We start from the raw sequence: 115,343 nt of genomic DNA, 5'->3' as shown, positions 1-115,343 counted from the left end.
CTCGCCATCCAACCGGTAGCGCACCCACTCATCCTGCGCTTCGGCCCCCAGCTTCTGATAGAAGCCGATAGCCGGCTCGTTCCAGTCCAGCACGCTCCATTCCAGCCGCCCGCAATCATTCGCCACCGCTTCGCGGGCAATGTGCCGCAGCAATTGCCGCCCGGCACCGTCGCCGCGCTGCTCGGGCGTTATGTACAGGTCTTCCAGGTAGATGCCGTTGCGCCCGAGCCAGGTCGAGTAGCTGTAGAAATACACGGCAAAGCCGATTGCCCGGCCATCGCGCTCGCACATCAGGCTATGCACGGTGCTGCCCTCGCCAAAAAGGCTGTGCTCGATATCGGCAACGCTCGCGATTACCTCGTGGCGGGCGCGTTCGTACTCTGCCAGTTCGGTGATGAAGGCAAGTATCTGCTCGGCGTCGGCGCGAACGGCAGGACGGATGGTGAGGCTCATGGGACGGCTTCCTTGATCTGATAGTAGCGGTACAGCGATGTGTATCTACACAATTTAGTGAAACTGTATCGGTCGCAGAGGAGAGCGACTCCGTTAGTGTGACAGCACCCATAAAAAAAGTGGATTGCCTGCCATGCTTGCCTCTGCCGACCTGCTGACCGCCTTCGTGCTGTTCGCCTTCGTGTCTTCCATTACTCCTGGCCCCAACAACACCATGCTGCTTGCCTCTGGGGTGAATTTCGGTGTGCGTCGCTCGATCCCCCACGCCCTGGGCATCAGTGTCGGTTTCATGGTGATGGTGCTGGCTGTCGGCCTGGGCTTGGGCGAGGTGTTCAAAGCCTGGCCGGCGCTGTATACGGTATTGCGTTACACCGGTGCCGCCTACCTGCTGTACCTGGCCTGGAAGATCGCCACCTCCGGGCCGGTTGGCACAGCTTCGTCCAGTGCCCGCAAACCGCTGGGCTTCTGGGGAGCAGCGGCATTCCAGTGGGTCAACCCCAAGGCCTGGGTGATGGCAGTCGGGGCAATCACCACCTACACGCCGGCGCAGGGCTATGTGACCAACGTCATTGTCATTGCCGCCTTGTTCGCCCTGGTCAACCTGCCGAGCGTCGGGGTGTGGGTGATGTTCGGCAGCGCCCTGCGCAACTTGTTGCAGAACCCGCGCTGGCTGATGCTGTTCAATGTCCTGATGGCCTTGTTGCTGGTGATTTCACTGTACCCGCTGCTGTTTGTAGAATCAGCGTTTTCCTGACCCCGCGAGTACAGTAAGCCGATGCAGTTGATCCCCTGGTCCCACGAATGCGCCGAAGGCTTCACCCTGCGTGGCTGGCGAACCCCGGCCAGTGGCAAGCCGCTGCTGCATTTTCTGCACGGCAACGGCTTCTGCTGCCTTACCTACCAGCCATTGCTGATGCGCCTGGGCGAACATTTCGACCTGTGGCTCAGCGATGTCCAGGGCCATGGTGACAGCGACCATGGCGGGGTGTTCCGTGGCTGGAACCGGACCGCTGCGTTGGCGGTGGAGGCTTTTGCAGCCGGGCGAGGCGAGTATGGTGAGGTACCGCGCTTTGCCGTCGGGCACAGCTTCGGTGGCGTGCTCACCGGCCTGATCCTGGCCAGTGAACCGCAACTGTTCGCGCGTGCCGTTCTGCTCGACCCGGTACTGTTCAGCCGGCGCATGCTGGGCGTGATGGGGATGGCAGCCCTGGTCGGCTTGCACCAGCGCCATGCCCTGGCGCGCAAGGCTGCCAGCCGTCGCAGCCACTGGCCCGACCGCGAGGCAGCCCTGGCTTCGCTGCATGGGCGGGGTATCTTCAAGGGGTGGACCGATGCGGCGCTGCGGGCCTACGTGGAGCATGCCATTGGCGACTGTGGCGAAGCGGTGGTGCTCAAGTGCCGGCCCAGCCGCGAAGTGGAAATATTCAGTTCGTTCCCCAAGCGCATGTGGGCGAGCCTGGCGGCAATCCGTACGCCCACGCGGGTGCTGTACGGCGAGCACACCTACCCCTTCGTACCGCATTCGGTGAATCGCCTGGTGGCACTCAACCCTAAGGTCAGCGGCAGGCAGGTTGCAGGTGGGCACTGCTTCATGCAAGAGCATCCTGAGGCGTGCGCCGAACAAGTGCAGGCCTTCCTGCTGCAGGGGCCGGCGGGATAGTTTTTCCAGACAGCTGGCTGTGGATTGTCCTTTAAATGAGACGATGCATGCCATTTTAGCCGGCTATTGCCTGATTGGTCTCACTGGTAAGGTTATCTCAACCAAGAGAGGAGCCTTCTCATGAAAACGATTCTGGGTATTCACCGCAGCCCCCACGCCCACTGGGTAGGTGATGGTTTCCCGGTGCGCAGCCTGTTCACCTACGACAACCTGGCCAGCAAGATCAGCCCGTTCCTGCTGCTGGACTATGCCGGCCCTCATGACTTCACCCCGACCAGTGCGCGGCGCGGCGTTGGCCAGCACCCGCACCGCGGCTTCGAGACCGTGACCATCGTCTACCAGGGCGAACTGGAACACCGTGACTCCACCGGCGCTGGCGGCTTGATCGGCCCTGGCGACGTGCAGTGGATGACTGCTGCCAATGGCATCATCCACGAAGAGTTCCATTCGCCAGGTTTCGCCCGTACTGGCGGTACGCTGGAGATGGTACAGCTGTGGGTCAACCTGCCGGCGCGGGACAAGCGCGCAGCGGCCGGCTACCAGACGCTGCTGGCCAAGGACATCCCGGTGGTGACGCTGGACGGCGAGGGCGGCAGCCTGCGAGTGATTGCCGGTGACTATCTTGGGCATTCGGGGCCGGCGCGGACCTTTACTGCGATGGATGTCTGGGACCTGCGCCTGAATGCCGGTGCAGCCTTGCAACTGCCGGTTGCCGCCGGGCGCAATGCGGCGCTGGTGGTGTTGCGCGGCAACGTGCGGATCAACGGCGAGCGAGAAGCCGGCCCATCCAGCCTGGTGCTGTTTGACCGGGGCGGCGAGGACGTCGCGGTCGAAGCGCTGGAAGGTGCCAGCTTGCTGCTGCTAAGCGGTGAGCCGATCGACGAGCCGATCGTGGGCTATGGCCCTTTCGTGATGAACAGCCAGGCGGAAATTGCCGAGTCGTTCGACGACTTCCATGCCGGGCGGTTCGGGCAGATGCAGTAAGCGCGGAACGGTGCGGCGCATTGATTCTGGCTGATTGAATGGATTGTCCGGCCTTATCGCCGGCAAGCCAGCTCCCACAGGTACAGCGACAATCTCGAGAGCAACGCTGTACCTGTGGGAGCTGGCTTGCCGGCGATAGGGCCGGTACAGCTATTACATTTGCTGGCATGATGCAGCCATGCCAAAGCTCACCCCTCTGCACGCCGTACGTCGATCATTGCCCACCCCCGGCCACCACACCTTGTGGCTGCGCTACCGTGCCCCTTACCACTGGCCCTCGACCCTGGCCTTCCTCGCTGCCCGCTGCATCCCCGGCATCGAGACCTGCCTCGACGGCACCTACCGCCGTACCCTGGTAATTGCCGGCCGCCACGCCGTCTTGCACGCCAAACCTTCGGGCAGCCAGTACCTGCGGGTCCGCCTTGAAGGCGTCCCGGCCCACGCGCTACCCGGCCTGATCGCCAGGCTGAGGCGGGTCTTCGACCTCGATGCCGACCCCGCGCGCATCAATGCCGAACTGTCCCGCGATCCGCTGATGGCCCGCCTGCTACAGGAGCGCCCAGGCCTGCGCGTGCCACAAGGCTGGGACGCCTGCGAACAGGCCATGCGCACTGTGCTGGGCCAGCAAGTCAGTGTGGCCGGGGCCATGACCCTGGCCGGCCGCCTGGTGCAACGCCACGGCGTGCCCTTGCGCTGGCCCGCACCTGGCCTGAGCCACGTATTCCCGGCGTTGCCGGTATTGGCAGCTGCGAAATTCGATGGCATGGGCATGCCGCGAGCGCGCTCCGCCACCCTGGGCACGCTGGCCAATGCATTGCTCGCCGAGCCCAGGTTGCTGCGCCGCGGGCAGGTTCTGGATGAATTGCTGCGCAACCTGTGCCAGCTCAAGGGTATCGGCCCCTGGAGTGCGCACTACCTGGCATTGCGCCAGGCCGGCGCGGCCGATGCCTTGCCGCTGGGCGATGTGGCGTTGATCAAGGCGTTGCGCCTGCTCGAAGGCAAGGACGCCCAACTTGCGCAACGAGCCCTTGCATGGCGACCGTGGCGAGCCTATGCGGCACAGCACCTTTGGGCATCGCTGGGGCCTGCCGGGACCGCTCGTCGCTAAGTCTGCCATTGCGTTCGAACGCGCAGCCCGCGCAGGCAATCTTCCACTAAGGTGCTAGAGGATTCCCTGCATGATCATTGCCCAGGCGCATGAGCGCCTGCCCGGGCATGCGCAATATCAATTGGCACCTCGCCCGACAAAGGCGTACTCACACAACAGGCCATCCCAAAGAGAGGGTCGTACCATGTCGTTGATAGGAGTTTCGATGCTAGAAATGCGGCAGATGATCGAGCAGGCCTGCCTGCCCGACCGTTGCGAAGTCAGCTGCACGGATGGCGCCAACCTGACCATACGCCTGGGTCAGGGCCAGAGCCTCGACGAGGGCGTGACCCTGAGCGGGGTCCCCCTGCAAAGCCTCAACAGTTGCCGTGACCTGGTCAACCTGGTGGGGCAGCTGCACGCGCTGCGTGACAGCCACCCGGCGACACTCAAGGCGATTGCCTGAGGCGCCTGCCGCGCCCCGGTCAGCCCACGCTGGCCGGGCGCACATATTCCGGCATCAGGCCGTTGAACCAGAACAGGATCATCGCCACCAGGATGGTGACCAGCAGCAGTAACCCCACCCCCCACACGCAGGTCGCGAACAGCATGGCCTGTTCCTTCTTCAGCCGCAGGAAGGTCTGCAATCCGCCATACAGCAACACGCTGGCATACGCCGAGGCAGCCAGCAGTGCCGCCAGCGCCAGCCAGCGGATCGGTAGCAGGCCGACCACCCCGGCAAAGAACCATGGTGTGGCGCAGTAGGCGGCAAAGCCGATGCACTGGTTGAGGCTGGGCTGTGCATCGAAACCGCGCGACATCCAGCGGATCATCGTGCCCATCAACATTACCCCGACGACCGTTGTGGCGTAGAGCAAGCCCGCCAGTTGGGCGGCGCTGGTCATGCTCAGGCGCACCCGTTCCTCGGCCGCCAGGCTCCAGCCGAAGGTGGTCGTGCCGACGAACAGGCACACAGCGGGGATTAGTGCCACGGCCAACAGGCGCGGCAGATATTGCTGCGGGTGGTCTTCCTCGGCCCGGCGGATTTCCAGCCAGGCGTCGGCGGGGTGAGTGAAGAGCTTGAGCAACGGACTGTTCATTGACGTTCTCCGCGTTCTCCGGCAGGCATGGGCCCTTTTGCTATCGAGACGTGACGCGCCCGGTGGGTTCAGCCGGGTTGATCGCCGTTGATCGTCTTACAGCAGTTCCAGCAGCAGGTTCAGGCCGCCATCACCGCACTTGCCCTGGTCGCGGACCACTCCGTGGTAACTGCGCCCGTCCCAGACGAAGGCCACGCTGTGGGCGCGGTCGACCTTGTCGGGCAGGGGCGGGCAAATGTGCAGGCGCAGGCCGGGGCGGCCTTGCAGGTCGAGGGCGGCGAGTTGGCACTGGCACTCCACGCTTTGCGCCACCGGGCCGAACAGGGTGTCGCGTACGTAATCGAGCTGTAGTGAGGCATTGGGCGCGCGGCAGGGCATTTTCATAGGCGCGCGGCTCCGCTTTGAGAGGGCGGGTAACAGGGCTGGTAGGGCATGGCGGGCTCCAGGCTGAACAGGGCATGGCATATCGTTTGAAGCTTGCCAGGCCAAGATGTTCAACCTGTTTCATGCGCGTTCATCCTGTTTGCGCCGGTTATGGGCCGTTGGCCGCTTCAGCCACCGGCCTTGCGCAAGGTCAGGTTGATCCGCCGTTCACCGAGGCGCGGATGCACGCCAGGCTTGATCGGGAGCACGCCGTGAAAGCGCAGGCGGTCCTCGCCACCCCAGACCAGCACATCGCCGTGGCTCAGCGGGATGCGCTGGGTCTTGTCGGTGCGCTGCAGGCCACCGAACAGGAACACCGCCGGCAAGCCCAGCGACACCGACACGATCGGCTGGCCGAAGTCCCGCTCGTCGCGGTCCTGGTGCAGGCTCAGGCGGGTGCCCGGCAGGTAATGGTTGACCAGGCAGGCATCCGGTACGAAACCGTCGAACCCGGCCATGCTCGCAGCGCGGGCGGCCAGTTCGCGCAACACGGGGGGCAGGGCGGGCCAAGGTTTGCCGCTGAGCGGGTCGCAGGGGCTGTAGCGGTAGCCGTGTTCGTCACTGACCCAACCCAGCGTGCCGCAGTTGGTCAGCCCTACCGCCATGCGCAGGCCGCCCGGGGTGTGCATGTGCCGGAACGGCGCGGCACGCAGCACCGGGCGCAGGGCATCGAGCAGGGCCTCGATCTCGGCCAGGGCGAAGCCGGGCAGCAGCACGGTGTGGCTGGCCAGGCGTTGCGGCTGGGTGCCGAACAGGTCGAGGTCGGACTGGATCATGGGGCAGGCATCGGTTGGGGTGTGGACCATTGTAATGCGCTTGGCAGGCTTGGCCTATTCGCGGGCATGCCCGCACACAGGGTTGGCGCAGGCTTTGACGGCGGTGGAGCACCTGTGGGAGCGGGCGTGCCCGCGAAAAGGTCGGCAAGAAAAGAAGTTCTGACAGGAATAAAAAGGAACCGCGGCACCAGGGAGAGGAGCACCGCGGTTCAAGGGGGGAGCGATCTACTGCTGGGTCACAGTGGCCACGTTCGCGCTGCCCAGCTGGCTGATGGTCGCGGTCTGGGTCACACCGCTCTGGTCGACATACGCCTTGTTGCCCTGGCCTCCCTGGGTCACGTAGGCAATGTTGTAGCTGTCAACCTGCTTGATGTTGGTTTCGTTGCCGCTACCGTACAGCTGGTTGGTGTAGCTCTGGTTGCTGTAGCCGGACTGGTCCAGGTTGATGACGTTGCCGTTGCCTTGGCTGTTGCCGTAGGCATAGTTGTCGGTGCCACGCTGGTCGGCGATCAGGATGTTGTCGGTGCCGTTCTGTTCGAAGTACAGCTCGTTGTTCATGTCGGCCTGCTTGGTCTCCATCTGGTTGCCGGTGCCTTTCTGGGTCAGCGTGGCCAGCTGGTTGTCACCGTTCTGGGTCAGGTTGGCGCCGTTGCCATTGCCATTCTGGTTGATGGTGGCAGTCTGGTTGGTACCGAACTGGCCGCCCATCTTGGCGCCTTTCCAGTTGCTGGCGGTAACGCTGTTGCCAGTGCCCTTGGTGTTGATGGTCAGGTTGAGGTTTTCACCGTTCTGGTAGGTGAAATGCACGTTGTTGCTACCAGTCTGGGTGATGGTGGTGGTGGAGTTGCTGGTCTCGAACTGGTCCGACCAGCTGGCGTTGGCCGTGCCCTGTTGCGACAGGCTGACCTTGTTGTTCATGCCGAAGCTCTGGTCGATATAGCCTTCGTTCATTTGGCCGGACTGGGTCACTGATGCCTGGCTGGCGGTCTGGTTGTCCTGCCACACTTCCACCGAGTTGCCGCCACCGTACTGGCCAATGCCGATGGTGCCGCCGGTGCCGTCGCGCTGGTCGCCATACGCCCAGTTGCCCGTGCCGTCCTGGTAGACCTGGATATCACCATCGACGTAGCTCAGGTGCTCGGCGGCGGCGTAGTTTTCCTGGCCGGTCTGGTTGATGCTGCTGCGGTTGTTGCTGCCACCAAAGATCTGCTCGATGAAAGCTTCGTTGCGCTGGCCGGATTGCCAGGTAGTGGCCTTGCTGCCTTCCTGGCTTTCCTGCCATACGGTCGAGGCGTTTTGCGCGCCCTGCTGGGTTTGCAGCGACTGGTTGCCCAAGCCCAGTGACTGGCTGGCGAAGGCATCGTTGTAGCTGCCGCTTGCGTGCTGGGTCACCTGGCTGCCGTTCTCGAACAGCTGGTCGGCGTAGGCTGCGTTGTATTGGCCGTTGGCGCTCTGCTGGATATCGCTGGTGCTATCCGATTGCACCGCCAGGTGGTTGTTGCCCTTGCCGGTCTGGGTCTGGGTAGCCGAAGCGAATGGCGCCAGGGACTGGCTGACTTCAGCAATGTTTTCCTTGCCATCCTGGGTCTGGGACGAGGTGCTGTCAGCAGCCATGGCCTGACCTGCGAGGGCCAGGACGATAGCGGCACTTAACGGAGCGAGCTTGTACATGGGGGTGCCTCCAGGTCTATCGGTATTGGGTGATCTGCACGTGCTGGCCATTGCCGGCCTGGGTCACGGAGCTGTTCAGGCTTGTGCCGGACTGCACGATGCTGGCGCTGTTGTCGTTGCCGATCTGCTCGATGGCCGCACTGTTGCTGCTGCCGGTCTGGCGGATCGACGCGCTGTTGCCATTCCCCTGTTGGCTGATGAGGGCCATCAGGTCACTGCCTTCCTGCAAGATGTACGCTTCCTGCGCGCCACCGGCCTGGACGATGCGGCCCAACAGGGCCTGGCCGTTCTGGTCGAGGGCGGCGCGGTTGCCCGCGCCTTGCTGCTCGATCACCGCAGCCTGGCCGGCGCTGGCCGGCAGCAGGCGGATGATCACCGGTTCGCCGAGGTCGATGCCGGGTGCGAGGTCGGCATTGTCCAGCAGGTCCTCGGCCCAGCAGGCCTGGCCCACCACAGCCAGGCCGAGCAGCAGGGAGTACAGGCGTCTCATTGCAACCTCCGGCCTTTACTGCACGGTTACGTTGACGGTGCGTGTGGTGCCCTGGCTGGTGGTGATCGTCGCCGTCGGTGTCGCAGTCGGGATGATCGTGGTGCTGTTGCTCACCGCCAGGCGCCAGCGGCCGGTCAGCGCCACCGTGGCGGTGCCAAGGGTCTGCACGCCGGTAGTGGTGGTTACCCGCACGGTGACGGTATTGCCGGTGGTGACCGACGAGGTACCGCTGAGGTCCCAGTTGTAACGGTTGTTGGAGCGTGCCGTGACCGTGGCGGTCGTGACCGTGAAGGTTTCGGCGGCGGGCCGTGGCGATACGTTGACGGTGACGGTGCCGGCGTTGGACAGGGCCCCCAGCGAGTCACGAGCCTGGTAGGTGAAGGTAGTGGTGAAGGCCGTGGTCACCGTGGCCGGTGGGGTGTAGGTCACCGTGGTGCCGTCGGTACTGACGGTGCCCCGGCCGGCAGCCGGCTGGGTGACGGCAGCAACGCTCAGCGGTACGTTGCCTTCCGGATCGGTGTCGTTGGCCAGCACGTTGATGGTCAAAGGCACGCCCAGGGTGGCGACCGTTTCCGGGTTGGCGGTCGGGGCCTGGTTGGGCGCCACGTTGATGGTGACCGTGGCCGGTTCCGACTTCAGGCCCTTGGCGTCCACCGCCCGGTAGCTGAAGGTGGCCACCACGGGTTGCGTGGCCCCGGCTGGCGGGGTGTAGGTGACCGAGGTGGTGCCGTTCATCACCACGCCGCCAAGACCGGTACCGGGCTGGGTAAGGTCGCTGATGGTCAGCGGTACGTTGCCATCCGGGTCGCTGTCGTTCTGCAGCAGGTTGAGGGTGATCGGGATGCCCACGCTGGTACTGCCGGTATCGGCCTGGGCCAGCGGCGGCTGGTTGGCCGCCTCGACCGGCGCGTTGCCGACCACGACTACCGGTTCGACATCGCTGCCGCCGCGTGCCGACTTCACCGTGATGGTGGCTGGTGGCTGCGGCACGTCGTTGACGGTCAGGCTCTGCAGCGTGCCCGCCTTGGACAGGCGACCGTAGCCTTGGGCGATCAGGTCCGGGACCGCCACTTCGTCACTGGAACTGGCCTCGATCAACAGGCGCTTGTTGGCCCAGTCGTAGCGTGCGGTGCCGACCTTGACCACGTCGGTGAGCTTGCTCGACAGCGCGGTCGGCTGGGTACCGCCGGCGCTGTCGCTGGCGGTGACCACCACCACAGCAGGCGGTGCTTCCTGGCCGAACTGCTGGTGGAAGAACAGCCCGTTGTTGTCGGCGGTGAGGGTGTACTGGCACGGCGAAGGCGGGGTGCCGACCAGGGCAATGCCATTGCGCATGCACAGGCTGGCTGCGCTGGGCGCCTTGGCGAACACTTCCGTACGGGTGCCGGTGGCGTTGCGCGAATAGGTGGCGCGTTCCAGGCTGACCGGGGTCTGGGCCCGTTGGTCGAGTACCTTGCCTGAAACAGTGAAGGTGTTGGTCTGGATGGTGCCAGCGGGGCCTTCGATGCGCACGAAGTTGGTGTTGAAGGGGCTGCCGGTCACCGCTTCGGTGATGTTGGGGTCGCCGATGTAGGTTTCGACGGTACCGGTATCGGGGTTGACCTCGGTGTAAGGCCCGCCAACGCCCTTCAGCCAAGGGCCGATCGCCCCCGCCAGCGCTCCCCGGAAGTTGCCTGGTGCGCCAATGCCAATGTCCCGGGTGATGTTGATCGCCCGACGCCCCGCCGTGGTGACGTTGACCGTCTCCACCCCGTAGGGATGGGTGATGGTGTAGGTACCGGTACTTGGAACCGAAGCACGGATGCGGATCCGGGCGAAGCTTTGCTGGTCACCATCGACAGGGTTTTCGGAGGCGAAGGCAGCCTCCACCCCGGCTACATAAACCTCCAGTTCATAGCCGCTGTTGCCGACCTGCGGAATGGTGGTTTCCGCCAGGAACCAGAACATCTCGGGCGGCCAGTTGTCCGGGAACACCAGCGGCAGGGTATCGTCATAGATGCCGGGCTCGGGCAACAAGGTACACATGTAGGCCGGTGCCCCCGGCGCGCCTGGCGCACGCGTACTGGTAGCACGGGACTGGCACAGCTCCAGGGACTGGTCGAGGCTGTCCTTGTACCACATCGGATAGCCACCGGTGGCGAAGGTGTAGGGCCCCGGGTCGACATCGGACAGCGCGGCAAACGCGGCGCTGGTAACGGTAAGGGAAAAACCGGCGGCCAACAGCGCACGGCGCGACCAAGTGTTCATGCTGCCTCCTTGAAGGCTGAGCCTTTGTCTGTTCATGGCACCAGCACCACGTCTTCGGTGTCGCTACCGCCGTTGGTACTGGTGACCTGCACCTTGGCCGGCGGGATCGGCGACAGGCTGGTGCTCAGCGTCTTCACGGCACCTGTGCCGCTCAGGTTGCCGATCAGCGTGCCGTTGCCGGTGTGTGCGGTGAGCACTGGCGGCGTGGTTTCGTCGCTGGTGCTGGCCACCAAGGTCAGCTCGCCGGTGGACAGACGGAACTGGGCCTGGGTGATAACGACCAGGTCGGTCAGCGGCACATTGGCGGTGCTCAGGCTGCTGGCAGGGATCGCCACGCTGTTGTCGGCGGTCAGCGTCAGGATCGTCCCGGCGGCCGGGTCGAGCACCGACTGGGCGTACCAGGCACCGGTACCGTTGGCCTCGGTGAGGTTCAGGTTGGGTGTCTGGCTGGTCAGGGTGACGCTGGCCGGTGGCGGCGGGGCCATCACGAAGATGTCCTGCTGGGCGCGCAGGTCGCCGTTCTCGGTATGCCGCGAGTAGGTACTGCGTTGCGGCATCAGCGGGGTTGGCAGGGTCACTTCGGAAAGCTTGCCCGAAACCGCGAACAGCTCGGTGCGCAGGTCGATGCCGCCGGGGCCTTCGATGCGCACGTAGTTGGTATTGAAGGGGCTGCCGGTCACCCGTTCTTCCAGGTTCGGGTCGCCGATGAAGCGCTCGCTGCCTTCGGTGTAGGGGCCGTTGACACTGCGCAGGAACGGGCCGACATCGCCTTTCAGGGCGCCGGTGAAGTCGCCTGCGCCGGCAATGCCGATGTCGCGGGTCATGTTGATCGCCCGGCGCCCGGGCGCAGGTACGTCGAACACTTCGACGCCGTACGGGTGAGTGACCACGTAGGTGCCGGCGGTTGGCACGTCGACCCGGATACGCACCCGGGCGAAGCTGACCTGGTCGCCGTCGACCGGTTCTTCGGCGGCAAATGCCGCTTCGATCGCGGTGCCGTAGCTGAGGTCGATGCCGCGGGTGGCGTCGACGATGGCGGCGTCGGCGGTGAACCAGAACGCCTCGTCAGGGAAGTTGGTGGGGAAGACGATGGGTTGGGTATCGTCGAACACGCCGGGGGTGGGCAGCAGCGTGCACATGTACGAAGGTGCGCCGGGTGCGCCAGGCACACGCGAGCTGACCGCCTTTGTCAGGCACAGGTCGAGGGTACGACCGTGACTGTCCTGGTACCAGGCTGGGAAGCCACCGTTGGCGGGAACATAGGCGCCTGGATCGACAGCGTTCAAGGCAGCCTGCGCCGGGAGTTGGAGCATGCCGGCGAAAATGGCCAATGCCAGCGGGTGGGGTATCGGTCGGTGCATGAGACATTTCCTCCTGCAAACGGGCCCATGGACTTGGGGCGTCTGGCAGGAGATCGGCAATAGGCGTGCCAAGGCAGAAAAAATGTGCTGCAGCCCTTGCAGGGCAAGGGATCCAATTCTCTTGCAAGGGCGATTGCAGGGGGGGCCGTTGGGCACCGTGTCCCCAAGGTTGGGGACTGGGGCAGGTGGTACCGACCCAATCAATTGAACGCGGCCCTGTAGGTGCGGTCTTGCGGCGAATACCGCATGTAGCCAGCCAAGGCAGGTCGGCCGCAAAGCCCGCCAGCCCTTTGAAATCAAGCCTGAAACCGGTTTCAAAACATTTCTGAACGCGCTAGATTATCCGGCTGTTTTCTTGATGACCCATCAAGACCCCCCCCCATATTGAAAATCAGATGGCGCTTTTCAAGGCCGCACACAGCCGATGAGGATTCGCAATGCCTGAGCATGCCCCAGACAACCCGCGCAGGGACTTTCTGCGCAAGACCTTGACCTTGATCCCTGTGGTCACCGTGGCCAGCACGGGGCTTGGCGTGGGTGCCAGTCAGCTGCTTGCGGCCCCGCAACACGAGCCCAAAGTGCCGGCCACGCCGTCAGCGGGGAACTACCAGCCGACTTTCTTCACTGCCGAGGAGTGGGCCTTCGTGCAGGCTGCCGTCTCGCGCATCATCCCGGCCGACGAACTTGGCCCTGGCGCACTTGAAGCCGGCGCTGCCGAATTCATCGACCGGCAGATGAACACCCCCTACGCAACTGGCGCGCAGTGGTACATGCAAGGCCCTTTCAAGGCCGACGCCGCGCCCGAACTGGGGTACCAGCTGCAACTCAGCCCGCAACAGATCTACCGCCTGGGCATCGCCGCCGTGGATGGCTGGTGCAAGGCCAATTCCGGGCAAGTTTTTGCTGCGCAAGATAGCGCTACCCGAGACCGCATTCTCAGCAAGGTCGAGGCTGGAGAGCTGGTTTTCGACGCCGTGCCAGCCAAGGTGTTCTTCAGCCTGCTGGTGCAGAACACCCGTGAAGGGTTCTTCTGCGACCCGATCCATGGCGGCAACAAAGGCATGGTCGGCTGGACCCAGATCGGCTTCCCCGGCGCCCGTGCCGATTTCATGGATTGGGTCGAGCGCAACGAGCCTTACCCGTTCCCCGCTGTTTCGATCCGTGGCGAGAGGGCCTGAGGCATGACGACCGTGATGAAGAAAGTGGACGCGGTGATCGTGGGCTTCGGCTGGGCCGGCGCGATCATGGCCAAGGAACTGACCGAGGCGGGGCTGCAAGTGCTGGCCCTGGAGCGGGGGCCGATGCAGGACACCTACCCGGAAGGCAGCTACCCGCAGGTGATCGACGAGCTGACCTACAGCGTGCGCAAGAAGCTGTTCGTCGATGTGTCGAAAGAGACCGTCACCATCCGCCACGGCATGAACGACGTGGCGCTGCCCAATCGCCAGCTCGGTGCCTTCCTGCCGGGCAAAGGTGTAGGTGGCGCAGGCCTGCACTGGTCGGGCGTGCACTTCCGGGTAGACCCTATGGAGCTGCGCATGCGCAGCCACTACGAAGAACGCTACGGGCGCAAGTTCATCCCCGAAGACATGACTATCCAGGACTTCGGGGTCAGCTACGAAGAACTGGAACCGCACTTCGACTTCGCCGAGAAGGTGTTCGGTACCTCTGGCCAGGCCTGGACCGTCAACGGCCAGGTCGTTGGCGAAGGGAAGGGCGGCAACCCCTATGCGCCAGACCGTTCCAGCCCGTTCCCGCTGCCTTCGCAGAAAAACGTGGTGTCGGCCAGGCTGTTCGAAAAGGCGGCGGCCAGCCTGGGCTACAAGCCCTACAACCTGCCCTCGGCCAACACCTCCGGCTCGTACACCAACCCGTACGGGGCGCAGATGGGGCCATGCAACTTCTGCGGTTTCTGCAGCGGCTACGTGTGCTACATGTACTCCAAGGCCTCGCCCAACGTGAACATCCTGCCGGCGCTGCGGCAGGTGCCGAATTTCGAATTGCGGCCCAACGCCCATGTGCTGCGGGTGAACCTGGACGACAGCAAGCGCAAAGCCACCGGCGTCACCTACATCGACGCCCAGGGGCGGGAAGTGGAGCAGCCGGCGGACCTGGTGATCCTGGCGGCATTCCAGTTCAACAACGTGCGCCTGATGCTGCTGTCCGGCATCGGCAAACCGTACGACCCCATCAGGAACGAAGGCGTGGTCGGGCGTAACTTCGCCTACCAGAACATGGGCACGGTCAAGGCGTTCTTCGACAAGGACACCTACACCAACAACTTCATCGGCGCCGGTGGCAATGGCATCGCCATCGATGACTTCAACGCCGACAACTTCGACCATGGCCCGCACGGCTTCGTCGGTGGCTCGCCGATGTGGGTGAACCAGGCCGGCACACGGCCGATTGCCGGCGGCGCCACCCCGCCTGGCACACCGGCCTGGGGCAGCGCCTGGAAGAAGGCCACCGCCGATTACTACACCCACCAGGTGTCGATGGACGCCCACGGCGCCCACCAGTCCTACCGTGGCAACTACCTGGACCTCGATCCGACCTACCGCGACGCCTACGGGCAGCCGCTGCTGCGCATGACCTTCGACTGGCAGGAAAACGACATCAGGATGAACCAGTTCATGGTCGACAAGCTGAGCAAGATCGCCCAGGCGATGAACCCCAAGACCATTGCCGTGCTGGGCAAGAAGGTCAAGGACCACTTCAACACCGCCAGCTACCAGACCACCCACCTGAACGGCGGCGCGATCATGGGCACCGACCCGAAGACCAGTGCCCTGAACCGCTACCTGCAAAGCTGGGACGTGCATAACGTGTTCGTTCCGGGGGCTTCGGCGTTCCCCCAAGGGTTGGGCTACAACCCGACCGGGCTGGTGGCTGCGCTGACCTACTGGTCGGCCCGCGCCATCCGCGAGCAGTACCTGAAAAACCCTGGCCCGCTGGTTCAGGCTTGAGGAGCGATGCACATGAAGACAATGTTGATCGCAACCCTGCTGGGTGCCAGCGTGGCTGCACAGGCTGCGCCGAATGACGATGCGCAGGTGCGCCAGGGCGAGTACCTGGCCCGCGCCGGCGACTGCGTCGCCTGCCATACCGCCAAGGGCGGCAAGCCGTTCGCCGGTGGGCTGCCGATGGAAACACCGATCGGCACGGTGTACTCCACCAACATCACCCCGGCGGCCAGTGGTATCGGCCAGTACAGCTTCGAAGACTTCGACCAGGCGGTGCGCAAGGGCATCGGCAAGGATGGCAGCACCCTGTATCCCGCCATGCCATACCCGTCCTATGCGCGCGTCAGCGAGCAGGACATGCAGGCGCTGTATGCCTACTTCATGAAGGGCGTGGAACCGGTCGAGCAGCCGAACAAGGCCACCGATATCCCTTGGCCGCTGAGCATGCGCTGGCCGCTGGCGGTCTGGCGCGGGTTGTTCGCGCCAGAGGCCAAGCCCTGGCAGGCATCGGCGGCAGCCGACCCGGTGGTCAACCGCGGTGCCTACCTGGTCGAGGGCCTGGGGCACTGTGGCGCGTGCCATACGCCGCGGGCACTTACCATGCAGGAAAAGGCACTGAGCCCACAGGAGGGCGAGCAGTTCCTGGCCGGCAGTGCACCGCTGGAGGGCTGGATTGCCAAGAACCTGCGTGGCGACCACAAGGACGGCCTGGGTAGCTGGAGCGAAGAGCAGCTGGTGCAGTTTCTCAAGACTGGCCGTAGCGACCGCAGCGCCGTGTTCGGTGGCATGAGCGACGTGGTCGAGCACAGCATGCAACACATGAGCGACGCCGACCTGACCGCTATCGCCCGCTACCTGAAGACGTTGCCGCCAAGCAACCCTGACGACCAGCCGCACGTGTACGACAAACAGGTGGCGGATGCGCTATGGAAGGGTGACGACAGCAAGCCCGGGGCGGCGGTGTACATCGACAATTGCGCGGCCTGCCACCGTACCGATGGCCAGGGCTATACCCGCGTGTTCCCGGCCCTGGCCGGCAACCCGGTGGTGCAGACGGCGGATGCCACATCGCTGATCCACGTGGTATTGGCGGGGGGCACGGTGCCGGCGACGCACGCGGCACCGTCGAACTTCACCATGCCGGCGTTCGGCTGGCGCCTGAGTGACCAGGAGGTTGCCGAGGTGGTGAACTTCATTCGCACCAGTTGGGGTAACCAAGGGGATGCTGTCACCGCCAGTGACGTGAAATCCCTCCGTTAACTGCATCCTTCTGTCTGCACCCCCAATCCACTGTGGGAGCGGGTTTACCCGCGAATGCGTCGGCACATTCAACATCGCATTCGCGGGTGAACCCGCTCCCACAGGGTTTTGCATTTACTTTTTTATATTTATCAGTTAGTTAAAGCGCTTTCTTATTGCATTTACTATGCATGAATATCGCACTCCCGACCAACGGCATGTTGACGAACGCGTGCTATTTTGCTGTATTGAAACCGGTTTCATCGCGATCACAACAATCATAAGGACAACCCATGACCGACGCGCCTGCCCATGCCCGCGAACGGGTCACCATCAGCGAAGTAGCGCGTGTCGCTGGCGTTTCCAAGGCCACCGTCTCCCGTTACATCGGCGGTGACCGCCAGTTGCTCGCCGAAGCCACCGCCAAGCGCCTGGAAGAGGTCATCGAGCGCCTCGGTTACCGCCCCAACCAGATGGCCCGTGGCCTGAAGCGCGGCCAGACGCGCCTGATCGGCATGCTGGTGGCCGATATCCTCAACCCCTATTCAGTGGCCGTGATGCATGGCGTGGAAACAGCCTGCCGCCAGCATGGCTACAGCCTGGTGGTGTGCAACACCAACCGCGACGACGAGCAGGAGCGTCACCATCTGGTGGCCCTGCAGTCCTACAACGTCGAAGGGCTGATCGTGAACACGCTTGGCCATCACCCCGGCGAATTGCTCAACCTGCAGCGCGACATCCCCATGGTGCTGGTCGACCGCCAGTTGCCCGAACTGAATGTCGACCTGGTGGGCCTGGACAATGCCGACGCGGTCGAGCAGGCCCTCGACCACCTGCAAGCTCAAGGCTACCGCGACATCCTGGCGGTAACCGAACCCCTCGATGGCACCAGCTCGCGCCTGGAGCGAGTACAGGCGTTCGGCACCTCGGTCAGCCGTCGCCCCGGCATGCGCCAGCAGGTGCTGGAGACCGGCACCGGGCTTGATGAGCAGCTGGCTGCGTTCCTCGCCGGCAACGGCCATGGCCCGCAGGCCATCTTTACCTTCAACGGTGTCGCCACCCTGGCCGTGACCCGGGCCCTGCACGAAGCAGGGCGCAATCTGTTCGTGGACGTCGGGCTGATCGCCCTCGACGACCTCGACTGGTACCCCTTGGTCGGCAGCGGCATCACTGCACTGGCCCAGCCCACCGAGCGAATCGGCGTGGCGGCATTCGAGAGCCTGCTTGGCCGCCTGCGCGGCGACAGCGGGGCAGCCCGGCGCATCGACTTCAAGGCCGAGCTGATCATCCGAGGTTCAACCCAGCCACAGTAATCACAGGCAGGCACCTGCGTGCCTGCTGTCATCAAAAAATGAAACCGGTTTCATAAGGACAACAACAATGCACTCGAACCCCGTTTCCATCAGCCTCTCCAGCTACGGTGCCGACTTTGTCCGGCAGCGTGGCCAGGAGCAATTCCTTGACCTGCTGGCTGCCGCCAGCGTTACCCGCGTGGAGCTGCGCGAAGAACTGTTCACTTGTGCGCCGGACACTGCAGCGCTGGCTGCAGCCATTGCCGCGCTGCGCCTGGAGTGCCTGTATTCCTCGCCCCTGGAACTGTGGACCGCACAAGGCGAGCTTGACCCGCAATTGGCGCAAAAGCTGGAAACCGCCCGCGCCCTTGGCGCGGTCGCGCTCAAGGTTTCCCTGGGCCACTACCATGCGGGCTGTGACGTCGCGGCCTTGGCGACGCTGTTGCCGGCGCATGGGCCATTGCTGCTGGTGGAGAACGACCAGACTGCGCAAGGTGGACGGATCGAACCCCTGCAGCATTTTTTCCAGCGCGCCGACGAGCTCGGGCTGACCCTGGGCATGACTTTCGACATCGGTAACTGGCAGTGGCAGGGCGAGCCTGCCCGGCATGCCGCACGCCAGCTGGGCCGCTGGGTGCGCTATGTGCACTGCAAGGCCGTGCAGCGCCGGGCCGATGGGCGCCTGGTTGCCGTACCGCCAGAGGCATCGGACCTGCAGGAGTGGGCCGAGCTGATGGCCGAGTTCACCCCTGGCGTGGTACGCGCTGTCGAGTACCCGCTGGTGAGCGACGATCTGCTGGCGCTGACCCGTGCCCAGGTGCGCGACCTGGCGGCGCTGGGGCAGGGCGTATCGAGCGAGGAGCTGAGCCATGCATGAGCATGACGTGTTGTGTTTCGGCGAGACCATGGCCATGTTCGTCGCCGAGCAGGCCGGCGACCTGGCCAGTGTCGGCCAGTTCGGCAAGCGCATTGCCGGCGCCGACAGCAACGTGGCCATCGGCCTGGCGCGGCTGGGCTTCAAGGTCCGCTGGCTGAGCCGGGTGGGCGACGATTCGCTGGGCCGTTTCGTGCTCGACAGCCTGCGCCGCGAAGGGCTGGATTGCTCTGGTGTCGAGGTAGATGGCAGCTACCCCACCGGCTTTCAGCTCAAGGCCCGCTGCGATGACGGCAGCGACCCGGCGGTGGAGTACTTCCGCCGTGGCTCGGCGGCCAGCCGGCTGTCGCCGGCGCTGCTGCGCCCGGGTTCTCTGCAGGCCCGCCACTTGCACGCCACCGGCATCCCGCCGGCGCTGTCGGACGGCTGCCGGGCGCTGTCGCATGCGTTGATGGACGCCATGCGTGCCGCCGGGCGCAGCATCTCGTTCGACCCCAACCTGCGCCCCTCGCTGTGGCCTGACCAAAGCAGCATGGTGCGCGAAGTCAATGCCCTGGCGGCCAAGGCCGACTGGGTGCTGCCAGGCCTGGAAGAGGGCCGCCTGCTGACCGGCCAGCACACCCCGGCAGACATCGCCGCTTTCTACCTCGACCAAGGGGTGGAACTGGTGGTGATCAAGCTGGGCGACGCCGGTGCCTACTTCCGCAGCGCCAAGGGCGAAGGCCAGGTGGCGCCAGTGCCGGTCAGCCAGGTGGTGGACACCGTTGGCGCCGGCGATGCCTTTGCCGTCGGCGTGCTCAGTGCGCTGCTGGAGGGCCACCCGGTAGCCGAGGCAGTGGCGCGTGGCAACTGGTGCGGCAGCCGCGCCGTGCAGTCGCGTGGCGACATGGAAGGGCTGCCGCTGCGCCATGAGCTGCAAGCCCACGACCTGCGCAGAAGCGCCTGAACACTTGACCCCGAAACACCTGTTGCAACAAAAACAACAAGCTCAGGAGAAACGAACCATGCAAAGCCAAAGCCTGGCACCTCGCCGCTGGTGGTACATCATCCCGATCGTGTTCTTCACCTATAGCCTGGCGTACCTGGACCGCGCCAACTACGGGTTCGCCGCCGCTTCCGGCATGGCTGAAGACCTGCATATCACCCCCGCACTGTCTTCGCTGCTGGGGGCACTGTTCTTCCTTGGTTACTTCTTCTTCCAGGTGCCTGGCGCCATCTACGCCGAAAAGCGCAGTGTGAAGAAGCTGATCTTTGTCTGCCTGATCCTCTGGGGCGGCCTTGCCACGCTCACGGGCGTGGTCAGCAACGTCTACATGCTGATCGCCATCCGCTTCCTGCTCGGGGTGGTGGAGGCGGCGGTGATGCCGGCCATGCTGGTTTACCTGTGCCACTGGTTCACCCGCGCCGAGCGTTCGCGCGCCAATACCTTCCTGATCCTCGGCAACCCGGTGACCATCCTGTGGATGTCGGTGGTGTCGGGCTACCTGGTCAAGCATTACGACTGGCGCTGGATGTTCATCATCGAAGGCCTGCCCGCCGTCATCTGGGCGTTCTTCTGGTGGCGCCTGGTGGATGACCGCCCGGCCCAGGTGAACTGGCTGAGCGCGCAGGAAAAGGCCGCCCTTGAGCAGGCGCTGGCTGCCGAGCAGCAAGGTATCAAGCCGGTGAAGAACTACCGCGAGGCGTTCCGCTCGCCGCAGGTGATCATCCTTTCGCTGCAGTACTTCTGCTGGAGCATCGGTGTGTATGGCTTCGTGCTGTGGTTGCCGTCGATCCTCAAGCAGGCGGCCAACCTCGACATCGTTCAGGCCGGCTGGCTGTCGTCGGTACCTTACCTGGCGGCGGTGCTGGGCATGGTGGGTGTGTCGTGGGCGTCCGACCGCCTGCAGAAGCGCAAGCGTTTCGTCTGGCCGCCACTGCTGATCGCCGCCGTTGCGTTCTATGGGTCCTACGCCCTGGGCAGCGAGCACTTCTGGCTGTCGTACGCCTTGCTGGTGGTCGCCGGCGCCTGCATGTACGCACCCTATGGCCCGTTCTTCGCGATCGTGCCCGAGATCCTGCCGGCCAACGTCGCCGGTGGTGCCATGGCACTGATCAACAGCATGGGCGCGCTGGGCTCGTTCGGCGGTTCGTGGCTGGTGGGTTACCTCAATGGCGTCACGGGCGGACCTGGTGCCTCCTACCTGTTCATGTGCGGTGCGCTGCTGGCCGCAGTGGCGCTTACCGCCGCACTCAATACTTCCCAGACATCCGGCCGGGCCAAGCGCGGCAACTCGCGTCTGGCCATGAACCATTAGGAACCTGTGCAATGAAGAAGCGAATCGTCCTGTACAAACGCCTGTCCGACGACTTGATGGCACGCCTGCAAGAGCGCGTCGAGGTGACCTGGGTGGATACCTCCCAGCCCGATGGCCTGGCCCGTCTGCGCGATGCCTTGCCGGGGGCGCACGGGCTGCTGGGAGCCAGCCTGCGCCTGGACGCCAGCCTGCTCGACCTGGCGCCACAGCTTGAAGTGGTGTCCAGCGTTTCGGTCGGTGTCGACAACTACGACATCGCCGAACTCAGCCGGCGTGGCGTGATGTTGACCAACACGCCCGACGTGCTGACCGAAACCACCGCCGACACGGGCTTCGCCTTGATCCTGGCCACCGCCAGGCGGGTGGTGGAGCTGGCGAACTGGGTGCGAGACGGGAACTGGCAGGCCAACCTCGGCCCGGCGCATTTCGGCAGTGATGTGCACGGTAAGACGCTGGGCATCGTCGGCATGGGCCGCATCGGCGAGGCCCTGGTCCGGCGCGCCGCGGCCGGCTTTGGCATGCGTGTGCTGTATCACAGTCAGCGTGCCAAGCCAGAGGTGGAGGCGCGCCATGCTGCGCGTCAATGCAGCCTGGACGAGCTGTTGCAGCAGGCGGATTTCGTTTGCCTGACCGTGCCGCTGAGTGCCAGCACCGAAGGCCTGATCGGCGCGCGGGAGCTGGCGCTGATGAAGCCCCAGGCAATTCTGGTGAACATTTCCCGCGGGCGCGTGGTGGATGAGCCAGCGCTTATCGAAGCGTTGCGTGCCCGGCGCATACGCGGCGCCGGCCTGGATGTGTTCGTGCAGGAGCCGCTGTCGGCGCAGTCGCCGTTGTTGCAGCTGGACAACGTGGTGGCGACCCCGCATATCGGTTCTGCGACGGAGGAAACCCGCCAGGCCATGGCGCGCTGTGCGGTGGACAACCTGCTCAGTGCCCTGGCTGGTGAGCGCCCGGCCAACCTGGTGAATGGCTAAGTTCGCGGGCGCGCCCGCTCCCACAGGTATGGCGCATTCCTTCAGCAGGTGGGCTTTCTGTGGGAGCGGCCTTGTGTCGCGAAAGGGCTGCAGGGCAGCCCCCGGAGTCAATGCGATTCTGAACGCTGCGCCTGCGCTGGCGCAGCACTCTCCACCGGCTCCAGCGGTGGGTGCTCCTGCGCCGCGTGCATCAGGTCTTCGGTCACCCGCAGCTCGGCACCGGTCGGCGAGAAGGTGGTCGAAGCTGTGAACGGAGCCGGGTGTTCTGCCGCCGGGCGCTTGCCTCGGCGCCACATGAAGAAGCACACCATGGCCAGGTTGACCACGGCAAAGGCCCAGAACAACCCGGCCTCGCCAAACTCGGTCATCATCGGCGAAATCGCCACCGGCGCCATGGCCGAACCCAGCGAGTTGATCAGCAGCAGGCCCTGGATCATCGGCACCAGTGCATCCGATGGCGCGCGGTCGGCCGCATGGCTGACCGCCACCGGGTAAAGGGTGAACACGCCACCGCCCAGCAGGAACAGCATGGCCGGGAGCAGGATCGAGTCAGACGGCAGGAACACCGTGACCAGCGACAGCAGCACGCACAGCCCGGCCAGGGCGATCAGCACATCCTGGCGGTCCTTGCGGTCAGACCAGCGCCCGACCGGGTATTGCAGCAGCATGGCACCCAGAATTACCCAGGCCATCATGTTGCCGACCTCGCCCACATCCAGGCCGATGCGCTGCAGGTACAGCGGCAGCAGGGCATAGATGCCAGCAATGGCCACACCCGAACCGAAGCAGCCGACCAGGCCCGACGGCGCAACGCCCAGCAACTGGCGCGGCTTGAGCGGTTCGACCTGGTCCAGCAGTGGCGACACCCGCGGCAGGATCACGATGGGCAGTACCGAAAGGGCGGCGAGCACGCCGGCCAGCATGAACGGTGCGGTGTCACCCATCTGGGTGATTTCGCCAAGGCCGGCCTGGGCGATGACCCCGGCGCCGTAGAAGGCAATCATGTACAGCGCCAGCAAGCGGCCGCGGATCTTGGCGTCACCGGCCAGCAGCAGCCAGCTTTCGATCACCAGGAACACGCCCACTGCCGCCCAGCCGTTGATCAGGCGCAGCACCGACCACCAGGTGACGTCGTAGAACAGGCCTTGCAGCAGGATGGTCACGGCGATCAGCGAGGCGAAGCTGGTATAGGCGCGGATATGGCCGATGCGCAGGATCAGCCGGTCGTTGAAGATGGCACCCAGGGTCAGGCCGATGAAGTAGGTCGAGGAGACCACACCGATGGTGGTGGCTGATTCGCCGGCAGCGCCCAGGCGCAGGGTGGTGAGGGAAGACATGAAGCCGTTGCCCAGGGCAATGATGAACAGCCCGAGCAGGGGCGCCAGCGCCATGGCCAGCAAACGCGGAGACATAGGTACCTCTAGTTGGATGAGCGGAATGAGCGCCTTTTCGGACGCGCACACCGGCTCGACCCGAACGGGGCCGAGTGGCTGCACGGATGTGCCTGGGCTGGATGCGACGCTGCCGGTTGCCACCGTTCAAGGCGACGGGCGAAAAGGAAGCGCGATTCTACGGGCTTGCGCGGTTTTGCCCAAGGGGCTTGGGTGTGCGACGAGACGCCGCAGTCTGTGGGCGACATGAATGCGTCTTGGGCGGACATCCCGGGGCCGCAAAGCAGCCCCGGCAATCCCGAAGACTGCGGCATAATGCGGGGCCCACCCCCAAGGAAGGCCCCCATGTTCGCTTCGCTGTTCGCCGTCCTGGCCCCGGTTTTCATCGTCGCCGGCATAGGCTATGCCTGGGCCCGCAAGGGCCTGGACTACCCCACCGAATTCATCGCCCGGGTGGTGATGACCGTCGGCACCCCGTCGCTGGTGCTGTCCACGCTCAGCCGCACCGAGCTGGACCCGAACGCTTTCACCAGCATGGCCCTGGCCTGCCTGCTGTGCACCTTGGGCATGGCCCTGGCCGGCTTGCTGGTGTGCCGGGCTTCGGGCATGCACTGGCGTGTGCTGTTGCCGGCGTTCATGTTCCCCAACACCGGCAACATGGGCCTGCCAATCAGCCTTTATGCCTTTGGCGAACACGGGCTGGCCCTGGCCGTGGCGTTCTTCCTGACACTGTCGATCGTCCAGTTCACCCTCGGCATGGCCATTTCCGGTACTGCGGCTTCGTTCAAGGCACTGCTGCGCAACCCTATCGTGATCAGCCTGGCCGGTGCCATGCCGATCATCTTTCTCGATTTCGAGTTGCCGCGCTGGCTGGCCAATACCGCAGACCTGCTGGGCGGCATGACCATCCCGCTGATGCTGCTGACACTGGGCGTGTCGCTGGCCAGCATTCGCCTGCGCCATGTGGGCAGCGGCATGCTGCTGGGCGGCTTGCGCATTGGCCTGGGGGCTGCCGTAGGCTGGGCGGTAGGTGCGGCGCTGGGCATGGGCAACCTGGAGCGTGCGGTGCTGGTGGTGCAGTCGGCGATGCCGGTGGCGGTTTTCAATTACCTGATGGCGGTGCGCGCCAACCGCGAGCCGGAGCAGGTGGCGAACCTGGTGATGTGTTCCACGGTGCTGTCGTTTGCCTGGTTGCCGGTGGTGCTGGCCTGGTGGATGTAAGTCTGTACCGGCCCTTTCGCGGGTAAACCCGCTCCCACAGGTACTGCGCAGGTCTCAAGGCCTGTGATGGACCTGTGGGAGCGGGTTTACCCGCGAAGAGGCCGGCACGGCAAACGGCTATTTCTCCTGCAACCGCCACCCCTGGCTGGTCAGCACCATCGCCCGGGTTTCCTTGAGTGGTGCGTCATTGCTGGCCACCGCCTTGCCCAGTTCGGCAATGCTGGCCTTGACCCCGTCATCCCCGGCCCAAGCCGGTAACCCGGTGATCTTGTAGGCATAGGTCACATTCGACATCTTCTGTCCGGTCACCTCGCTCGGCTCACTGAACTGCTCGATCGCGGTGACCTGAGCCTTGCCGAAGCACAGCCCGTTATCTGCCTTGTAATACTTGCGGCCTTCGTCGGTGAGGTCATAGGCATAGTAGATGTCCGTGCGTGCCGCTTGCCACAGGCGGGCGGGCACCTCGGTGCGCGAGATCTCCTTTTCGCTGACCACACCTACCTGGGCCAGGGCATGCAACGCCTTGTTGGTGCCATGGACGTCGAAGTCCTGGGTTCTGGTGGGGAATGAACTGATGACGAAACAGTGTGGGTACTGGGTATCGAGGTAGGCCTGGGCGGCCTTCTGGAAACTGGCCTCGCTGGTTTCGTCGCTGTTCGAGCAACCGGCCAGGGTTGCCAACAGCGCCAGCGGCACGATCTTCCTGTACATGGTGACACTTCCTTGGGTGACAAAGGCAAACGGGTCGTGCGCGATTAGAACCTACGGGCTAGAGCGGCGCAATCATGGCAAGACGGCATCTCTGCATGTGCTTCGCTGGCCTCTTCGCGGGTAAACCCGCACCCACAGGGTCACCACAGATCTTGCAAGCTGTGTAAGTACCTGTAGGGGCGGGTTTACCCGCGAAGAGGCCGGTGCAGGCGCTACAAGGCCTTGGCCAGAAACGCCGCAGTGCGGCTTTCAGCACACCCGGCCACCACCTGTGGCGTGCCGCTGACCACCACCTGGCCCCCGGTATCCCCGGCCCCAGGGCCGATGTCGATCACCCAGTCGCTCTGCGCGACCACTCGCATGTCATGCTCGACAACCACCACGCTGTGCCCGCCATCGACCAGGCGGTTGAGCTGCACCAGCAGCCGGTCGATGTCTTGCGGATGCAAACCGTTGGTAGGTTCGTCCAGTACATACAGCGTCGCCCCGCGGGCCATGCGCTGCAGCTCGGTGGCCAGCTTGATGCGCTGCGCCTCGCCGCCGGACAGTTCGGTGGCCGGCTGCCCCAGGCGCAAATAGCCCAGGCCGATGTCCTGCAGCACCTGCAGGCAGCGGCGCGCCGCTGGCTGCTCGGCGAACACTTGCAGGGCCTGGTCGACGGTCAATTGCAGCACCTGCGCGATGTTCATGCCTTGCCAGCTCACCGCCAGGGTTTCCGGGTTGTAGCGAGCGCCATGGCAGGTCGGGCAGGGCGCGTAGACGCTGGGCATGAACAGCAACTCGACACTGACGAAGCCTTCGCCCTCGCAGTTCTCGCAGCGCCCCTTGGCAACGTTGAAGGAGAAACGCCCGGCATCGAAGCCTTGTGCCTTGGCCTGTTCGGTGGCAGCGAACAGCTTGCGTACATGGTCGAACAGGCCGGTGTAGGTGGCCAGGTTGGAACGAGGCGTGCGGCCGATCGGTTTCTGGTCGACCTGCACCAGGCGCTTGATGCTGCCAAGGCCGGCGCTGACAAACCCGCCGCTGGCCTGTTCGGGTTCATCTTCCAGGCTCTGCTCCTCAGGCTCGCTGCGCAGGTCGGCCTGGCCCAGGTGCGCACCCACCAGCTCCAGCAGAGCCTGGCTGACCAGGCTCGACTTGCCCGAGCCGGAAATACCGGTGACGGCGGTAAAGCAACCCAGCGGGAATGCGGCACTGAGGTCGTGCAGATTGTTGCGGCTGATGCCTTCGAGCCTCAGCCAGTCGCGGGCCTGGCGTGGTGTGCGCGTGGCCTGGGCCGATGTACTGAACAGGTAGGCCCGGGTGCATGACTGCTCGACCCGGGCCAGGCCGGCGGGCGGCCCGCTGTAGAGAATGGTGCCGCCATGCTCGCCAGCGGCAGGCCCTACATCCACCAGCCAGTCGGCGCGACGCATGGTATCCAGGTCGTGCTCCACCACATACACCGAATTGCCAGCCTGCTTCAGGCGCTGCAGCGCTTGGAACAGGGCTTCGCTGTCGGCCGGGTGCAAGCCGGCCGACGGCTCGTCCAGCACGTAGATCACCCCGAACAATTGCGAGTTCAGCTGGGTGGCCAGGCGCAGGCGTTGCAGCTCCCCAGAGGAAAGGGTAGGGGTGCTGCGCTCCAGGGCCAGGTAGCCCAGGCCCAGGTCGAGCAGGGGGCCGATGCGTTCGAGCAGTTCGTTGGCGATGCGTTGCGCGGCGAGGCGTTTTTCCAGGGTCAGGTTGCCGTCGTGCTGCTCCAGATAGCCTGGCGCAGCAACCTGACGGAACACCTCGGCCAGCGCCTGCAACGACAACCGCGACAGCTCGCCTATGTCGCAGCCGGCGAAGGTTACGTCCAGCGCCTCACGCTTGAGGCGCTTGCCCTGGCACTGCGGGCATGGGCTGGGGCGCATGTACTGCGACACACGCTTGCGCATCTGCGCGCTCTGCGAGTGCATGAAGGTGTGCAGCACGTAGCGCCGGGCACCGCTGAAGGTGCCCTGGTAACTCGGCTCGAGCTTGCGCTTGAGCGCAGCGCGGGTCTGCGCCGGGGTCAGGCCGGCATACACCGGCACCGTGGGTGTTTCTTCGGTGTAGAGAATCCAGTCGCGTTGCTGCTGGGGCAGGTCGCGCCAAGGGGTATCGACGTCATAGCCCAGGGTCACCAGAATGTCCCGCAGGTTCTGCCCCTGCCAGGCCATCGGCCAGGCCGCTACGGCCCGTTCGCGGATGGTCAGCGACGGGTCGGGGACCATGGTCGCTTCACTCACTTCATAGACCCGCCCCAGCCCATGGCACTCCGGGCAGGCACCTTGCGGGGTGTTGGGCGAGAAGTCCTCGGCATGCAACATCGGTTGCCCGGCCGGGTAGCTGCCGGCGCGGGAGTAGAGCATGCGGATCGAACTGGACAGTGTAGTCACGCTGCCCACCGAGGAACGTGCACTCGGCGTGCCGCGTTGCTGCTGCAGGGCCACGGCCGGCGGCAGGCCTTCGATGGCGTCGACGTCCGGCACGCCGACCTGATCGATCAGGCGCCGGGCATAGGGCGCCACCGATTCGAAGTAGCGGCGCTGGGCTTCGGCGTAGAGGGTGGAGAAGGCCAGCGAGGACTTGCCCGAGCCGGACACCCCCGTGAATACCACCAGCGCGTCGCGAGGGATATCCACATCGATGTTCTTCAGGTTGTGCTCGCGGGCGCCACGAACGCGAATGAAGCCGGTGGGGGCGCGTGAACGTGGCGGCATCTGAGCGGTCCTTGGCGGTTGAGAGCACTCACGTTAGCAGTATTTGTGGTGGCTGTACCGGCCTCTTCGCAGGTAAGCCCGCTCCCAAAGGGACCGCGTACAGCCTGGGTGGGAGCGGGTTTACCCGCGAAGAGGCCGGTGTAGCCGATACAGCATCAGGATCTTGGCTCGCGGGTGCCCAGCACGTCGCGAATGTTGTCCACCACGTTGCTGTCCTTGATCACATCGCTCAGCCAGCCTTCCAGCGGCATGTTGCCCCACTTGATGGCGCGTTCGATCAGGTAAGGCACCGGGCTTTGCGGTTCGCTCTGCTTGAAGAACTGGGCGATACCCGCAAGCATGGTGAAGGCTTCGTCGCGGGTCAGTGGCGTCGTGCGCATCGGCGCAGGCGTGGTGGCCTGGACGGGTGTGTTCATCGGTTCACCTGCTTCGCTGGTGGGGGCAACAGTGGCTTCGGGTTCTGCCGCTGCCACAGTGGCGGGGTGCAGTTCGACACCGCGGTCCTTGAGCAGTTTTTCAGCCAGCTGGCTGGCGCGCGACAGCATGTCGGCAAGGCTGGCAAAGCTGGGCGCCTCATGGCCGAACAGGCGGTCGGCACTGGCTTGCAGGGCTTTGCAGGCCTCCAGGCTGGCGGCGATCTGCAGGGCCTTGGTGCGCAGGTGTTCGGTGTCGCTGAGCGCCACCGAGCGCTGGAAGATTTCGGCGTTGATCTTGCCTTCGTTCAGCGCGGTCTGCATTGCCTTGGGGTTCTGCAAGGCAAGGTTTTCTACGTAGCGTGATTCGTCATAGCGCAACACGCCAAAATTCTGCCCTTGGGTAATGGGCAAGCCACCGGCAATGTCGGTGAGCGTGGTCTTCAGCCAGGACAGCCGCGCAGCGCGTTCGTCCAGGCCATCTTCGAGTGTTGGGTACAGCGTGTCCCAGAATGCTTCCAGTACCTGTTCGGTCAGCCGAAGGCCAAAGGTGATGCCTTCGAAATGTTCACGCTGGGCCAACCCTTCGCTGAGCCAGGCTACCAGCATCAGGTCCTTGCTTTGCTGCGCCAGCCCTTGGGCTGACAGGTTGACCACCTGCTCCCAGTCGGCGGTCTTCAGGTCAGTTTGCCAGTCGCCCTGGGTCAGGTAGTCAGGGTCTGCCCGGCGCGCCTCCTTGATCTGGTCGAACAAGGCAGAGAAGCTCAAGTCTTCGCCACTGCCACCCTCGATGGGTGCGGTCAGCGTTGCCAGCGAAAGGTCATTGAGGATTTCAGGCATAAAACACTCTGGTCATGGCAGATGAACAGCGTGCCAGGTCACCTGGCACGCTGTGGGATGTGGGCCGCCGTAGCGGCCCCCGGGTACGCAGGTTATCAGGCAAACACTTTGTTCGCGGTGCGGTCCCAGCCGCCGACGATGTTGCCGCCAGCCTGGCCGTCGGTGCGGTTCTGCTGGGTGTAGGTGGTCTTGATGCGGGCGAAGTTGAAGCTGATTTCTTCGACCGGCAGGTCGCTCACAGCCTTGTCTTCACCGTTCTGGTTGCCACCGGCGATGAAGCGCACCGAGGACACCACGACTTCTTCCATGTCGATGGTCAGATAGGTGACCTTGTCACCACCGGCACGGTTCACGTTCAGCTTCAGCTTGGCGATGTGCTTGCCGGTGCAGCAGTGTTCGAACAGCTTGGCCGAAGCCTTGTCCACTGCCTTGCGGATCTTGAAGTCGCTCAGCGCAACACGCTCGGAAGATGCACCGCCCGAGGAGCTGGCAGTAGCCGAGGTGGCCTGGGTGGCGCCGTACTCGTAGCCCAGCACTTCGATCCAGTCCTTGTGCTTGTCATCCAGTACTTCGCCCGGGATACCGTCGATTTGGATATACGCGTCAAATGCCATTGTGAAACTCTCCATTAACAACATTTAAAGGGTTGCTCATGCGCCCCTTGGTTTTGACCTCGCCGAACCTGTCGGCAGAGGTAGCTTTCCGCTACCCGGGCCTCCTCCTGTGAGGCCCGGGTAGCCGGTTCTTGCAGCGGGCTTCAGTTGAGCCCGCGTACTTCGATTTCCACCCGGCGGTTGGGCTCCAGGCACTTGATCAGTTGCGCTCGCGGTTGCTGCAGGTCGCAGTTGACCAGCGGCTTGCGGCTGCCTTCGCCCTGGGCGACCACCAGTTCGGCAGGTACGCCCTTGCCGACCAGGTAGGTGCGAATGGTCTGCGCCCGCTGTTTGGAAACCTGCAGGTTGCCTTGGCTGTCGCCGAGCTGGTCGGCGTGGCCGGAAATGATGATCTTGCCGATGTTGGGCGTGTTCAGCAGTTTGCTGGCGATCGCGCTCAGCTGGCTCTGGCCTTCGCTCTTCAGGCTCTGGAAGTCTGCGCGGCCGAAGGCGAACAGGGTGTCGGACTCCAGCGTGATGGTCTCGATCGAACGCAGCGACTGGGCGCGCAGGCTGTCGATGTAATTGCGCGAACTGGACATCAGGAAGGCGTTGTCGAGGATACGCGGCACATCCGGCTCACGAATCTGGTCGCTGTAGAAGGTGATCTGGCGGCTGGCGTACAGGTAGTCCTGGTTGCCGCCGGCCTCGCTGGCGGCCGCGGCCATGCTCTTGCCGGTATGGCGAGCGATGGCCGGGTACCAGTAGTCGGGCAGGTGCGCCTTGAGAAACGCCGGGTCGGCGTTTTCGCGTCGGGCCGGCGAGAGCATCACGTAGGTATCCAGCGTCGCCTTGCCGAAGTCGGCGATCGACTGCGCGCGGTTGTCATGTGGCAGCGCCTCGGCCTCGACGCTGTCCACGCCGCTCACCGGCTGCAGTTCGCGGGTGTTGCGCTGGTACACCTTGATCGTGGTCAGCAGGTACAGGGTGCGGGTCAGGTTGTCTGCCGTGGGCTTGAGCATCACGTTCTGCAGCGTGGCGAAGTAACGGCTGCGCAGCAGCGGCTCGACCTCGTGGCCCTGGTACAGGCCCAGGCGCATGCCCAGCGGCACGCCCTGTTCGCGGTGCTGCTGATAGTAGTGCTCGGCCCAGAAGCGCAAGCGGTCAAGGCTATGCCAGGCGGCGTACTGGCCGCGGGCAGCCTGGTCGTCGGCCTTGGCCTGGGCCAGTTCGCCGGCGATGCTGGCCAGGGTGGCGCGGTTGTTCAGGTACGACCAGCCCCACAGGCTGCACAGCACCAGGGCTGCCAGGCCGGTGGCGGCAACCCAACCCGCCTTGCGCCGGCGCTCCCGCGTGTTGCTGGTGTACAGCGCCACCAGGTGCTGGTCGGGGATGATCACCTTGCGGAACAGGCTGTTGATGAACAGCGGCGCCGGCTGGCTGACGGCAGTGGCGGTGCCTTCGGCATGTTCGAGGGCGAAGCGTTCGGCCACATGCTGGCCGTGGCTGCCCCACAGGGCTTCGTCGGCCTGCAGTGCGGCAGTGAAATAGAAACCGCGCAGCATTTCGGCGTTCTGGTACGGGTTGGCGCGCAGCAGGCTGTCGACGAATTGTTGCAGGCGCGGCTTGAGTGCGGCCAGCTCCAGCGGGAAGCGATAGGCCGCATTGTTCTGCCGGGTTACCTGAATATCTTGCTGCACCAGTTGCTGGTTCGCCACTTGCTGCCAGTAACCGGTCAGCTCGTCCATCGCCTTGCCGAAACGCTGGCCCCAGTCGGCCTGTTCGTAACCCTTGTGCGAGAAGGTCTTGCCCATCACCTCGCCACGCGCGGCGTCGTCCAGCTGGCGATAGAACGGGGTGAAGCCGGGAATCAGGTCGCACTTGGTGAACACCAGGTAGATCGGCAGGCGCACTTCCAGCAGCGCGCAGCTTTCCTGGATCCGTTCACGCAGGCGCTTGGCCACGCGGTCCTGGTCCTCGGCCGAGCCATGCAGGATGTCGGCGATGCTGACGCTGACGATCAAGCCGTTGAGAGGGCGGCGTTGGCGATGCTGGCGCAACAGCTGCAGGAAGCCGCGCCACTTGCCGGCTTCTTCGGGGCTGTTCATGTAGCGCCCGGCGGTATCCAGCAGCACGGCTTCGGAGCTGAAGAACCAGTCGCAGTTGCGCGTGCCGCCAAGCCCCGCAACCCGTGCGCCTTCGCGTTCGGCATAGGGGAAGTTCAGGCCCGACTGCAGGATCATCGTGCTCTTGCCGGCGGCCGGCTGGCCGATCACCAGGTACCAGGGCAGAGCGTACAGCGCGTCCTTGGCCGAGGTGCCGCGAGGCGTGTTGCTGCGCAGGCGCTCGATGCTCTGCAGCAGGCGTTCGCGCAGCAGGCTTACTTCCTCGCGATCGGCGGGGGTGGCATTGAGTACCGCCTGGTCGGCATCGTCGCGCAGCAACCCTTCGAGGTTGTGGTGCTGGCCGGCGCCGCGGTACAGCAGCAGTACATAGCCCGCCGACAGCAGCAGAAACACGCCGATACCGGCCAGCAGGCTATGCAGCGAGGCAAAGCCCAGGGCGCAGCCGATGGCCCAGACCAGGAAGATCGCCAGGAAGAATGCTACCCCCAGCAGGTAGGGTTGGTAGCGCAGGCAGTAGTACTTGATCTTGTTCATACAGGCGTCGCATCCAGCGCATCGACGAACTGGTCGATGACATGTTCAAGAGATCGGTCGTAATCGTGCAGCCGTGGCGCTACCGTCAGCGGGTCGAGCGGCTCCAGATGCTGACCTGCTTCGGCGCAACCACTGAGCAGGCGGTAGGCACAGTTGGCGTGGCGCGACGGCAGGCAGTACAGCCGTGGTTTCATGAAGTCGTCGGCCAGCAGGCTCACCGCCGGCACGCCGGGCTGCCGGCTCATGCGGGTCAGCCAGGTCAGCCAGAGGTCGGCGGTAGGGTTTTTCAGCCCGCGTTCGGCCGGCAAGGGCAGCTCGATGCCGCCGGCGAAATCGTTGTGCAGCACGGCTCGGCTTGCCTGCAGTAGCGCAAGCGCCTTGTCACTTTTGAAGTCCGGCCAGGAGCGCAGCAGGGCGCGGGCGACATCGGCCAAGCTGAAATCCTTGAGGAACTTGGCGTGCACCTGGCGGAACAGGTCGAGGTCCTGGGCCTGCAGCGGCCGCAGGGCCTTGATGCGTTCGAACAGGCTGGCGCAGTCAGCACCCTGCACCGCCTGGTGCAGCATCGGCTTGATCTGCGCGCTGAACAGTTCGCCGAGGGTGAACGGGTTCACCAGCATCGTGGCTCCCTCGCCCTTGAGCAACTGGAAGATGAAGAACGGGTAGCGTCGCTGGCTGGCATCCCGCGAGCTGAGCAGGCCACCCAGCAGCCAGTTGCCGTTGCTCGCGCGGTAATTGAAGAAGCACATCGGCAGTGCGTCGAACAATGCCTGCCAGTCTTCGCGGTGGCGCATGGCCGCCAGCGCAGACTGCAGCCAGGCGTCGAACTCGCAGACTTCTTCCGCCGCGCCATGCAGGCTGACGAAGTCTGCGCTCGACGGCAGCTTGCCGAAGCAACCGATCATTGGGCGCCCCTGTCGTTGAGGGCGCTCAGCGCCTTGACATCACCCAGGTCGGTCAGTTTCACCCCACCGAAGTTGCGCACTACAAGGCTCACGCGGCCGCTGGCGGTGTTCCAGCTGAAGCGTTGCTGAATGCCGTCCAGGTCCTCGACCCGGGCGCTTTCGTTCATGCGCAGCAGGCCCCAGCGCCCGGGGAAGTCGAACACGGTGACCCGCGCGCCACTGAGGGTGACCACATCCAGTCGGGCCCCCGGAGCGTTGCTGGTGCCCGGCCAGGCGAAGCGGTTCCAGCTACTGCGGCCGTTGCGGTAGTGCTGTTCCTGGCCATCGAGGGTGAACACGATGTCGGTGAAGTTGGCAGAAGGTTCCAGCATGATTTCGAAGCCGTTGTCACGGTCCGACAGGCTGGCGATCACTTGGCCCACGGAGCTGGCCTTGTCGATGCTGTTGAGCATGCCTGGGTTGACCAGCGCCGGTGCCTTGCCGTCGCCAACACCCAGGCCTTCACCCCCGGCCAGGTTGCCGATTTCGTTGCGCTTGAAGGCCGGCAGCAGGCCGCTGTCGGGGTCGACGAAGCGCTGCAGGTCCTTTACCGACGCCTCGTTGCGGCTGCTGCCGGCAATCGGGTAGCGGTGCGCCATGACCTGTTCCCAAGGCTTGGCGATCTGCTGCGCCCAGGCCTTGGCGATCTGCTGGCCGGCCGGGTCGCGCAGGGTCGCCCAGGCATACTGGATAGGCAGGCTGAACAGCCCCTGCAGCGAGCGCGACAGGCCGTCCTGGCTGGTGTCGACGCTGCTCTCCACGTAGTTGCGCACGGTGGTGATCTCGCTCGGCTGGCCTTCCAGGGTCTCGCTGATCAGCTGCTTGCTGCTCTTGCCCACATCCTGCGAACGCTGGATGTTGTTCATGCGTACCTTGAGCTTGCGCAAGGCGGCCAAGTAGCGGTCCATGATGGTGCTGTCGGCGCCTTCGGCGTTGTTTACGGCAAATACCCGCGCCACCGGTTCGAAGCGCTTGGCCAGGCTGCCATCGTCCACCGCCGGCAGGGCCGGGGCGACGTTGGCGGGCAGGGCGTCCTTGGTGTCGAGCAGGCCGGAGACCTTGCTCCAGAAGCCGTCATCGCGGGTACTACCGGGGGCCGGGATGGCGTGCTTGACCGGCAGGTCCCACTGGGTGTTGTCATTGACCGCCGCCAGCAGGTTCTTCACCGGCGAGTTCTGCACATCGCTGAGCAGCCCCAGCTGCTGGGTGGCCGAGGCCAGGTCGGCGAAGTGGCGTACCCCCACGCTGCTGACCATCTTGTACCAGGCCTGGGTGTAGTCGCGTTTGTAGCGGGTCATGAACTCGCGCACGAAGTTGGCCTTTTGCACGATGGCATCGCCACCTTCACCGTCCAGCACCCAGTCCGACTCGTTGCGCAGGTTGCCCGACACCAGCTTGATCAGTTCCGGCTTGACGAAGGTGTCCCAGCCCTGGCGGGTATAGATTGCCGATACGCCAGCAGAGCCATACAGCAACGCGCGGCCCGGTTGCGGCACCAGGTCGTTCAGGCTCAGTGCCGGGAACTGGCGGCTCGACTCGAGTTGCAGGCGCAGGTACTCGCGATCGACCAGCGAGCTGGAGATCATGAACGACTTGAGATTCTGCCGGGTTTCGTTGATCAGCTGTTCGTTACGCGGCAACGACGGCGCCTGGCCTTGTTCCAGCAACTGTACGTAAAGCGGGGCATTTTCTGCGATCACGGCTGCGTCGGCCGGAGTGCCTTCGGTGGCGGCGCTGGCCCAGGCCTGGGGCAGGTTGGCAGCGACGAAGGCCGGGTCCGGATGGCCTTGGGGCTCGGTCAGCAACAGGTACAGCTTGAGGGTGTTGTAGGCATCGATGATCGAGGCCACCTGCTGTTCGTCGAGGCGCCCGAGCATTTCTTCGGACAGTGACAGGCCACCGGTGGTGGCAGACAGCTCGGCGGCATCGCTGGCGGTGGCCAGGTTGACCTTGGCGGCATAGGCACCGGCGCGGCTGTTGCCCAGCGCAGCCTGGGCCTTGGCTGCAATGGCCGGGGCCAGCGGCTTGCCGTTGCGTTTTTTCGGTGTCGGGGCCGGGGTGAATTCCAGCTCCTGGTTGATACCGTTGGCAAAGGTGTTGAAGGCCCGCATCTGTACTTGCAGGCTGCGTGCGATCGGCTCCAGCGCCTGGCTGCGCAGTTGCGCCAGGTAGGCGGTGCGAGTCACCTGGTGGATGGCTTCGCCATGGTACAGGCCACCCCCCAACTGCAGTGGTACACCCTGCAGGCGATGGGTTTCGACGCGGGCCATCTGTTCGCGCAGCACTTCCAGGCCCTTGCCTGCGGCCAACTGCTGCTCGCGGTCTTCTGCCTGCTCGATCTGCGCCAGCTGCCCGCGCAGGCTGTCCAGCCATTGGCGGTTATTGGTGAACGACAGTGCCTGCCAACCGATGAACAGCAACCCGGTCGCGGCGGCCAGGCCCAGCAGCAGCGGGCTGAACGCAGCCTGGCGGCCCAGGCGCGACTGGTACAGGGTCAGGTCGCGATCGGGGAAGATCACCTGGCGGAAGGTGTCGGTGATGAAGTAGCTGCGGTTGCCCGCGGCCTTGCCGACGCTCTCGGCGTGCTCATCGTAGGCGGCTTGCAGGGCGAATTCGTCGGCGATGACGTCTTCATATACCTGCCCCAGCTGCTGCCCGGTCTGCAGGGCGCTGGTGAAGTACAGGCCGCGCAGCAGCAGCGGGGCACCGCCGCGATGGCCGCGGGTGAAGTGCTCCAGGAACTGCTCGAGGACACCGCTGAGTGCGGCGAAGTATTGCGGGAAGTTCAGCAGGGTGCTGTCGGCTTCGGCACCGAGGGCGATCACCTGCGCGTCGACATGCTGGCGAATGTGGTTCTGCAGGTTGCCCAGGCGCGTCTGCAGCACGGCGTGCAGGCCGTTGTTGCGGATTTCCGACAGGCCGAAGGTCATGCCCAGCGGTTGCTGGCGTTCATGCAGGTCGAGGCCGTCGAACGCCTGGCTGAAGCCCGGCAACTGGTCGGTCTTGCTCAGCATCAGGTAGACCGGCGGGTTGGCGTCAAGGCACTCGGCGTACTCTTCCACCCGCGCCACCAGCTGGGCCGCCAGGGCATTGCGTTCGTCGCTGTTGGCCGCCAGCAGCTCGGGCAGGCTGACCACCATGACCAGGCCATTGATCGCCGCCTTGCCGCGCTGCTTGCGCAGCATGCGCAGGAAGGCCGAGAACTCGCTGGCCGACTGGTCATCACGCAAATAGCGGCCGGCGGTGTCGATCATTACCGCGTCGGGGCTGAAGTACCAGTCGCAGTGCTGGGTGCCGCTTTCGCTGTCGTTGGCCGTGGCAATGCTGGCCGACAGGCCGGAATGGGTCAGCAGCGAGGTCTTGCCGGCTGCCGACATGCCAACCACCAGGTACCAGGGCAAGTCGGACAGTGCCGCCTTGCCACCGCCTCCAGCGGAGCGGTCGGTGCGCAACATGGCAATGGCATGCTTGAGGCGTTCGCGCAGCACCTGCTGGTCACGGAACTCGCCAGTGGCATTCCACGAGCGATCAACCTCGATCTGCAGCAGGTTCTCCAGGTTGTGCTCGGCGCGAATGCGCTGGTATTGGCGCAGCACGATCACCAGCAGGAAGCAGGCGCTGATGATTGCCAGTGCTTCGGGCAGGTGCTGTTGCAGCCATGGCAGCAACGGGGCGACCAACCAGCAGGTCAACAGGCTCGCCAGCCACAGCAGCAGCAGGAGAAACCAGAAATTCTTCAAAAGGCGCAGTAATGTTTTCATGTCTTCCTGACTCGGCTACCTGACGTTTGCTCAGGCACTGAACAGCTGGCGGATTTGTTCGGAAAGGGCGGCGACGTCCTTGTCCAGCAACCAGTCCAGCGTCAGGTACACGGCGACGCAGACCAGCGCGATCAGCGCCAGGTAAACCCACAGCGGCACCTCGTGGCGCAGCATCTGCGACACCTGGTCGGGCAGTGCCCAGTCCGGTGACAGTGCTTTGGGCGCCTTGCGGTAGCGGGCTATATCCTGGCCCAGGGTATTGGCCAGGTAGCGCAGCTGGTCTTTCTGGCCGAGGCTGAACTTGCCCTCAAAGCCCAAGGCCAGGCACAGGTGGTAGACCTCGAGTACATCGATGTTCTGCTTGGCGTCGGCACGCAGCGCATCGACCTTCTCGAAGAAGCCTTCACCCGCCAGGTGCACGCCGAAGTAGCGGAACTGCAGCGGCTGCAGCTCGAAGTGCTGGCGCAGCTGGTTGTCGCTCGCGCGCAGCACGCTCTCGTCGAGGAAGGCACACAGCGCGTACTGGGTGTCCTTGACCTGTTCGGCGCTGTAGTTGGCGGCGCGGGCGTCGCGTTCCAGGTTGGCGAAGAACCGTTCCACGCTGGCTTCGAAGGCCGGCACCGAGGTGACCTGACGACCACGCCGCACGATCAGGGCCATGCTGATGAAGTCCTGGACCAGGTCCTTGAGCGTTGGTTTGTCGTTGGCGGCCGCGACGGCGCCCTGTTGCAATACGGCTTCGGTCATTTGAGCACCGCCATCAGTTCAAGCTTGAGGTTGGTAAAGGCGCTGGGCGCGTAGAAGCAGATGGTCTGGGCATTCATCATTCGCTCGTAGACATGGCCATGCGGCTCGATGGCGAAGTACTGGTTGTCCAGGCGCACCGGAATTGCGTTGGGCAGCCGTGCGGCATGGTTGAGCGTGACGCCGGGCATCGCGCTGTTGACCACCACCTCGATGTCTTCCGGCGAGCCGACCTTGAACGCCCGCGGTACCAGCTCCAGCAGGCTGGCGCCCGGCATGTCGGCGTGTACCGAGATATAGAAGTCGGCCTCGGTCAGGCGCGGGTCGCGCAGTTGGCCCTGCCAGTACGACGGTTTGCTCTGGGTGAGGTTGATGACGATGCACTGGTTGGGCACGACGTTGTCGAGCATCACCCGGATCATCTCGTCGAGCTTGACCAGCGACGCAGCCGGGTCGTGATGGTCGTACTCGGGGATGTCGCTGAGCTGGGTGTCCAGGGTGAAGGTCAGCAGGCCGCCCGCCAGGTCGGCAAGGAACAGGTACAGGCGTTCCGGGTGCAGGCGGGGGTGGGCCAGCAGATGGGCCAGCTGCGGGTGGGCGCGGTTGACGGTGTTCAGCAGCCAGAACAGGGTTACGTCGCTGGAGCCGAACTCGGCGATCTGGTCGGCGCGTTCGCGGCGTCGGCCGGACAGGGCCTTGCTCTTGGCCTGCAGGGCGCCGAGCAGGCGCTTGCCGATGCCGGCCAGGGTCTCGTGGCTGCCCAGATGCAGGGTCGGGTGGACGAAATGCGGGTCGAGATTGAAACCGCCCATGCTGTTGCGGGTCAGCCTGGCCAGCGGGCAGTGGCTGTAGCCGTCCAGGCTGTCACCGTCCACCAGCAGCACCACGTTCAGGCGCAGGCTGGTGATTTCGTTTTCCAGCTCGCCTTCATTGAGGTCGGGCAGGGTATCGAACTGCTTGCGGAAACGCCGCGCGGCCTTGTGTTCCTGGCCGTCCTCGACATAGTTCAGGCCGAATGGCTCGGGCAGTTTCAAGGCAGCATGGACCTTGAGGTCGTTGGCCTTGAGCAGGTCCTTGAGGTCGCGGGCAGCCGGCAGCGGGTCATGCTGCGGCGCGTCGTACAGGCTGCCATCGGGGAACACCAGCTTCAGGCGCTTGAGCTGCAGCGAACCGTTGGCCAGGGCGTCCTCATCCACCTGCAGTACCTGCACACCCCAATGGAATGGGGTGGTGCGCAGGGTCGCCTCGGCCAGCTGGTGCTGGTGGAACTCATCCTGGTACTGGAAGTGCTGGGGCAGCAGGAACATGCCTTCCGACCACATCACCCGGCTCTGCTTGCTCATTTGACGCTATCCACTAAAGAGTTGAAGGTTGAATCCATGGTGTTCTGTGCCGATTTGCCGGCGGCATCGCCGGCCTTGTCGAGCACGGCGTCCTGCACCTTGTCGGTGAGCGTCGGTGCGTTGTCCCGGGCCTTCTGCGCGGCTGCCAGCTGGTCGGCGGTCGGCGGTTTGTTCAGTACGTCGACGCCACGCATGGCGCTGATTTCGGTGTTGTCCACCAGCACCCGCAGGCCGTCGGAAGAGAACCAGATACCGTCCTTGCGCAGCGAGTTGGCGTCGAAGGCGACCTTCCAGCGCGCGTCCTGTTCGTTGCGGAAGAACGCTGCCACGCCGACGTAGCGAGCGCTCTTGGCCAGTGGCCACTGGTCGATCTGGCCGATGCCCGGCAGCAGGGTGATCTCGCGGGCTTCCACCAGGGTGTTGCCCAAGGCCTTTTCCGGGGTGTCCCACAGGGTCTCGGCATCGGTCGCGGCGAAGCGTTCGAGGTCGGTCAGCTGGTACACGCGCATCACCACCGACAGCGGCTTGCCCTCGGCATCGGGGTTGAGCTGGTTGCCGCCGTCGGAGGTCAGGATGACCTTTTCGCTGTCGGCCAGCATGTCGGCCGCCCAGCTGTCTTCCATGCGCTTGCCGATACGGTCGGTGACCCCGCAGCCGGCCAGCGCCACCAGCAAGGCAGCTGTGGTCAGGCGTTTGAGGGCGGTGTGCTTGTGTTGCATGACGGCAAAACCTCCGTGTACTGGTCAGGCCACGCGATAGGCGAAATCGCCATCGCTGCCCAGCTCGATCGCAAGACGCTGGATCGGCGTGTCCTGGGCCATGCGCTCGAGCACGCGCTGGGCGAGCTCGGGCATCAGGGTCTGGGACAGGATGTTGTCGATGTTGCGCGCACCGCTGTCGACCTCGGTGCAGCGCGCGGCGATGGCCTTGACCAACGCCTGGTCGTAGCTGAGCTCGGCCTGGTGGTTGCGGGCGAAGCGCTTGGCGATGCGTTCGAGCTTGAGGGCGACGATGCGCTCGAGGATCTGGTCCTGCACCGGGTAGAACGGCACGATGCTCAGGCGGCCGAGGAAGGCCGGCTTGAACACATGGTTGAGCTGGTCACGCAGGTCTTCGACGATCGCTGCGGGCGTCGGTAGCTCGGTGGCGTTCAGGCAGGTCTGCATGATGCGCTCGGTACCGGTATTGGAGGTGAGGATGATCACCGTGTTGCGGAAATTGATCTCGCGGCCTTCGCCATCGTCCAGCACGCCCTTGTCGAATACCTGGAAGAACAGTTCGAGCACGTCGGGGTGGGCTTTTTCCACCTCGTCGAGCAACACCACGCTGTATGGCTTGCGGCGCACCGCCTCGGTCAGCACGCCGCCTTCGCCATAGCCGACATAGCCGGGAGGCGAGCCCTTGAGGCTCGAAACGGTGTGGGCTTCCTGGTACTCGGACATGTTGATGGTGATGAGGTTGCGTTCACCGCCGTACAGGGTATCGGCCAGGGCCAGCGCGGTTTCGGTCTTGCCGACGCCGCTGGGGCCGAGCAGCAGGAACACACCGATCGGTTTGTTCGGGTCTTCCATGCGTGCGCGGGAAATCTTGATGCGCTTGCCGATCTCGTGCAGGGCGTGGTCCTGGCCCAGCACGCGCTCACCAAGCAGGGCCGGCAGGCGCTGCACGGTGTCGATCTCGTCACGCAGCATCTTGCCCAGCGGGATACCGGTCCAGCCGCTGATGACCTGGGCGATGGCGCCGCTGTCGACCAGGGCATGGACCAGGGGCTGGTCGCCTTGCACGCGGGCCAGTTCGGCACGCAGGGCGTTGAGCTGCTTGGCATCGGCCTCGCTGGCGGCGTCCAGCGCCTTGAGCTGTTCGACCAGTTCCAGCTCCTGTTGCCACTGCGTGTTCAGCTGCTGCTCCCGCTGCTGCTCGGCCTGCAGGGCAGCCTGCAGCTCGCCCAGGCGGCGAGTGTGGTCGTGGCCTTTGCCTGCTTCGTGGCCGAGCACGGCGATTTCGGCCTGCAGGTTGTCGATCTGGCGTCGGCAGTCTTCCAGCGCACCAGGTTGCGACGATTGCGCCAGGGCAATGCGTGCGCAGGCGGTGTCGAGCACGCTGACCGCCTTGTCGGGCAGCTGGCGGCCGGTGATGTAGCGGTTGGACAGGCGCACGGCCTGCACCAGCGCTTCGTCCATCACCGCTACCTTGTGGTGTTCGCGCATCTTGCCGAGCAGGCCGCGCAGCATGTGGATGGCCTTGTCTTCGTCGGGTTCCTCCACCTTGACCACCTGGAAGCGGCGGGCGAGGGCGGCGTCCTTCTCGAAGTACTTCTTGTATTCGGCCCAGGTAGTGGCGGCGATGGTGCGCAGCTCGCCACGGGCAAGGGCCGGCTTGAGCAGGTTGGCGGCATCGTTCTGCCCGGCCTGGCCACCGGAACCGATCAGGGTGTGGGCTTCGTCGATGAACAGGATGATCGGGTGCAGGCTGCGTTTGACCTCTTCGATCACTGCCTTGAGGCGGTTCTCGAACTCGCCCTTGACCCCGGCGCCGGCCTGCAGCAGGCCCAGGTCGAGGGTGTGCAGGGCCACATCCTTGAGCACCGCCGGCACGTCACCTTGGGCGATGCGCAGGGCCAGGCCTTCGACCACGGCGGTTTTGCCGACCCCGGCTTCGCCGGTGAGGATCGGGTTGTTCTGGCGGCGACGGGTGAGGATGTCGACCATCTGCCGTACTTCGAACTCGCGGCCCAGCACCGGGTCGATGCGGCCTTCGCGGGCGCTCTGGGTGAGGTTGACCGTGTACTGGTCCAGCGCCGGAGTCTTGCCGCCGGCCTTGCTCGCACTGTTCACTGGCGCCGCCGGGCTGGCCAGCGGGCTGGCCTGCCGGGACTCGGCGCTGCCTTCCACCAGCGCCGCAAGGTTCAGGCGCAGGTCATCGGCGTTGATTTTCTCCAGCTCCGGCGCCGAGGCGATCACCACGCGACGCAGTTCGGCATCATCGAGCAGGGCCTGCAGCAGGTGAGCGCTGCGCACCTGGCCGACGCCGTATTCGATCGACGCCAGCAACCAGGCCTGTTCGATCATGCGGGTGATGTGCGGCGACAGCGCCGGGGTGCGGGTATTACCTTTCTTGAAGGTGCCCAAGGCCGTGACCAACTGCGCCTGCAGGCGCTCGGCGACTACTTCGTAGTGGCGCAGGATTGGCGCCAGGTCGCTGTCGCTGTTGTCGAGCAACTGCAGCAGCAGGTGCTCCACCTCCACGTCGTAATGGTGCTCCGACAGGCACAGGGCCGCCGCGCTTTCCGTGGCCGTGCGGCTGGTTTCGTTGAGCTTGGCGAACAGAGACTTCAGGTTCACAAGGCGACCCCATCGTAAGGAATGTGGAAGACGGCGCAACGCGAAGGCTCCGCGTCACGACCAGGGCGTTTGAGCCAGCCCAGCCAGCCCAGGGCGACATTGCCACTGCGGCCCAGCTGGGCGCGTGGCACCGCCTCGCGCTTGAGGCGCGGGGCAATTTCGAAATCCAGTTCGGCGCCTATATAGAAGCGCACCAGCTCGACCAGCTTGCGGTAGCACGCGGTGCCCGGCTGGAAGCGCTGGTAATCGGCCAGGCTTAGCGGGCCCAGCTCGATGCGGATGCACGACTGGTAGTCCCAGACCCGGTTGCCGGCTACGGCGCTGTGGCCGAGCTGGGCATTGCGGCGGCCGAGCTGGGTGCATTGTTCGGGCTGCAGGTGCAGCCAGCGCCCGGCGAACTGGCGGACCTTGATCGGCAGCGAGAAATAGAAGCCGAGCATGCGTTCGAGGTTCAGCGCGTTGCGCGGCTTCTGGCTGAGCAGGCCGGCAAAGTAGCTGAACAGCTCGCGGCGCAGCGCGGTTGGTTGCTGCTCGAACTTGAGTTGCTGCGCGCGCGGGCCGAGGCCGACCAGGTTGAGCAGGTAGCCATCGAAGCCCGAAGTGCCATTGCGCTCGTGCTCGATATGAAATTTGTACTTCTGCCAGGCTTCGTAGAACAGCGTGGTCATGCGGTGCGAGAAGATGTCGAGAAACGCGTGGGCGGCATCGTCGCGATACTGCACGTGGCGCTCCAGCAGCAGCTCGGTATACGGGCGCGGCAGTACGCCTGACGGCCCGACCAGGCCCATGAAGGTGACCTGCACTTCCGACAGCGGCAAGCCGGCCGGCGACACCTTGCCTTCGCGCTCGAAGTGCAGGTCGCTGACCTCGCTGGCCGGGAACGCCAGCGACAGCTGGGTACGAAAACGCAGCGGGTCTTCGTGCGGCCGGGTTGCCAGGTCCATGCGCCCGGTACGGCTGTAGTGCAGGCGGAGCAGGCGCACCAATTGAAAGAATTCGAATCGGTGCGGCTCGGCTCGGGCCTGATCGATCAGACCAGGGGCTGATCGCCGGTGCGTGCTGGCCATTGGACGACTCTCTTTTCTCGTTGTTGGGTGCGCAGGGTCAGTTGGGTGAAGCTGTTCATCGAGCAGTACTGGCCGAAGAAGTGGTCCAGCACCATGCCGAACAGGTACACGCCACTGCCGATGAACTGGCTTTCATCCAGGGTCAGCGTGATGCCGACGCCACGTACGAAGTTCGGCCGCGGGTGGCCGATGCGTGCGACCACCGGCTCGCTGCTGATCGCCTTGATGCCGTTGATCTGTTTGCGAATGGCGGAAACATTGCGGTAGTTGTACAGCGACAACAGCTCCAGCAGCACTTCGCGGCCCTGGCTGACCAGCGACATATGGTTCAGCGACAGGTGGGCGATCAACCGCCAGATCAGGCCCTTGCCCAGGGGCACACGCACCGTGGCGGTGGGCTTGCGCAGGCAGCGGATATCCTTGATCACCGAGTTGGCGGGAATGTTGAAGTCACCACGTTCGCCCCCGAACGGCAGCATCAGCGGTACATCGCGGTTGCTGCAGGTAAGGCCGATGCTGAGGGTGTCGCTGCTGGCGTCGATCAGCTCCAGGTCGCGGTCGACCACGCGGATGCTCATGGCGGTGGCGTCACCCTGGATGCGCCGGCGCGCCACCCAGAAGCTGCTGTGCGGGTCCTGCTCGCCACGGGGTTCGAAAAACGGGTGGCAGGTGGCGACCTGGTCGATGCCGCCGAGTTTGCGCACCCGCCGTACGCGGTCGATCGAGACGACTTCGGCAGCGTTGTGCAGCCGTGTATCGGGAGTGACCGGGTATTCGTGCTGGGTGTGGGTCAGCTTGATCGGCTCGGCTTGCTGGCGGAACAGGTTGATGATCGGTGTGCAGTTGAGCTTGAAGTTGTTGCGCCCGATGTTCTGTGTCAGCCGCGCCAGGCGCTCGCTGAGGTCGTAGTCGGAGAAATAGAAGTTGATTTCGACCTGTTCGATGGCCTTGCCCTGCAGGATGCGGGCAAAGCCGTTCAGGTCGAAGAACATGAACTTGTCGGGGAAGGTGAAGTACTCGTGCAGCAGGCGGTAGCCCAGGAACGAGCGCTCGGAGTAGTCCACCAGGCCTTCGTCACGGGCGTAGCCCACGGCTTTCAGGGCATCGGCCGGCAAGGCCACTTCGCGGCTGCGGCCCTGGTCCTGGAAGCTCAGGGTGGCCTTGGCCAGGTTGTTGAACAGCAGCTCGTACAGCTGCAGCATCAGGGTCGCCTCGCCGTCGAGGAAGAACCGCAGGCGGTCCAGTTCCATCTGCCCGAACAGGGCATCGCCGGTGGCTGCCAGGCGGATGCGCAGGCGTGCGACCAGGTCGGCGCTGTGGCCGTTGAAGGCCGAACGCTCCAGTTCGGCGAACGAGGCCTGCTGCACGGCAATCGGCCACAGCTCAACCGGGTAGCAGGTGCGGAACTTGCACACCACACCTTCCACGGCATTGGCATGCATCTCGGTATGGCGCGCCACCCGGTAGGCTTCGGTGACTTTCTCGTGCTTGCCCAGGCTCAGCTCGGCAATCGACATCGATGGGGTAGGGCGCAGGTAGTGTGGGTACAGCACCTCGAGGAAGGATTCGACAATTTCCGGAAACTCGTCATCGAGCTTCTTGTGCACCCGCGCAGACAGGAACGAGAACGCTTCGATCAGGCGCTCGGTGTGCGGGTCTTCGCAGTTGTCGCCCTCGATCAACAGCCGCGAAGCGATTTTCGGGTACTGCGCGGCAAACTCCTGGCCGAGGAAGCGCAGGTGCGACAGTTCCTTTTCGTAGTAGGGCAGCAGTTCGTCGAGCATCAGTTGAGGTTCTGCACTTTGTATTCCTGGGTGTTGACCTGCAGCACGGCGTCGAATGACACCTGGCGGCTGATGTCCTGCAGACGCAACACGGCGTCCACGCGGAAGGTCAACATGCGGTGGCCGTTCTGCTGGGCCAGCAGCTGCACGCGGACACGGCGAAAGCGCCGGTCCCCTGTGCTGATCGCCCGCTCCAGTTGCTGCTGGATCAGGCGCCGATCATGCGGGTCGAGCACGCTGCGGCTGATGAAGTCGGGCATGCCGTATTCGAGGATGGAGCCACCGAGCTGGCTGTAGCCCTCCAGCTCTTCGGCGACCAGGCTCTGGCGAGTGTTCACCAGTACCTCCAGGTCACGCACGATGCTGGCCTTGTACTCGCTCAACGAGCAGGTGCGTTGCACGGCTGGCTCGGCCGACTGGTACGGACGGTCGTCCAGCAGTCGGTCGAGCAGCGAGGGCAGCAGGCGGGCCTGGTTACTCATGTGTCATCCCTGTACACACCGGCCTGTCAGCCGCGCGCGCCCTGTGGCAGCTCGGCAACCAGGCGCAGCGAAGCGGTCAGCTCATCCAGCTGGTAGTGCGGGCGCAGGTAGGTCACGGCCTTGTACACACCTGGCTTGCCCGGCACTTCGAACACCTCGGCGCGGGCTTCGCGCAGCGGGAACTTGGCCTTGGCTTCCTGGCTGGCGGTGTCGTCGAGCAGCACGTAGCTGGCCAGCCACTGGTTGAGGAAGCGCTCGACATCCATGCGCGAGGCGAAGCTACCGATCTTGTCGCGCATGATGGCCTTCATGTAGTGGGCGATGCGCGAAGTGGCGAAGATGTACTGCAGCTGGGCCGACAGGCGCGCGTTGGCGTTGGCGATGTCGGTGTTGTACTGCTTCTGCTTCTGCGCCGACTGGGTGCCGAAGAACGCGGCATAGTCGGTGCCCTTGCAGTGCACCAGGGGAATGAAGCCCAGGTCCGACAGCTCTTTTTCGCGGCGGTCGGTGATGGCGATTTCGGTCGGGCACTTGAGGGCGATTTCGCCGTCGTCGGTCTTGAAGGTATGGGTTGGCAAACCTTCGACCAGGCCGCCACCTTCGACGCCGCGGATGGCCACGCACCAGCCGTAGCGGGCGAAGGCATCGGTAACGCGGGTGCCGAGGGCGTAGGCAGCGTTCATCCACAGGTACTTGTTGTGGTCGCGGCCATCGACGCTTTCGACGAAGTTGAATTCTTCCACCGGGGTGGTATCGGGGCCATACGGCAGGCGACCGAGCACGTGCGGCAGGGTGAGGCCGACGTAGCGCGAGTCTTCCGAGGCGCGGAACGACTTCCACTTGGCGTATTCGACGGTGTCGAAGATCTTTGCCAGGTCACGCGGGCCGGACATCTCGGTGAAGGAGTCCCAGCCGAACAGCTCGGGGGAGGCGGCCGAAATGAACGGGGCATGGGCTGCTGCGGCGACATGCGAGATCTCCTCCAGCAGGTACATGTCTTCGGGGTTGCGGTTGAACTCGTAGTCACCGATCAGCATGCCGAAAGGCGCGCCGCCGAAGGTGCCGTACTCTTCTTCGTAGACCTTCTTGAACAGCGCGCTCTGGTCGAATTCGCTGGCGGCCTTCAGGTCGCGTACCAGGTCTTTCTTCGAGGCATTGAGCAGGTGGATCTTCAGCGTGGTGCTGGTCTCGGTCTGGTCTACCTGGTATTTCAGGCCGCGCCAGGAGGCTTCCAGCTGCTGGAACTCACGGGCGTGCATGATTTCGTTCATCTGCTCGGAAAGCATCGCGTCGATCTCGGCGATACGCGAATCGAGCACGGCGATCAGGTCCTTGCTCGGGGTCATCTCACCCTCGAGCACCTGGTTCACCAGTTCGCCAATCAGGTCGCGGGTGCGGTTGCGCTCGGTGTCGGAGCGGGCCACGCGGCTTTGCGAAATGATGCTGTCGAGCAACGATGCCTGTGGCGCGAAGTTTTCCACTTCGACCAGTTCGCCGGCCTGTTGCGGTGCGGTTTGCTTGTCGGTCATGTTCGGGCTCCTGCTCAGGCGCGATCGCTGCTGGATGGGTCTTTCACTTCGGCTTCACGGCCGAATTCCTTGCCCAGGGTCTTGAGCTTCTCGGTGTTCTGCAGCACGTCCATCAGCAGCTCTTCGAGCTTGTCGTTGCCGCCCATCTTGTTACGCAGGTCGGCCAGCTTGTTGCGCACTTCCAGCAGTTTGCGCAGCGGCTCCACCTGCTTGACCACGTTCTGTGGCTCGAAGTCTTCGAGGCTGTTGAAGTTCAGCTCCACGCCCAGCTGGGTGCCGTTCTTGGCCAGGGTGTTGTCGACGCGGTAGGTCAGGCGTGGCTTGATGCCCTTGAGCACGCCGTTGAAGTTGTCGCGGTCGATGAACACGAACTTGCGGTCCTTGAGCTTGGGCAGGGGCTCCAGCGGGTTGCCGGAGAAGTCGCCCAGTACGCCGACGACGAAGGGCAGCTCCTTTTTCTCGATGGCATCGCCGATGTCCACGTCGTAGGTGATATGGACCCGAGGCGCGCGAACGCGGTCGAGTTTGTGCTGAGTGCTTTCCTTCTTCGCCATCGTGTTCTCCAGTGCGAGCAATTCGCTGCGAATCATTGCGCGGCCCGTTGCCGGGCGCTGCGCGTTACAGTCCTTCGATCGTCAGCAGCAGGCGCTGACGGATTTCGTCGTTCATTTCCAGGATGTTGTCGCGGCCCACCAGTTCTTCGAAGCTGGTGTTGCCGGCAATCTGCGTGCTGCTGCGGATGACCGAGTCGTCGGGCAGTTCAGAGCGCACCGGCGAGCTGATGACGCAGAACGGCAGGTCGCCAAAGCCCTTCAGGCGTTCGAAGCTGAGGCTGTAGCGCAGGCCCTCGAACAGCCGGCCAAGGCCAGGCGACTTGCTCAGGCAGTAGAACAGCACCAGGTAGTGCACCACGAAGCGGTACAGCTCGGCGCTGCTGCGGTTGGGGTCTTTGATGACGTTGCGAAACCGCGCCAGGTCGAAGGCGTGGAAGCCCACCACCCAGCGGGTCGGGCTGGTGATGCGGATGACCTGGCCGCTGTGTTCCAGGGCCTTGTCGTATTCCAGCGGGAACAGTTCGGGGGTAGTGCTGATCAGGTTCAGCGGTACTTCCAGCTCGGTGACCAGCTGGAACGGCGCGGCCGAGCCGATACGTTCGTAGAGTTCGACCAGGGCCTGGAAGTGGCCCTGGGTTTCGCGCCCGCTGCTGCGCTGGGCGCCTTGCAGGTATTCGCCAAACAGGGTTTGCGGACGGATCAGCGGTGCCACCGTGGCGAGGTAATCCGCCGCCTGCGCCTTCAGCGCATCGGAGATCGCCCGCGTCTGGCTACGCAGCTTGATCAGTGCTTCGACATCAAATGTCTGTGTCATCGGTGCATCGTCCATGTGCCTGCTTGATCGTCCTGAAACGCCAATGGCGTGGACCTGAAATTGCGCCTCTCGACGGCGGCAAACTTGAGTGCTGGCACATGAATATCGTGTTGCCAGCAATGCCGAGTAGGGCACCTCGCGGTGGAAGAAGTTCCCGCGAGGGGGGCGATTTTTTCCCTGTTTTGTGATGTGACGCAATGATGGCGCCATGCCATTGGTAAAGGGTTTCGAGTACGGGAAATGGGGCTTTGGCCCCTAAAGTCAGGGGGCGGAAGTACTAAAAGGTCGGTAAAAACTGGCGTAAAAAGTTTTTTTCAAAAAGTGAAGCGGGTCTCATTTCTTGGCTTCGAGCTGATGGCATTCGACTGTCATCGCGACACGTTTCAATGATGGCAATGCGACGGAATATGCCGCGCCAAAGCGGTTTGGCATGGGTTGCTACAGCGGCTTTGCAGCGGCCATGCGACCCTCGATTCCCCACTCCCGCAACCACCCGAGCAAGGCGTGTAATTCATCGGTGGCCTCGATCAAAAGCGAGCCGTTTTCATACAGGACGGCATCGCTGAGCGTGCCCATGCCGTAGGGCATTTCGAGAACGCTCAAACGAACCTGCTCGGGGTCGCTGTGCACCCGTGAGTGGTAGCCTAGGAGCGTGTTGGCCCAGCTTGAGTAACCACCATCGCGCAGCAGCAAGGTTGCTGCTCGTGCCAGTACCGCCGAGATTTCGGTCAGATCCCAGGTGCAGGGGGCAGCCGTGCCTCGCTGGGTGCCAGGTTGCATCATCAAGAGGTGGTCCAGTTCGCGGCGGCGGCATCGGACGACCATGGGCAGTGCAGCCGATGGATCCTGTAGCCATGCCGTGTATCGGGCCTTGTCGATACAGTAATACTCTTCGTAATCGGCCAGTGCGTTGCTGACCGGGATCGACAGATAGCACTGCTGTGAAGTCAGTTCTATCCCTAGCGAAAAGCGGTGCTCGCGGCTGGTGTAGGTGTCGTTGAATTTCATACTGGGAAGCGCCTTCGAGTTAAGCAGCTAGCGGCCATCCACCTGGACGCAGATGTTCTGCTTGCCCACGATCTTGCATGGCCAGTTATCGTTGATGTAGCTGTCTGGCGTGAAGCACATGCGCTCATCGTTAACCCAGAACATTTGCCATCCAGAACCCGAGATGCGCAGCTTGGGGCACGACCAGTAGCCTTTGGCGGAGAGTGTGGCAGTGGTCAGCGCGATCATGACAGGCGCTACGACCATGAGTGCAACCGTCAATTGCATAGAGCGTAGTTGGAACGCGTAGAGCCAGGACTTTTTGGGCGGGTCGAATTTCTGACCGGTCCAGGCGGCGATCAAGCATCCCGCCACCAATATCGGCGTGAACGGCAATGCCGCGATCGAGAAGAATGACATCAGGGGCGTTTCCACGACCGGTGCATGCCTCCAGATACGACCGTAAAGCGGGACGATTTCAGTCCAGAGCACGTAGACGCCAAGTGCCCCTACGGCCAGTAGGCAAAGGGCCAGGCCAATGCCCGCCAGTTTGGCTGAATGCTTTTGGCGGTCCGCGTCCCCTCGGTAGTTATTTTTCTCCAGGCAGGCGAATCTTCAGGCCGTTGGCGGATTGCTCTGCAATGTAATAAACATGAAGCAATGCCTCGGCGAGGGCTTCGTCCGTGGGTTCAAATTCTTTAGCCGCGATAGCACCAATCGTCAGTCTGTGCAGCTTCGATTTATCCTTCTCCGTACCGTCGAACACGGCCCTGATGTACTTTAACTGATCGATGACGGTGGCGTAGACAGGAAAGCCAGGGATGCGATTTTGGCGGTCAATGGCGAGTGCGAGCGCTTTGTCTACATACTCGAGTGGTGTAGTAGGTTTCATGTTAATCACCTGGGCTTACCAACTTGAATGTAGTGATCCGGCTTGAAGCACACCCGGTCATCATTGACCCAGAACAACTGCAGCCTGGGGCGCTTGGCCAGGTAGGAGAGTACCACATGCTTTGCCGGCCGCCGGGCACCTGGAATTGCCAAAGTGTCTTGCCCCGGTTGCGCTTACGGTAAATTCAGATCTCCAGGCGGGCAACTTCGCAACGCCCAGAACTTGGCCCGCTTTTGATCGATAGGTCGCTTTAAAAATCGGTAGGGGTAGATGTCGGCCAGCAATTCATCACTACTTCAGATCCTCCTTGGAAAAATTTATTCATTCATATTTATACATAACTTTTTGCCGTCTGTCCTCTTGCAAGGCCAGTTGTTTTCTGTATAGCTGTCAGGTGTGAAGCAGAAGCCAGGGTGGCTTACCCAATAGGTCTGCCATGCCGAGCCTGACTTTTTCAGTTGAGGGCAGATCGTATAATCTAGCGTGTTGAGCGCTACCGTGGTGATGATGGCGGCCACAGGAGCAAGTATAATCAATGAGTAGACAGAGGCTTTCATCATTCCGGTCTGAAATTGCGCAAGGCCGGATTTGCTGGAGGGGGCAAATTTTTTACCTGTCCATATTGCGAATGCGCTGGCGACGGTGCAGGCGAGCATGACAGGGGGCGCCATGAGCAAGCCAAAAGCCATATAAGGAACTTCAATGGCAGAAGCTCGGCGCCACAGTTGTCCGTAAATTGGCAGTACGTGTGCAATCAGCCAATAGGCGGAGAATATGCCAACGCTAGCGCAAATCAGAAAAGTTAATGAAGCGAGTAACCTGAATTTTATGGATGCAAAAAATGGAGGGTTGGTTGTCATGATTGCAGGCTCAAAACTTAGGAAAATTGAAGTTCGGAAGACGAGGGAGGTTGGGCGCTTTTGGCCAGTTAAAGTCTGGACTGTTTGGGATAAAGTGGGTTGGCACTTTCTTTAGTAGCCATGATTTCGCTTCGTCGAAGGCCGTGTCAATAACGGCGTCGGCTACGCTATTGATGAATTCGTTTTTATAACGCTCAAGGGCATGTCTATCTATTGGCTGAATTTTTTCAGTCATTAGTCGAACATTATCAATGGCGTAATTTAAGCTGGCTTTAACAGTCGCTTTTATCTCAAGGTCGTTGTCTATCGCATTGAGGGCAATGCCTACAGCGAAAATCACTGCTGCCCCGGCAACCAAAGGCATCGCTGCGCTGGCTGTAACGCCGGCAACAAGCGTAGCAACCGCATAGCCAATGACAGATCCTATGCCTGCTTTTACTAGCTCGACAAAAACGCCACCTAAAAGATCTGCCACCGTAGCCTCGTCGCTAAACACCCACTCAAGCACCTCGATGCCGACGGCCACGTAACACGAGAGCCTAAATCCGGCAAGGGAAGATCCTCGGATACCGTATTGCCCAATACCGAATTCAACAAGTTGTGCATTGCGAATACCGTATCGAGTACCCCTTAGAATTTGCCGAAGGCCCGGCCGTCCTGTTAGTATGACATACCGTTGGCCTCTGTAAGTACTGTATCGGATCTCAGTTCCGAAACCCCCGATGTTTCTTAATAGCGATGTAAGGTCATGGGCATCATTTACTGCTAAGAGTACGGGTGAACCCCAACTGGTATTTACCAAGCGATGAATGCTATCGTTGTACAGCGGTTGGGTTGCCCCCCGTAAACCATCCAAAATCGCATTTTGTGAGCGGGAGCACACTTTTAGAGGTGTGCATGGACCCTGCCGCTTCTCATTAGAGGATACTAGGTGAATGGCATCTTCGCGGCTCATGATCACCATTTCTGTACGATTTTCATCGATTTGCTTGTCCAGCTGAGTTAGTTGGGTGCTATTCAAACCCATTGTCCACTCCCTGTGTCGTTTGCGATGTTGGCATGTATTTCCGGAGGATAAGGTGCCTCCGGCGAAGCTGAAAGTCAAAGAGGCATATTGCCATCATTTGCGTTGCGTTACCTATGCTTCCAACGCCGGAAATCTCCGGTGAATCTCAACATAGCGGTCCAATCCCCCGATATGTAAGATCTTGTGACAGCAGTTGAGATTTTCTGCTTCTCATGCCATGGTGCGACACGCAGCAGGGTGGCTCAGTGCCACCATTTGACAGCCGAACCTTGTAGCGTTTTGATGGGAAGATTTTCAGCTTAGTGCAGGAAGCAAGAACATGATGACGGACGCCCTCGAGCAGATGCTTTCTCAGCATCGACGCCTGATTACTTTTGACTCTCCTCTTCCAGTCGACCAGGAGCTACAGCTCCTCAGTTTCACAGGCCATGAGGCGATGTCGGAGCTCTTCTATTTCAATGTTGAGCTCATTTCCCAAGATGCTCGGATCGAGCTGAAAAAGCTCATAGGCAAGAAAGTGACAATGGGTATCGAGCTGGCGGATGGGAGCACCAAGTACATCAGCGCCCATGTGTCGGACTTCGTTCATACTGGCGCCGATGCTGGAGTGGCCAACTACAGTGCGGAGCTTGTCCCTTGGCTGTGGATCCTCAGTCGACGTCGCGATTCGCGTATTTTTCAGGACAAGACAACTGAGCAAATCGTCAAGGAAGTCTTCGCTTACTACCTGACGTTGGCTGATCACGAGTTTCGATTGAGTAAACCACTCAAGCCTATCAGCTTCTGCACCCAGTATCAGGAGTCGGACCTTAACTTCGTCTTGCGCTTGCTTGAGCAAGAAGGGCTGTACTTCACCTTTCAGCACAGTCAGGAAGGGCATCGGATGATCATCAGCGACGACAGCAGCGTTCTGACGCAGCTCCCTGGTCAGCCTGTCATCCGTTATCACCGTGCGTCGGTCACCGAGACAGAAGACTCCATTACCGCCTGGTCGTCCAGTCGTCGCTTCCAGCCGACACAGCTCACCCTCAAGTCCTTCGACTACAAGCAACCCGGTAATCCACATCTGGTTAAGCTCGAATCAATAAACCAGCAGGGCGAGGTTGGCCGGTTGGAGGTCTTTGAGTACGAAGGTCTTTATGGGTATGCCGATGCTGATGAGGGTATGCGCAAGGCACGTCATCGTCTCGAGGCAATGGAAGTCCAAGGCAAAATCTTCAGCGGCAAGAGCAATTGTCGCGCATTGGAGCCTGGGTATTACTTCGAGCTTTCGCAGCACTACGACCATGACAACGATCCCCAAGATGAACGTCAGTTTCTCATACTCTCGGTCAAACACTGGGGTCAGAATAACTACAGCAGTAATGGCCAAGCCGGTTATCAGAACAGTTTCACCTGCATTCGCCGGAAAATCCCGTTCAGGCCAAGCCTAAACACCCCTCGCGGCTTAATCAGTGGCCCGCAAACAGCCATCGTCGTCGGCCCCCCCGGCGAAGAGATCTACACCGATGAACTGGGTCGGGTGAAATTGCAGTTCCACTGGGACCGCAACGGCGAGTTCAACGACCAGAGTTCCTGCTGGGTACGCGTCGCCCAATCTGGTGCCAGCGGTGGCTTCGGCAGCATCCAGATCCCACGCGTCGGCGACGAAGTGGTGGTGGTGTTCCTCGACGGCAACCCCGACCGGCCGCTGATCATGGGCAGCCTGTACAACAGCACCAACACCCCGCCATGGTCGCTGCCAGCGAACAAGACCCAGAGTGGCTTCCTGACCCGGTCGATGAAGGGCGACGGCGGTACCGCCAACTTCTTCCGCTTCGAGGACAAGGCCGGCGCCGAGCAGATCATCATGCATGCCGAGCGCAACATGGATACCGAGATCGAGCTGGATGAGACCCATGATGTGGGGAACAACCGCACGATTACAGTAGGTGGCACGCACACCGAAACGGTCAAGAAAGACACCGTGGTGCAAGTGACCGAAGGTTCCTACACCCTGCAGGTCGACAACCAGTTCATACAGGTGGCCGCCAAGCAGCACATCATTCTGCAGGTGGGCGACAGCAGCATCACGCTGACCCCGGAAGGTATCGAGATCAAAGGTAAGGTCATCGTGACCACCAGCACAGACACCACCCAGATCACTGGTGCCGCGGTGCGGATCAACGACTGAGGCAAGGTTCATGTACAAGCCCTCGATCTACGATCGCATCTCTGCCAGGCGCGAAGCGCAAGAGGAGGCTGCGCGGCTGGCCAGGTTGGCGGAAGCCGCTCATGTGCCTGAGCCTGTGCCCGAGCCGGAACCGGTGCCAGCCGCGTTGCAGGATGTGGGCAGCGGTTTCACCTTCGCAGGTTTCACTTTGCAGTTTCCGATCGGTTTTCGCTTTCGCGACATCCAGACCACCATCGAGCATGAAGGCGAGCCGATCAGCCTCAGCATCCGCCGCCGTGATGTACGCGCCAGGCAACCGCTGGAGCAATTGTTCGAGGGCGCGATCCAGGCCTTGCGCGAATTGAACCCGCAACTGCGCGTGATTCGTCAACGTGATTGCCTCCTGGCTGGCAACCCGGCCAAGGTCCTGGATTTCCACTTCAATGCTGGCCACGAGCCCCGGCACGGTCGCCTGGTCGGCGCGCTGGTGCCCATCGCCGGCAGCGAGTCGCTGCAATGGCTGGATATTTCCAGCGTGATCGACCCAAGCAAGCCGGGCCTGAGCCAGTGGCTGGCCGAGTTCGACCGCATGCTCGATGGCTTCGCGCAGGGCTGAACCCCGATTTTTTCGCTATCAGGAATTTTCATCGCATGGATTACGAGTTGCAGGAAGGCGGCATCGCGCTGCCGGCAGGTTTCGAGGACCGCACGGTCAACATGTTCGTCTTGGGTGCCAGTGTTCCAGCACCGTTGAGCATCACCATCTCGCGTGACACCTTGCTGCCGGACGAAGCGCTGCAGGCCTATGTCGATCGCCAGGTGAAGATGCTCACCTCCAAGCTGCGTGGTTACACCCGCATGGGCAACAAGGCCGTCTCGCTCTCGGCTACCGCACCCATTGCCGGCATCCAGATCGACGCCTACTACATGAACCAGGGCCGCCCGCTGTATCAGCGCCAGGCCGCTTTCATCATCAGCCCCGGGCGTGCCCTGATCTTTTCCACCACCGCACAGGCCGACTTCAGTGCCCAGCAGAACCAGGACTGGGACAACTTGCTGGCCAGCTTCACGCCGCGAGCCCCGTCCGTAACCAGCGCCGAGTCCGGCGAACAGGAGTAACCCCTCATGTTCGAAGCGGCCAGGTTCGGCGACGAGATATCGCACACCAGCGCGCTGGGGGGCTTCCTGATCGGGGCAGCCCTGGGCATCGCGCTGGTGGCCACGGTGGCCATCGCCACCTTCACCTGTGGGTTCGGCGTGGCCTTGCTGGCCGGCCTCGCAGCCGGCATCGGAGGCAGCTTGCTGACCGCCGCCGGAGAGGCGATAGGCAGTATGTTCTCGTCCCCCTCAGGGACGATAACCACTGCCTCACCCAACGTTTTCATCAACAGCCGCAAGGCCGCCCGCGTCGAAAAAAGCATCGGTGCCTGCGACAAGCACCCAGGGCCGGTGCAGATTGCCGAAGGCTCGACCAACGTCTTCATCAACAGCGTCGCGGCTGCACGCAAGGGCGACAAGCTGACCTGCGGCGCGACCATTTCCGGTGGGTCGGACAACGTCATCATCGGCGGTGGCACCTACCGCTATCTGCCAGTGGATGACGAGATCCCGGAGTGGCTGCGCACCACCGTGGATGTGCTGATGGCCATTGCCGGTGCCGCTGGCGGTATTGCGCAGCTGATCAAGGCGGGTACCCAGGCCGGCATGAAAGCCATAATGCCTTGCGCCCTGAAGTTCACCGCCGGCTTCGTCGCCGGCGAGGTGGCCAGCCGCTACGTGGTCGAACCCGTCGCCCGCAGGGCCATCGGCGGCCTGGTCGGCAACCCGGTCGACCTCACCACCGGCCGCAAACTCATCCCCGACGAAATCGACTTCAGCCTGCCTGGCCTGATGCCGATCGAGTGGTCGCGCTTCTACGCCAGCGACCTGACTGTCGACAGCGTGCTGGGCCGCGGCTGGGTACTGCCCTGGGAGCAGAGCCTGCGCCGCCAGGGCTCGTTCATCTACCTCACCGACAACCAGGGCCGCGAAATTCCGTTCGTGACCTTGCAACCGGGCCAGCGCATCTACAACCCGCACGAACAGGTGTACCTGGTATGCACCGAGGGCGGCCACTACATCCTGCAAACCCTCGACAACCTGTTCTTCTATTTCGGCGAAGTGCCAGACACCAACAGCGAAGTGCCGCTGCAACGCATCGAGAACGCCCTCGGCCACTTCCTGCATTTCACGCGCACGCCCGACGGTACGCTGACCGACATCAGCGCCACCGGCGGTACCCGCGTGCACCTGCACTACGACAACCCGCTGGGTCGCCTGACCGACATCAAGCGCGTGGTGAACAACCAGGCGGTGGAAACGCTCACCCAGTACCGCTACGACGAACACGGCCAACTGAGCGCGGTGATCAACCGCAACGGCGACACGGTGCGCAGCTTCAGCTACGCCGAAGGCCTGATGGTGACCCACAGCAACGCGCTGGGCCTGGGCTGCCACTACCGTTGGGAAACCCTCGGCGACAAGCCGCGCGTGGTCGAGCACTGGACCAGCGATGGCGAGCACTACCACTTCCGCTACGACCTAGACGCCCGCACCAGCTGGGCCACCGACGTGCTCGGCCGCGAGCTGGAAGTGCAGTACAACGCCGACCACCGCGTGCTCGCCAGCCGTGACTACGGTGGTGAACGCTACGCCATCGAGCTGGACGAGCAGGGCAACATGGTTGGCCTGGATTTGCCGGACGGCAACCGGCTCGCCTTCAAGTACGATGAATACGCCCGCCTGCTGGAAGAAACCGACCCGCTGGGCCGCAAGACCACCTACGAATATCACCACCTGACCACGCTGGTGACCCAGGTCAGCTATCCGGACGGCAGCACCTGGCGAGCGCGCTACGACGACAAGGGCAACCTGCTCGCCGAATACGATACCCTCGGCCAGATGACCGAGTACCTGAACAGCGATGACGGCCTGCCGCATACCATCATCGATGCAACTTACAAGTCCAAGTACCTGTGGTGGAACACCCTGGCCCAGGTCGAGCGTTATCAGGACTGCTCGGGCAAGAGCACCTGGTACCGCTACGACGAGCGCCAGCACCTGGTGGCGGTGACCGATGCGCTGAACCAGACCACCACGCTGGAGCGCAAGCCCGACGGTGAGGTGCTGCGCATCAGCCATCCGGACGGTACTGCGGAAACCTTCACCTACAACGTCTATGGCCAGGTAATCAGCCACACCGACGGCAAGGGCCAGACCACACGCCTGATGCGTACGGCGCGTGGCCTGCCGAGCAGCCGCCAGGATGCCAAGGGCCAGCGGGTACGCTACGAGTACGACAAGGCCATTCGCCTGACCGCGCTGGTCAACGAGAACAACGCCACGTACAGCTTTGCCTACGACGCCTCGGACCGGCTGACTGAAGAAGTGCGGGTGGATAACCTGACCCGGCGTTTCAGCTACAACGTCGGAGGCCATCTCACGCGACTGGATGAGATTGGCTACGGTGAAAACGCCGAACGCCCGGAACGTCATACGCTGTTCGAGCGCGATGCCATTGGCCGGTTGGTCGCCAAGATCAACCGCGATGCGAGCCAGACCTTCGCGTACGACGGCGGAGACCGGTTGCTGAGCATCGAGCGGCAGCCGACCGGGATCGGCAAGCAGCTTGGGATCAGCGAAGAAAAGCTGGAGTACGCCTACGATCTGCTGGGACGGCTGACCAAAGAAGTCACCCCTGACGGCACGCTCGGCTACGAGTACGACCCGCTCGGCAACCTGACCACCCTGAGCCTGCCGGACGGTCGCAAGGTCAACCACCTGTACTACGGCAGTGGCCACCTGCACCAGCTGAACCTGGATGGCCAGGTTATCAGCGATATGGAGCGTGATGACCTGCACCGCGAGGTGTACCGGACTCAGGGCAAGCTCACCAGCTGCTTTGGCTATGACGCCATGGGGCGCAAGGCTTGGCAGTTTGCCTCGAACTTGCCGGCCGACAAACTCTCGCAGGTGCACAACACCGGTATCAATACCTCGTTGCTGGTGGAGCATGCGTACAACCCGATCCACCGTCGCTATCAGTACGACCCGGCGGGTGAACTGGTGCGCACGCTGGACAAGCTGCGTGGCGAGATGAAGTACGAGTACGAAGCTAACGGCCAGTTGCGCAGCCGCGATACCGGCTCACTGGTGGGTAGCGAGGAATTCCGCTACGACCCGGCAGCCAACCGCCTGGACTTCAATGCGCGGCAGTTCGACAAGGTCAAGGACAACCGGATCAAACAGTGGCGGGATCAGGAGTACCGCTACGATCCGTGGGGCAACCTGGTCGAGAAGCGCTCGGGGCACAGCAAGCTGCAGAGCTTTGCCTATGACTGCGAGAACCGGCTGGTGCGGGCTGAGACATTGGTCAATGGCAAGCTCGAGAGTACCGGGCACTACCGTTACGACAGCCTGGGGCGACGGGTTGCCAAGCAGTCGGAAATCAACGGCGAAGTCGAGCAGAAGCGCTTCCTCTGGCAAGGGTTGAGGATGCTACGGGAGGAGACGCCGAGGCAGAGCATTCTGTACCTGTATGAGCCGGGTAGCTATGCGCCGTTGGCGCGGGTTGATCAGGCAGAAGGGGAAGAGCAGCAGGTTTACTACTTCCATACTGACCAGATTGGTACGCCGCTGGAACTGACGGATAGCGACGGGCAGATTGTTTGGCAGGCGACTTATCGTTCATGGGGCGAAATAGAAACTTTAAGTGTCAATGACATTGAACAGAATCTGAGGTTTCAGGGGCAGTACTTCGATAGTGAAGTTGGACTTCACTACAATACCTTCCGGTATTACGATTCTGAGGCGGGAAGGTATATCAGTCAGGATCCAATTGGGGTTGATGGCGGTTTTAATCTTTATTTTTATGCCGACAATCCTGTCTCATGGGTTGATCCGTTGGGGTGGGTGGCTGAGACTGCTCCTGGTTATTTTGTTTATGCACTGTATGACAAGGGTGTAAAAGATCCATATTATATTGGCATAACGGATAATGTTACTAGGCGCCGTGGTGAGCATGTGGCGAGCGGGCGACTCAATGGAGGAAAAATGAAAGTACTCGATCGTAATGTTACTTACGGTCAGGCCCGAGGCTATGAGCAAGCTTATATTGAGCACCACGGAACTAAAACCGGCATCGTAGGGGAGCAGATTTCGGATACAAACAGGGGTAATAAAATCAATTCCTATGACCATCAAAGCAAGACGAGAGCTGCAGGGCGACAGCAGTACTTTGAAAATAGCTTTAATGAAAAATCTGCTAGTCTTAACGGGCGGAAATCAACACCTAATGCAACGGCCTGTTGAGGAGTTTAGTTATGGGGTGGTGGAGCGCGCCGGGACATGATGAGATCGTTGTCGGAGATATACCTCTAGACCTAGTTGGCAAACTTCTAGAGGAACTGCAGGTGCTCTATATTGAGTCTCTGGGCAGAAGGCCTAAGCTCGAAGAAATAAGGTATTTGATTGATTTGTCAATTAAGGTAAATGGCCCCAGCTTGTTTTGTGGGGAGGATTTGAAAAGTCATTCGGAGGATGTTGGAATGGGCAAAGGCAAAACTAAAAAATATACGGCTGGCGATGTTCTTTCGTTTAAAATCGCTGACGGCTTATACGGCTTTGCAAGGCTAATTAAGCAAATAGAGCTGGGCTACGTTTCTGAAATTTTTGCCGAAACATCTTCCTCGCCGAGAGAAGAGTTGGGTAAGTTACAAACCATTAAGCAGTTTCCGGTCATTCTCGATACATTTTCCTTGCTGGAGATGGGCGAGGGTGAGTGGGAAGTGGTTGGACATCTGGAATTGGGTGAAGATGACAGGGTTGAAGGGTTGAGGTTTGTGTTTGGTACACCTCCTTATGATTTGAAAAGCATTGATGTTAATGAGAATGAGAAAAAGATCTCGGAGCAAGAGGCAATGGGGTTGTTCCCTTACGAGCAGATGGGGGATGAAGATGTAAAAGAGTTGTTCTGAGGTCGGCGAGATTGGGGCGGGGTGAGGTTTACTTAGGTTCTTTAACAATACACGCTTTCGAAGTGGCTGCCAACTTTGTTTCGGTCACTTCGCTTTCAGTGTTTTCTCCAGGTTCGATCAGTCATAAGGTATGCTTAAGCTTCACTGTGATGTCTTTGATCTTTGTAGCTATAATTGTGATCGGCAGCACAGTAGGTTACGACATCTAATCATGGGCGCTAAGTCCCGCACACTAATCCCGAGGTTTAGTTACAGCGCTTCCAGAACGCCGTCAGCCACTTCCTACACTACCATCTCCGTTACAACTTCGACGCCCGCAGCAGCTAGGCCACCGACGTGCTCGGTCGCGAACTGGAAGTGCAGTACAACGCCGACCACCGCGTGCTCGCCAGCCCGATCACATGGGTTGACCCCCTTGGATTCGCTGCATGCCCTATGCGAGAGGTTAATGGAGCAAAAATATTCGGCAAAGGTCAAAAAGATGGGACTCTGGGGCATGATCAGTTCTCCGAGGCCATTGCTAATAAGCTGGCAATGAGCGGTAAGTTCAAAGAGATATTTTTGAATAGGTCGTACAGTTTCGCTAATGGTAAAGGGGTAACAGGGCGGCGCCCAGATATTATGGCTATTGATAAGTCTGGAAAAGTTCATGCAATCGAACTGGCCTCTAAGATTGACATGGGGAAAAGTTACCTTCATTGACGGTGCGGAATCAGACTGGGATGGGTAAACTGCCGAGTTCCGGCAAGGAAACATTATTGTGTTGAATCATCCTTATAATACTTCAAAGATAAAAAGTGTTCTAGGCAACTTAATTGATAGTATATAGGTGCGATGATATGTGTGCGGCCAATGCGATGGCAATTTACGGTATCGAAAAGATCACTCCCGAATTCGTATATGAATTGGGCGTGCGTTTCTTTAAAATTATAGGGTTGGACATTACGACATCAGGATATTATAAATATCGAAAAGATAGATCGGGAGAAGATATTGACTTTGTGGAAGTTTCTTTGGCTGATTTGAGCAGGGAGGTTAAGTCCGGGAGGGCTACATCGTTCAGGCTCTATTGCGAAAGTGAAAATGGTTTTCTTTGGGATGCATCTTTTGGATATTCGACAACGGACTTTGGGGGCTTTTACCATATTGATGCACAGGGCTTGCCCTCAAGCTTTGGGGAGGAGGAGTTTTTAGAGTTTATTGATGGTGTTTGTTTGTTCGGCTCGTTGGATTATGCAATATTTTATTCTGTGGATGATGTTTCTGAGGGGCTTTATTACGCAGGCGGCGAAAACTTAATCAGTGTCTATAACTATGAGAATCTTACTCTGTTTAGCAGGGGGACAGGTGGCAGATTCAAGGGGGTGGAGCGATATAAGAATGAAATGCTAAGAATGGTATATCCCATAAATGTGGTAAATGAGGGGCATCTGAAATTGCAGGTGGGCCCCTATAGTCTCCGAGATTGGATTTTAAGCGATAGTCGGCATGGCGTTCTGAAATTAAGTGCAAATGATATGTGGGTTTGGATGGTTGAGGGTAAGAATCTGGAGCATGTTAATAAAGAGCTTGGTGGAGAAAGTGTTTTGATCTCTTGGAAATCTTCACGCTCCTCAAGGAGGGCTAAGTTATTGCCATGAATTTTCTATGATTTGATGTCGGTTGGGTTTGAAAAAAAGTGAAGAGGTGGCTGATTAAATGTGCGCCCATGTCTCTGATTAATTGCCTATTTTTTATTGTTTGACTGCATTTGGATATGCGCCGGACAAGGAAAGCTAACTAACTGCTTTGGTTATACCCGATGGGGCGTAATGCTTGGAAATACGCCTCGATGCTGCCCGCCGACAAGCTCTCTCAGGTGCCCAACACCGGGATCAATACCTCGCTGCTGGTGGAGCATGCCTACAACCCGATCCACCGCCGTTATCAGTACGACCCGGCCGGTGAACTGGTGCGCACGCTGGACAAGCTGCGTGGCAAGATCAAGTACGAGTGCGAAGCTAACGGCCAATTGCGCAGCCGCGGAGGGCGTGAGGTATAGGCAGGACGTAGGGCCTGATTATGAATGAGGTTGGTATGTTCTCTAAAGATGACTTATTGCAGTCCTTTGCTTGCGTGGATGAATACGCTGGTTGCTATTTTTTTCAGCACAAGCTTCCAAAAGTGGTTTATGAATATTGTTTAAAAAGTTCAGATAGGAAAGATTTGTTGGTTATATCTGAGGGCGTAAGTGACAGGGCGTTCTCTGTGGAAGTTGTTGAGCAGGCGCCTGACTCTTTGAGCCAGGATAAGACTACAATATTCGATATTGCTCCGAATAAGTATGGCTTTACTCATGTGTTGATTGTGCCCAATACTTATCACGGAAGCTTGAAAGGACGGCTGGACGGTAAGCGAGAGAACTTGTATCTTTGTATTCCTATACATCGGTGTGAGTTTTCGGGAGGCGAATCTGAGGGTGAGTTTAAAGAAATTATTCAGCGTATGGTTCCTATTTTTCGTTGGAATAGGAGTGTTTGTCCTAAGATTAAAGTTTATTTTGATAATCCGGGGACTGAAGCCGGCACTGATGAAGTTGGCGTATTGATGAAGTACCCTACACTCTTATCAGAGATCGAGGATCTCAATGGTGTAGTTAGTGGGTTCGTTGAGATTACAAACTATAAGGGCGAGGTGGTAGAAGTCCTTTCTCCAAAAAAAGAGGTGTTTACTCTGGTTCGTAACCGGAAAGATGAAGAAGTGCTCACGCATTCTAAATTGGTCGAGGCTTTGAATGGTTTTGTTCTTGCTGGATGATGGGGTTTACTAGGCAGAAGGTTCTGGGCTTGGCGGTCATTAAAATGTAAATTCTAGGTGACGACCGCTGGCTTTGAGGCGGTCGTATGTTTTGCTTTCTATTTTAATACTGGCCCTGGCGAAATTGCCGATACGATTACAAAATACAGATCCTAGGCCAAAAGGCACCTGCTCGACATGCTAGGAGGAAAGTCGGTTTCTGTGATTTAGGATAAAAAGGTTCACGCTCTTAAGTCTGATTTTTTCTTGACAACTTCCGGTGCTTTTTTTTGTATCTCAGGAGTTTAAGGTTGTTCTTGGGGGCTAAATACTAACCTGCAGTTTTCCCCTGCGGATGTAAAGCACTCTAATGGAAAACCTACGGTCAAAACGTATTATTTTATTCACGTTAATGACAGGTGCGCATGCTTTGACTACGGGCTTTCGGAGTACTCTGGCAAGTCTTTGGTTATGAGTAAGATTCAGGCCGGTGAGCTGGCGGCTGATTACAAGGTCCGAGGCGTAAAGAAGATGTGTATTGATGAGACAAAGACTGGTTCGCTGGACCTTTTCTTTGTGGCAGGTGTGATCTGGATCGACCCTATTGTCTCAGAGATATTGGTGCGTAAAATTGAAAGCAATAAATTGCTGGTCAGATTCAGCGCTATTGGGTAATTGAAAGCTGATAAGTTACTTGTGCGTGATTTTCTATATGAGTCGTTTATAGTTGGGTGGAATAACGTACAGTTCGGGATGACTGAGTAGAAGCCAGAGTACGCCTACGACCTGCTGGGGCGGCTGCCAAAGGAGTTACCTCGGCTGTACGGCTATCACAAAATTCACGATGACCTGCGACTGTGGGCGAAATCGGGTGGAGCGCTTGACAACGCTGTAGCCGAGAGCTTTTTCCAGCTTTTGAAGCGGGAGCGAATCCGACGAAAGATCTACGGAACGCGAGACAAAGCCCGAAGTGATATTTTCGATTTTATCGAAATGTTCTATAACCCTAAACGCCGACACAGCAGTGCTATGCAGCTGTCTCTAGTAGAGTACGAGAAACGATATTTTTTGAGCTTGGAGATTGTCTGAGAAAGCAGGGGGGATTCAGCTCCCTCAAAAGAGTATGTTAAAAATTTCTCATGCCGGACAAGGCTTGGGAAAGATGTAACTATTGGTGAGGTCCTAACTAAGTCGCTTGGCAAAGACAGTGGTAACAATACTGCAGGAGGATGCGAGTAATGAAGCGGAGTGCGTTGATAGAGCTGTATGCTCCAGGTATAGTATTGTTTGATCCGGTACAGTTTGCAGTTTTCATAAAAAGCAAAGGGTTAACAGATACAAATATCTTTAATGCTTTTTTGAAAGACGAAGCACTTGGGCGGCAGGCGGTTGAACAGGGGGTGGTTTTTCCTATATACCAAGTTTCGGAGCAAGAATACTCTGTTTTTACAGAGTGTCAAAATGTGGGGGTGGATTATTTGCCTGAGCCGGTATTCGTGTATTCAGGACTTCCTTTGGTAATAGTTTCTGGTGTCCTGATTGTTTCGGATCTCAATGCGCTATTTGACTGGGATGAAGATTTTTTCCTAAATTACAAAGCCGAGTATGCTTCGCGACTTCCGAGTAATGATTATATTGATGTTGAGTCTGGTATTTATAGTTTGTCCATCAAGGGATATGCAGGGCTTCGTGAATATGGTTCGGAATACGGATATGGACTCGAGTTTGTCTCTGTCCCAGTTCTGCCAGTAGTTGCTGATGGTTCCGATGTGAGTCATCTTGATTTTGAACTGGTTGCTCGTTGAGTTTTAAAATGTGATTGAGCTGCTTGAGCTGGGCTGTGGTCGTTATTTTTCCTGATGATTTAATGCTTCGAGGGCGTAGATCTTTAAAAACATGATCGATTCAGTGGGGCTGATTTAGCCCCATTTCTTTTTAGTTATAAAGGCAAATGACCTGGGGCATTGGGTTTGTCCGATCTATTGACCGAGCCATAACAGCGATGACGGCCTGCCGCATACCATCATCGACGCGACCTACCAGTCCAAGTACCTACGGTGGAGCACCCTGGCACAGGTCGAGCGTTATCAGGACTGCTCGGGCAAGGGCACCTGGTACCGCTACGACGAACGCCAGCACCTGATCGCGGTGACCGATGCACTGAACCAGACCACTTCGCTGGAACGCAAACCCGACGGTGAAGTGCTGCGCATCCATCACCCGGATGGCACTGCCGAACGCTTCACCTACAACACCCTCGGCCAGGTGCTGACGCACACCGATGGCAAAGGCCAGACCACCTGCCTGCAGCGCACCTCTCGCGGCTTGCCGAGCAGCCGCCAGGATGCCAAGGGCGAGTGGGTCCGTTACGAGTACGACAAGGCCTTGCGCCTGACCGCACTGGTCAACGAGAACGGTGAAGCCTACCGCTTTGCCTACGACGCTTCGGACCGGCTGAGCGAAGAAGTGCGGGTCGACAACCTGACCCGGCGCTTTGGCTACGACGCTGGCGGCCATCTGGTGCGCATGGACGAGATTGGCTACGGCGACAACGGCGAGCGGCCAGAGCGCAACACGCTGTTCGAACGTGATGCCATTGGCCGGCTGATGGCCAAGGTCAACCGCGATGCCCGACAGGATTTCGAATACGACGATGCCGATCGGCTGCTGAGCATTCAGCGCCAGCCGAGCAGTGCGGGCAAGCAGTTGGGCATCACCGAAGAGACATTGAGCTACAGCTACGACCTGCTCGGACGACTGACGCAGGAGCTGACCCCGGGTGGTGCACTGAACTATGAATACGACCCGCTCAGTAACCTGACCACATTGACCCTGCCGGATGGCCGCAAGGTCAACCACCTGTACTACGGCAGCGGGCACCTGCACCAACTGAACCTGGACGGCCAGGTGATCAGCGACATGGAGCGTGATGACCTGCACCGCGAGGTGTACCGGACCCAGGGCAAGCTCACCAGTTGCTTTGGCTATGACGCCATGGGGCGCAAGGCTTGGCAGTTTGCCTCGAACTTGCCGGCCGACAAGCTCTCGCAGGTGCACAACACCGGGATCAATACCTCGTTGCTGGTCGAGCATGCCTACAACCCGATTCACCGCCGTTACCAGTACGACCCGGCGGGTGAGCTGGTGCGCACGCTGGACAAGCTGCGTGGCGAGATCAAGTACGAGTACGAAGCCAACGGGCAGTTGCGCAGCCGCGATACCGGTTCACTGGTGGGCAGCGAGGAATTCCGCTACGACGCGGCGGCCAACCGGCTGGACTTTAATGCGCGACAGTTCGCCAAGGTCAAGGACAACCGGATCAGGCAGTGGCGGGATCAGGAGTACCGTTACGACCCGTGGGGTAACCTGATCGAGAAGCGCTCGGGGCACAGCAAGGTGCAGAACTTTAGCTATGACTGCGAGAACCGGCTGGTGCGGGCTGAGACATTGGTCAATGGCAAGCTGGAGAGTACCGGGCACTACCGTTACGACAGCCTGGGGCGGCGAATAGCCAAGCAGGCGGAAATCAACGGCGAAGTCGAGCAGAAGCGCTTCCTCTGGCAAGGCTTGCGGATGCTGCGTGAGGAGACGCCGGGGCAGAGCATCCTGTACCTGTATGAGCCGGGCAGCTATGCGCCGTTGGCGCGGGTCGATCAGGTGGAGGGTGAAGAACAGAGTGTTTACTACTTCCATACTGACCAGATTGGTACGCCGCTGGAGCTGACGGACAGTGATGGCAAGATCGTTTGGCAGGCGACGTATCGTTCTTGGGGTGCAATAGATAGTCTGCCGGTCAAGAATGTCGAGCAAAACCTACGGTTCCAAGGTCAGTATTTTGATGGTGAGACGGGGCTGCACTACAATACTTTCAGATACTACGATCCAGAGGTCGGGCGATTTGTAAGCCAAGATCCGATTGGTTTACTTGGTGGTTTTAATTTCTACCAGTACGCTAACAACCCCATTGTTTGGACTGATGCATGGGGGCTATGTGCTGGTAAAGATTGGGGGGCTTACTATGCTCGTCAAACGGGGACTCGCCCTCCTGCTACAATGGAGCGACCGCATGCTCACCATATCGTTTTCAAGGGAGACTTCGCGCGTTCCCCAGGCATGCAAAAAGCACTCGAACGTAGTAGGGCCGTGCTGGACAAGTACAAAATTGATCCTGTGCATGATACGTCTGCGATGATGTGGGCGGAGAACCAAGGACACACAATTGCGAATGCAAAATTAGTTGCTAGTAAGCTTGAAGCTGCAGACAGAGCTATTATGGCGCAAGATTTACCCTTCAATAAGGCGGTTTCAGCAATGAAGGGTGAGTTACAAAAAATCGGCTTTGAAGTATTCGGTGGGTAATAAGGGGTTGATAATGAACTGGAATGGGTTTGAGGCGGAAGTTTTTAAGCTTGTAGTTCAGGCGCTCGAAGCTTTGCAAGCTGAGCATTCAGACGAAAGGTTTTATGCTTTTTCGTTATATACCGATAGTAGTGCCATGACTATCGCCTTCGCTGCTAACTCTCACGAGGCGCTGGAGCGTAAACTCTTGGAGGAAGATGAGGAGGATCGGGACGATTCTCGTCAGTATTACACATGGGCGACTTCAGAGTGGAAGTATGAGGCTTGGCACGGCGAGTTATTCAAGAGCGCCTGTAAAGCGCTAAGGGAAGATGTGGAGCGTTCTAATATTGCGGATTTCAGGAAAAAACTTTATGCAGCAATGACGAATGTTCTGCGTGCTTTGCGGCAAAGTGATTATTTTAAGTCATTTGCTGTGCAAGAGCCGGTTTTATTTGTCACCGTTACAGATGATGAGACGGCTGAGCATGTTGAAAACGAAACGGCTAGAGTGATTAACTCCCAGTCGACATATGAAAGCTTTGTGAATAGATTTGAGGTTTAAATGTAGGTTCTTATGTGAGGAGTTTATTGAATTTGATTGTGTGAGCTGATCTTTTTCAGAAATCCCGGTTGTATGTATCTCAACTGGGTTTTCGATAACTGATCTACGTTGAATTATTGATAATCTTATGCCATTGGCCGGCTGATGGCCAAGGTCAACCGCGATGCCTGACAGGATTTCGAATACGACGATGCCGATCGGCTGCTGAGCATTCAGCGCCAGCCGAGCAGTGCGGGCAAGCAGTTGGGCATCACCGAAGAGACATTGAGCTACAGCTACGACCTGCTCGGACGACTGACGCAGGAGCTGACCCCGGGTGGTGCACTGAACTATGAATACGACCCGCTCAGCAACCTGACCACATTGACCCTGCCGGATGGCCGCAGGGTCAACCACCTGTACTACGGCAGCGGGCACCTGCACCAGCTGAACCTGGACGGCCAGGTGATCAGCGACATGGAGCGTGATGACCTGCACCGCGAGGTGTACCGGACCCAGGGCAAGCTCACCAGTTGCTTTGGCTATGACGCCATGGGGCGCAAGGCTTGGCAGTTTGCCTCGAACTTGCCGGCCGACAAGCTCTCGCAGGTGCACAACACCGGGATCAATACCTCGTTGCTGGTCGAGCATGCCTACAACCCGATTCACCGCCGTTACCAGTACGACCCGGCGGGTGAGCTGGTGCGCACGCTGGACAAGCTGCGTGGCGAGATCAAGTACGAGTACGAAGCCAACGGGCAGTTGCGCAGCCGCGATACCGGTTCACTGGTGGGCAGCGAGGAATTCCGCTACGACGCGGCGGCCAACCGCCTGGACTTCAACGCGCGGCAGTTCGACAAGGTCAAGGACAACCGGATCAGGCAGTGGCGGGATCAGGAGTACCGCTACGATCCGTGGGGCAACCTGATCGAGAAGCGCTCGGGGCATAGCAAGCTGCAGAGCTTTAGCTATGACTGCGAGAACCGGCTGGTGCGGGCGGAGACGCTGGTCAATGGCAAGCTGGAGAGTACCGGGCACTACCGTTACGACAGCCTGGGGCGACGGGTTGCCAAGCAAGCGGAAATCAACGGCGAAGTCGAACAGAAGCGCTTCCTCTGGCAAGGCTTGCGGATGCTGCGCGAAGAGACGCCGGGGCAGAGCATCCTGTACCTGTATGAGCCGGGTAGCTATGCGCCATTGGCGCGGGTCGATCAGGCGGAAGGGGAAGAGCAGAAGGTCTATTACTTCCATACTGACCAGATCGGCACGCCGCTAGAACTGACGAACAGCGATGGCAAGATCGTTTGGCAGGCGACGTATCGCTCGTGGGGGGCGGTTGAGCATCTAACCGTTAATGAGGTCAAGCAGAATCTTCGTTTCCAAGGCCAATACTTTGATGACGAAACTGGACTTCATTACAACACATTTAGATTCTATGACTGTGAGATCGGGCGATTCCTCTCGCAGGATCCAATAGGACTGGCAGGCGGAATAAATATCTACTCGTACACTATTAATCCTGTTCAGGAAATTGACCCGCTGGGATGGTGTTCGACGAAACTGGGTAATAATATGGGGGCGAGGAAAGGAGATGGAATGGCGAACCATCATCTTATTCCAGAGGAGGTTCTTAGTAATCCACAATATGCTAGGATGTTTGACAGGCTTAAGTCTATGGGTTTCAATGGGGACGGGGCATCGAATGGGATCTTTTTGCCTGGTAGCAAAAATCTAACTCAGCGTATAGATCTTCCTGGTCATTGGTCAAACCATGGGCAGTATACCGCAGCGATTGAGTCTAAAGTTTCTAGATTGAATGATTTCTTTGAGGCCGGAGTTCTGTCCGATACTCAGTTGGCTCTAGGCATTGGGAAGATACAAAATTTTGCCAGAGAAGGGCTTGAAGCTAATAAGTTCGTTGTGGATGCGGTTACGGGGCGATTGCTATGAGTCTGAATGAAAAAAAATATTATGTAATGCACTATGACTCGTCAGATGACGGATGTCCAATTAGTTTGGCTGGCTTCTTTAATTGCGAAAGGTTTGAGTGGTCTCCGTACGAACTAGATCCTGAAAGGCTGGAGATAAGAAATAAGTATCGCCTTAGCCTTTCAGGATTGGAAATGGACGTCGATTCATTGGATTTCGATTTCTATCAGGTCGGTGCGACGTATGTTTCACGCAAGTTTTTAGATGTTTGCGACTTGTTTGGTTCCAAGTATAGAGCCATTCCGCTTGAGATCTCGCTTGGCGATAAAATTAGAAAGGACGATTTTTTTATATTTCTTCCCGGGGAAAGTTTGCCGGCTCTCGATAAGTATTGCTCCGTATATGAATTGGCGAAGGATCTAGAGACAGGGGAAGTTGTCAATAGTCCATTGTTCCCGGGCGAGGTGAGTGTTAGCAGGATTGATTCATTTGTAATTTCCGCTGGTGTTAAAAGTGATGTTTTTCGCTGTCAGGAAACGCTGCAGCTGTTTTGTAGTGACCGATTTAAAGCAGCAGCGACCCTTCTTAAAGGGATCTCATTTGCTCCGGTGGATGAAACCTATAGGTATGATCCTTGGGCGGAATTTGATGACCTTTAGTAAGTTTGAGGGATAAGTAGGCTCCGATTGCTTACGGATTCCGGTGCTCAGCGACATGGAATGTGACGACCTGCACCGTGAGGTCTACCGCACCTAGGGCAAGCTCACCAGCTGCTTCGGTTATGACGCGATGGAGCGCAAGGCCTGGCAGTTTGCCTCGAATTTGCCGGCCGACAAGCTCTCGTAGGTGCACAACACCGGTATCAATACCTCGTTGCTGGTGAAGCATGCCTACAACCCGATTCACCGCCGTTACCAGTACGACCCGGCGGGTGAACTGATATCGCACACCAGCGCGCTGGGGGGCTTCCTGATCGGGGCCGCCCTGGGCATCGCGCTGGTGGCCACGGTGGCCATCGCCACCTTCACCTGTGGGTTCGGCGTGGCCTTGCTGGCCGGCCTCGCAGCCGGCATCGGAGGCAGCTTGCTGACCGCCGCCGGAGAGGCGATAGGCAGTATGTTCTCGTCCCCCTCAGGGACGATAACCACTGCCTCACCCAACGTTTTCATCAACAGCCGCAAGGCCGCCCGCGTCGAAAAAAGCATCGGTGCCTGCGACAAGCACCCGGGCCCGGTGCAGATTGCAGAAGGCTCGACCAACGTCTTCATCAACAGCGTCGCGGCTGCACGCAAGGGCGACAAGCTGACCTGCGGCGCGACCATTTCCGGTGGCTCGGACAACGTCATCATCGGCGGTGGCACCTACCGCTACCTGCCAGTGGATGACGAGATCCCGGAGTGGCTGCGCACCACCGTGGATGTGCTGATGGCCATCGCCGGTGCCGCGGGTGGTATCGCGCAGTTGATCAAGGCGGGCACGCAAGCCGGCATGAAAGCCATAATGCCTTGCGCCCTTAAGTTCACCGCCGGCTTCGTCGCCGGCGAGGTGGCCAGCCGCTACGTGGTCGAACCCGTCGCCCGCAGGGCCATCGGCGGCCTGGTCGGCAACCCGGTCGACCTCACCACCGGCCGCAAACTGATCCCCGACGAAATCGACTTCAGCCTGCCTGGCCTGATGCCGATCGAGTGGTCGCGCTTCTACGCCAGCGACCTGACTGTCGATAGCGTGCTCGGTCGCGGCTGGGTGCTGCCTTGGGAGCAGAGCCTGCGCCGCCAGGGCTCGTTCATCTACCTCACCGACAACCAGGGGCGCGAAATCCCGTTCGTGACCTTGCAACCGGGCCAGCGCATCTACAACCCGCACGAACAGGTGTACCTGGTATGCACTGAGGGCGGCCACTACATCCTGCAAACCCTCGACAACCTGTTCTTCTATTTCGGCGAAGTGCCAGACACCAACAGCGAAGTGCCGCTGCAACGCATCGAGAACGCCCTCGGCCACTTCCTGCATTTCACGCGCACGCCCGACGGTACGCTGACCGACATCAGCGCCACCGGCGGTACCCGCGTGCACCTGCACTACGACAACCCGCTGGGTCGCCTGACCGACATCAAGCGCGTGGTGAACAACCAGGCGGTGGAAACGCTCACCCAGTACCGCTACGACGAACACGGCCAACTGAGCGCGGTGATCAACCGCAACGGCGACACGGTGCGCAGCTTCAGCTACGCCGAAGGCCTGATGGTGACCCACAGCAACGCGCTGGGCCTGGGCTGCCACTACCGTTGGGAAACCCTCGGCGACAAGCCGCGCGTGGTCGAGCACTGGACCAGCGATGGCGAGCACTACCACTTCCGCTACGACCTAGACGCCCGCACCAGCTGGGCCACCGACGTGCTCGGCCGCGAGCTGGAAGTGCAGTACAACGCCGACCACCGCGTACTCGCCAGCCGTGACTACGGTGGTGAACGCTACGCCATCGAGTTGGACGAGCAGGGCAACATGGTTGGCCTGGATTTGCCGGACGGCAACCGGCTCGCCTTCAAGTACGATGAATACGCCCGCCTGCTGGAAGAAACCGACCCGCTGGGCCGCAAGACCACCTACGAATATCACCACCTGACCACGCTGGTGACCCAGGTCAGCTATCCGGACGGCAGCACCTGGCGAGCGCGCTACGACGACAAGGGCAACCTGCTCGCCGAATTCGATGCCCTCGGCCAGATGACCGAGTACCTGAACAGCGATGACGGCCTGCCGCATACCATCATCGATGCGACCTACAAGTCCAAGTACCTGTGGTGGAACACCCTGGCACAGGTCGAGCGTTATCAGGACTGCTCGGGCAAGAGCACCTGGTACCGCTACGACGAGCGTCAGCACCTTGTTGCGGTGACCGATGCGCTGAACCAGACCACCACGCTGGAGCGCAAGCCCGACGGCGAAGTGCTGCGCATCAGTCACCCGGACGGTAGCGCGGAAACCTTCACCTACAACGTCTACGGCCAGGTGCTCAGCCACACCGACGGCAAAGGCCAGACCACACGCCTGATGCGCACGGCCCGTGGCCTGCCGAGCAGCCGCCAGGATGCCAAGGGCCAGCGGGTACGCTACGAGTAAGACAAGGTCGTGCGCCTGATCGCGCTGGTCAATGAGAACAACGCCACGTACAGCTTTGCCTACGACGCTTCGGACCGGTTGAGCGAAGAAGTGCGGGTGGATAACCTGACTCGGCGTTTCAGCTACAACGTCGGTGGTCATCTCACGCGACTGGATGAGATTGGTTAGTCAAAAATGCATATCGGCGGAAGGCATCGCAGGCTAGAATTGCTCGGTGGTGAAGGTGTTGTGACGGCATTCAATGTACTTAAGTATCGGTGATTTATGAATTCCGAGAGTCGATTGCATTTTGAGTCGGAGTTGTTAAAAGAGCTAAACAATGTTGCCTCGAGGTTTGAGGGTGTAGTGGCATCAAGGAATAAGTTGAAGTTTAGATATAATAAAAAATATGTGGCTGAGATTTTCTTTGATCACATTGCCCGCATCGATTCCTATGTGCTCTGCGGGATGGTATATGGAGGGGAAATTCAAGAGTTCGCCTCGATCTTTGAGCCTCCTTATAAGAGTAATCTATTTAACAAGGGTTGCTTTTCTTTTGTTTCGTCAGGTGAACAAAGCAAGCTGTTTAGTGGGGACTTCGGCGGTGCGATTAAAACTCCAACGCCTGGTATGGTGGGGGAAGTCTGTGCACATATTCGGTCAGTGCTGGAAGATTTCTATATTCCGAAAATTCTTGCTTGCATTAAACCTGAAAAGCGGACGATAAGTGATGTTCTGTCCTCGCCTGATCAGTATGCCTATCCTGCCGTGTTCATACATTGTGCGGCGAAATTAGGCAGCGCGGGTGAAACAAGGGATCAGATTGAGAAGGCCATAAAATCAAGGAGTATTGTCAAGGATAAATCTTACGATACCCCACTGCTCGTTGAGTTTTTATAATTTCTTTTGTCCGGTCTATTTGGTTTCTGATAAGTTTTTTGGGACAGCTAAGGAATGGTTGTGAATAAGTACGAAATCGAGCGATACAATAAGGTTCATCTCTGGCTTGGCGTAAATCTAATGGGCGAAGATGAGTATTTTAAATATTTTGAAATCGACTATTCCAGTGAGTTTGAAATCGACGACCCTCGATATCCTGCATGTCAGTTCTGTTTAGATGTCGGGGAGCGCTGGTACGATGAAGACTTCATTGGCATCATTCCTCGCAAGCCCGATCTGGTTGGCGTTGACGATATGCTAGGGCAGTCCCCTATAGATGTAGGCGAGTGGGGCAGGGTTAAATCGATTTGTACAAGTCTCGCAATTGTGGAAGTTAATGCAATGTTCTGGTATTCCGATGGCGGTTTGCAAATCCCCACTCCGCTGAAGGAAAGTTATAATGGTCTTCGCTATATTGGGTTGTTTGAGGGCGAATGACAAATTTTCATACACGAGGTTGTGGTGCCCGCAAGGACGACCCCATTCAAAAAAAACACAGTACCCGGCGGTGAAGTGCACGGCTACCTGTTTACACTGGCGCTCCTAGCGTTTTTTTTGCCGGTCTCAATGCCGTGGTAATAGCCATATTCATCTAACCCGTGATCAGCATCATCTATTTCATCTACCACCACCGTTTTTTGAAAAGCGTGCCGCCAGAGCGGCTGGTACATGTGGTGTCCTAGAACCACATCTATGAAGGGCTGAGCATATCTATGTTCATTTTGAGCGCCTGGGTATTGGCGTGCGGGTACACGCTTTACAATCACTTTCGGTAGAGTGGTTCCACACCGTGGAACCACATTCGTTTGTTATCCCTCGTCACTCGCGCTTATCTGTCAGCCAAGCACGACCTGCCTCACCCGTCGTGACCTCAAGGCGAACAACAAGAACGGGAAACCACCCGCGCGAGGAGACTCTACATGTCCCGACATCAGCACATCCTGGCCTGGCTGAACGATGTGGCCAGCGACCTGCACGCAATCCGTCACGATATCCACGCTCACCCGGAGCTGGGTTTTGAAGAAAGCCGCACTTCGGCGCTGGTTGCCCAGCTGCTCGAAGAATGGGGCTATGAAGTGCACACCGGTATCGGCAAGACCGGCGTGGTCGGCGTACTGCGCAATGGCAGCAGCCCACGCCGCCTGGGCCTGCGCGCCGACATGGACGCGTTGCCCATCCACGAGGCCACCGGCGCCGCGTACAGCAGCCAGCACCAGGGCTGCATGCACGCCTGCGGCCATGACGGGCATACCACCATGCTGCTTGGCGCCGCGCGCTACCTGGCGGCGACCCGGCAGTTCGACGGGACGCTGACGCTGATCTTCCAGCCGGCCGAGGAGGGCCAGGGTGGCGCCGAGGCGATGCTGGCCGATGGTTTGCTGGAGCGCTTCCCTTGCGATGCACTGTTCGGCATGCACAACATGCCCGGGCTGCCGGCCGGGCACCTGGGCTTTCGCGAGGGGCCGATGATGGCCTCGCAAGACCTGCTCACGGTGACCCTCGACGGGGTTGGCGGCCATGGCTCGATGCCGCACCTGACCGTCGACCCGCTGGTGGCGGCGGCCAGTGTGGTGATGGCCCTGCAAACCGTGGTGGCGCGCAATATCGATGCGCAGCAGGCGGCTGTGGTTACCGTCGGCGCCTTGCAGGCCGGCGAAGCGGCCAACGTGATCCCGCAGCAGGCGCTGCTGCGCCTGAGCCTGCGCGCGCTGAACGCCGAGGTGCGGGCGCAGACCCTGGAGCGGGTGCGGGCGATCATCGTCAGCCAGGCCGAGAGCTTTGGCTGCCGCGCCACCATCGAACACCGCCCGGCCTACCCGGTGTTGGTCAACCACGCCGCGGAAAACGCCTTCGCCCGGCAGGTGGGGGTGGAATTGCTCGGTGCCGAGGCCGTGGATGGCAACACCCGCAAGCTGATGGGCAGCGAAGACTTCGCCTGGATGCTGCAACGCTGCCCGGGCGCCTACCTGTTCATCGGCAATGGCGTATCGCGGCCGATGGTGCACAACCCGGCCTACGACTTCAACGACGACATCCTGCTGACCGGCGCCGCCTACTGGGGTGCGCTGGCAGAGCGCTGGCTCGCGCCCGCCTGACCTTTCCTTTTTGACGACTGCCGCTGGAACCCGGGCGCGACCGCGCCTGGGCGATCACCCAATCATTGTGTGGAGTGTTTCCTATGCAGACTTCGAGCACCGGCGTGTCGCGTACCCGGCAAGTGGTCGCCGCCGTCATCGGCAACGCCCTGGAGTGGTATGACTTTATCGTGTACGGCTTTCTGGCCAGCATCATCGCCCGGCAGTTCTTCCCCTCCGACGACGAATACGCCTCGCTGCTGATGGCCCTGGCCACCTTCGGCGTCGGCTTTTTCATGCGCCCGGTGGGCGGCGTGCTGCTGGGCATGTATTCCGACCGCAAGGGCCGCAAGGCGGCGATGCAGATGATCATCCGGCTGATGACCGTGTCCATTGCCATGATCGCCTTTGCCCCCGACTACCTGGCCATCGGCATGGCCGCGCCGCTGCTGATCGTGGTGGCGCGCATGCTGCAGGGTTTTGCCACCGGCGGCGAGTACGCCAGCGCCACGGCCTTCCTGGTGGAGAGCGCGCCGGCCCACCGCAAGGGCCTGTATGGCTCGTGGCAGTTGGTGGGGCAGTGCCTGGCGGTGTTCTCCGGGGCGGCGATGGTGGCCTTGGTCACCCACCTGTGCACGCCAGCGGCGCTGGACAGCTGGGGCTGGCGTATCCCGTTCGTGCTCGGCCTGCTGATTGGCCCGGTGGGGCTGTGGATTCGCAAGCACATGGAGGAGCCCGAGGAATTCATCGAGGCGCGCCGCCAGGCCAAGGGCCAGTCGCCCAGCCTGTGGCAGGTGCTGCGTGAGCATCGGCGCAGCCTGTTGGTATCGATGGGCCTGGCCTGTGGCGCGACGGTGTCGTTCTACGTGGTGCTGGTGAACATGCCGACCTTCGCCCACAAGAACCTCGGGCTGCCGCTGGACCAGGTGCTGCTGGTGCAGATGCTTGCGGTTGGGCTGATGACCGTGGTGATCCCGCTGTCCGGGGCGTTGTCTGACCGGCTGGGGCGGCGCCCGGTGCTGATGGCCTTCACCCTGGCGTTCTTCGTCATGGTCTACCCGTTGTATGTGTGGGTGGCTGCCGCGCCGTCGCTGGAGCGCCTGCTGGTGATGCAACTGCTGCTGTGCACTGCCATCGGTGGCTTCTTCGGGCCGGCGCCCACGGCCCTGGCCGAGCAGTTCCCGGTCGAGGTGCGTTCTACCGGTGTGTCGGTGGCCTATAACGTGGCGGTGATGGTGTTCGGCGGCTTCGCCCCGTTGATCGTTACCTGGCTGAGCAAGGTGCTCGGTACCCCGGTGGCGCCGTCGTTCTACGTGCTGTTCGCCTGCCTGCTGACACTGCTGGGCACCTATTGCCTGAAGGAAGCCCCACGCGCGGGCAAGCCTGCCGCTTTCAACCTTGGAGTGAAACCGTGATGCCGCTAGCCATCGACCCCATCGTTGCCCTCGATGCCGAGGCATTGTCCCGGGCCATCCATGCCCGCCAGATGTCGTGCCGGGAGGTGATGCAGGCTTATCTGGCGCACATCGAACGCTTCAACCCGCAGGTAAACGCGCTGGTGTCGCTGCGCCCGGCCGAAGCGCTGCTGGCCGAGGCCGATGAGCGTGACCGCGAACTGGCCCGTGGCCATTCGCGCGGCTGGATGCATGGCATGCCCCAGGCGATCAAGGACCTGGCTGCCACTGCCGGGCTGCGCACCACGTTGGGCTCGCCGCTGTTCGCCGAGCAGGTGCCCGAGCAGGACGCGATCAGCGTGGCGCGGGTGCGGGCCAGTGGTGCGCTGATCGTGGGCAAGAGCAATGTGCCGGAATTCGGCCTTGGTTCGCAGACCTACAACACCCTGTTCGGCACCACCACCAACGCCTACGACCCGGGCAAGGTGGCCGGGGGTAGCAGCGGTGGGGCGGCGGCGGCGCTGGCCATGCGCCTGCTGCCGGTCGCCGATGGCAGCGACATGATGGGCTCGCTGCGCAACCCGGCGGCGTTCAACAACGTGTATGGCCTGCGCCCGTCGCAGGGCCGCGTACCCCACGGGCCGGCGCCGGAACTGTTCGTGCAGCAGCTGGCCACCGAGGGGCCGATGGGCCGCAGCGTGGTGGATGTGGCACGGCTGTTGTCGACCCAGGCGGGCTTCGATGCGCGGGCGCCGTTGTCGCTGGGCGATGGCCGGCACGATTTTGCCGCCGGGTTGCAGCGCGATTTCCGCGGCGTGCGGGTTGGCTGGCTGGGCGACTACGACGGTTACCTGGCGATGGATGACGGGGTGCTCAGCCTGTGCGAAGCGGCCCTGGCAGACTTCGCCGAACTGGGCTGCCGGGTCGAGGCCTGCCAGCCGGCGTTCGACATGGCGCGTTTGTGGCAGTGCTGGCTGACCCATCGCCACTTCCTGGTGCACGGCAACCTCGCTGCGGCCTATGCCGACCCGGGCAAGCGCGCGTTGCTCAAGCCCGAGGCGCAGTGGGAGGTGGAGGGTGGCCTGCAACTGAGCGCGGCGGCGGTGTACCAGGCTTCGGTGGCCCGCAGCGACTGGTACCGCGCGCTGGGCAAGCTGTTCGAGCGTTACGATTACCTGCTGTTGCCATCGGCCCAGGTGTTCCCATTCGATGCACGGCAACCGTGGCCAACGGTGGTCGGAGGTCGGGCGATGGACACCTATCACCGCTGGATGGAAGTGGTGATTGGGCCGACCCTGGCCGGTTTGCCGAGCATCAGCGTACCGGTCGGTTTCAACGCTGCCGGGTTGCCCATGGGCCTGCAGGTCATCGGCCCGGCCCAGGCCGACCATGCGGTGTTGCAGCTGGCCCATGCCCATGAACAGCTCACCCGTTGGGTAGCGCGGCGCCCACCCCGGAGCCTGCAAGCGCCATGAAACCGCTGGGCAGGCGCGGATCTTGCTGGCTATCCTGACCATCCAGTTACAGGGAGGTCACACTCATGGGCATCACGGCAGACAGTGGCGGCGTGCGTTCGGTGGAGCGGGCGCTGGCCATCGTCGACCTGCTTGGCGAACACCAGGCGCTGGGCCTGGAAGAACTGCATTACCTGACGGCGCTGCCCAAGGCCACGGTGTCGCGCATGCTCGCCACCTTGCAGGAGCAAGGCTGGGTTTACCGCGGCCTCAGCGACAGGCGTTACCGGCTGTGCGCGCGGCGCCTGTTCGGTGACCGCCAGCTGCGTTTCAAGCGGCGCCTGGTGGAACACGCCGCGCCCATGCTGCTGGAATTGAGCGAGCGCACCGGGCTGGTGGCCGACCTGTCGTGTTTCGACGGCGAGCGGCTGGAGGTGATGGAAAGCGCTGTGCCCCAGGTATTGCGCAAGCGTTACCCGCACACCTGCCAGATCGTCGGCCATCATGCCAGCCTGTTTCACTCGGCGATGGGGCGGGCATGCCTGGGTGAGTTGGCGGTCGATGAAGTGCAGCGCCTGGCGGCCCATGAGCGGGTGGGCGACGAGACGGTGCTGCGCGACATCGAGGAGGAAGCGAACAAGGGGTTCGGCCAGCGCACCGAAGGGCACTGGGAGTACCCGGTGCGCTTGCCGTTCCTGATCCGCGCCATTGCCCTGCCGGTGCATGCCGAAGGGCGCCTGGCCGGGAGCATTGCCTTGCATTGGCCGCTGGACCAGGCGCCGGTGGAGCGGGTGTTGAACCTGCACCTGAACAGCCTGGCTACAACGGTGGGCGAGGTGCAGCGGGCCCTGATTGTTTGAGTCAGCCTGTACCGGCCTCTTCGCGGGTAAACCCGCTCCCACAGGGAAAGTGCATTGCCCGAGGCTTGCTCGGTACTTGTGGGAGCGGGTTTACCCGCGAAGAGGCCAGTACAGCAAACAACAAAACCACAGGGAATGTGCATTGCCCGAGGCCTGCTCGGTACCTGTGGGAGCGGGCGAGCCCGCGAAGAGGCCAGTGCAGCAAACAACAAAAGAAGCTGTGTCCGCAGCCCTTCAGCGCTCCAGGCTGTACATCCGGCACTCCGCCAGCAACGCCAGCAGGTTCGGCTCCCGCTCCCGCGCCTTGAGGAACACCACGCCAATATGCTGCTGCAAGCGATATTGCGGCTTCAGGGCAATCAACCTGACCCGGTTTTCGTACACCGCCGCGATCCGCCCGGGCAGCAGGGCAAAGCCCACGCCCGAGCTGACCATGCTCAGCAGGGTGAAGATATCGTTCACCTGCATGGCTACCTTGGGTTCGAAGCCGGCCTGCTGGAACACCCGGGCGCCATCGCGGTGGGTGGCAAAGCCCTGGGTCAGGGTGATGAAGGTGGAGTCGGCCAGGTCGGCCAGGTCCACCTCGGCCTGCTCGGCGAAGGGTGATTCGATGGGCACGGCAAGGAAGATGTCGTCGGAGAACAGCGGCAACTGCTCGCAGGCCGGGTCGCTGACGCTTTCGTCGAGCGACACGAGGATGGCCTCCAGCTCGTGGTTCTTCAGGCGCTGCAGCAGGTCGACGTTGGAGCCCAGGGTCAGGTCGATGTTGAGTTCGCTGCGGCGCAGCTTGAGGCCCATTACTAGCTTGGGTACGGTTTTCACCGTCAGCGAGTACAGCGCACCCAGGCGGAAGCGCTCGGCGTAGAAGCCGGCGGCCTCGCGGGTAAGGCGAACCATCTGCTCGGCGTCCTGGATCAGCTGGCGGGCTTTCTTTTCCAGCACGTAGGCGCTTTCCAGCGGGATCAGCTGGCGGCCTTCATGCTTGAACAACGGGCAGCGCAGTGCGCTTTCCAGCGAGTGGATGGCACGGTGCACGCTGACGGCGCTGGTGGCCAGCTCTGCGGCGGCGCGGCCGAGGTTGCCGGTGCGCATGAAGGCGAGGAAGGTTTCCAGCTTCTTGAGGGTCAGTTCTTCGTCGATCAGCATGGGTTGACCTGGGTGTGCACAATGGCTGGGGCATGCATATTGCCTTGAAATTTTGGGGCCGCTTCGCAGCCCATCGCCGGCAAGCCAGCTCCCACAGGGACAGCGCACGGCTTGAGGCCGATGCGGTCGAGGTGGGAGCTGGCTTGCCGGCGATGGGGCGCGAAGCGGCCCCGTATGCTCATTGCATGGATCCGATCAAGGTCCACAACGCTGGGTCGTTGAAGTCACGGACAACCAGCTTCGCCCCCGCCGCCAGCAACCGCTCCGGCGTCTGCGTAGTGGCCACGCCCACGGTAAAGATCCCAGCGCCACTCGCGGCTGCCACCCCCGGCAGCGAATCCTCGAAGGCCAGTGCCTGCCCGGCCTCGGCACCCAGCCGCTGCAACCCGGTCAGGTAAGGCAGCGGGTCCGGCTTGGGCCGTGCCAGTTCCTCGGCCACCAGCACGTGCGCGAAACGCTGGCCCAGGCCCATGGCGTTCAACATGTGCTCGGCGTTCAGCCGCGGTGCATTGGTCACCACGCACATGCCGATGTCACGAGCCTGGGCATGTTCCAGCAGGCGCACTAGGCCCGGCATCGGCTCAAGAGCCGGCGACATGTCGCGGAACAGCGCCTCCTTGCGGTCGGCCAGCACCTGGCACTGCTCGGCACTGGCACCGGCAAACAGCTCGGCGAACAGCTCGCCGTTGGCGCGGCCGCTGACCTGGGCATCGAACTGCGCCTGGCTCAGCTCGCGGCCGTCATGCTCGCGCAGCAGTTGGCGAAAGGCCTGCAGATGCAAGGTGTCAGTGTCGGTGAGGGTTCCGTCGAGGTCGAACAGCAGGGCAGTCAGCATTGGGTATCCAGGTCCAAAATCATGGGCGGGCCAGAAGGGAGATTCTTTGCCTTTGGAGTCACGGCAACTACGCGACTTCCTGAGTGTACTGGAGTACGGCAGCCTTGGCAGAGCTGTGCTCGAATGCGAGGTTGACGCCTGCGCGTCGAGTCAGCAACTGCCAAAGCTGGAAAGCCAACCGAGTAACCGGCCGTTGGCACGCTCCGGTTTTCGAAGCTTTGTCATCAGTTCTGGTTGGCGGAGGTGGCTGGGCGCAGGTAGCTGATCTTCTGCACCTTGCCGTCGCTGTCACGGTAGGTGAGGGTGGCGGTATCGGCGTGGTCGGTGGCGTGGCCCGAGGCCTCCACCGCGATCACTTGGGCGATGTCCAGGTTCATGCCGTACTGGTACGGGGAGGCGGTCTGGGCGAAGGCGCCGACGCTGCTGCCGAAGGTCAGGGTGGTGATGGCGATTGCTTTGATGATAGTCATGATCATGCTCCGTTAGCTTGGGTAGTGGGATCAGCAACTGCTTGCTGCCTGGGTTGGATATTGCGCGCTAATAGTTGGCGCACAAAATATATTTCCACTATCCGGTCTATTGGAGCGCTGCATCGCCGCAAATATTGTGTGGATCGCCGCGAGGGCTGATATGTTTGCCGCGCACCGATCAAGGAAGCGCACAGGTGTCATGCTGGAGCCGAGAGAGCATCCAGTCGATAAATACCTGGGTCTCGGCGACCGCATCTTTCGATACCCCATAGTAGTAGCGAGTCAGGGGCAGTCGTAGATGAGGCAGCGGGTTGTGCAGTCGGCCGGTGGCAAGATCCTTGCCCAGCAGCGTGGCCGGGCACAGCGCCAGGCCAAGGCCGTCGACGGCAGCTTGCAGCACCAGGTGCATGTGATCGAACTGCAACGCTGGCCGTTGTCTTGCCTGGCTGACACCAGCCAGCTTGCACCAGGCCTGCCAATCCCCACTGCGTGTCCTGCCCGAGAGCAGGGTATGGCGCAGCACATCCGACGGCGCCTGAACCGGTATCGCTTCCAGAAGAGAAGGCGCGGCAACCAGCAGCAGCTCGTCCTCGAACAGCATGTTCGGTTCCAGATTGGCCGCCCAGCCTGCACTGCCACGGCGCACCACCAGATCGAAGGCATCACGCGAGGGGTCGGGGGCCAGGATGCTGGTCACAATCTCGGGCTGAATCTCTGGAAACTGCGTCATGAATTCGGGTAACCGAGGGATCAGCCAGCGCACGGCAAAGGACGGGCGCACATTGATGATCACCTTGCGCGATGCACTGCTTCGGGCCAGGGCCTGAGTGGCGTTGGCGATTTGCGCCAGGCCCAGGCTGATCTGTTCATAGTAAGCCTGGCCGCTCGGGGTGAGTACCGACTGCCGATTTCGGCGTTCGAACAACATTATGCCCAGGTGCTCTTCGAGCAGGCGTATATGGCGGCTGACAGCACTGTGGGTGACGTGCAGCTCCTCGGCGGCACGGCTGAAGCTCTGGTGTCGCGCGGCCGAGGCAAAGGCCCGGAGGGCATTCAAGGGTGGGAGGTCGCTGATCATATGTCTAATTTTGTCACATCAGGGTCGCAAATAAAGCGTTTGTCAGCGATGGTGTTTCACGCCACTCTGACGCCGCTCTGTTCTGGTCTTCGTCCATGTGCGCAACAAGTATCCGCTTCTTGCTGATCGGACTTCGCTGTGTGCGGCATTGATCCTCGGGTGCCGTTGGCGGGCCTAACGCTCTTCAGTTCAATGCCAGGAGGCATTTTGCATGGCCAGCTATGGATTGTTCCTTGTCCTCGCGACTTTCACCGTGTTAAGCCCCGGTCCCGGGGTAGTGCTGACCCTCTCCAACGCCCTGCGCCACGGCTGGGGCGGAGCGCTGCCGGGGATCTTTGGCATCGCTTTGGGCGCTTTCATCGTCGCCGGGCTCTCGGCCAGCAGCGTGGGGTTGGTCCTGGCGACCTCGGCAACGGCGTTCAACGTGCTCAAGTATGTCGGCGCGTTGTACCTGTTGTACTTGGGGGGAAAAATGTGGCGCACCCAGCGTTTTATTCCGGAGTTTACCGTGACCGCCACGCAACCCTGGCGGCGCCTGGTCGAAGCGTTGTCGATCCAACTGCTGAATCCCAAGGCTGGTTTCTTCTTCCTGGCGGTGTTTCCACAATTCATCAGTCCCCAGGACAACTACTACCGCCAGTTCTTCCTGCTGGTTTCATCCTACGCGTTGCTGGTCGTGCTGGTACACACCGGTTATGCGCTGATGGCCAATAGCGCCAGGGGCTGGCTGTCGAGCGACCGCGGTGCGCGAATTGTCGGCAAACTCTCCGGCATCACCTTTTTCTGTTTTGGTGTTCTGATGGCCTCGGCCAGCAAATGAACTGCTGCCCGTCACAATTGCATCGCAGCCGCCAAGCCGTCGACGAAGGGGGCTGTTCAGCGTGCTCCGAAAAGAGTACAAATGTGCTCCATGGACAATCTTACCCCAAAACGCCGCGCCATCTTCGAGTTCATCCGTGAGCGCATCGCCGACCACGGCCAGCCGCCGAGCCTGGCCGATATCGCCACGCGCTTCGGTTTTGCCTCGCGCAGCGTGGCGCGCAAGCACATCACCGCCCTGTGCCAGGCCGGCTACATCGACGTCACGCCGAACCAGGCGCGGGGCATACGCCTGGCCGAACGGCTGCGCCGCCCGGAAATCCTCGAAGTGCCGGTGCTGGGCCAGGTGGCGGCAGGCGCCCCCATCGGCCCGGACCTCGACATTCACGAGCAGTTGCTGCTCGACCCCAGCCTGTTCCGCCGTACCCCCGACTACCTGCTGAAGGTGCGTGGCGACTCGATGATCGACGACGGCATTTTCGATGGCGATCTGGTCGGCATCCTCCAGCAGGCCGACGCCCGCGATGGCCAGATCGTGGTCGCGCGCCTGGACGGCGAGGTGACCATCAAGCGCCTGCAACGCCAGGGTGGCAATTACCGGCTGTTGCCACGCAACCCGGCCTATGCGCCCATCGATGTGCGGCCTGAACAGGAGTTCTTCATCGAAGGCGTGTTCTGCGGCTTGCTGAGGCGTGGTTGATGGGCGCGGTGGTCGACCTCGACAGGTTGCTCGACCAGCGCCGGGTATGGCGCGGTCGGCAGGCCCAGGCGCGGCCGCTCGGTCTGCAGCCCACGGGCCATGTCGCCCTTGACCAATGCCTACCGGAAGGTGGCTGGCCGGCGGCTGCGCTCAGCGAACTGTTGCTGGCCAGCCCCGGCTGCGGCGAATTGCAGCTGCTGTGGCCGACCCTGGCCCGCTTGAGCGCTGAAGCCAGCCGAATCGTGCTGGTGGCACCGCCATTCATTCCTTACGCCCCGGCCTGGCAGGCCGCGGGGGTGGACCTGCGCTGGCTGGTACAGGTGGACGCCGCACCTGCCGATGCCCTGTGGGCCGCCGAGCAATGTCTGCGCTCCGGCAGTTGCGCGGCGGTGCTGTGCTGGCCGGAACGTGCCGATGACCGCGCCCTGCGGCGCTTGCAGGTGGCTGCCGAAACCGGGCAGGCGCTGGCCTTCGCCTGCCGGCCGCAACAGGCGGCGCACAACCCTTCACCCGCGGCGCTGCGCATTGCCGTCGACACCCGCCCGGCACAATGGCGCGTGCTGAAAAGCCGTGGCGGCATGCCACCGGCGCTGCCCATCGCCTGCCCGGGGCGGGGCTGATGCAACATGCTCTGGGCCTGCATCCTGCTTCCGCAGCTGGCGCTGGACACGGTCCTGCGTGAGCGTGACGACCCCGATACCCCCCTGGTGCTGCTTGGCGGGCCGACCCAGCGACGCGTGCTGCAGGCGGTCAACCCGGCGGCGGCGGCGCTCGGCCTGCGGGCCGGGCAAACCCTGACGGCGGCGCGTGCGCTGGCCGATGGCTTCAGCTGCGTCGAAGCCGACCCCAGGCGCATCGACCAGGTGCAGCAGTTGCTGGCAGCCTGGGCCTACCGCTTCAGTGCCCAGGTCAGCCTGCACTACCCACGGGCGCTGTTGCTGGAGGTGGGCTCCAGCCTGCAGCTGTTCGGCCCCTGGCCGCTGTTCGAGGCCCGTCTGCGCCAGGAGCTGGCGGAGCTGGGCTTGCGCCAACGCATCGTCCTGGCCAGCAACCCGGTGGCGGCGCGCATGCTTGCCAATGCTCACGATGGCCTGGCCGTGATGGATGCCGATGCCACCCGTGCGGCGCTGCTGGGCATGCCCATCGAGCGTATCGGCCTGCCTGCGCAGGCTGCCGAGGCCTTTGCCCGCATGGGCCTGCGCCAGTTGAGCCAGGTGCTGGCCTTGCCCCGCGACAGCCTGGCCAGGCGCTTTCCGGCCCAGGTGCAGCTGCACCTTGACCAGTTGCTCGGCCTGCGCAACCTGGGGCTGGGCTTTTACCAGCCCCCGGACCGTTTCGAGACCCGGCTGGAGCTGAACTTCGACGTCGAATCACACCAGGCCCTGCTGTTCCCGCTGCGGCGCATGCTCAACGACCTTGCCGCGTTCCTCGCCGGGCGTGACTGTGGCGTGCAGCGTTTCTGCCTGCACCTGGAGCATGCCGAAGGGCCGGATACCTTGCTGAAGGTAGGCCTGCTGGCCGCCGAACGCGATGCTGCGATGCTGTTCGAACTGGCGCGCGGGCGCCTGGAGCCGCTACGCATTCCCGCACCTGTGCGCAACCTGCGGCTGGTTGCCGAGGACCTGCCACCCTTCGTGCCGCAACACCAGGCATTGTTCGACCCGCGTGCGCAGCAGGCGCAACCTTGGGAACAATTGCGCGAACGGCTACGCGCCCGCCTGGGGGATGAGGCGGTCAAGGGCCTGAGCGCGGCAGCCGATCATCGCCCCGAATGCGCCTGGCAAGCGGTAGAGCAGGGTGCCCAGGGCAGCATGCCGGTCGTTCCTGGCAGCCGCCCTGGCTGGCTGCTGTCGGCCCCCATGGCGCTGGACGAAGGCGGCTATCGCCTGCAAGGCCATGCCGAGCGCATCGAATCGGGCTGGTGGGATGGCGGCGATGTGCGCCGCGACTATTACCGTATCGAAACCCGAGACGGCCTGCGCGGCTGGGCCTACCGCGACCTGGGCAAGGCCGGCCCGTTGTGGCTGCAGGGCTGGTTCGCATGAACACCCCGGGTTATGCCGAGCTGCACTGCCTGTCCAACTTCAGCTTCCAGCGCGGCGCGTCGAGCGCCGACGAGCTGTTCCGGCGCGCGCGTGAACAGGGCTACCAGGCGCTGGCGATCACCGACGAATGCACCCTGGCCGGCATCGTCCGTGCCTGGCAGGCGGCCAAGGAGCACCAGCTGCGGCTGATCGTGGGCAGTGAAGTGCAGTTGCAGGACGGCCCCAGGCTGGTACTGCTGGTGCAGGACCTGGCCGGCTACCAGAACCTGTGCGCGCTGATCACCCGGGCCCGGCGGCGGGCGCAGAAGGGCGAGTACCAACTGTTTCGCGATGACCTGCAGCAGCACCATCAGGGCCTGCTGGCATTGTGGGTAGCCGATGACAGCGGCGATGCCACCCCCGGGCAGTGGCTGCACGGCGTGTTCGGTGAGCGCCTGTGGCTGGCCGTGCACCTGCACCGCGGCAGTGACGATACCTTGCGCCTTGAACGCTTGCGTAGCCTGGCGGCCAGGGTCGGCATCCGCGCCGTGGCCTGTGGCGACGTGCACATGCACGTGCGCGGTCGTCGCGCCCTGCAGGATTGCATGACCGCCATTCGCCAGCATTGCCTGGTGGCCGAGGCCGGGCGCTTCCTGTTTGCCAATGGCGAGCGGCACCTGCGCAGCCAGGCGCAACTGGGCGAACTCTATCCCGCCGACTTGCTGGCCGAGACCCTGGCCATCGCTGCGCGCTGCCAGTTCGAGCTGAGCGAATTGAAATACCAGTACCCCTGCGAACTAGTGCCCCAGGGGCATACCCCGGCGAGCTGGTTGCGCGAGTTGTGCCAGCAGGGTTTGCCGTCGCGCTGGCCAAACGGGCCGAGCAGCAAGGTGCGGGATGTGCTGGCCAAGGAGCTGGCGCTGATCGAGGAGCTGGGCTACGAAAGCTACTTCCTGACTGTGCACGACATCGTCGCCTTCGCCCGCAGCCAGCGCATTCTGTGCCAGGGGCGGGGCTCGGCAGCCAACTCGGTGGTGTGCTTCGTGCTGGGCATCACCGAGCTCGACCCCATGCAACACCACCTGTTGTTCGAGCGCTTCCTGTCGCGCGAGCGCAACGAGCCGCCGGACATCGACGTGGACTTCGAGCACGACCGGCGCGAGGAGGTGATCCAGTATGTGTTCCGCCGCTATGGCCGGCACCGGGCGGCGCTCACTGCGGTGGTCAACACCTACCATGCCGCCGGTGCGGTGCGGGATGTGGCGCGGGTGCTGGGGCTGCCCGCCGACCAGGTGGACGCCCTGGCCAAATGCTGTGGCCGCTGGAGCGATCGCATACCCGACGACCAGCGCCTGGCCGAGGCCGGCTTCGAGGCGGGCAGCCCTTCACTGCGCCGGGTGCTGGTGCTGGCCGGCGAACTGATCGGCTTCCCTCGGCACCTGTCACAGCACCCGGGCGGCTTCGTCATCTCGCAGCAACCCTTGGACGAGCTGGTGCCGGTGGAGAATGCCGCGATGCCGGAGCGCACGGTGATCCAGTGGGACAAGGACGACCTGGACATGGTGGGCCTGCTCAAGGTCGACGTGCTGGCGCTGGGCATGCTCAGCGCCTTGCGCCGTTGCTTCGACCTGCTGCAACGCCACCGTGGCCGGCACCTGACCCTGGCGACCATCCCCGCCGAAGACCCGGCCACCTACGCGATGATCAGCCGTGCCGAGACCATGGGCGTGTTCCAGATCGAATCGCGCGCGCAAATGGCCATGTTGCCGCGGCTTCGGCCGGAAAAGTTCTACGACCTGGTCATCGAGGTGGCCATCGTCCGCCCCGGGCCGATCCAGGGCGACATGGTCCACCCTTACCTGCGCCGGCGCCTGAAGCAGGAACCGGTGACCTATCCCTCGCCGCAACTGAAGGCAGTGTTCGAGCGCACCCTGGGTGTGCCGCTGTTCCAGGAGCAGGTGATGGAGCTGGCGATGGTCGCGGCCGACTACACCCCGGGCGAGGCCGACCAGTTGCGCCGCAGCATGGCCGCCTGGAAGCGTCACGGCGGCCTGGAACCGCACCGCGAGCGGCTGGTGCAGGGCATGTTGCGCAATGGTTATGACCTGGCGTTTGCCGAGCGCATCTTCGAGCAGATCAAGGGCTTTGGCAGTTATGGCTTTCCGGAATCGCACGCGGCCAGTTTTGCCTTGTTGTGCTATGCCAGCAGTTGGCTCAAGTGCCATGAACCGGCGATTTTCACCTGCGCGCTGGTCAACAGCTGGCCCATGGGTTTCTACAGCCCCGACCAGTTGCTGCAAGAGGCCCGGCGCCAGGGTATCGAGGTCAGGCCGGTGGATGTGTGCCACAGTGACTGGGATTGCACGCTCGAGCCTGAACCTGGCGAGGTGCTGGCCATTCGCATGGGCTTGCGCCTGGTACGCGGCCTTGCCGAGGCTGATGCCAGGCGCCTGGAGCAGGCGAGAGCGCAGCGGCCATGGCGCGATGTCGAAGACCTGTGCCTGCGTGCCGGGCTCGATTCGCGTGCCCGGGCCCAGTTGGCCGATGCCGGCGCGTTGCGCGCCTTGGCCAGCGACCGGCACCAGGCGCGCTGGCAGGTGGCGGCGGTGCAGCCGCAGCTGCCTTTGTTCGCCGATATCGAAGCCTTGCCGGAACGTACCGTCGAACTGCCCGTCCCCAGTGTGGCAGAAGACCTGATGGCCGATTACCAGACCCTGGGTACCACGCTTGGGCCGCATCCCCTGACCTTGTTGCGCTCACGCCTGCGGGCCCTGGGCTGTCGCAGTTCGCGCGAGCTGCAAGATGTCGGGCATGGTGACAACATTGCCGTGGCCGGGCTGGTGGTGGGCCGCCAGCGGCCACAGACCGCCAGCGGCGTGACCTTCGTCACCCTTGAGGACGAGCACGGCATGGTCAATGTGGTGGTGTGGCGGGCGCTTGCCGAACGGCAGCGGCGGGCACTGGTGGGGGCGCAGTTGCTCAAGGTCAGCGGGCGGCTGGAGCGGGAGAATGGCGTGCGCCACCTGATAGCACGGCGGTTGGAGGATGTGAGCCCGTTGTTGCAAGGGCTGGATGTACGCAGCCGGGACTTCCATTGATCCTCGGCACCTCACGCAAAACCCTGATTTTTGCGCGGTCCCTGTGGGAGCGGCTTTAGCCGCGAACACCGGCGCAGCCGGTGCCATGCACCGCGTTGAATTCTTCGCGGCTAAAGCCGCTCCCACAGGGTACGAGGATTGCTTGCGAATTCAGTTCTCTTCGCTACACCATCGCCAACCGCTGCTTGCGCGTCGGTGCCGGGAACGCCCGGTCGATCGCCCGCAGGTCTTCGCCGGTCAGGGTCAGCGCACCCGCAGCGGCATTCAACCGCACATGCTCGGGCGTCACGGCCTTGGGGATGGCTATCACCCCGTCATTGCGTGTCACCCACGCCAGGCTGACCTGGGCCACCGTGGCCCCATGGTGCTCGGCGATTTCCGCCAGCACCGGGTGCTGCAGCAGGCGCCCGGCCTGGGCCAGCGGGCAGTAGGCCATGGTCGGCAGCGCACGCTTTTCGCACCACGGCAACAGGTCGAACTCGATGCCACGCTGGGCCGGGTTGTACAGCACCTGGTTGGTGGCGCAATCGGGGTTGTGCAGTTCGCGCAGGTCGTCGACATCGAAATTGGAAACACCCCAGCGCTTGATCTTGCCTTGCTCGCGCAAGCGCTCGAACGCTTCGACGGTTTCTTCCAGTGGGTGCTGGCCGCGCCAGTGCAGCAGGTACAGGTCGATGCAGTCGGTGCCCAGGCGGGTGAGGCTGCGTTCGCAGGCGGCGGCCATGGCGCGCAGGCTGGCATTGTGCGGATACACCTTGCTGACCAGGAACACCTGGTCGCGGCGCCCGGCAATGGCCTGGCCAACCACTTCTTCCGCGCCACCTTCGGCATACATCTCGGCGGTATCGATCAGGCTCAGCCCAAGTTCGATACCCTGTTGCAGGGCCGCCACCTCGGCCGCCTTGCGAGCAGGATCTTCACCCATGTACCAGGTGCCCTGGCCGATGGCCGGAACGCTCGAACCTGCCAGTTTCACGTAACGCATTTCACCTCCGGGATGCGGGTATTGGAAAGCAGTACCTCGAGCAGCGCTTGCGCTGCCGTGGAAAGCTTGTGTTCGCTAAGAGCAATCACACCGATGCGGCGCTCGACCGTGGGCTCGACCAAGGGCACGCAGCGGGCGCCAAGCTCCTGCATCTGATTGATGCAAAGTGCCGGCACGGCACTGACCCCCAGCCCACTGGCGACCATGCGCCCGACGGTAGACAACTGATGGCTCTCGAAAGCCACCGCGAGTTTGCCGTGGCGGGCGGCCACGTTCTGCTCCATCAGCAGGCGCACCGCCGAAGGGCGTTGCAGGGCCACGAAGTCTTCGGCCAGCAATTGTGCCCAGCTGACCTGGGGCAGCTGCGCCAAGGGCGAATCGGCGGGCACCACGGCGACGAAACGGTCCATGTACAACGGGTGGAAATCCAGGCCATCGATGTTATCCGGTTCGAAGCCGATGCCCAGTTCGACGCGGCGATGGCGCACCAGTTCCTGCACCTGTTCGTTGATCACATCGTGCACCGTGACGTTGACCTTCGGGTAACGCTGGCGAAATACCTTCAGCGAGTGGGGCAGCAGGTTGCCGGCAAAGGCCGGCATGGCCGCCACCGAAACCCGGCCCAGTTGCAGGGTGAAACGCTGGCGCAGCATTTCTTCGGTGTCGTCCCAGTCGGCCAGCAGGCGCCGTGCCAGCGGCAGCAGCACCTCGCCCTCGGCAGTCAGGCTGACGCTGCGCGTGGTGCGGCTGAGCAGGGCGCCGCCAAGGTTTTCTTCCAGGGCCTTGATGGTCAGGCTCAGTGCCGGTTGCGAGACATGCAGGTGTTCACCGGCCTGGGCGAAGCTCTGGTACTTGGCCACAGCGACAAAGGCGCGCAGTTGCTTGACGTTCATGACAGGCCTGTTGGTTGTTTTGCAAAAGTTATCAATCGATGATGAAAACAAAATTAACAAATCAGTCGCTTGCGGTGAAGATGTCCCCACACGCTCACCGACAGCCTCGTCGGTTCAACAACTACAAAAGGCGGATCAGCATGGCCGGACTGGACAAGCGCGTTGCAACCTATGAACAGGCCCTCGAAGGCCTGACCGACAACATGACGGTACTGGCTGGTGGTTTCGGCCTGTGCGGTATCCCTGAAAACCTTATCAGCGAAATCAAGCGCCGTGGCGTCAAGGGCCTGACCGTAGTCTCCAACAACTGCGGTGTCGACGGCTTTGGCCTGGGCGTGCTGCTGGAAGACCGGCAGATCCGCAAGATGGTCGCTTCCTACGTAGGCGAGAACGCCGAGTTCGAACGCCAGCTGCTGAGCGGCGAGCTGGAAGTGGAACTGACCCCGCAAGGCACTCTCGCCGAGAAAATGCGCGCCGGTGGCGCCGGCATCCCGGCCTTCTACACCGCCACCGGCTACGGCACCCCGGTTGCCGACGGCAAGGAAGTGCGCGAATTCAACGGCCGCAAGTACATCCTCGAAGAATCCATCACCGGCGACTTCGCCATCGTCAAGGGCTGGAAGGCCGACCACTACGGCAACGTGGTGTACCGCAACACCGCGCAAAACTTCAACCCGCTGGCGGCCACCGCCGGCAAGATCACCGTGGTCGAAGTGGAAGAGATCGTCGAACCTGGCGTGCTGCTGCCCAGCGAGATCCACACCCCGGGCATCTACGTGGACCGCGTCATCGTCGGCACCTTCGAAAAGCGTATCGAAAAGCGCACCGTCAAGGCCTGAGCGCCATCCACCAGAACAACAAAGAGATCCTGACCATGGCACTGACCCGCGAACAGATGGCGCAACGCGTCGCCCGTGAACTGAAGGACGGCTACTACGTAAACCTGGGCATCGGCATTCCGACCCTGGTGGCCAACTACGTACCCGCCGACATGGATGTGATGCTGCAATCGGAAAACGGCCTGCTCGGCATGGGCGAATTCCCCACCGAAGGCACCATCGATGCCGACATGATCAACGCCGGCAAGCAGACCGTCACCGCCCGCCGCGGTGCCTCGATCTTCGATTCGGCGCAGTCGTTCGCCATGATCCGTGGCGGCCACGTCGACCTGACGGTGCTCGGCGCTTTCGAAGTGGATGTGCAAGGCAACATCGCTTCGTGGATGATCCCGGGCAAGCTGGTGAAGGGCATGGGCGGCGCCATGGACCTGGTGGCCGGTGCCGAGAACATCATCGTCACCATGACCCACGCTTCCAAGGACGGCGAGTCCAAGCTGCTGCCGCAGTGCAGCCTGCCATTGACCGGTGCTGGCTGCATTCGCAAGGTGCTGACCGACCTGGCCTACCTGGAAATCGAAGACGGCGCCTTCATCCTGCGCGAGACCGCGCCTGGGGTGAGCATCGAGGAAATCATCGAGAAAACCGCCGGCAAGCTGATCGTGCCGGATGATGTGAAGGAAATGACCTTCTAACGCATCATGTGATCCTACCCTGTGGGAGCGGGCGTGCCCGCGAATGCTGCGGTGAATTTACCGACGCATTCGCGGGCACGCCCGCTCCCACAGGGTTTTTGCGTTGTCTGGCAATACTGCTTTACCTCATAAAACCAATAAAAGGAATTGAACTGTGGCCGCTGAAATCCAAGACAGCCGTTCCGCGCGCTTTGCCTTGCGCTGCTCCAACTGGGCCGAACGCTGGTTCCCCGATTCCTGGGTGTTTGCCGCCCTGGCAGTACTGCTGGTGTGCATCGGCGCCCTGGCCATGGGCGCCAAGCCGACCGACACTGCCAAGGCCTTTGGCGATGGCTTCTGGAGCCTGATCCCCTTCACCATGCAGATGGCCTTCGTGGTCATCGGCGGCTATGTGGTGGCCAGCTCGCCGCCCGCCGCGCGCCTGATCGACCGCCTGGCGCGCATCCCCGGCAATGGCCGTTCGGCCGTGTGCTGGGTGGCGCTGATCTCGATGCTGGCATCGCTGCTCAACTGGGGCCTGTCGCTGGTGTTCGGCGGCCTGCTGGTGCGCGCCCTGGCCCGACGCACCGAACTGAAGATGGACTACCGCGCCGCCGGCGCCGCCGCCTACCTGGGCCTGGGCGCCGTGTGGGCGCTGGGCCTGTCTTCGTCGGCGGCGCAACTGCAGGCCAACCCGGCCAGCCTGCCACCGTCGATCCTGTCGATTACCGGGGTGATCCCGTTCACCGAAACCATCTTCCTCTGGCAGTCCGGCGTGATGCTGGCGGCATTGGTAGTGGTCTCGCTGGTGATCGCCTACGCCACGGCGCCGGGCCCGAACAGCGCGCGCAGCGCCCAGGACTGCGGGGTCGACCCCAGCTTCACCGCGCCACCGGCACCCCAGCGCACCCGCCCGGGCGAGTGGCTGGAACACAGCCCCATCCTGATCCTGTTGCTGGTGGCCCTGGCCGCCGGCTGGCTGTACCAGGAGTTCGCCACCAAACCGGCGATTACCGCCATTTCCGGGCTGAACACCTACAACCTGTTGTTCATCATGCTCGGTGCCTTGCTGCACTGGCGCCCGCGCAGCTTCCTCGATGCGGTGGCGCGTGCGGTTCCGACCACCACCGGGGTGCTGATCCAGTTCCCGCTGTATGGTTCGATCGCTGCCATTCTCACCCAGGTGAAGGGCGTCGACGAGCAGACTTTGGCCCACCACATTTCACTGTTCTTCACCCAGATCGCCACGCATGACACCTATGCCGTGCTGATGGGCGTCTACTCGGCGGTGCTGGGCTTCTTCATCCCATCGGGTGGTGGCAAGTGGATCATCGAGGCCCCGTACGTGATGCTGGTGGCCAATGACCTGCAGTACCACCTGGGCTGGGCAGTGCAGATCTACAACGCCGCCGAAGCCTTGCCGAACCTGATCAACCCGTTCTACATGCTGCCGCTGCTGGGGGTACTGGGGCTCAAGGCTCGCGACCTGATCGGCTTCTCGTTCGTGCAGTTGCTGGTGCACGTGCCGCTGGTGCTGGTGTTGCTGTGGGCATTGGGTACGACGTTGCAGTACGTGCCGCCGGTGATGCCGTAAAGTCGGGGGCTGCACAGCAGCCCCAGCATTTCCCTGGCAGTCCACGTATGATGGCCGGGCTGCCTTCGCCTGGGAAATCCGCGTCACATGTCTATCCGATTGAAACTGCTGCGAAAGAAACTGGGGATGACCCTGGAGCTGCTGGCCGACAAGACCGGCATGACCAAGAGCTACCTGTCCAAGGTCGAACGTGGCCTGAACACCCCCTCGATCGCCGCCGCGCTGAAGCTGGCGCGGGCACTGAATGTCAATGTCGAAGAACTGTTCGCCGAAGAGCAGACCGGCCAGAACCGCTACAGCCTGGTACGCCATGGCGAGCGCCAGGCATTGGTGGGTGACGGGGCAGGGCCGGGTTACTCGGCCCTCACCAGCCAGGTCGGGCAGCGCAGCCTGCTGCCGTTCCTGATCCAGCCGCCGACCGAGTTCAGCGACCCTACGTTCAAGGAGCACCTGGGCGAAGAATTCCTGTTCGTCCACGCCGGCCAGGTGGAAGTGGACTTCATGAGCGAGCGGGTACTGCTGGAGCAAGGCGATGCCCTGCATTTCAATGCCCAGACACCACACCGGCTAAGGTCGGTCGGGCCGCTGCCGGCGCAGTTGCTGGTCGTGGTGCATCACGCAGACGAATAACATGCCGGGGCGCCAAACCGCCCCACGGCCTTGCCTTTCTCAGCGATGAAACTATGGCGCCACCCAAGCAGCGCCCTGTGCTCAATTTGCGCGTCGATATTTTGACTATATTGTCCGGCGCCCATTGAATTTTATTATAGTGTCGAATCGTTGACGCAATGTCATTGTGTTCATAAGCTCATCTCAACGGTGAAACAACTCCCGAACACCTCGCCAACAAACAGTTGATTTTCCTCTTCAGGAGGGGCGTATGCGCACGGCTCTGATTATCAAATCGATGTCTTTGCTGGCGCTGTTAAGTGGCGCAGCGCGTGCGGCGGATATGTATATCAATCAGAACAGTATCGTCCCTGTATCAACGGCAGGGTGGTTCTTTGCATTTGCTGTCGTTGGCTTTGTAGCTGTCGCCAACAGGAGAAAGATCTGAATCCGCCAGCCTGGGTTCTACCCTTGACGCCAGCGGCCCGGGGCCTAGCTTGTCAATTCCCCAGCCGTTGCTATATTGCCAGTAGCCCGTGCAGGTCCACGGTTGCAGGCAGCAAAGCCCAGGCTGCACAGCGTCAAGGCAAGGCCTCGTAAAGATCGAGGTCATCGCGGTTGGCGTATGCCGCGAAGCGGAGCGAGAGTTGGTGTGCTGTTCTCATTCAGTGCTCTTTGTCGGGCCTTTTTCGGCCGGAGGGACCCTCATGGTGCGTTCAATGTTTGCCGCGTTCTGCATGCTGATGGTGTGGTCTGGTGCCGGTAAGGCCGACCCGAGCAGTGCTACCTACCTGCTCAGCCCCGGCGATGTGGTGATGGTTTCAGTGTGGCAGGAAGATAGCCTGCGCCAGGAAGCCACCGTACTTCCCGATGGCAGTATCACGTTCCCCCTGGCAGGTCGCATCGATGTTGCCGGGCTGGATGTGACGACCGTTGAAAAACAAGTGGCTGCCAAACTCGAGAAATTCCTCCCCGACCCGAACGTCAGCGTTGTCGTCAAGAGCATCGCCGGCAACCTGGTCTATGTACAAGGCAAAGTGATCAAGCCCGGGCCGGTACAGATGGCTGGCCCTACCGCAGTGTTGCAGGCCCTGAGCATGTCCGGCGGCCTGGACAAGTTTGCAGATGAAAGCGAAATCAAAGTGGTGCGCGGCACTGGCGCTTCCCAAAAAATCCTGCCCGTGCGATATAGAGACCTGGTGTCTGGCCGGGATATGTCCACCAACATCCAACTTCAGGCTGGCGATACGCTGGTCGTCCCTTGATCATGCCTTTAATAAGAACACTTAATGCCTCTTCTCAGAACAACTAGTATTGCAACGGCAATCTTGGTGTTGCCGTTTACGAACACGGTCTTGGCAGCAAATTGGCAGTCTACGGTAGTGGTACCGACATCCGTCGAACATGACAGCAACCCCTTGCTGCTGTCGTCGGGTGAAAAGGGCATAACGCGCACGATCATCGCGCCGGATTACACCCTGATCGGTACCTTCGACCGTGACGAACTGAGGTTGGGGCTGGGCATGAATGTATTGCGCTCGTCCGACACGGCGGTGGTCGACAACCGTGAGGACCCTGACGTGAGCCTGGGCTGGCAGCGTCAGACCGAGCGCGGGCGGTTTGGCCTGCTGGCGCGTTACAACGAAAGTTCGACGCTGTCGGGAACGGTGCTGGATACCGGTGTGGTCACCACCGATGGCACGCAAAAGCTGTATACGCTGACCGGCAACTGGAGCCAGGCGGTTACCGAGCGTAGCACCTTGAGCAACGAAACCACGTACAACCGTGCCCGTTATGACATCAGTACGCTGACGGGTTACGAAGAACTGGGCAACGTGTTCACCTGGACCTACGCCTGGAGCGAGCGGGCCGATCTGTACAGCCGCTTTGGTGCCCGGCGTTATGAGCCCGAGGAGGATCAGACGGCGACGGCTTCCAACAGCTACAGCCCCGCGGTCGGGGTCAAGTACCAGTTTTCCGAAAGCCTCAGCGCCGATGCGCATGTGGGTGTCACCGAGGTTTCCGGTGACGAAGGTGGCCGACGCGGGGAGGGTGGGGTTGCGCTGCTGTACACCGCTGCGCGCGCCGTCGCCAGCTTCACCGCCGAACGCAGCACGGTAGCCAGCGCCGAAGGCGGCTTCGCCGAGCTGGACCAGGTGCGCGGTGTGTGGAGTTACGCCGTCAGCGAATTGACCCGGGTGGGCGCGGACGCTGCCTGGCAAGACAGCAAAGGGCAGACCCCAAACACCCTGCAGACTTACAGCGTGTGGGCCAGCCGCGAGTTTTCGCCGTACTGGGACCTGCGCCTGTCGCTGATGTACAAGGAACGGCAGCAGGATAACGAAGCCGATGCGAACGCTACGATCGTGGGTTTGACGTTGACGTACAGGTACCCCGACATCTGAACTTCAGGCAGGTGGCCCCATGAAGTCTGACTACGAGCTCTCCCTCAGAGATTACATTGCCATAATCAAGGACAGGGCCCTGTTATTGGGGGTGAGCATCGTAGTCATCCTGGCCGCGACCGTCGCAGTCGCGGTGATGGTGCCGCCGATCTACCAATCGACCGGCACCATCCTGGTGGAGTCGCAGCAGATTTCCCCTGAGCTGGTGTCGACCAACAACACCAGCTTTGCCGATGAACGCATCGAAGTGATTCGCCAGCGGGTGATGACCCGCGAGAACCTGCTGCGCATCATCGACAAGTACAACCTGTTTCCCGACAAGCGCTTCAGCGATAGCGACAAGATCGACCACATGCGCAGCGCCATCGTCGTCGAAACCCTTACCACATACGTGCGCGGGCGGGGTGAAGCGACCGTGGCGTTCAATGTGTCCTTCGAGCACAAGCAGCCCGAGGTGGCCAAGGACGTCGCCGACGAGTTGGTGACGCTGTTCCTCAACGAGAACCTCAAGCAGCGTACCGAGCGGGCCAACGAAACCACCGAGTTCCTCACCCAGGAGGCGAACAAACTGGGTGCCGAACTGGCCAACCTGGAAAACCAGCTGGCGGATTTCAAGCAGGCCCACGCCAACGCCTTGCCCGAGCACCAGACCTTGCGCATGAACATGCTGTCACGGTCGGAGCTGGAGTTCCGCGAGGTCGACCGTGATTACAAGGCCGCCCAGGAAGAACTGCGTTACCTTGAGCTGGAACTGTCCGCGGCCAATGCCGGGCTGGCAACCAAGGCCGGCGAAGGCCCCAGGGCGGCCGGTGCCGAGCAGCCCCAGGACCTGCCCAGCCTGAAGGCCGAATATGCCCGGCTGCTGAGCCGCTACAAGGAAGCCCACCCCGATGTGGTGGCGGTCAAGCGCAGGATCCAGGCGCTCGAAGCCAGTGGCAATCGCACGGCGGCGGCCTCCACGGTCGGCCTCGATGTCGCCCGCGTGCGCGCCAAGATGAGCGCGACACAGGAGCGCATTGCTTCGCTGGCCGAGCAAAAGCGCGAGTTGACCCGCAAGATGGAAGGCTACGAGGCCGAGATCCTCGAGGCGCCGCAGGTCGAGCGTGGCCTGGTGACCTTGATGCGTGACCACGACAACGCGCGCAAGAAGTACGAGGAAATCCGCGCCAAGGAAATGGGCGCGAAGATTACCGAAAGCCTGGAGCAGGAGAACAAGGCCGAGCGCTTTGTACTGCTTGAGCCACCACTGATGCCCGAGAAACCGATCAAGCCCAACCGCAAGAAGATCGCTGCGCTGGGCCTGGTGCTGGCACCGGCAGGTGGCGGTGCGCTGGTGATGGTGCTGGAGATGTTCAACCAGCGCATTCGCGGCGTCGGTGCACTGGAGAACCTGCTGGGCAGGCGGGTGCTGGTGGCGCTGCCATACATCGATACCAAGGCCGATGTGGCCAGGCGCAAGCGTTGGCGCAACTGGCTGATCGTGGCGGCACTGGCGCTGGCGGCTATCATGGTAGTGCTGGTGCACGTGTTCTACATGCCACTGGATGTGCTGTTGTTCAAAGTCATGTCTCGGTTTGCATAGGGAAGCAGTGATGGACAGGACCAAGCAGGCTGTCGGCAATAATCTTCACCAGGTTACCCCGGGTACCCCGCAGGCCTTGTCACCCGCCCCTGGTACGGCACTGGCGGAAGTGCCTGGCCAGTTCGATTACGTGAACACCAAGGTGGTGCCGCTGCGCGCGGAGCACCTGGAGCGTCACCGTATCGTCGCCTACAACAAGAACTCCAACATGAACGGGCCGATCGACCTGCTGCGCACGCAAGTGCTCAGGACCATGGACGAGAATGGCTGGCGAACCCTGGCCATCACCTCGCCAACCCCTGAAGCGGGCAAGACGGTGCTGGCGATCAACCTGGCCATGAGCATCGCCCACCACACCACCAAGACCGCTTTGCTGGTGGACTTCGACCTGCGTCGACCCAAGGTCGGCAGCAGCTTGGGCCTGCCCATGGACCAGGCGTTGAACGAGTTTCTGACGGACAAGGCCGAGTTGCAGGACTGTCTGGTCAACCCGACCTTGCCTCGGTTCGTGGTGCTGCCCACGCGGGTGCCGGTGCCGTTGTCCACCGAAATGCTGTCGTCGCCCAAAGTGAGCAACCTGATCAGCGAACTACGCAACCGCTACGAGTCGCGCATCTGCATTTTCGATTTGCCGCCATTGCTCAGTTCTGACGATGCGATCACCGTGATACCCAAGTTCGACTGTGTGCTGCTGGTGGTGGCCAACGGTATGAACAACAGGAAGGAGATCGAGGATTGCCTGCATCACCTGGCAAGGGTGAACCTGGTGGGAACGGTATTGAACAAAGCTGACGAGCAGCCTCGAACCTATTATTGAGTCTCGGTATTCTGGGGCTGCTTCGCAGCCCATCGCGACACAAGGCCGCTCCTACAGGTACAGCGCATACCCTCAGTTGACGGGGTTTCCTGTGGGAGCGGGCATGCCCGCGAAGCAGGCGACGCGGTGGATGGCACCGGCTGCGCCGGTGTTCGCGGGCGCGCCCGCTCCCACAGGTACAGCACATTCCTTCAGCTGGTGGGGGCTCTGTGGGAGCGGGTTTACCCGCGAAGCAGGCGACGCGGTGGATGGCACCGGCTGCGCCGGTGTTCGCGGTCGCGCCCGCTGCCACAGGTATGGCGCACTCTTTCAGCGGGTGGGGTAGCGAGCCCAGGGGTACTGCAACTCCCACTGCCACGCATGCCGCACAATCGACTCCAGCGTGGCAAACTCCGGCCGCCAGCCCAGCATGTGCATGGCCTTGCCAGCATCCGCCACCAACCGGGGCGGGTCGCCGGGGCGGCGGGGTGCGTCGAGGGTACGGATCTGCCGGCCAGTCACCGCCCGGGCCGTATCGATCACCTGCTGCACCGAAAAGCCCAGCCCGTTGCCCAGGTTGAACGCGGTTCGCTCGCCACCCGCCAGCAGGTAATCCACCGCCAGTGCATGAGCCGCCGCCAGGTCGGCCACATGCACATAGTCGCGTATGCAGGTGCCATCCGGCGTGTCGTAGTCGCGGCCAAACACCGTTACTGCATCACGCCGGCCCGAAGCGGCCTGCAGGATCAGCGGGATCAGGTGGGTTTCGGGGTCATGACGCTCTCCCAGCTGGCCCTCCGGGTCTGCACCCGCTGCGTTGAAGTAACGCAGGCATACCGACTTCAAGCCATAGGCCCGGTCGAAGTCCTCGAGAATCTGCTCGACCATCCATTTGCTCAACCCATACGGGTTGATCGGCCCCTTGGCATGCGCTTCGTCGATCGGCACGTACTGCGGGTTGCCGTAGACGGCTGCGCTGGAAGAAAAAACCAGGTGCCTGATACCGGCATTCACCATGGCCTGCAGGAGGGAAAGGGTGGCCGCGACATTGTTCTGGTAGTACTTGCCGGGCACGCTGACCGACTCGCCCACCTGGATGAACGAGGCAAAGTGGAACACGGCATCGAAGCGGCAAACACCGAACAGCACATCCAGGGCGGGCTCGTCGGCGATGTCCAGTTTCGCCCACTGGACGCCGGGGCCGGGCGAGACGAGGTCCGCCACCACCACCTCATGGCCCGTACCGAGCAGGTGCTTGACCATGTGCGAGCCAATGTAGCCTGCGCCACCGACAACCAGAAACTTCATCCATGCCTCCTGGACTCTGCTGTTGTACAGCTGCGCTTTTCAGCTACAGGACTGTTGTGAGGGTAGATGGCCATATGCCCTATTTCAAGAACAGCCAGTTGGACATGTACTTGCCGTCGAACGTGATGCTGTAGCGTCCATCCTGGTAAGCCATCGGCAAGGGTTTCAACTGGGCCTGTGCATCCCGGGCGAACAGCTTCAGGCCAGCAGGCGCCTTGATGTTCAAGGTGCCGGCAAACGGCTCTACGTTGAACGGTGTCTTGTCATCGGCCTTCGGCACGGCCCGGGTACCCAGCGACAGCAGCAGTTCACGCGACTGGCCCAGAGGGTTGCCGTCCAGGCTTTGCACCACGACGCTGGCGTACGGCGTTCGTGCTTGCACCTGGATGGCGCCCAGGCTGATCAAGCGACCTCCCAGCCATCCGGTGGCGGCCTGGGTCAGCGGTGTATCGATGGTATAGATGCCCTGTTGCCAGTTGCGCTTGAGTTCGCCCGTATCGCTGACCGCTTCCGTGGCGTCGGCCGGCAGCAAGGACTGCTCCGGGTCCTGCAGTACCTGAGCACCGGCAGGGATGGCGGCGGGTTTCAGCCAGGGTAACTCCGGTGTCTGTGGCAGGGCGATCTGCAGTTGGCCCTTTTCCATGGCCGTGCGCAGCAGTGGCGAGTTGCGCGGGGTGATCTCCTGGTTGTACAGGGTGGCGGGCGTCGGCGCGAACACGTATCGGGTAGTGGCCGGTTTCACATCCGCACGGCGATAGAGCAGGGCGGCAGCGGGCAGGGTGGCGATCATCGCCGGGTCGTTGTACGCGTGCCAGTTATCCGCCGTGCGCCAGCCAGGGTTGAAGGCCTGCTGGCTGTAAGCGTACTGCATCATGGCGTCCCAGCCCTGGTGGGCGGCGGTGCCGGCCACGTACAGCGGCAGCGAGTGGCGGTCGGGCAGCGGGAAGGGTTCGGCGTTCCACTCGGTGACAGTCAGCGGCTTGCCGACTACCTGGGCGGCAGCGAGCCAGTCGATCACGCCGTCGCTGGTCAACGGGTTCTTCTCCAGTTGGCCATTGGCACCGTAGCCATGGGCATCGATGACATCGCCTGTGGTCAGTGCCGGCAGCGCGCTCAGGCCATTGCCGCCCCAGGTACTGGTGGTGGCGATCGGCACTTTCACGCCGAGGCCGCGCAGGTGAGTGATCATGTCGGTGTTGAAGCGCTGTTCCAGGTCGTTGAGAAACAGCTTCGAAGGGCCATGCTCCCAGGCGCGCCAGGTGAGGTCGGTGGGCAGGTCATATTGTTTGGCGAAGGCTTTGGCCGCTTCCATGTAGCGCTCGCTATGGCGCGGCACGTCCTTGTTCGGCATCAGGGCGTTACCGTAATGCTGGGTGAGGTCGTTCTCATTGGTGAGCAGCACGGCAGCGATGGCGGGGTCGTCCTTGTAAGCCAGGCCGGTGTATTCATTCACATGAGTCAGGTACTGCTCGGCAAAGCGTTTCATCGCCTGTTGGATGCTTCGGTTCACATAGGCGTAACCCTTCAGGTCGACATGGCTCTCACCCTTGGCCAGCTCCTTGAAGTCATCGATATTGTCATTGGCAGTAAGCGCCCGCTGCACGTGAAGGTCCAGCCAGATATAGATGCCCTCGTCCTTGAGCGCCTTGATCCACAAGTCGAGCTTGCGCAGCGATTCGGCACTGAGCTGCTGGGTATCGCGCACCAGGGTGCCGTCGCCGAACACGTTCGGGCTGACCCAGGGCGAGTCGTGGTGATGCAAACGCACCAGGTTGAACCCCAGTGCCGACAGGCGCTTGGCCTGTTGGCGGATTTCTTCGTCGGGGCTCTTGAACAGCGAATAGGCGGACAGGTTGGTGCCCCAGAAGCGCACTGGGGTGTTGTTTTCGAACATCAGCTGCTCGCCGACAGCCTTGACGAAGCCATGCTTGCCGGCAGGCTTTTCCGGGGCGTTGAGGAATGACAGGTCCACGGGCGAGGTGCGCCAGTCCAGTTGGTCGTCGGGCCAACCGGCGGGGTCGGCCAGGCCGAAGCGTTCGCTGGGCGTGGGCCCCAGGTCGATGTCGCCGGTGATGTTCAGCACCGCCTTGATCTGCTGCCGACCAGCGTTGATCGGGTCGCTGTAAATGAACGCACGCAGTTCGGACGGGTTGCCGCGCTCGAAATACACCTTGGCCAGCGGCGGGTCGAAGCGCATTTCGATGCGTCGGCCCTGGTCAGCCTTGCCCCATGACCAGCCGCGGTTGCCGGGCAGCAGCTGCGGTGCACCCATGCCCCCGGCGATTTGCGCAGGGTCAAACTCGAACACCATGCCACCGCCCATTACTCCGGCCTGGCGGCTGTGGGCCTCGAGGTCGAAGGCCCAGCCCAGGGTTTGCGCCTGCTCCTTGCGGATATCCGCCGCCAGATCGAAGTCCAGTTCCTTGTTCTTGCCCTGCAGCATGTAGTGGTCGGGGCCAACTACCTTGAACGTGGTGGAAAAACCGGTCCAGCTCCAGTTGGCCGCCCAGAAGTCGAACTTGGCTTTCATCACTGGCCCACCACCGCGGGTCACCAAGGGCAGGCCGTTCTGTTCATCGACACTGACTTGCCACGCTGAGGCCCAGCCGGCGAGCGGCAGTGAGGCCAGCCCGGCGATGGCCGAAACCCGCAGCAGGGTTTGAAAACCCCAGCGGCGCAGGGGGAGCAGGTTCATAGGTGTCACCTGGGTTGAAGGGCGGGGTCGGCCAGCGCGATGGCCTGGCTGTTGTGCAGCTTGCGAACCATCTGGACATAGGCCACGCCCAGTCCGGCGACAGTCCAGTACACCACCGGGATGAAGGTGATGCTGCTGACGGTGAAGATGATCACCAGGATGCCGATCAGTGTCGCCAGCAATGCCCGGCCGAGCTGGCGTCGCTCGTCGTCCTTGTCGGGGAAACTGCGCATGGCCTTGCGGATACCGTGCAGTACGGCAGCGAAGAACGCCACGAACAGGCCCAGCCCGACCAGCCCGACCCGCAGTGCCAGGTTTATATAGGTGTTGACGATGTCGATGATGCCGTCACCCTGGATCATCGATTGCATTTCCGGGGTGTTGCGGAAGTCGAACGAGCCGAACAGTGGGTTGCGCTGGATGACGATCCACGAGTTGTCCATCAGCCGTTCGCGGTAAGTGATGTTCTCTTTCTCGAGGTTGCCAATGAACGGCAGCATGTCCAGTACCTTGTCGCCACCGGGCACGATGGTCAGCAAGGGCAGGGCCAGCATGCCGGCCGCAGCGAGCAGCGCCAGGCGCCTGACCGCACCTTTGCCCAGGGCGATGAACACCACCACGATGACCACGGCACCGATCCACGGGCCGCGGGACAGTGGCGCGAACAGCCCTGCGGCCAGCAGCAGGGCGCCCAGGGCCCGCTGCAGGGGGCGGCGCACGTAACCCTGGACGAACAGGAACAGGCCGATGGCCACGCTCATCACATAGCCCAAGGCAATCGCCTGCCCGGTGGTGACGCTGGCGCGCAGCGAACCGCCACGGCTCAGGTAGCCGGACATGCTCCACGGCACGCCCATGGCGTCGACCAGGGCACTGTACAGCAGCCAGTGGCGCACGTACTCGGCCACGCCGATCAGGGCCAGAACGAATGAGGCAAGCACGAAGGCCAGCAGGGTGTCCTTGAAATCGCTGATCTGGCGCAGGCCACGGCTGGCCACGTAATACGGCAGTAACACGTCGACAAACAGGTACAGCGTCTGGCGCAGGGTGTCGGTCAGGGTGGTCTCGCGCAGGTACAGCACGCTCATCAGCAGCAGGCCGGCCGCCAACAGCCTGTCGGGCCAGGTGCGGCCGAAGCGCAGGGTGTCGCCTTGCCGGCGCAGGGCCAGCGCCGCCGGCAACAGCACGCACAGGGCCAGCAGGCGGATATGATTGATGTCTACCAGGTAATTGACCACGCCAAACCCGGGCACCTGCACCGAAGCCGGCGGGATCAGGAACAGCAGCATGTAGAACAGCGCCATGGGGTTGTGTTCGCGGCGCCCGGCGATGTACAGGATGACGGCGCCAGCACCCAGGTACAGCCAGAAGCTGTGCGAGAAGAAGGCCAGCAGGGTAAGCAGGAACCACAGGTTGCGTCGGCGCTTGAAGTCGCTCAGCGGAATCAGGTCGGTGGCAGGCCGCCGCGCCAGCAGGAAGACCACGCTCGCCAGAAAAAGGATGACGATCAACGCACGAAAATGTTCAGGCATTGGCTATGTGCACCTTTGCATCGGTGGGCAACGGCTAGCGTCGTGGCTGATTGAAACTATAGTGACCTTTTAGCCAGTCAGTCAGAGATTGCTCTCATGCCGTCGATTGATGTGTCTGCCACCGCGAGCCTGCGCAAGCGGGCCCTGAGGGCCGGGTCATGGAACCTGGTTGCACAAGTGGCGTCACAGGTGATGCGCCTTGGCGGCAACCTGATCATGGCCCGCTTGCTGCTGCCGGAAATGTTCGGGGTGATGGTCATCGCCACCACCGTTTCGGTACTCCTGCATCTACTGTCCGATGTCGGCCTGCGGCAGAACATCATCCAGAGCCATCGCGGTGACGACCCGGATTTTCTCAATACTGCATGGACCGTGCAGATCATCCGCGGCTTCGTGCTGTTCGCCCTGACCTTGCTGCTGGCCTTGGGGGCCTGGTTCGCCCAGCTCGCCGAGCTGTGGCCGGCGGACTCCACCTATGCCGCACCGGTGTTGCCGATGGTGCTGGCGGCAACCGGGCTGTCGGCGGTGATCTGGGGCTTTCAGTCCACCAAGATAGATGTCGCGGTACGGACTTTCCAACAGAAGCGCGTGGTGCTGGTGGACCTGGCCTCGCAGGCGGTCGGCCTGGTGGTGATGCTGGTGCTGGGCTACCTGACCCATTCAGTGTGGGCACTGGTGATCGCCGGCCTGGTGTCTGCCGGGGCCTGGACCCTGCTCGGTCACACCGCCCTGGAGGGGCATGACAACCGCCTGCAGTGGGACCGCAGCGCGCTGACCGAACTGATCGTGTTCGGCCGCTGGATCCTGTTGTCGTCGATGGTCGGCGTGCTGGCCATGTACGGTGACCGCATGTGGTTTGGCGCCAGCATGACGGCGGCACAACTGGGTGTGTATTCGATTGCCGTGTTGATCCTGGGTGCCGTGCAGACCGCGCTGATGAAGGTTTTCGGCGCGGTGGCGCTGCCCGCCTTCAGCGAAGCGGCACGGGCCGATGACAAGGAGCGCCTCAAGGCGCTGTATTACCGCTTCCGCCTGCTGGTCGACCTGCTGGTGCTGTTCATCTGTGGCGGCTTCCTGACCGCCAGCCCGTTGCTGATCGGTTGGCTGTACGACGATCGCTACCGTGAAGCTGGCCCGATGATGGCCATTCTTTCGCTGTCGTTCCTCACATTGCGCTATACCTTGGCTCATCAGGTGTGGATTGCCCTGGGCCTGACCAGGTACCAGGCCATGGATAACATCATCCGCCTGGTCTCGTTGTGGGGGGGGCTGCCACTGTTGCTGGCGATCGGTGGCGTTGACTGGGCGATCTGGGGGGTTGCCCTGCATACCGTGCCAACCCTTGTGTTGATCGTGTACGTGAATCGCAAGCTGGATATGTTCAGCCTGAGGCGTGAGCTGGTGGTACTGCCGATGCTACTGGTCGGGGCGCTTTGCGGGGCGCTGCTGACAGCCTTTTTCAACTGGCTGTAATTCGGCTTGTCGGGTGAAACTTTCTAAGGTGCAGGTCATTGGATCATGGGGAAACTTACGTTTTGTACTGCGCAATTGGGTCGTAGGGGGTTTCTCCAGAGTTGTGTCTTGCTGGGTGTAGGTGGTGTGGTGTTCGCTGCTACGCCAGCCGTCGCCAGCCAACCTGCTGGCAAGCCTGGGTTCGTGGTGATCAACGGCTGGGTACTGCCGTCCCGTTACTTCCGGAACGAGCACGCATGATCAGGGACTATCAGCAGCAGAAGGCGCTGCGCGACAGTTACGATGTCTGCATCATCGGCGCCGGCCCGGCCGGTATCACCCTGGGCCTGCGCCTGGCCGCCGCCGGCTGGAGCGTCCTGCTTGCCGAAGGTGGCGGGCGCGAGTACTCGGCGAACTCGCAAGCCTTGTACGCCTGTGCATCCACTGGCCTGGAGCTGTATGCCGGGGAAGCTCGCCTGCGTTACCTGGGCGGCACATCCAACCATTGGGCCGGCCGCTGCCGGCCGTTCAGCCCCTCGGACTTCGCAGTTCCCCCCATTGGCGACTTGCCTGGCTGGCCCATTCCTTATTCGGAGATCGCAGGCTACCTGCCTGCTGCCATGGATATCGTCGACCTGCCGCCAGGGGCGGACTTTCACGCGTTGAATGATGGCCTCGACGGCGGTGACTTCGAACCGGACCGCTTTCTGCTCAGCCCGCCAACGCGCTTTGCGCAGAAGTACGCCACGGCCCTGGAGCAGACCCAGGGCCTGGATGTATTCATCAACTGCAATTGCGTGAACCTGGAGTTCGACCAGGCCTCCGGTCACCTGGCTGCAGTCGTGCTTTCCGATTACGAGTGCAATCGCCAGCGCCTGGTTGCAAGAAACTTCGTACTCGCTACAGGTGCCATCGAGAATGCCCGGCAACTGCTCAACAGCGAGTCGTTGGCGGCGGCGGGGATCGTGAGCAAGGACGGGCTGGTCGGCGGGTGCTTCATGGAGCATCTGAACATTGATCTTGGCACCTTCATCCTCAATTCGAGGCTGGCCCCTGACCCGCGTGAGTACTACACCACCGATGCTTTCGTTGAGGAGTACAAGGCAGGCAAGGGCAACGTCAGGGCTGCCTTGCTGGCTGATGTGCAAACCTATGGTCGTACTGCCGAGGTGAAGCATTTTCTGGAGAACCTGGCCTGCGACATGGGAGTAGCCAGCAAGATCGCCTTCGTGGCCAAGTTCAACTGCCCCGGTGATGGCGTCATCAGCACCATGATCGAGCAGTTTCCCAACCTGCACAGCCGCGTTTCGCTGCTGGAGGAGAAGGACGCACTGGGCGTGGCCAAGGTCAATATCAACTGGGCCCTGACCGCTGATGACCGGCACACCATCAAGTGCATCGGAAGCGAGCTGGCCAAGCAGTGGGCTGCCATGGACCTGGGCTACATCAAGCTCAATGACTTCGTTTACGACACCTCGATACCGCTGAAGTTGTCGCCACATGCCCATCACATGGGTACCACGCGCATGGCGTCTTCGGCGCAGTTTGGTGTTGTCGATACCAACTGCAAGGTGTTCGGTACCGAAAATCTTTATGTCGCCGGCAGCAGCATCTTTGCCACGGGCGGCGCTTGCAATCCGACCATGCCGCTGCTGCAGTTTGCGGTACGCCTGGCCGACCACCTCGATGCCAGGCTGAGCGCGGCCAGCGACGCGGTGGGGTAATGCATGTTGTAAACGGGTTGAGTGCGCGACGGTCAGCACCCACAAGAACGAGACCGGATGCGCCTCAGGGACAGTCCAGATGGCTTTGATTGCGAGGCTGGCAGAATGAAGGGATGGATACGCAAGGCAGTGGCGCACTATGTCCATGCAACGGGGCGAGGAAGCTCCTTCTACAGGAGGTTCTGCAAGCCGTCGGGGCTTGAGTGGGGGGCCTACCTTGCCCGCTGGGGCAACTTCCACTCGGTAGGCAGCAACTTCTATGTCAATACAGGCTGCAAGTTCCTCGACCCTTCGCTGGTTCGCATCGGCAACAGTGTGGGGCTGTCCGACTGCACCCTGATCGGTCATGACGGGGTGGTATTGCTGATCGAACATCGCTTCGGCAAGCACCTGGATTCGGTCGGTTTCATCGACATCAAGGACAACTGCTTCATCGGCCACGGTGCAATCGTCATGCCTCGCGTCACCATCGGGCCTGAGTCGATCGTGGCCGCCGGTGCCGTGGTGACCAAGGATGTGCCGCCGGGCACGGTGTTCGGTGGCAACCCTGCAGAGTTCATATGCACCACCGAGGCGTTGATCAAGCGGGTTGAGGCACGTTGCGAAGCCTACCCATGGATCGACCTGGTCAAGCAGCGCAATGGAGCCTACGACCCGCAACTGGAGCCGCAGCTGATGGCGCAAAGGCGCCAGTATTTCTTCGGGGACGGCAACAATGGCTAGCAAACCTGTGGACGTCATGGTGGTCAATTTCAACACGGCCGGGCTGCTGCAGCCGATGTTCGATGCACTGCGTCGGGCCGACAGCGAACGGCTGGCCAGCTACCTTGTGGTGGACAATGCCTCGGCCGATGACTCGCTGCAGCGCATGGCCGAGGTATGCCCGCAGGCGCTGCTGCTGAGCAACAAGCAGAACGTGGGGTTCGGCCGGGCCAACAACCAGTTGCTGGCGCACCTGAAGGGCAAGTACGCCTTGCTGCTGAACACCGACGCCTTTGTCGCCGCCGATTCACTGCAGAAAACCCTCGACTACATGGAAGCCCACCCGGAGTGCGGTGTGCTGGGGGTACGCCTGGAGGGACGCGACGGCGCCCTGCAGCCCAGTTGCCGCTACTTCCCCACGCCGTTCAACGTGTTCGTCGGGCGTACCGGGTTGGGGCGTTTCTTCCCGGGTTTGAAAATGGTCGACGAAATGGATTGGGACCACGCTTCGGTCCGCGAGTGCGACTGGCTGCCTGGCTGCTTCTACCTGGTGCGCCGCGAAGTGCTCGACCAGGTGGGCCTGTTCGACCCGCGCTACTTTCTTTATTACGAGGAGGTCGACCACTGCAAGCGGGTGAAGGCTGCAGGCTGGAAGGTGGTGTTCTACCCGCATACCACGGTGGTGCACATCGGAGGGGAAAGCTCCAGATCGGTGGCCGAACTGGAGGCGGCCAGCCGGCAGATCTCGTCATACCAGATCGAAAGCGAGCTGCTGTACTTCCGCAAGCATCATGGGCTGGCGGGCCTTGCCCTGCACATGCTGCTGGTCACCTTGGGCGACCTGGTACTGGCACTCAAGGCGCTGTTGAAACGACGCGGTCGGGGCGCAATACAGGCCTGCTGGCGTCACTGCCGGGCGACCTGGTCTCTGTTGTTCAAGACCCGGTACGCCAGCCAACCGACAAGGTAGGTGGAGCCATGTTCGAGAATATACGTGCCGACCTGCGTGCCCATGGTGGCGACTGGGGCGCCCAGGGCTTCTGGGTATTGCTGGTGTACCGCTTCGGCCGCTGGCGCTATGGGGTGCGCCCGGCACTGCTGCGAAAACTGTTTTCGCTCATCTACAAGGTCCTGTTCAAGTTCGTGCAGATCATCACGGGTGTGGAGCTGCCGTGCGAGGTGGTGATCGGCCGCAACTTCGTCATCGACCATTTTGGCGGCATCGTAGTCAGCGGCTATGCCCGGTTTGGCGATGACTGCCGCATCCGCAACGGGGTAGTGGTGGGCCTGAAGAACGTCGATGAGCCGATTGCACCAGTGTTCGGCAACAACGTCGATATCGGCACCGGGGCCAAGGTGCTGGGTAGCATCCGTATCGGCAACGACGTGATCATCGGTGCCAACGCCGTGGTGCTGGTGGATGTGCCGGACAATTCGCTGGCGGTGGGGGTGCCGGCCATCATCAAGGCCAGGCAACCGGCCGCCACGGCGCCCGTCGAGTGAGGCCCATGGCGAGCGGCATCGGTGTGGTGGTGATTGGCCGCAACGAAGGCCTGCGCCTGGAGCGTTGCCTGCGTTCGCTGCTACAGGGTACGGACAAGATCATGTACGTCGACTCCGGCTCTACCGATGGTTCACCGCACTTGGCCCGCAGCTTGGGGGTAGAGGTATTGGCGCTGGACATGGACACCCCGTTCACTGCGGCACGCGCGCGCAACGAAGGCTTTTTCGCCTTGCAACGGCGGTTGCCGTCGCTGCAACGGGTGCAGTTCGTCGATGGCGATTGCGAGGTGGATGGCGGCTGGCTGGCCACGGCGCAGGCGTTTCTCGACGACCACCCCGACGTGGCCGTGGTGTGTGGCCGCCGACGCGAGCGCTTCCCCCAGCGGTCGGTGTACAACCTGTTGTGCGACCTGGAGTGGGACACCCCCATTGGCGAGGCCAAGGCGTGTGGTGGCGATGCCCTGATGCGAGCAGATGCCTTTGCCGCCGTCGGCGGCTTTCGCCCCGAGCTGATTGCCGGAGAGGAGCCCGAGCTGTGCGTGCGCCTGCGGGCTAAGGGCTGGAAAGTCTGGCGCCTGGACGCCGAGATGACCCTGCACGACGCCGGCATGACCCGTTTCAGCCAGTGGTGGCGGCGTAGTCTGCGCGCTGGCCACGCCTATGCCGAAGGGGCTTACCTGCATGGTCAGCCGCCCGAGCGGCACTGGTTGCGCGAATCGCGCCGCGCTTGGCTGTGGGGTCTGGGCATCCCCGTGGCAATCGTGCTGGCCTGCCTGCTGCTGGGCGGCTGGGGCCTGCTCTTGCTGGCGGTCTACCCGCTGCAGGCCGTACGCCTGGCCCGCCGTGGTGGCAAGTCGGTGAGGGAGAACTGGCTACAGGCGGTGTTTCTGGTATTGGGCAAGTTCCCGGAAATGCTCGGGCAACTGAAGTTCCTGCGCCACCGCATCGCGGCCGGCAAATCGACGTTGATCGAGTACAAGTGAGAGAGGCCCATGATGCTCGGCACGATCGTCAAAAGCGTGTTTACCTTGCAACCGGGCTACTCGTTGCGGGCGCTGAACAACAAGTGCAGGTTGGCGCTGCAGATTGCCAGGCAATGGCCTGAACTGAATGCCTTCCTGCAGCGCATGACGGCGGCGCTGGGCCAGCAAGGCTTGCAGCGGCTAGGGGTGGATTGCATCGGTGTCGTGCAGTGGCCTTACCTCAGCAAATGCTGGGAAGCCCCGCAGCGCCTGGAGGTGGTGGCTTCGCACTTCGAAGTGCTGGCCGGGCAGTTTCCGGCGCTGTTGCTGCTGGGGCGGGACGAAAGCCTGACGTTGTGCGAGCTGTCCAGCCATTCGCCGGGTTGTCGTCTGGTTTTGGACCGGCCGATCTGGTTCAAGCGCGAAGGCGAGTTGGTATTGAACCTGTTCCAGAGCGACTTGCGCGTGGCATCCCTGGCGTTCAGCCTGTGCCGCAGCCAGGGCGAGCTTTGCCTGTTCATCGGTGCCGTGCAGGGCATCCACAAGGGGATCGACAGCGAAACTTCACTGGCCATCTACCGCGACCTGACCAAGGACTTCGAAGGGTTGCGCCCGCGCAGCCTGCTGATCGAGGCATTGAAGTGCCTGGCCAGGACCCTGGGCGTGGCGCACCTGTATGCCGTCAGTGACGCCTGCCGCCACCATCGGCACGCGTATTTTGGCAACGACAAAGGCCACGACCTGGCGGCCAATTATGATGTGATCTGGCTGGAGCACGGCGCTACCGCATCGAACCATGCTGACTTCTTCGCCCTTCCGCTGGCTGCGGTACAGCGGGCGGAACAGGATATTCCGGCGAAGAAACGGGCAATGTACCGCCGCCGCCAGGTGCTGCTCGACGATGTTTTCGCCCGCTTGCAGGCCGTGTTGCCAGGCAGCGGTCACAACCTTGAACTACAAGGGGAACAGGGGGATGTATCTGACGAGATGGCATCGGCGGGGCCCCGGCCGCCGGTAGTCGACAGCCTGAAGTAATCGCCAGCCCTGCCGCGGCAGGTCTGAATGTTCACTACGCGGGTCTTGATCTGGATTTCTATGCGCATTGCTTACTTCATAAACCAGTACCCGAAGGTCAGCCACAGTTTCATCCGCCGCGAGATCCTGGCGCTGGAGCGCCAGGGGGTAGAGGTGCAGCGTATTGCCCTGCGCGGGTGGGACGCCGAGTTGCAGGATGCCGACGACGCGAGCGAGCGGGCCAAGACCCGCTATGTGCTGCAGCATGGCATCAAGGGGTTGCTGGCACCGGCCTGGCAAGTGCTGCGGGCACAGCCGCGCCGGTTCTTCCGGGCGCTGCAGTTGGCCATGCGCGTTGGCTTGCGGGCCGACCGCGCCTGGCCCTACCACCTGGTCTACCTGGCCGAGGCCTGCCAGGTACTGCAATGGTTGCAGGCTGGCGAGGCAAGACATGTGCATGCACATTTCGGCACCAATTCCACCGAGGTGGTGATGCTGGCCAATGTGCTGGGCGGGCCGGCCTACAGCTTTACCGTGCACGGGCCGGAGGAGTTCGACAAGCCGCAGTTTCTGCACATGGGCGAGAAGGTGCGGCGTGCCGCATTTGTCGCGGCGGTCAGCTCGTACGGGCGCAGCCAGTTGTTTCGCTGGGTGGCACACGACCACTGGGCCAAGGTGAAGGTGGTGCATTGCGGCCTCGAGCGCAGTTTCCATGAGGTGGCACCGGTTGGCGTGCCCACGGCGCCGCGCCTGGTGTGCGTCGGCCGCCTGTGCGAACAGAAAGGCCAGTTGCTGCTGCTCGAGGCCGCGCGAGTACTGGCCGCCCGTTCGATCGCCTTCGAACTGGTGCTGGCCGGCGCCGGTGAAATGCGTGGCCAGGTCGAGGCGTTGATTGCACGGCATGGCTTGCAGCAGCAGGTGCGCATCACCGGCTGGATCAGCAGCGCACAGGTGCGCGAGGAAATCCTGGCGGCGCGTGCGCTGGTGCTGCCCAGCTTTGCCGAAGGTTTGCCGGTGGTGATCATGGAGGCGATGGCCTTGCGCAGGCCAGTGCTGACCACCTATGTGGCAGGCATTCCCGAGCTGGTGCGGCCGGGCGAAAACGGCTGGTTGTTCCCTGCCGGCGCCGTGGACGAGCTGGCAGCGGCCATGGCCGATTGCCTGGCACAACCTGCCGAAGTGCTGCAGCGCATGGGCGAGGCGGCACGCCAGCGTGTGCTGCAACGGCATGACATCGATACCGAGGCGGCCAGGCTGGCCAGCTATTTCAAGGCATCCGCATGATGAGTGTATTGGCTTGGATACTGGGCATGCTGGCGGCCATCGTCCTGTTGCCGGTGCTGCTGCTGTTGGTGCAGGTGCTGATGGCGTGCCTGCCTGCACGCGCGCAGCCGATGGGCAACACCGCCCGTCCGCAGGTGGCAGTGCTGGTGCCAGCTCACGACGAGGCTTCGATAATTGGTGCCACGCTGGCGAGCATTGCTCCGCAGTTGCGGCCTGGCGACCGCTTGCTGGTGGTGGCGGACAACTGCACTGACGACACCGCGCAACTGGCGCGCGAGGCGGGTGCCGAAGTGGTGGAGCGCCACGATGCACGGTTGCGCGGCAAGGGCTACGCCTTGGACTTCGGCGTGCGCCACCTGGCCGACCAGCCGCCCGAGGTGGTGATCGTGGTGGATGCCGACTGCCAGGTGGGCGAGGGGGCGATCGAGCGCCTGGCGCGGCGCTACCGCGAAGTCGCTCGCCCGGTGCAGGC

The 115,343-nt window shown here is 61.9% G+C and carries 100 protein-coding genes and 3 pseudogenes (2 of these 103 cut by a window edge); 61 read left to right on the top strand and 42 right to left on the bottom strand.

Annotated features, from left to right (window positions below; translation table 11 throughout):
• Positions 1–453 carry the 5' portion of a GNAT family N-acetyltransferase gene (locus tag RR51_RS12530; protein ID WP_039613697.1) on the bottom strand. Its footprint begins 27 nt before the window's first position, so only the first 453 of its 480 coding nucleotides appear in the window; it begins with the start codon at positions 451–453; its stop codon lies beyond the left edge, outside the window.
• A gap of 133 nt (positions 454–586) precedes the next feature.
• Between RR51_RS12530 and RR51_RS12525 the strand changes: the two genes are divergently transcribed.
• From RR51_RS12525 to RR51_RS12505, 5 genes are all read left to right on the top strand, one after another.
• On the top strand, positions 587–1,207 hold the full coding sequence (locus RR51_RS12525; protein ID WP_015270522.1) for a LysE family translocator: 621 nt from the start codon (positions 587–589) through the stop codon (positions 1,205–1,207).
• A 21-nt stretch (positions 1,208–1,228) separates the two neighbouring features.
• Entirely contained in the window at positions 1,229–2,113 is an 885-nt protein-coding gene (locus RR51_RS12520; RefSeq protein ID WP_039613696.1) for an alpha/beta fold hydrolase, read from the top strand.
• 120 nt (positions 2,114–2,233) lie between these two features.
• Positions 2,234–3,097: a pirin family protein gene (locus tag RR51_RS12515; protein ID WP_039613695.1), complete on the top strand. Its 864-nt coding sequence runs from the start codon at positions 2,234–2,236 to the stop codon at positions 3,095–3,097.
• A 178-nt stretch (positions 3,098–3,275) separates the two neighbouring features.
• Positions 3,276–4,205 carry a DNA-3-methyladenine glycosylase family protein gene (locus RR51_RS12510; RefSeq protein ID WP_039613694.1) on the top strand — a complete coding sequence of 310 codons (930 nt, stop codon included), beginning with the start codon at positions 3,276–3,278 and terminating at the stop codon, positions 4,203–4,205.
• A gap of 184 nt (positions 4,206–4,389) precedes the next feature.
• Positions 4,390–4,650, top strand: coding sequence for a DUF1652 domain-containing protein (locus RR51_RS12505; protein ID WP_024087193.1), 261 nt, complete (start codon positions 4,390–4,392; stop codon positions 4,648–4,650).
• Between the two features lie 19 nt (positions 4,651–4,669).
• Here the strand turns inward: RR51_RS12505 and RR51_RS12500 are convergent, their stop codons facing one another.
• From RR51_RS12500 to RR51_RS12470, 7 genes are all read right to left on the bottom strand, one after another.
• Entirely contained in the window at positions 4,670–5,284 is a 615-nt protein-coding gene (locus RR51_RS12500; protein WP_039613693.1) for a Yip1 family protein, read from the bottom strand.
• A 96-nt stretch (positions 5,285–5,380) separates the two neighbouring features.
• Positions 5,381–5,668, bottom strand: coding sequence for a hypothetical protein (locus RR51_RS12495; RefSeq protein WP_013972780.1), 288 nt, complete (start codon positions 5,666–5,668; stop codon positions 5,381–5,383).
• A gap of 167 nt (positions 5,669–5,835) precedes the next feature.
• Entirely contained in the window at positions 5,836–6,483 is a 648-nt protein-coding gene (gene alkB, locus RR51_RS12490; RefSeq protein WP_039613712.1) for a DNA oxidative demethylase AlkB, read from the bottom strand.
• 225 nt (positions 6,484–6,708) lie between these two features.
• A complete protein-coding gene (locus tag RR51_RS12485; protein WP_039613692.1) occupies positions 6,709–8,154 on the bottom strand; it encodes a curlin in 1,446 nt (481 codons plus the stop codon).
• A gap of 16 nt (positions 8,155–8,170) precedes the next feature.
• Positions 8,171–8,644 (bottom strand): curlin, encoded by a 474-nt coding sequence (locus tag RR51_RS12480; RefSeq protein ID WP_039613691.1) that lies wholly within the window; start codon positions 8,642–8,644, stop codon positions 8,171–8,173.
• 15 nt (positions 8,645–8,659) lie between these two features.
• Positions 8,660–10,891 (bottom strand): Ig-like domain-containing protein, encoded by a 2,232-nt coding sequence (locus RR51_RS12475; RefSeq protein ID WP_039613690.1) that lies wholly within the window; start codon positions 10,889–10,891, stop codon positions 8,660–8,662.
• A gap of 32 nt (positions 10,892–10,923) precedes the next feature.
• Positions 10,924–12,252 (bottom strand): hypothetical protein, encoded by a 1,329-nt coding sequence (locus RR51_RS12470; protein ID WP_039613689.1) that lies wholly within the window; start codon positions 12,250–12,252, stop codon positions 10,924–10,926.
• 437 nt (positions 12,253–12,689) lie between these two features.
• Between RR51_RS12470 and RR51_RS12465 the strand changes: the two genes are divergently transcribed.
• The 8 genes from RR51_RS12465 (at position 12,690) to RR51_RS12430 (ending at position 21,891) form a co-directional block, all read left to right on the top strand.
• Complete coding sequence (locus RR51_RS12465) at positions 12,690–13,430, top strand: gluconate 2-dehydrogenase subunit 3 family protein (RefSeq protein ID WP_039613688.1); 741 nt, start codon at positions 12,690–12,692, stop codon at positions 13,428–13,430.
• A gap of 3 nt (positions 13,431–13,433) precedes the next feature.
• The gene (locus tag RR51_RS12460; protein WP_015270510.1) at positions 13,434–15,218 is read left to right on the top strand and encodes a GMC family oxidoreductase; all 1,785 of its coding nucleotides are present in this window, start codon (positions 13,434–13,436) and stop codon (positions 15,216–15,218) included.
• Positions 15,219–15,230: 12 nt separating this feature from the next.
• Positions 15,231–16,475 (top strand): cytochrome c, encoded by a 1,245-nt coding sequence (locus RR51_RS12455; protein WP_039613687.1) that lies wholly within the window; start codon positions 15,231–15,233, stop codon positions 16,473–16,475.
• Positions 16,476–16,747: 272 nt separating this feature from the next.
• Entirely contained in the window at positions 16,748–17,767 is a 1,020-nt protein-coding gene (ptxS, locus tag RR51_RS12450; RefSeq protein WP_039613686.1) for a transcriptional regulator PtxS, read from the top strand.
• 67 nt (positions 17,768–17,834) lie between these two features.
• Positions 17,835–18,623 (top strand): TIM barrel protein, encoded by a 789-nt coding sequence (locus RR51_RS12445; protein ID WP_039613685.1) that lies wholly within the window; start codon positions 17,835–17,837, stop codon positions 18,621–18,623.
• Positions 18,616–19,566: a sugar kinase gene (locus RR51_RS12440; protein ID WP_024087185.1), complete on the top strand. Its 951-nt coding sequence runs from the start codon at positions 18,616–18,618 to the stop codon at positions 19,564–19,566. Before RR51_RS12445 ends, RR51_RS12440 begins: the two co-directional genes overlap by 8 nt.
• A 58-nt stretch (positions 19,567–19,624) precedes the next feature.
• A complete protein-coding gene (locus tag RR51_RS12435; protein ID WP_039613684.1) occupies positions 19,625–20,917 on the top strand; it encodes an MFS transporter in 1,293 nt (430 codons plus the stop codon).
• 11 nt (positions 20,918–20,928) lie between these two features.
• Positions 20,929–21,891: a 2-hydroxyacid dehydrogenase gene (locus RR51_RS12430; protein ID WP_039613683.1), complete on the top strand. Its 963-nt coding sequence runs from the start codon at positions 20,929–20,931 to the stop codon at positions 21,889–21,891.
• 107 nt (positions 21,892–21,998) lie between these two features.
• Here the strand turns inward: RR51_RS12430 and RR51_RS12425 are convergent, their stop codons facing one another.
• Entirely contained in the window at positions 21,999–23,303 is a 1,305-nt protein-coding gene (locus tag RR51_RS12425; protein WP_023663517.1) for an MFS transporter, read from the bottom strand.
• A gap of 324 nt (positions 23,304–23,627) precedes the next feature.
• Here RR51_RS12425 and RR51_RS12420 point away from each other — a divergent pair, with 324 nt between their 5' ends.
• Complete coding sequence (locus tag RR51_RS12420) at positions 23,628–24,503, top strand: AEC family transporter (protein WP_039613682.1); 876 nt, start codon at positions 23,628–23,630, stop codon at positions 24,501–24,503.
• 117 nt (positions 24,504–24,620) lie between these two features.
• On the opposite strand, the gene RR51_RS12415 is transcribed toward RR51_RS12420, so the two are convergent.
• From RR51_RS12415 to RR51_RS12310, 23 genes are all read right to left on the bottom strand, one after another.
• Positions 24,621–25,214: a hypothetical protein gene (locus RR51_RS12415; RefSeq protein ID WP_039613681.1), complete on the bottom strand. Its 594-nt coding sequence runs from the start codon at positions 25,212–25,214 to the stop codon at positions 24,621–24,623.
• Positions 25,215–25,426: 212 nt separating this feature from the next.
• Positions 25,427–27,943: an excinuclease ABC subunit UvrA gene (gene uvrA / locus RR51_RS12410; RefSeq protein WP_039613680.1), complete on the bottom strand. Its 2,517-nt coding sequence runs from the start codon at positions 27,941–27,943 to the stop codon at positions 25,427–25,429.
• Between the two features lie 155 nt (positions 27,944–28,098).
• A complete protein-coding gene (gene tssA / locus RR51_RS12405) occupies positions 28,099–29,196 on the bottom strand; it encodes a type VI secretion system protein TssA (protein WP_003260519.1) in 1,098 nt (365 codons plus the stop codon).
• A 95-nt stretch (positions 29,197–29,291) separates the two neighbouring features.
• Complete coding sequence (locus RR51_RS12400; protein ID WP_039613679.1) at positions 29,292–29,810, bottom strand: Hcp family type VI secretion system effector; 519 nt, start codon at positions 29,808–29,810, stop codon at positions 29,292–29,294.
• Positions 29,811–29,953: 143 nt separating this feature from the next.
• A complete protein-coding gene (tssM, locus tag RR51_RS12395; protein ID WP_039613678.1) occupies positions 29,954–32,449 on the bottom strand; it encodes a type VI secretion system membrane subunit TssM in 2,496 nt (831 codons plus the stop codon).
• Complete coding sequence (tagF, locus tag RR51_RS12390; protein ID WP_039613677.1) at positions 32,446–33,354, bottom strand: type VI secretion system-associated protein TagF; 909 nt, start codon at positions 33,352–33,354, stop codon at positions 32,446–32,448. Before tagF ends, tssM begins: the two co-directional genes overlap by 4 nt.
• Positions 33,351–37,154 carry a type VI secretion protein IcmF/TssM N-terminal domain-containing protein gene (locus RR51_RS12385; protein ID WP_039613676.1) on the bottom strand — a complete coding sequence of 1,268 codons (3,804 nt, stop codon included), beginning with the start codon at positions 37,152–37,154 and terminating at the stop codon, positions 33,351–33,353. The genes tagF and RR51_RS12385 overlap by 4 nt, the downstream gene beginning before the upstream one ends.
• Positions 37,155–37,184: 30 nt before the next feature.
• Positions 37,185–37,901 (bottom strand): type IVB secretion system protein IcmH/DotU, encoded by a 717-nt coding sequence (gene icmH / locus RR51_RS12380; protein ID WP_039613675.1) that lies wholly within the window; start codon positions 37,899–37,901, stop codon positions 37,185–37,187.
• The gene (gene tssK / locus RR51_RS12375) at positions 37,898–39,241 is read right to left on the bottom strand and encodes a type VI secretion system baseplate subunit TssK (protein ID WP_039613674.1); all 1,344 of its coding nucleotides are present in this window, start codon (positions 39,239–39,241) and stop codon (positions 37,898–37,900) included. Before tssK ends, icmH begins: the two co-directional genes overlap by 4 nt.
• Entirely contained in the window at positions 39,238–39,960 is a 723-nt protein-coding gene (gene tssJ / locus RR51_RS12370) for a type VI secretion system lipoprotein TssJ (RefSeq protein ID WP_039613673.1), read from the bottom strand. The genes tssK and tssJ overlap by 4 nt, the downstream gene beginning before the upstream one ends.
• 24 nt (positions 39,961–39,984) lie before the next feature.
• Positions 39,985–42,582: a type VI secretion system ATPase TssH gene (gene tssH, locus RR51_RS12365; RefSeq protein ID WP_015270494.1), complete on the bottom strand. Its 2,598-nt coding sequence runs from the start codon at positions 42,580–42,582 to the stop codon at positions 39,985–39,987.
• Positions 42,579–43,649, bottom strand: a complete 1,071-nt coding sequence (tssG, locus tag RR51_RS12360) for a type VI secretion system baseplate subunit TssG (protein WP_015270493.1) — start codon at positions 43,647–43,649, stop codon at positions 42,579–42,581. Before tssG ends, tssH begins: the two co-directional genes overlap by 4 nt.
• Positions 43,613–45,433 (bottom strand): type VI secretion system baseplate subunit TssF, encoded by a 1,821-nt coding sequence (gene tssF / locus RR51_RS12355; RefSeq protein ID WP_013972750.1) that lies wholly within the window; start codon positions 45,431–45,433, stop codon positions 43,613–43,615. The genes tssG and tssF overlap by 37 nt, the downstream gene beginning before the upstream one ends.
• On the bottom strand, positions 45,433–45,915 hold the full coding sequence (tssE, locus tag RR51_RS12350) for a type VI secretion system baseplate subunit TssE (RefSeq protein ID WP_013972749.1): 483 nt from the start codon (positions 45,913–45,915) through the stop codon (positions 45,433–45,435). Before tssE ends, tssF begins: the two co-directional genes overlap by 1 nt.
• Positions 45,916–45,941: 26 nt before the next feature.
• The gene (gene tssC / locus RR51_RS12345; protein WP_039613672.1) at positions 45,942–47,444 is read right to left on the bottom strand and encodes a type VI secretion system contractile sheath large subunit; all 1,503 of its coding nucleotides are present in this window, start codon (positions 47,442–47,444) and stop codon (positions 45,942–45,944) included.
• A gap of 14 nt (positions 47,445–47,458) precedes the next feature.
• Complete coding sequence (tssB, locus tag RR51_RS12340; protein WP_012272397.1) at positions 47,459–47,998, bottom strand: type VI secretion system contractile sheath small subunit; 540 nt, start codon at positions 47,996–47,998, stop codon at positions 47,459–47,461.
• Between the two features lie 64 nt (positions 47,999–48,062).
• A complete protein-coding gene (locus RR51_RS12335) occupies positions 48,063–48,812 on the bottom strand; it encodes a hypothetical protein (RefSeq protein ID WP_024087178.1) in 750 nt (249 codons plus the stop codon).
• Positions 48,813–49,250: 438 nt separating this feature from the next.
• Complete coding sequence (locus RR51_RS12330; protein ID WP_039613671.1) at positions 49,251–49,820, bottom strand: hypothetical protein; 570 nt, start codon at positions 49,818–49,820, stop codon at positions 49,251–49,253.
• A gap of 27 nt (positions 49,821–49,847) precedes the next feature.
• Complete coding sequence (locus RR51_RS12325) at positions 49,848–50,348, bottom strand: hypothetical protein (protein WP_052261059.1); 501 nt, start codon at positions 50,346–50,348, stop codon at positions 49,848–49,850.
• 40 nt (positions 50,349–50,388) lie between these two features.
• On the bottom strand, positions 50,389–50,691 hold the full coding sequence (locus RR51_RS12320; RefSeq protein WP_024087174.1) for an immunity protein Tsi6 family protein: 303 nt from the start codon (positions 50,689–50,691) through the stop codon (positions 50,389–50,391).
• A 1-nt stretch (position 50,692) separates the two neighbouring features.
• The gene (locus tag RR51_RS29185; protein ID WP_082044690.1) at positions 50,693–50,875 is read right to left on the bottom strand and encodes a polymorphic toxin type 46 domain-containing protein; all 183 of its coding nucleotides are present in this window, start codon (positions 50,873–50,875) and stop codon (positions 50,693–50,695) included.
• A 133-nt stretch (positions 50,876–51,008) separates the two neighbouring features.
• On the bottom strand, positions 51,009–51,551 hold the full coding sequence (locus RR51_RS12315) for a hypothetical protein (RefSeq protein ID WP_065110705.1): 543 nt from the start codon (positions 51,549–51,551) through the stop codon (positions 51,009–51,011).
• A 10-nt stretch (positions 51,552–51,561) separates the two neighbouring features.
• Positions 51,562–52,578, bottom strand: coding sequence for a hypothetical protein (locus RR51_RS12310; RefSeq protein WP_039613669.1), 1,017 nt, complete (start codon positions 52,576–52,578; stop codon positions 51,562–51,564).
• A 319-nt stretch (positions 52,579–52,897) separates the two neighbouring features.
• Between RR51_RS12310 and tssI the strand changes: the two genes are divergently transcribed.
• The 19 genes and pseudogenes from tssI to RR51_RS12225 all read left to right on the top strand — a co-directional run bounded on the left by tssI (position 52,898) and on the right by RR51_RS12225 (position 74,806).
• Positions 52,898–54,751, top strand: coding sequence for a type VI secretion system tip protein TssI/VgrG (gene tssI, locus RR51_RS12305; protein WP_039613668.1), 1,854 nt, complete (start codon positions 52,898–52,900; stop codon positions 54,749–54,751).
• 10 nt (positions 54,752–54,761) lie between these two features.
• On the top strand, positions 54,762–55,346 hold the full coding sequence (locus tag RR51_RS12300; RefSeq protein WP_039613667.1) for a hypothetical protein: 585 nt from the start codon (positions 54,762–54,764) through the stop codon (positions 55,344–55,346).
• A gap of 35 nt (positions 55,347–55,381) precedes the next feature.
• Positions 55,382–55,849 (top strand): DcrB-related protein, encoded by a 468-nt coding sequence (locus RR51_RS12295; RefSeq protein ID WP_003260502.1) that lies wholly within the window; start codon positions 55,382–55,384, stop codon positions 55,847–55,849.
• A 6-nt stretch (positions 55,850–55,855) separates the two neighbouring features.
• Positions 55,856–60,079, top strand: coding sequence for an RHS repeat-associated core domain-containing protein (locus RR51_RS12290; protein ID WP_236693265.1), 4,224 nt, complete (start codon positions 55,856–55,858; stop codon positions 60,077–60,079).
• Positions 60,080–60,090: 11 nt separating this feature from the next.
• Positions 60,091–60,744 carry an Imm26 family immunity protein gene (locus tag RR51_RS12285; protein WP_039613666.1) on the top strand — a complete coding sequence of 218 codons (654 nt, stop codon included), beginning with the start codon at positions 60,091–60,093 and terminating at the stop codon, positions 60,742–60,744.
• 336 nt (positions 60,745–61,080) lie between these two features.
• The gene (locus RR51_RS29180) at positions 61,081–61,446 is read left to right on the top strand and encodes a hypothetical protein (RefSeq protein ID WP_201775109.1); all 366 of its coding nucleotides are present in this window, start codon (positions 61,081–61,083) and stop codon (positions 61,444–61,446) included.
• Positions 61,447–61,583: 137 nt separating this feature from the next.
• The gene (locus RR51_RS12275; RefSeq protein WP_039613664.1) at positions 61,584–62,384 is read left to right on the top strand and encodes a hypothetical protein; all 801 of its coding nucleotides are present in this window, start codon (positions 61,584–61,586) and stop codon (positions 62,382–62,384) included.
• A gap of 126 nt (positions 62,385–62,510) precedes the next feature.
• Positions 62,511–62,767: pseudogene (locus RR51_RS12270) on the top strand (HNH/ENDO VII family nuclease); the annotation flags it as partial.
• 53 nt (positions 62,768–62,820) lie between these two features.
• Positions 62,821–63,540, top strand: a complete 720-nt coding sequence (locus tag RR51_RS12265) for a hypothetical protein (protein ID WP_039613662.1) — start codon at positions 62,821–62,823, stop codon at positions 63,538–63,540.
• A 315-nt stretch (positions 63,541–63,855) separates the two neighbouring features.
• Entirely contained in the window at positions 63,856–64,194 is a 339-nt protein-coding gene (locus tag RR51_RS31810; protein ID WP_330218088.1) for an imm11 family protein, read from the top strand.
• Positions 64,195–64,395: 201 nt separating this feature from the next.
• Positions 64,396–64,608, top strand: a pseudogene (locus tag RR51_RS29175) (IS3 family transposase); the annotation flags it as partial.
• Between the two features lie 149 nt (positions 64,609–64,757).
• Positions 64,758–65,324: a hypothetical protein gene (locus RR51_RS29170; protein WP_082044689.1), complete on the top strand. Its 567-nt coding sequence runs from the start codon at positions 64,758–64,760 to the stop codon at positions 65,322–65,324.
• 343 nt (positions 65,325–65,667) lie between these two features.
• The gene (locus RR51_RS12255) at positions 65,668–67,878 is read left to right on the top strand and encodes an RHS repeat-associated core domain-containing protein (protein WP_442961508.1); all 2,211 of its coding nucleotides are present in this window, start codon (positions 65,668–65,670) and stop codon (positions 67,876–67,878) included.
• Positions 67,879–67,891: 13 nt separating this feature from the next.
• Entirely contained in the window at positions 67,892–68,422 is a 531-nt protein-coding gene (locus RR51_RS12250; protein ID WP_039613660.1) for a DUF4303 domain-containing protein, read from the top strand.
• A 456-nt stretch (positions 68,423–68,878) separates the two neighbouring features.
• Positions 68,879–70,351, top strand: a complete 1,473-nt coding sequence (locus RR51_RS12245; RefSeq protein ID WP_442961510.1) for an RHS repeat-associated core domain-containing protein — start codon at positions 68,879–68,881, stop codon at positions 70,349–70,351.
• Positions 70,348–70,989 carry a hypothetical protein gene (locus RR51_RS12240; protein WP_039613659.1) on the top strand — a complete coding sequence of 214 codons (642 nt, stop codon included), beginning with the start codon at positions 70,348–70,350 and terminating at the stop codon, positions 70,987–70,989. The genes RR51_RS12245 and RR51_RS12240 overlap by 4 nt, the downstream gene beginning before the upstream one ends.
• A 43-nt stretch (positions 70,990–71,032) precedes the next feature.
• A pseudogene (locus RR51_RS12235) lies at positions 71,033–73,615 on the top strand (DUF6531 domain-containing protein); the annotation flags it as partial.
• A gap of 198 nt (positions 73,616–73,813) precedes the next feature.
• Complete coding sequence (locus RR51_RS12230; RefSeq protein ID WP_052261058.1) at positions 73,814–74,329, top strand: hypothetical protein; 516 nt, start codon at positions 73,814–73,816, stop codon at positions 74,327–74,329.
• Positions 74,330–74,389: 60 nt separating this feature from the next.
• The gene (locus RR51_RS12225; protein ID WP_082044688.1) at positions 74,390–74,806 is read left to right on the top strand and encodes an immunity 22 family protein; all 417 of its coding nucleotides are present in this window, start codon (positions 74,390–74,392) and stop codon (positions 74,804–74,806) included.
• 83 nt (positions 74,807–74,889) lie between these two features.
• Here the strand turns inward: RR51_RS12225 and RR51_RS31040 are convergent, their stop codons facing one another.
• Positions 74,890–75,039, bottom strand: a complete 150-nt coding sequence (locus tag RR51_RS31040) for a hypothetical protein (RefSeq protein WP_161795740.1) — start codon at positions 75,037–75,039, stop codon at positions 74,890–74,892.
• A 249-nt stretch (positions 75,040–75,288) separates the two neighbouring features.
• Here RR51_RS31040 and RR51_RS12220 point away from each other — a divergent pair, with 249 nt between their 5' ends.
• From RR51_RS12220 to RR51_RS12205, 4 genes are all read left to right on the top strand, one after another.
• Complete coding sequence (locus RR51_RS12220) at positions 75,289–76,464, top strand: M20 aminoacylase family protein (RefSeq protein WP_039613656.1); 1,176 nt, start codon at positions 75,289–75,291, stop codon at positions 76,462–76,464.
• Positions 76,465–76,547: 83 nt separating this feature from the next.
• Positions 76,548–77,858 (top strand): citrate-proton symporter, encoded by a 1,311-nt coding sequence (locus RR51_RS12215; protein ID WP_039613655.1) that lies wholly within the window; start codon positions 76,548–76,550, stop codon positions 77,856–77,858.
• Positions 77,858–79,312 (top strand): amidase, encoded by a 1,455-nt coding sequence (locus RR51_RS12210; RefSeq protein ID WP_039613654.1) that lies wholly within the window; start codon positions 77,858–77,860, stop codon positions 79,310–79,312. The genes RR51_RS12215 and RR51_RS12210 overlap by 1 nt, the downstream gene beginning before the upstream one ends.
• Positions 79,313–79,377: 65 nt before the next feature.
• Entirely contained in the window at positions 79,378–80,151 is a 774-nt protein-coding gene (locus RR51_RS12205; RefSeq protein WP_013972733.1) for an IclR family transcriptional regulator, read from the top strand.
• A gap of 234 nt (positions 80,152–80,385) precedes the next feature.
• On the opposite strand, the gene RR51_RS12200 is transcribed toward RR51_RS12205, so the two are convergent.
• The 4 genes from RR51_RS12200 to gcvA form a co-directional block, all read right to left on the bottom strand.
• A complete protein-coding gene (locus RR51_RS12200; RefSeq protein ID WP_039613653.1) occupies positions 80,386–81,297 on the bottom strand; it encodes a LysR family transcriptional regulator in 912 nt (303 codons plus the stop codon).
• Positions 81,298–81,475: 178 nt separating this feature from the next.
• Positions 81,476–82,132: an HAD family hydrolase gene (locus RR51_RS12195; RefSeq protein ID WP_024087169.1), complete on the bottom strand. Its 657-nt coding sequence runs from the start codon at positions 82,130–82,132 to the stop codon at positions 81,476–81,478.
• 224 nt (positions 82,133–82,356) lie between these two features.
• On the bottom strand, positions 82,357–82,602 hold the full coding sequence (locus tag RR51_RS12190) for a DUF2790 domain-containing protein (RefSeq protein WP_052261057.1): 246 nt from the start codon (positions 82,600–82,602) through the stop codon (positions 82,357–82,359).
• Positions 82,603–82,780: 178 nt separating this feature from the next.
• Positions 82,781–83,680 (bottom strand): transcriptional regulator GcvA, encoded by a 900-nt coding sequence (gcvA, locus tag RR51_RS12185; protein ID WP_039613651.1) that lies wholly within the window; start codon positions 83,678–83,680, stop codon positions 82,781–82,783.
• Positions 83,681–83,891: 211 nt separating this feature from the next.
• On the opposite strand from gcvA, the gene RR51_RS12180 reads away from it, so the two are divergent.
• From RR51_RS12180 to RR51_RS12160, 5 genes are all read left to right on the top strand, one after another.
• Positions 83,892–84,500, top strand: coding sequence for a LysE family translocator (locus RR51_RS12180; RefSeq protein ID WP_039613650.1), 609 nt, complete (start codon positions 83,892–83,894; stop codon positions 84,498–84,500).
• 81 nt (positions 84,501–84,581) lie between these two features.
• Positions 84,582–85,199 carry a transcriptional repressor LexA gene (lexA, locus tag RR51_RS12175; RefSeq protein WP_039613649.1) on the top strand — a complete coding sequence of 206 codons (618 nt, stop codon included), beginning with the start codon at positions 84,582–84,584 and terminating at the stop codon, positions 85,197–85,199.
• A complete protein-coding gene (gene imuA / locus RR51_RS12170; RefSeq protein WP_039613648.1) occupies positions 85,199–85,819 on the top strand; it encodes a translesion DNA synthesis-associated protein ImuA in 621 nt (206 codons plus the stop codon). The genes lexA and imuA overlap by 1 nt, the downstream gene beginning before the upstream one ends.
• A gap of 6 nt (positions 85,820–85,825) precedes the next feature.
• Complete coding sequence (locus RR51_RS12165; protein ID WP_039613647.1) at positions 85,826–87,244, top strand: Y-family DNA polymerase; 1,419 nt, start codon at positions 85,826–85,828, stop codon at positions 87,242–87,244.
• Entirely contained in the window at positions 87,241–90,321 is a 3,081-nt protein-coding gene (locus RR51_RS12160; protein ID WP_039613646.1) for an error-prone DNA polymerase, read from the top strand. The genes RR51_RS12165 and RR51_RS12160 overlap by 4 nt, the downstream gene beginning before the upstream one ends.
• A 163-nt stretch (positions 90,322–90,484) precedes the next feature.
• On the opposite strand, the gene RR51_RS12155 is transcribed toward RR51_RS12160, so the two are convergent.
• Together RR51_RS12155 and RR51_RS12150 are read right to left on the bottom strand one after the other, a co-directional pair.
• A complete protein-coding gene (locus RR51_RS12155; RefSeq protein ID WP_039613645.1) occupies positions 90,485–91,306 on the bottom strand; it encodes an aldo/keto reductase in 822 nt (273 codons plus the stop codon).
• The gene (locus tag RR51_RS12150; protein ID WP_039613644.1) at positions 91,294–92,199 is read right to left on the bottom strand and encodes a LysR family transcriptional regulator; all 906 of its coding nucleotides are present in this window, start codon (positions 92,197–92,199) and stop codon (positions 91,294–91,296) included. Before RR51_RS12150 ends, RR51_RS12155 begins: the two co-directional genes overlap by 13 nt.
• A 140-nt stretch (positions 92,200–92,339) precedes the next feature.
• On the opposite strand from RR51_RS12150, the gene RR51_RS12145 reads away from it, so the two are divergent.
• From RR51_RS12145 to RR51_RS12110, 9 genes are all read left to right on the top strand, one after another.
• Positions 92,340–93,038 (top strand): CoA transferase subunit A, encoded by a 699-nt coding sequence (locus RR51_RS12145; protein ID WP_015270421.1) that lies wholly within the window; start codon positions 92,340–92,342, stop codon positions 93,036–93,038.
• Between the two features lie 35 nt (positions 93,039–93,073).
• Entirely contained in the window at positions 93,074–93,730 is a 657-nt protein-coding gene (locus tag RR51_RS12140) for a CoA transferase subunit B (protein WP_003260585.1), read from the top strand.
• Between the two features lie 154 nt (positions 93,731–93,884).
• A complete protein-coding gene (locus RR51_RS12135) occupies positions 93,885–95,303 on the top strand; it encodes a short-chain fatty acid transporter (protein ID WP_039613643.1) in 1,419 nt (472 codons plus the stop codon).
• An 87-nt stretch (positions 95,304–95,390) separates the two neighbouring features.
• The gene (locus RR51_RS12130; protein WP_039613642.1) at positions 95,391–95,933 is read left to right on the top strand and encodes a helix-turn-helix domain-containing protein; all 543 of its coding nucleotides are present in this window, start codon (positions 95,391–95,393) and stop codon (positions 95,931–95,933) included.
• Between the two features lie 250 nt (positions 95,934–96,183).
• A complete protein-coding gene (gene eppA, locus RR51_RS31205; RefSeq protein ID WP_013972718.1) occupies positions 96,184–96,360 on the top strand; it encodes an EPS-associated small membrane protein EppA in 177 nt (58 codons plus the stop codon).
• A gap of 259 nt (positions 96,361–96,619) precedes the next feature.
• Positions 96,620–97,177, top strand: a complete 558-nt coding sequence (locus RR51_RS12125; protein ID WP_015270418.1) for a polysaccharide biosynthesis/export family protein — start codon at positions 96,620–96,622, stop codon at positions 97,175–97,177.
• A 24-nt stretch (positions 97,178–97,201) separates the two neighbouring features.
• Positions 97,202–98,317, top strand: coding sequence for a hypothetical protein (locus tag RR51_RS12120; RefSeq protein ID WP_039613641.1), 1,116 nt, complete (start codon positions 97,202–97,204; stop codon positions 98,315–98,317).
• Between the two features lie 19 nt (positions 98,318–98,336).
• Positions 98,337–99,899 (top strand): GumC family protein, encoded by a 1,563-nt coding sequence (locus RR51_RS12115; protein WP_039613640.1) that lies wholly within the window; start codon positions 98,337–98,339, stop codon positions 99,897–99,899.
• Between the two features lie 10 nt (positions 99,900–99,909).
• A complete protein-coding gene (locus RR51_RS12110; RefSeq protein ID WP_013972714.1) occupies positions 99,910–100,716 on the top strand; it encodes a CpsD/CapB family tyrosine-protein kinase in 807 nt (268 codons plus the stop codon).
• A 309-nt stretch (positions 100,717–101,025) separates the two neighbouring features.
• On the opposite strand, the gene galE is transcribed toward RR51_RS12110, so the two are convergent.
• The 3 genes from galE to RR51_RS12095 form a co-directional block, all read right to left on the bottom strand.
• Positions 101,026–102,003 (bottom strand): UDP-glucose 4-epimerase GalE, encoded by a 978-nt coding sequence (gene galE, locus RR51_RS12105; RefSeq protein WP_013972713.1) that lies wholly within the window; start codon positions 102,001–102,003, stop codon positions 101,026–101,028.
• A gap of 79 nt (positions 102,004–102,082) precedes the next feature.
• The gene (locus RR51_RS12100; protein WP_039613639.1) at positions 102,083–104,698 is read right to left on the bottom strand and encodes a cellulase family glycosylhydrolase; all 2,616 of its coding nucleotides are present in this window, start codon (positions 104,696–104,698) and stop codon (positions 102,083–102,085) included.
• Positions 104,699–104,703: 5 nt separating this feature from the next.
• Positions 104,704–106,230, bottom strand: coding sequence for an O-antigen ligase family protein (locus RR51_RS12095; RefSeq protein ID WP_039613638.1), 1,527 nt, complete (start codon positions 106,228–106,230; stop codon positions 104,704–104,706).
• A 96-nt stretch (positions 106,231–106,326) separates the two neighbouring features.
• Here RR51_RS12095 and RR51_RS12090 point away from each other — a divergent pair, with 96 nt between their 5' ends.
• The 10 genes from RR51_RS12090 to RR51_RS12045 all read left to right on the top strand — a co-directional run.
• A complete protein-coding gene (locus RR51_RS12090; protein ID WP_039613637.1) occupies positions 106,327–107,703 on the top strand; it encodes an oligosaccharide flippase family protein in 1,377 nt (458 codons plus the stop codon).
• 108 nt (positions 107,704–107,811) lie between these two features.
• Positions 107,812–107,943 carry a hypothetical protein gene (locus RR51_RS31765; RefSeq protein ID WP_259367280.1) on the top strand — a complete coding sequence of 44 codons (132 nt, stop codon included), beginning with the start codon at positions 107,812–107,814 and terminating at the stop codon, positions 107,941–107,943.
• Positions 107,940–109,406 (top strand): FAD-dependent oxidoreductase, encoded by a 1,467-nt coding sequence (locus RR51_RS12080; RefSeq protein ID WP_039613635.1) that lies wholly within the window; start codon positions 107,940–107,942, stop codon positions 109,404–109,406. The genes RR51_RS31765 and RR51_RS12080 overlap by 4 nt, the downstream gene beginning before the upstream one ends.
• A 105-nt stretch (positions 109,407–109,511) precedes the next feature.
• Complete coding sequence (locus RR51_RS12075) at positions 109,512–110,129, top strand: acyltransferase (protein WP_024087161.1); 618 nt, start codon at positions 109,512–109,514, stop codon at positions 110,127–110,129.
• On the top strand, positions 110,122–111,078 hold the full coding sequence (locus tag RR51_RS12070) for a glycosyltransferase family 2 protein (RefSeq protein ID WP_039613634.1): 957 nt from the start codon (positions 110,122–110,124) through the stop codon (positions 111,076–111,078). Before RR51_RS12075 ends, RR51_RS12070 begins: the two co-directional genes overlap by 8 nt.
• An 8-nt stretch (positions 111,079–111,086) precedes the next feature.
• Entirely contained in the window at positions 111,087–111,611 is a 525-nt protein-coding gene (locus RR51_RS12065; RefSeq protein WP_013972705.1) for a serine O-acetyltransferase, read from the top strand.
• 5 nt (positions 111,612–111,616) lie between these two features.
• Positions 111,617–112,594: a glycosyltransferase family 2 protein gene (locus tag RR51_RS12060; protein ID WP_039613633.1), complete on the top strand. Its 978-nt coding sequence runs from the start codon at positions 111,617–111,619 to the stop codon at positions 112,592–112,594.
• 9 nt (positions 112,595–112,603) lie between these two features.
• Positions 112,604–113,608, top strand: a complete 1,005-nt coding sequence (locus tag RR51_RS12055) for a VirK/YbjX family protein (RefSeq protein ID WP_039613632.1) — start codon at positions 112,604–112,606, stop codon at positions 113,606–113,608.
• Between the two features lie 60 nt (positions 113,609–113,668).
• Positions 113,669–114,871, top strand: a complete 1,203-nt coding sequence (locus RR51_RS12050) for a glycosyltransferase (RefSeq protein WP_039613631.1) — start codon at positions 113,669–113,671, stop codon at positions 114,869–114,871.
• A protein-coding gene (locus RR51_RS12045) for a glycosyltransferase family 2 protein (RefSeq protein ID WP_039613630.1) crosses the window boundary here: on the top strand, positions 114,868–115,343 show its beginning. 712 nt of this gene lie beyond the right edge of the window; only the first 476 of its 1,188 coding nucleotides appear in the window; the start codon lies at positions 114,868–114,870; its stop codon lies beyond the right edge, outside the window. Before RR51_RS12050 ends, RR51_RS12045 begins: the two co-directional genes overlap by 4 nt.

Source organism: Pseudomonas sp. C5pp (genome assembly GCF_000814065.1).
GTDB classification, from domain to species: domain Bacteria; phylum Pseudomonadota; class Gammaproteobacteria; order Pseudomonadales; family Pseudomonadaceae; genus Aquipseudomonas; species Aquipseudomonas asiatica.
The sequence above is the reverse complement of the archived record's forward strand: the minus strand, read 5'-3'. Positions and strand labels throughout refer to the sequence as shown.

What these genes read in the sequence shown, in the direction of transcription:
- RR51_RS12290 (WP_236693265.1), top strand. Translation starts at nt 55,856, where the DNA reads ATGTTCGAAGCGGCCAGGTTCGGCGACGAGATATCGCACACCAGCGCG.
- RR51_RS12460 (WP_015270510.1), top strand. Translation starts at nt 13,434, where the DNA reads ATGACGACCGTGATGAAGAAAGTGGACGCGGTGATCGTGGGCTTCGGC.
- RR51_RS12295 (WP_003260502.1), top strand. Translation starts at nt 55,382, where the DNA reads ATGGATTACGAGTTGCAGGAAGGCGGCATCGCGCTGCCGGCAGGTTTC.
- RR51_RS12195 (WP_024087169.1), bottom strand. Translation starts at nt 82,132, where the DNA reads ATGCTGACTGCCCTGCTGTTCGACCTCGACGGAACCCTCACCGACACT.
- RR51_RS12385 (WP_039613676.1), bottom strand. Translation starts at nt 37,154, where the DNA reads ATGAAAACATTACTGCGCCTTTTGAAGAATTTCTGGTTTCTCCTGCTG.
- tssJ (WP_039613673.1), bottom strand. Translation starts at nt 39,960, where the DNA reads ATGCAACACAAGCACACCGCCCTCAAACGCCTGACCACAGCTGCCTTG.
- uvrA (WP_039613680.1), bottom strand. Translation starts at nt 27,943, where the DNA reads ATGCCGCCACGTTCACGCGCCCCCACCGGCTTCATTCGCGTTCGTGGC.
- RR51_RS12180 (WP_039613650.1), top strand. Translation starts at nt 83,892, where the DNA reads ATGGCCAGCTATGGATTGTTCCTTGTCCTCGCGACTTTCACCGTGTTA.
- RR51_RS12500 (WP_039613693.1), bottom strand. Translation starts at nt 5,284, where the DNA reads ATGAACAGTCCGTTGCTCAAGCTCTTCACTCACCCCGCCGACGCCTGG.
- RR51_RS12165 (WP_039613647.1), top strand. Translation starts at nt 85,826, where the DNA reads ATGCTCTGGGCCTGCATCCTGCTTCCGCAGCTGGCGCTGGACACGGTC.
- RR51_RS12050 (WP_039613631.1), top strand. Translation starts at nt 113,669, where the DNA reads ATGCGCATTGCTTACTTCATAAACCAGTACCCGAAGGTCAGCCACAGT.
- RR51_RS12475 (WP_039613690.1), bottom strand. Translation starts at nt 10,891, where the DNA reads ATGAACACTTGGTCGCGCCGTGCGCTGTTGGCCGCCGGTTTTTCCCTT.
- RR51_RS12190 (WP_052261057.1), bottom strand. Translation starts at nt 82,602, where the DNA reads ATGACTATCATCAAAGCAATCGCCATCACCACCCTGACCTTCGGCAGC.
- RR51_RS12470 (WP_039613689.1), bottom strand. Translation starts at nt 12,252, where the DNA reads ATGCACCGACCGATACCCCACCCGCTGGCATTGGCCATTTTCGCCGGC.
- tssI (WP_039613668.1), top strand. Translation starts at nt 52,898, where the DNA reads ATGATGACGGACGCCCTCGAGCAGATGCTTTCTCAGCATCGACGCCTG.
- RR51_RS12300 (WP_039613667.1), top strand. Translation starts at nt 54,762, where the DNA reads ATGTACAAGCCCTCGATCTACGATCGCATCTCTGCCAGGCGCGAAGCG.
- RR51_RS12075 (WP_024087161.1), top strand. Translation starts at nt 109,512, where the DNA reads ATGAAGGGATGGATACGCAAGGCAGTGGCGCACTATGTCCATGCAACG.
- imuA (WP_039613648.1), top strand. Translation starts at nt 85,199, where the DNA reads ATGGGCGCGGTGGTCGACCTCGACAGGTTGCTCGACCAGCGCCGGGTA.
- RR51_RS12480 (WP_039613691.1), bottom strand. Translation starts at nt 8,644, where the DNA reads ATGAGACGCCTGTACTCCCTGCTGCTCGGCCTGGCTGTGGTGGGCCAG.
- RR51_RS12435 (WP_039613684.1), top strand. Translation starts at nt 19,625, where the DNA reads ATGCAAAGCCAAAGCCTGGCACCTCGCCGCTGGTGGTACATCATCCCG.
- RR51_RS12445 (WP_039613685.1), top strand. Translation starts at nt 17,835, where the DNA reads ATGCACTCGAACCCCGTTTCCATCAGCCTCTCCAGCTACGGTGCCGAC.
- RR51_RS12455 (WP_039613687.1), top strand. Translation starts at nt 15,231, where the DNA reads ATGAAGACAATGTTGATCGCAACCCTGCTGGGTGCCAGCGTGGCTGCA.
- icmH (WP_039613675.1), bottom strand. Translation starts at nt 37,901, where the DNA reads ATGACCGAAGCCGTATTGCAACAGGGCGCCGTCGCGGCCGCCAACGAC.
- RR51_RS12430 (WP_039613683.1), top strand. Translation starts at nt 20,929, where the DNA reads ATGAAGAAGCGAATCGTCCTGTACAAACGCCTGTCCGACGACTTGATG.
- RR51_RS12200 (WP_039613653.1), bottom strand. Translation starts at nt 81,297, where the DNA reads ATGCTGATCGACGAAGAACTGACCCTCAAGAAGCTGGAAACCTTCCTC.
- RR51_RS12320 (WP_024087174.1), bottom strand. Translation starts at nt 50,691, where the DNA reads ATGAAACCTACTACACCACTCGAGTATGTAGACAAAGCGCTCGCACTC.
- RR51_RS12150 (WP_039613644.1), bottom strand. Translation starts at nt 92,199, where the DNA reads ATGAACGTCAAGCAACTGCGCGCCTTTGTCGCTGTGGCCAAGTACCAG.
- RR51_RS12310 (WP_039613669.1), bottom strand. Translation starts at nt 52,578, where the DNA reads ATGGGTTTGAATAGCACCCAACTAACTCAGCTGGACAAGCAAATCGAT.
- tssB (WP_012272397.1), bottom strand. Translation starts at nt 47,998, where the DNA reads ATGGCGAAGAAGGAAAGCACTCAGCACAAACTCGACCGCGTTCGCGCG.
- RR51_RS12130 (WP_039613642.1), top strand. Translation starts at nt 95,391, where the DNA reads ATGTCTATCCGATTGAAACTGCTGCGAAAGAAACTGGGGATGACCCTG.
- RR51_RS12275 (WP_039613664.1), top strand. Translation starts at nt 61,584, where the DNA reads ATGTGTGCGGCCAATGCGATGGCAATTTACGGTATCGAAAAGATCACT.
- RR51_RS12210 (WP_039613654.1), top strand. Translation starts at nt 77,858, where the DNA reads ATGCCGCTAGCCATCGACCCCATCGTTGCCCTCGATGCCGAGGCATTG.
- RR51_RS12425 (WP_023663517.1), bottom strand. Translation starts at nt 23,303, where the DNA reads ATGTCTCCGCGTTTGCTGGCCATGGCGCTGGCGCCCCTGCTCGGGCTG.
- lexA (WP_039613649.1), top strand. Translation starts at nt 84,582, where the DNA reads ATGTGCTCCATGGACAATCTTACCCCAAAACGCCGCGCCATCTTCGAG.
- RR51_RS12525 (WP_015270522.1), top strand. Translation starts at nt 587, where the DNA reads ATGCTTGCCTCTGCCGACCTGCTGACCGCCTTCGTGCTGTTCGCCTTC.
- RR51_RS12110 (WP_013972714.1), top strand. Translation starts at nt 99,910, where the DNA reads ATGGACAGGACCAAGCAGGCTGTCGGCAATAATCTTCACCAGGTTACC.
- RR51_RS12330 (WP_039613671.1), bottom strand. Translation starts at nt 49,820, where the DNA reads ATGAAATTCAACGACACCTACACCAGCCGCGAGCACCGCTTTTCGCTA.
- eppA (WP_013972718.1), top strand. Translation starts at nt 96,184, where the DNA reads ATGCGCACGGCTCTGATTATCAAATCGATGTCTTTGCTGGCGCTGTTA.
- RR51_RS12145 (WP_015270421.1), top strand. Translation starts at nt 92,340, where the DNA reads ATGGCCGGACTGGACAAGCGCGTTGCAACCTATGAACAGGCCCTCGAA.
- tssA (WP_003260519.1), bottom strand. Translation starts at nt 29,196, where the DNA reads ATGCCTGAAATCCTCAATGACCTTTCGCTGGCAACGCTGACCGCACCC.
- RR51_RS12465 (WP_039613688.1), top strand. Translation starts at nt 12,690, where the DNA reads ATGCCTGAGCATGCCCCAGACAACCCGCGCAGGGACTTTCTGCGCAAG.
- RR51_RS12240 (WP_039613659.1), top strand. Translation starts at nt 70,348, where the DNA reads ATGAGTCTGAATGAAAAAAAATATTATGTAATGCACTATGACTCGTCA.
- RR51_RS12220 (WP_039613656.1), top strand. Translation starts at nt 75,289, where the DNA reads ATGTCCCGACATCAGCACATCCTGGCCTGGCTGAACGATGTGGCCAGC.
- RR51_RS12060 (WP_039613633.1), top strand. Translation starts at nt 111,617, where the DNA reads ATGGCGAGCGGCATCGGTGTGGTGGTGATTGGCCGCAACGAAGGCCTG.
- galE (WP_013972713.1), bottom strand. Translation starts at nt 102,003, where the DNA reads ATGAAGTTTCTGGTTGTCGGTGGCGCAGGCTACATTGGCTCGCACATG.
- tssG (WP_015270493.1), bottom strand. Translation starts at nt 43,649, where the DNA reads ATGGCCAGCACGCACCGGCGATCAGCCCCTGGTCTGATCGATCAGGCC.
- RR51_RS12440 (WP_024087185.1), top strand. Translation starts at nt 18,616, where the DNA reads ATGCATGAGCATGACGTGTTGTGTTTCGGCGAGACCATGGCCATGTTC.
- RR51_RS12505 (WP_024087193.1), top strand. Translation starts at nt 4,390, where the DNA reads ATGTCGTTGATAGGAGTTTCGATGCTAGAAATGCGGCAGATGATCGAG.
- RR51_RS12420 (WP_039613682.1), top strand. Translation starts at nt 23,628, where the DNA reads ATGTTCGCTTCGCTGTTCGCCGTCCTGGCCCCGGTTTTCATCGTCGCC.
- alkB (WP_039613712.1), bottom strand. Translation starts at nt 6,483, where the DNA reads ATGATCCAGTCCGACCTCGACCTGTTCGGCACCCAGCCGCAACGCCTG.
- tssE (WP_013972749.1), bottom strand. Translation starts at nt 45,915, where the DNA reads ATGAGTAACCAGGCCCGCCTGCTGCCCTCGCTGCTCGACCGACTGCTG.
- RR51_RS12335 (WP_024087178.1), bottom strand. Translation starts at nt 48,812, where the DNA reads ATGACACAGACATTTGATGTCGAAGCACTGATCAAGCTGCGTAGCCAG.
- RR51_RS12515 (WP_039613695.1), top strand. Translation starts at nt 2,234, where the DNA reads ATGAAAACGATTCTGGGTATTCACCGCAGCCCCCACGCCCACTGGGTA.
- RR51_RS12485 (WP_039613692.1), bottom strand. Translation starts at nt 8,154, where the DNA reads ATGTACAAGCTCGCTCCGTTAAGTGCCGCTATCGTCCTGGCCCTCGCA.
- RR51_RS12215 (WP_039613655.1), top strand. Translation starts at nt 76,548, where the DNA reads ATGCAGACTTCGAGCACCGGCGTGTCGCGTACCCGGCAAGTGGTCGCC.
- tssM (WP_039613678.1), bottom strand. Translation starts at nt 32,449, where the DNA reads ATGAACAAGATCAAGTACTACTGCCTGCGCTACCAACCCTACCTGCTG.
- RR51_RS12245 (WP_442961510.1), top strand. Translation starts at nt 68,879, where the DNA reads ATGGAGCGTGATGACCTGCACCGCGAGGTGTACCGGACCCAGGGCAAG.
- RR51_RS12090 (WP_039613637.1), top strand. Translation starts at nt 106,327, where the DNA reads ATGCCGTCGATTGATGTGTCTGCCACCGCGAGCCTGCGCAAGCGGGCC.
- RR51_RS12315 (WP_065110705.1), bottom strand. Translation starts at nt 51,551, where the DNA reads ATGACAACCAACCCTCCATTTTTTGCATCCATAAAATTCAGGTTACTC.
- RR51_RS12065 (WP_013972705.1), top strand. Translation starts at nt 111,087, where the DNA reads ATGTTCGAGAATATACGTGCCGACCTGCGTGCCCATGGTGGCGACTGG.
- RR51_RS12205 (WP_013972733.1), top strand. Translation starts at nt 79,378, where the DNA reads ATGGGCATCACGGCAGACAGTGGCGGCGTGCGTTCGGTGGAGCGGGCG.
- RR51_RS12070 (WP_039613634.1), top strand. Translation starts at nt 110,122, where the DNA reads ATGGCTAGCAAACCTGTGGACGTCATGGTGGTCAATTTCAACACGGCC.
- RR51_RS12140 (WP_003260585.1), top strand. Translation starts at nt 93,074, where the DNA reads ATGGCACTGACCCGCGAACAGATGGCGCAACGCGTCGCCCGTGAACTG.
- RR51_RS12520 (WP_039613696.1), top strand. Translation starts at nt 1,229, where the DNA reads ATGCAGTTGATCCCCTGGTCCCACGAATGCGCCGAAGGCTTCACCCTG.
- RR51_RS12510 (WP_039613694.1), top strand. Translation starts at nt 3,276, where the DNA reads ATGCCAAAGCTCACCCCTCTGCACGCCGTACGTCGATCATTGCCCACC.
- RR51_RS12415 (WP_039613681.1), bottom strand. Translation starts at nt 25,214, where the DNA reads ATGTACAGGAAGATCGTGCCGCTGGCGCTGTTGGCAACCCTGGCCGGT.
- RR51_RS31040 (WP_161795740.1), bottom strand. Translation starts at nt 75,039, where the DNA reads ATGTACCAGCCGCTCTGGCGGCACGCTTTTCAAAAAACGGTGGTGGTA.
- RR51_RS12265 (WP_039613662.1), top strand. Translation starts at nt 62,821, where the DNA reads ATGTTCTCTAAAGATGACTTATTGCAGTCCTTTGCTTGCGTGGATGAA.
- ptxS (WP_039613686.1), top strand. Translation starts at nt 16,748, where the DNA reads ATGACCGACGCGCCTGCCCATGCCCGCGAACGGGTCACCATCAGCGAA.
- tagF (WP_039613677.1), bottom strand. Translation starts at nt 33,354, where the DNA reads ATGATCGGTTGCTTCGGCAAGCTGCCGTCGAGCGCAGACTTCGTCAGC.
- RR51_RS12055 (WP_039613632.1), top strand. Translation starts at nt 112,604, where the DNA reads ATGATGCTCGGCACGATCGTCAAAAGCGTGTTTACCTTGCAACCGGGC.
- RR51_RS12155 (WP_039613645.1), bottom strand. Translation starts at nt 91,306, where the DNA reads ATGCGTTACGTGAAACTGGCAGGTTCGAGCGTTCCGGCCATCGGCCAG.
- RR51_RS12115 (WP_039613640.1), top strand. Translation starts at nt 98,337, where the DNA reads ATGAAGTCTGACTACGAGCTCTCCCTCAGAGATTACATTGCCATAATC.
- RR51_RS12160 (WP_039613646.1), top strand. Translation starts at nt 87,241, where the DNA reads ATGAACACCCCGGGTTATGCCGAGCTGCACTGCCTGTCCAACTTCAGC.
- RR51_RS12125 (WP_015270418.1), top strand. Translation starts at nt 96,620, where the DNA reads ATGGTGCGTTCAATGTTTGCCGCGTTCTGCATGCTGATGGTGTGGTCT.
- tssC (WP_039613672.1), bottom strand. Translation starts at nt 47,444, where the DNA reads ATGACCGACAAGCAAACCGCACCGCAACAGGCCGGCGAACTGGTCGAA.
- RR51_RS29170 (WP_082044689.1), top strand. Translation starts at nt 64,758, where the DNA reads ATGAAGCGGAGTGCGTTGATAGAGCTGTATGCTCCAGGTATAGTATTG.
- RR51_RS12095 (WP_039613638.1), bottom strand. Translation starts at nt 106,230, where the DNA reads ATGCCTGAACATTTTCGTGCGTTGATCGTCATCCTTTTTCTGGCGAGC.
- RR51_RS12250 (WP_039613660.1), top strand. Translation starts at nt 67,892, where the DNA reads ATGAACTGGAATGGGTTTGAGGCGGAAGTTTTTAAGCTTGTAGTTCAG.
- gcvA (WP_039613651.1), bottom strand. Translation starts at nt 83,680, where the DNA reads ATGATCAGCGACCTCCCACCCTTGAATGCCCTCCGGGCCTTTGCCTCG.
- tssF (WP_013972750.1), bottom strand. Translation starts at nt 45,433, where the DNA reads ATGCTCGACGAACTGCTGCCCTACTACGAAAAGGAACTGTCGCACCTG.
- RR51_RS12285 (WP_039613666.1), top strand. Translation starts at nt 60,091, where the DNA reads ATGGGGTGGTGGAGCGCGCCGGGACATGATGAGATCGTTGTCGGAGAT.
- RR51_RS12100 (WP_039613639.1), bottom strand. Translation starts at nt 104,698, where the DNA reads ATGAACCTGCTCCCCCTGCGCCGCTGGGGTTTTCAAACCCTGCTGCGG.
- RR51_RS12080 (WP_039613635.1), top strand. Translation starts at nt 107,940, where the DNA reads ATGATCAGGGACTATCAGCAGCAGAAGGCGCTGCGCGACAGTTACGAT.
- RR51_RS12400 (WP_039613679.1), bottom strand. Translation starts at nt 29,810, where the DNA reads ATGGCATTTGACGCGTATATCCAAATCGACGGTATCCCGGGCGAAGTA.
- tssK (WP_039613674.1), bottom strand. Translation starts at nt 39,241, where the DNA reads ATGAGCAAGCAGAGCCGGGTGATGTGGTCGGAAGGCATGTTCCTGCTG.
- RR51_RS12120 (WP_039613641.1), top strand. Translation starts at nt 97,202, where the DNA reads ATGCCTCTTCTCAGAACAACTAGTATTGCAACGGCAATCTTGGTGTTG.
- RR51_RS12495 (WP_013972780.1), bottom strand. Translation starts at nt 5,668, where the DNA reads ATGAAAATGCCCTGCCGCGCGCCCAATGCCTCACTACAGCTCGATTAC.